Origin of the sequence: Streptosporangium sandarakinum, assembly GCF_013409935.1 — a bacterium.
Classification (GTDB): domain Bacteria; phylum Actinomycetota; class Actinomycetes; order Streptosporangiales; family Streptosporangiaceae; genus Streptosporangium; species Streptosporangium nondiastaticum.
In genome coordinates this window covers 1,491,091-1,600,689 of record NZ_JACCCO010000003.1, presented here as the reverse complement: position 1 = coordinate 1,600,689, position 109,599 = coordinate 1,491,091, and the positions used below count along the sequence as shown (strand labels likewise).

The following is a 109,599-nucleotide window of genomic DNA, read 5'->3' as shown; positions in this document are numbered from 1 at the left end:
CGCCCGGCTCGGCATGGTCGGCAGCGGTCACCCACAGCTGATCGGCGCCGCGCAGGCGGCCTCGACCGGGCTGATCGGCGCGATGTCCGAGGGCGGCGCCGAGGCGATCGCCTCCCGCGGCGAGGCCCCCGCCGACGAGGTGCTGCTCGACCAGGCCGCGATGGAGTCCGGCACCGACTGACCGGCGGAGCGGAGTGGATTCCCGCTCCTGATCGACGCATGGGCGGCGGAGACACCGGCACGCCCGGACGAGGCCGCGGCGCGGAAACGGCCACCCCGCCGCGGCCGTTTCCACCGCCCACCGGCTGGGGCGTACGGCTCTGGCCGAGGGACGAGTCCGCGTATCCGGCGGGCACCCTGAAGCACCGCCTGGTCCGCGCCCTGTTCAGGACCGTCATCAGTGATGGCCGTATCACGCGGGGCACCGCGATGGTGGACGCCGCCGGCCCCCTCACCTGTCAGGCGGTCGTGAAGGAGATCCACACGTCCGGCGGGGCGTCCGGCCGGTGCGGGACCGCCCGGCGTTCCTCCGTCCACGCCTCGCCGGCGATCGTGGTGGCCACGCGCCTCCAGAACGCCACGGCCGCCGTGTTGGAGTCCTGGAAGGCGATCTTCCACGGGCCGGGATGCCGGGAGATCACCTCCTGCACGGCCGTCATCCCGATCCCGGATCGGCGCCTCCCGCGTACGACGAAGAAGCTGTTCAGCACCCGCTCCGGGCCGGACAGCGCGCGTACGAACGAGAACCCGACCGGGTGGTCGTCGCTGGTGAACAGGTAGGGCGCCCAGTCATCGTCCTGGAACGCGGCCTGCAGCCGGTCGCTGCGATAGGTGGCGCCGGGGGCGGGCAGCCCGCCCTGGAACTCCGACATGTCGTGGCGGAACATGAGCCAGAGTCGTTCGACGGTGGAGAAGTCTGCGGCGCTCGCGGGCCGCACGTCCACCTTGAAAATGGTCATACAAGCACTTTCCGGCCGAAATCAACATTCAGCCGGAGAAGTAACGATACCAGATGTTGATCACCACCGACCACGATCCAGAACCGGCAGGGTGGCAGGTCCGGCCGGGCGCGACGTGGAAATCCAGCCCTGAAACGGCCGACCACAGCGTGCTCGGGCCTCCTCGTCAAGAACGAAGGAGCCGGGTGCGTCGATCAGCCGCAGGACGGCAGCCCGGGGAGCAGTCAGCGCCCCACCATCCTGATCGTCGGCCGTCCGGGGGAAGGCGGGTGGCGATGAACCAGGTCGCCGGCAGGTCCTGGACTCAGGCGGGGCTCGTTCGTGAGCGCCATCCCTGAAAACGATCCTCATCGAGCTCTACCCCCCTGGGTTGAGCCGGAGGTCATCCTCAGGCCAGAGGCCGCAGCCGTACACGGCTGGCACCGTGAATGAGGTGAAACGTGCACTCATCATCACCGCCCTGGCCCTCACGCTGGCCGGATGCGGCTCCACCCCACCGCAGCGCCTGACGCTCCCGAAGCCGACGGGCCCGCATCCGGTGGGGACCGTCTCGGTCCACCTGGTGGATCGGTCCCGCCCGGATCCCTGGAACGGCTCCGGCAGGAAGCGGGAGCTGATGGTCAGCCTGTGGTATCCGGCCCGGGACGTGCAGGCCCACCCGGTCGCCCCCTGGATGCCGAAGGCGGCGGCGGAGCGGTACCTGAAAATGAACGACCTGGAGCCGGGCTCGGTGCTGCTGGACAGGACCGACGGCCACGAGGGCGCACCCGTCGATACGAGCCTGGGCATACTGCCGGTCGTCCTGTACTCGTCGGGTGCCAACGCCTCCCGCGCGTACGGGACCGGCGTCGTCGAGGAACTGGCCAGCCGGGGATACGCGGTGGTCACCGTCGATCACCCCTATGACGCGGCGGTGGTGGAGTTCCCCGGCGGCCGGGTGGAGACGGGTGCCGAGCTGACCGACTTCGCCAAGGCGGTCGACGTCCGGGTGGCCGACGTGCGTTTCGTCCTGGACAGCCTGCCCTCCCTGGAGAAGAAGCTGCCCGGCCGTAACGGGAAGCCGCTCTTCGACCTCGCGCGGATCGGAATGTTCGGGCATTCGCTCGGCGGCGCGGCCACCTCCTCCGCCATGTACGCCGACCCGCGGATCAAGGCCGGGCTCGGCCTGGACGGCGCAGTCTTCGGCAAGGTCGCGCGATCCGGCCTCGACCGGCCGTACATGGTGGTCGACACCGACGGGAAGGGCGGCATGGCGACCAATCCGGCGCTGCGCGCCTTCTGGGACGGACTGCGGGGCTGGCGGCTCAACGTGACGGTCAAGGGGGCGGCGCACAACTCCTTCGGCGACGACGTCCTGCTGATCCCCATGTCGGCCGATCCGCTGGGCCTGGGAAAGGAGCAGCTTGAGGAGATCGTCGGCACGATCCCGGCCGAGCGGGCGCTGGCCTTCCAGCGCGCCTACCCGCCGGCCTTCTTCGAGCAGCACCTGCGCGGCCGCCCGCAGGCGTTGCTGCGGGGCCCGTCAGCCGCCTTCCCCGAGGTCTCCTACCGCCGCTGACGGCGCCTACCTGCCGGCCGTGACCACGCCGCCCTCGTAGGCGGCGATGACGAGCTGCGCCCGGTCGTGCGCGGCGAGCTTGGCCAGCAGGCTGCGGATATGGGTCTTGACCGTCGCTCCCCCGATGCCGAGTCGCTCGGCGATCTGCGGGTTGGTCAGCCCTCGTGCCACCAGCAGGAGCACCTCCCGCTCCCGGCCGGACAGCCGGGTCAGCCCCGCCGCCAGCCGGGCCGGGATCGCGGTGGACTCGCGCCGGGCGAACTCCCCGATCAGTCGCGTGGTGATCGACGGGGCCAGCAGCGCCTGTCCTTCCCCCACGATGCGCAGCGCCTCCAGCAGGTCGCCCGGCCGGGTGTCCTTCAGCAGGAATCCGCTGGCTCCGGCCCGCAACGCCCCATAGACGTACTCGTCGAGATCGAACGTGGTCAGCATCACCACCCGCGTCCCGGCGGTCACCGGGTCGGCCCGGATCAGCTCGGTGGCCTTGATCCCGTCGAGGCCGGGCATGCGGACGTCCATGAGCACCAGGTCGGGCCGCAGGTCGCGGGCCAGCTCCACGGCCTGCTCCCCCGCCCCGGCCGCGCCGACGGTCTCCAGGTCGGGGGCGGTGTCGATCAGCCTGCACAGCCCCGCGCGCAGCAACGCCTGGTCCTCGGCGACCAGCACCGTGAACGTGCTCACCTCTCGTCCTCCCCGGAACCGCCTGGTAGCGGCAACCTGGCGCGAACGGCGAAGCCGCCTCCGGGCTCCGGTCCCGCCGAGAACGTTCCGCCGTACAGGACCACCCGCTCCTCCAGCCCGGCCAGCCCGTGGCCCCCCTCACGCGGCGCACCCCCGCGACCGTCGTCGACGACCTCGACCACCAGCTCGCGCTCCGCCCGGATGCCGACTGCCACCCGGCATCGGCCCGGGCCGGCGTGTTTGAGCACGTTGGTCAGCGACTCCTGCACGAGGCGGTAGACGACGAGGGCCGCCTCGTCGCCGAGCGCGAGGCCGGGCTCGACGTCGAGCTCCACCCGTACGTCACCGGCCGGAATCGCCGCGACCAGCTCGCGCAGCGAGTCCACCATGTACGGCGGACCGTCCCGGTCCCCTGAGACGTCGCGGAGCAGACCGAGGAGGCTGCGCAGGTCCGCCAGCGCCTTCCGGCTGGTCTCCTCGATGATCGACAGGGCCTCACCCGCCTCCTCGGGGTGCGTGGCGGCGACGTGGTTGGCGATGCCGGCCCGCATGGAGATCAGGCTCATGCTGTGGGCGACGACGTCGTGCACGTCACGAGCCATACGCAGCCGTTCCGCCGTGACCGCGGCCCGCGCCGACCGTGCGACGGCCTGCACGGCGTACGCGCGCTGCTCTCGTACGGCAAGCCCGATCGTCCACGCCAGACCGAGCACCAGCCAGGCGAATCCGCACGCCGGCGCCGCCTCCGTCCACGAGGGCGAGTCGATCGCGGCACCGGCGGCGGTCACCGCCAGCGCGGCCGCCAGCGCCGCCACCGCCGTCCGGCGCGCTTCCAGCAGCGCCACCGCGTGCAGCGCGAGCGCCAAGGGCACGAATGCCTCCTCCCACCCGGCGAACGGCGCGAGCACCGCCGCCACCAGGACCGGCGCGCAGACCGGCACCGGCCACCGGCGCCGCCCTGCCAGCGGCAGGCAGGCCAGCGCGATCAGCGGCACGGTCGCATACGGCGGCACCCGGACGGACTCCGGCACCAGCACCGCCGACACCGAGAACCCGGCGGCCAGGGCAACGGCCGCGAACGCGTCGACGGCGACCCAGTGTCCCGGTCGCAGCCTGCGCGCGATCAAGGGACGCCGCTCGGCCATGCGCCCATCCTCCCGAGCCGCTGCGCAGATTCGCAGGGTTGTGCTCCATCGCCACCGGGCCCCATTATGGTGGCGACAACTCACCTATCGGTGACACTATATCTAGCATTGCTAGAATGCTGCCATTGAACGACCGAGGATCCGAGCCGAGCCACCGGCCGTTCCGATAAGGGGATCCTGACCGGCCCTTCCAGCCGCGAACTCCCGCGAGAGCGGTTGCGGACCGCCGGCGGTTGCGGCTACCAGCGGTTGCGGGCCTCCTCGGCCCAGCCGGTGAGGCCGTCGAGGTCCACCCAGGTGCCGTCGTCGGCCCGCGCCCGCCCCGAGAAGTGGCCGAAGCACTGGTGGGTCTCGCTGCCCACCAGGCCCAGCTCGGTGCGGGCCACCTTCTCGTGGAACGGGTGGAACTCCACCTCCACCTGCGGGCCGGTGATCCGCCAGGGCCGCAGCCAGTCGGTCCGGTCGTACGACCATTCCAGCTCGTCGCCGATCTTGTGCAGGCGGCCGTCGACGAACAGGGCGTTCTCCGTCGAGCCGGTGCCGTCGGTCCACTTGCCGCCGAGCTGGATCGCCCGGCCGGGCCCGCTGCCGGCCGCCCAGTTCCACGTGATCGAGTACGGCCACTTGCCCCGGCCGTGGTCGAGCACGGCGAACGAGTCCGTCTCCTCGAAGGCGAACTCGGCCGACCCCAGCCGCAGCCGGCCGCGCGCCGGGCGGCCGACGTCCTTGACCGTGTACTGGAACCGGCCGGGCCCCCACGGCACCACCACGCCGAGCGACTCGTGGCCCTCCGGCAGCGGCACCTCCAGGTCGAGCTCGATGCCGGACGCGACGGCCCGGATCACGGTGCCGGAGGCGTCCTGCTCGATGTCGATCGCCAGACCACCGCCCCGCACGGATGCCGTCCCGGCGCCGCTGCGGTCGGGGAAGACGGCGCCGCGGGCCAGCGGCACCACGACGTCCTTGGCGGTCTCGACCCGGGTCTCCCGGTCGAGCACGTACACCCCGTTCACCGCCGCGTAGTCCAGCGACGACGCGACCAGGCCGATGATGTGGCGCGGGGTGACGACGCCCCAGTACTCCCAGCGCTTGCCCCGCCCCCAGCCCCGCAGGTTGCCCCGGTGCAGCGGCCGCCGGGTCCAGCCGACCGCTTCGGCGTTGAGCCGCCCGTCGGCCAGGCACAGGTCGACGGGCGCGGTGATCTCTCGCTCATGGGTGGTCATGGGAGCCTGAGCCTTTTCGTGATCGAACGTACGAGGTCGTCGGGGAGCTTGAGCACCGCCCGGTCGTAGGTGAGCAGGCCGTTGATCTCGTCCTCCACATCGGACAGCTGCGTGTAGACGGTCGCGCTCAGCCCGCGCGCGATGGCCGGGATGACCTGCTCCTCGTGCAGCCGGGTGAACGCCTCGCCGAGCGCGTCCACCGTACGGTACCGGCGGTAGCCGAACTCCTTCTCGCCCCACGTGTGTCCCACGGCCGGCAGGCTGTATCCCCCGTACTCGGACAACACGAGCACCCGTCCGTCGGGCCGGGGCGGGCGGAACCGGCGGAAGTAGACGTGCAGGCTTCGCAGGTCGCCCGCGCCCTGGTCGTGCCAGCCGCTGGCGTGGTCGACCGTACGGGTCGGGTCGAGCCGGGTGAGCTCGGCGGCGATCCGCGCGGCGTCGAACTGGCCCCAGCCCTCGTTGAACGGCACCCACACCGCCAGGCTCACCACGTTGCGCAGATGCTCGACCGTGGCGCGCATGTCGGTCTCGAAGGCCGTACGGCCCGCCGCGTCGGCCCGGCCGAACCGGCGGTGCCGGCGGTCGTCCAGCCGTACGAACGGGAGGACCGCGGGCGCGGTGATGACCCATGGGCGGTACGGCTCGCCGCCGTTGACCATGTCCTGCCAGACGAGCATGCCGAGCCGGTCGCAGTGGTGGTACCAGCGCAGCGGCTCGATCTTGATGTGCTTGCGCAGCATGGTGAAGCCGAGCCGTTTCATCGTGGCGATGTCGCGGATCATCGCCTCGTCGCTGGGCGGGGTGTAGAGACCGTCCGGCCAGTAGCCCTGGTCGAGCACGCCCGCGTGGAAGTACGGCCGGCCGTTCAGCAGCAGCCGGGGGACGCCGTCGGCGTCGGGTCCGACCGAGAAGGAGCGCATGCCGAAGTAGCCGCGCACCCGGTCCGTGCCGAGCGACACGGTGACGTCGTACAGGAAGGGGTCCTCGGGGCTCCAGGGGCGCGCCTCGGGCAGGGGGACGCGGACCGGCCGCCCGGCCGTCACCGTGGCACGCGCGACCGTCTCGCCTCCGGCCGAGATCTCGACGCGCGCCTCCCCGCCGGCCGCGTGGACCGTCACCTCCACGCAGGAGTCGTCGAGCAGCGGGGTCAGCGTGAGCCGTTCGACGTGGACCTCGGGCACGCACTCGGCCCAGACCGTCTGCCAGATGCCCGACTGCGCCGTGTACCAGATGCCGCCGCGCCGCAGACGCTGTTTGCCCCGCGGCCCGTTCCCGGTGTCGTCCTGGACGGCCACGACGAGGGTGTTCCCGGACGGGCGCAGCGCGTCGGTGACGTCGAACGAGAACGGCAGGTAGCCGCCGGTGTGACCGCCGATCCCGACGTCGTTGACCCACACCCGGCAGGTCTCGTCGACCGCGCCGAAGTGCAGGATCACCCGGCCGTCGGCGAAGTCGGCCGGCAGGTCGAACGAGCGCCGGTACCAGAGGGTCTGCCCGGGGAGCAGCTGCCGGTTCACCCCGGACAGCGGCGCCTCCGGCGAGTACGGCACGACGATCTCGCCGTCGTACGTCTCGGGGGGATCGTCGCTGATCGCGTACCGCCAGCGGCCGTTGAGGTTGAGGTGGCTGTCGCGGACCAGCTGGGGCCGCGGGTACTCCGGAAGCGGGTCATCCGACACGCGTGAACCTCTTCAGTTCGCTGACCCCCTCGAACGGCCACGGCCGGGGCAGCCCGTGGCTCATCAGCAGGGCGCCGTGACAGATCTCCCCGGTGTCCTCGTCGCGGTAGCGGCCGTCCGGGTCCAGACCCCTGAGCCGTAGGGGGGCCGTCGCGCGGACCAGCATCGTCGGCCGCCAGGAGAGCACCACCACGTCCGCGTCGAGGGTGTACTGCACGGCCCAGTCGGCGAGGCGGTCCATCCGGCCGCCGTGAACGACCGGGCGGATCTCCTTGTACCGCGCGACCAGGTGCTTCGCCTGCTCCAGGTCTTCCGGACCCCACCGCCGCAGGTCGCCGCCGATGCCGAGCGCGCCCGCCATCGCGACGTGGAAGCGGAAGGCGAGCGGCGTCCGCCCGCCGGTGATCGCGTTCGGGCTGTCGGTCACCCAGGCGCCCATCGTGCAGGCCGGATAGATCTGGCCGTAGCCGTGCTGGATCGCGATCCGCTGGGCGGCGTCGGTGTCGTCGGAGGTCCAGATCTGGTCGGTGCGGGCGATCATGCCGAGGTCCGCGCGGCCCCCGCCGCTCGCGCAGCCCTCGATCATCAGGTGCGGGTGGGCCGCGCGCAGCCGGTCGATCACGGCGTACACGTTCCGGATGTAGGGCACCCACACCTCGTCACCGGCCTCCGTGAACGGCCGGTTCATGTCCCACTTCAGGAACGCGATGTCGTCGCCGGTCACCAGCTCGTCGAGCCGGTCGTACGCCCAGTCGGCGACGTCGTCCCGGGAGAAGTCGAGCAGGAGCTGGTTGCGCACCTCGGTCGGGTGCCGGTTCGGCTGGCGCAGCACCCACTCGGGGTGCGTGCGGTAGAGCTCGCTGTCCGGGTTGACCGACTCCGGCTCGACCCACAGACCGAACGCCATGCCGAGCCGCTTCACGTGCTCGACCAGCGGGGTGAGGCCGTCGGGGAAGCGTTCGGGGTTCGGCCACCAGTCACCCAGGCCCGCCGTCTCACCCGTGCGGCCGCCGAACCAGCCGTCGTCCATCACGAACAGCTCGACCCCGATGCCGGCGGCCAGCTCGGCCAGCTCCATCTGCTGCGCCTGGGAGATGTCGAACTCCGTCGCCTCCCACGAGTTGAAGACCACCGGCCGCACCCGGCGGGGTTCGGGCAGCACGTGGCGGCGGACGTGGTCGTGCCAGCGGTGACTGATCCCGCCGAACCCCTCGGCCGAATAGACCCCGCTGAACGCGGGCGTCTCCAGGGCCTCGCCCGGTCCGAGCCGCCAGGTCACGCCCTCGTGCCCGAACCCGCCGCTCCAGCCCGCGCGACCGTCGTGGTCGCGTTCGACCGTGATGCGCCAGCTTCCGCTCCAGGCCAGCGCCGCGCTCCACACCTCGCCGTGGTCCTCGGTCGCGTCGCCCGCGTCGAGCATCACCCACGGGTTGGCGTGGTGGCCGCTGTGCCCGCGCCTGCTGGTCAGCACGGTCTCGGCCGTCGCCAGCGCCGTACGCCGGACCTGGAACTCCGCGCCCCACCCGCCGGTGACGTGGGTGAGCCGGTAGTCCTCGCGCTGCGGGACCGTCCAGGCCGCCGAGTCGCAGCGCAGGATCGTGATCGGCTCGTCCCCGGTGTTGCGCAGGGTCGTCCAGCGGTCGATCGCGTCGCTGCCGGGCCTGACCCGGTAGTGCAGGTCGATCTCCAGCGGGTAGTGCCGGTCGGCCATCCTGATCACCAGGTGACCGGCCGCGCCGTCCCCGCCGGGGTCGATCTCGTGGTCGAGGTGCCGCCACTCGACGCCGCGTACGGCGTCGCCGTACCTGACCTGGAGGCCCGCCACGCCGAACCGCTCGCCGCCCTCGCCCGGCAGTTCCTCGCGTCCGGGGGGCAGCGCGCGGGCCTGGTCGGGCGTGAGCCGCGGTCCCCAGTGGGCGCAGCGTGGCGCGCCGTCCGGCCCGAGCCGCACGACGTACGCGCTGGACGGGGTGGCGAGCAGCCACAACCCGGGTTCCTCATAGTTGATCAAGACAGCCACACTCCGGTGTCGGGCGGCAGCAGGTCGCCGTCGAGCGGCCCGCTGGCGAGCAGCACGTCGTGGTGCCGGGTGAGCGGCACCGGCACGGGGCCGAAGTTCACCATCAGCGTGAACCCCGGGTCGCGGGCGAGGGCCAGCACGCCCGGAGGCGTGTCCAGCCAGGTCAGGTCGCCGTCGCCGAGCGCGGGGTGATCACGCCGGATGGCGAGCGCGGCCCGGTAGAGGTTCAGCGTCGAACCGGGATCGGCCCGCTGCGCGGCCACGGTCAGCCCCGCCCAGTCCTCCGGCTGCGGCAGCCACGTTCCCTGGGCGCCCTGGGCGCCTTCGGGGGCCGGGACGTCCACGGCGCCGAAGCCGTACGGCGCCGCCGTGCCGGACCAGGGCAGCGGCACGCGACAGCCGTCCCTGCCCATGAACGTGCGCAGCGTGCGCTCGAACATCGGGTCCCGCCGGGCCTCGTCCGGGATGGCGAGATGTTCCGGCAGGCCCAGCTCGTCCCCCTGGTAGATGTACGCCCCGCCGGGCAGGGCGAGCAGCAGCAGCGCGGCCGCGCGGGCCCGCCTGGTGCCCAGCTCGACGTCCACGTCCATCCGGCCCAGCAGCACCTCGGGGGTCGGCGCGCGGACCAGGTCCTGGTCGACGCCGAACCTGGTCACCATGCGTGGCACGTCGTGGTTGCCCAGAACCCAGGGGATCGACCCGCCCGTCTCGCGGGCCAGCCGGTGCGACCCGTCGATGACCGTGCGGAACTCCCCGGCCGACCACGGGGTCGGCATCAACCCGAAGTTGAACAGCTGGGCCAGCCCGTCTCCCGCCAGGTACGGCCTGGCCTGGTCGGTGTCGAACCACATCTCCGCCACGGTGCCCCGGTCGCCGGGATAGGAGTCGAGGATCTTCCGCCAGGAGCGGTAGAGCTCCAGCAGCTCCGGCTGGTGCTCGTAGGGCACGGCCGTCTGGCCCGGCATGAGCGGGCCGCTCTGGCTGCCGGGGACGACGTCGGGCAGGCCGTCCTGCTTGAACAGCATGTTGGCCACGTCGATCCGGAACCCGGCCACGCCCCGGTCCAGCCAGAACCGCAGCACCCGCTCGAACATGGCGACCACGTCGGGGTGCCGCCAGTTCCAGTCGGGCTGGGCGGAGTCGAACAGGTGCAGGTACCACTGCCCGTCGGCCACCTGGGTCCAGGCCGGGCCGCCGAACACGGACTGCCAGTTGTTGGGCTCGTCACGGAAGACGAACCGCTCACGCTCCGGGCTGCCGGGACCGGCGGCCAGCGCCGCGCGGAACCACGGATGCTCGGCCGAGCAGTGGTTGGGGACGATGTCGACGATCACCTTGATGTCCTTCGCCGCGGCCCCCGCCACGAGCGCGTCGAAATCGGCCAGCGTGCCGTACCGGGGATCGACGTCGCAGTAGTCGGCCACGTCGTAGCCGCCGTCGGCCAGCGGCGAGGGATAGAACGGGCTCAGCCAGATCGCGTTCACCCCCAGGTCGGCCAGGTGGTCGAGCCGGGACAGCACCCCGGGCAGGTCCCCTTCGCCGTCGCCGTTCGCGTCGGCGAAGCTGCGCGGATACACCTGGTAGACGACCGCGTCCCGCCACCACGCCCCCCGGTCGTACGGGCGGGCGTCTCCGGCGGCCGGATCCTTCTGGAACCGGCCCTCCGGGGACGGGCGTCCGGGGGACGGCGTTCCCGCGGTCGGGCTTTCGGCGGGTGGTCCCGCGGCGGACCGGTTCTCGGCCGGCGGTCTCTCAGCGGACCGGTTCTCAGCGGACACCGCGAATCCTCCAGATCAGACAGGCACCGAGCGTGGCGAAACCGGCCGCCACGCCGTACATGAGCGGATAACCGCCGGCCGAGGTGACCAGCGGCGCGGCGATCACCGGGCCGAGCGTGTTGGACGCCGAGTTGGCCAGGCTCACGATGCCGAGGTCCTTGGCCCGGTCGGCGTCGGCGGGCAGCAGCTGGGTGACCATCGCCTGGTCGACGGCGGTGAACATGCCGTAGCCCGCGCCGAGGAGCGCGGACGCCGCGATGGCGGCGGGCCAGCTGGTCAGGAACGTCAGCACCAGCGCGGAGGCCGCCATCGTGAGGCCGCCGGCGCAGACGGCGGGCCTGCGGCTGCCGTACCGGTCGGACAGCCAGCCCGCCAGCAGGGTCGGCACGACGCTGCTCAACGTGAACACCGCAACGAGTACCACGACGCCCTGCTCGACGGTCGAATCGGGGAAGAGCCCCTCGTAGTGGACCGCGTCCCGCAGGTAGTACTGCAGGTAACCGATCGCCATCGCGAGCGTGAGAGTGATCATGAGCCGGCTCACCCAGGCCCAGGCGAAGTCGGGATGCCTGCGCGGGCTCACCCACAGGCCGCGCAGGAAGGCCAACAGGCCGAACGGCACGGCCGTACCGACGGCGGGCCCGGTGGTCACGGCGGCGGTTCCGGCGGTCGCGACGGCGGTTTCGGCGATGGCTCCGGCTGCGACGGTGGGGACTACCGCGGGTCCTTCCGCGGGCCCTTCCACAGGTTCTTCCGCGGGTCCTTCCGCGAGTCCTTCCGCAGGTTCTTCCGCGGGTTCGCGGGTGAACAGGCCGAAGGGCAGCACGAGCAGCAGGACCAGGACCGCCATCGCGAGGAACGCGGCCTTCACCCCGGTCAGCAGGACGGTCGCCACCACCCCGCCCAGCAGCGGGCCGGCCAGCTGGCCCACGCCCGCCAGCGCCGACACCTTGCCGCGCTGACGGATCGGCACCTGGTCGGGCACGGTGGCGATGGCGGCGGCCAGGGCGGCGGTGAACGCCAGCTGCGCGACCGCCCAGCCGGCGACCAGCCCGGCCAGCGACTCCTGCCAGGCGAGGAACGCCAGGGACGCGGCGCAGACCAGCGCGCCTCCCACGATCCACGGGCGGCGCCGGCCGAACCGGGACCGGGTCCGATCGGACATGGCGCCGAAGAGCGGGTTCGCGATGATCGTGCAGACGGCGCCGACCGCGAACACGACCGCCAGCGACGCCTCCTTGTGCGCCGGATCGATGCGCGCCACATGGGAGGGCAGCAGGATCTGGCTGCCGACGGTCGTCGCCATGATGATGCCCATCTGGGCGAGTGCCAGCAGTGTCATCCAACCGGCGGAGACCCGTTTCACGGGCGTGGTGTGCACCTCGTGCATGTGTTTCCTTCGAGGCGAAACATGAGTGGGTGACACGTTAGAACATGACAGGGCGTTATGTTAAGACTGGATCGTGGAAAACCCCGGAATCCGGCGCCGACCGGTTCAGAAACGGAGCATCGACCGGGTCGAGCGCATCCTCGACGCCTGCGCCCACCTCCTGGACGAGGTGGGTCTCGACGCGCTGACCACCGTCGACGTCGCCAGGCGGGCCGGGGTACCGAGCGGCACCATCTACCAGTTCTTCGACGGCAAACCCGGCATGCTGCGCGAGCTGGCGCTGCGAAACCTGGATCTGCTGCTGGTGCGGCTACGCCACCGGGTGGCCGAGGAGGGGCCGCTCACCTGGCCTCGGGCGGCCGAGCTCGTGCTGGCCGTGACCGTCGAGATGCGCCGGACCGTCCCCGGTTACACGGTGGTCGACTTCGCCGACACCCGGCCCGGCGGGCAGACGTTCCTGCCGCCGGGCGAGACGCAGGAGGGCGGGGACGTGCTGGCCGAGCGGCTCTACCACTTCGCCCTCGACGAGGCCGGGCTGCCACCGCTGCCCGACCCCTATCACGTCATGCGGCTGGCCATCCAGGCCACGGCCGCCGCTCTCCACCTCGCCTTCGCGGCCTCCCCCGACGGTGACCCCGTCATGATCGAGCAGGGCCGTACGCTGCTGCGCGCCTACTTCTCCGCCGTGTCCCCCGCCGGCTGAGAACCGGGGCGGGAGCCCATGGGACGCCGGCGCGGTCGGGCGAGGCGGCCGGCCACGTCCCGTCGCCGGCGGCGGGGGCTCACCCGGAGGCCGCCGGGAGCTGCGCCCGGGTCAGGCGCGCGTACAGGCCGCCGGCGTCGACCAGCGTCTCGTGGGTGCCGCTCTCGGCGATCCGTCCCCCGGCCAGCACCAGGATCAGGTCGGCGTCCCTGATCGTGCTCAGCCGATGGGCGATCACGATGCGCGTCTGGGGCAGGGAGTCGAGACCGGCGCTCAGCGCCGCCTCGGTGTCGGTGTCGAGGTGGCTGGTCGCCTCGTCCAGCAGCAGGACCTCCGGGCGGGCCAGGATCGCCCGCGCCAGCGCGATGCGCTGGCGCTGACCGCCGGACACTCCCCCGCCCTCGGTCAGCTGCGTGTGGTACCCCAGGGGCATGGCGGCGATGTCGTCGTGGACGCAGGCCAGCCGGGCCGCCTCCGCCACCTCGTGGAGGGAGGCGCCGGGGCTGCCCAGCGCGATGTTGTCCGCGATCGAGCCGGTGAACAGGGCGGGCTCCTGGGTGACCACCCCGAAGCGGCGCCGCAGCCGTCCGGGGTCCAGGCGGGAGACCGGCGCGCCGTCGTGCAGGATCTCCCCCTCCGTCGGCGGGAACAGCCCCAGCAGGAGGCGGGCGAGGGTGGTCTTGCCGGACCCGGAGCGGCCGACCAGCGCGACCTTCTGCCCGGGGGCGATCCGCAGGTCGATGCCGCGGACGATCCACGGGCTCTCCGGCGCGTAGCGGAAGCCGACGCCCCTCATCTCGATCACGCCCGGCCCTCCCCCGCCGCCGGTACGGCCGGCCGCGCTAGCCGAGGCGGTCACGTCGGCCGGAGCGACCATGTCGGCCGGGGCGGTCCGCCGCGCGACGGCCGCCGCCGCGCCGGGTTCGGGGTCGGTCTCCCAGATGTCGGCGAGCCGTTCGGCCTGGGCGCGGGCGGTCTGCAGGCCCCGCAGGCTCGCGGTCAGCGACGCCAGCGGGGCCAGGGCCGCCGCGGCGAGGGCCAGCACCCCCAGCATGGCGCCCGCGGTGAGCAGGTGGCCGGCCACCTGCTGCGCGCCGGCCCACAGCAGGACCAGCGGGGCGGCGAAGCGCAGCGTGGCCAGCGCGGTCTCCTGCGCGCCCTGGGCGAGCGCGCTGCGCCGTACCCGACGGGTCTGTACGGCCAGCAGGCGCGTCCAGCGCTCCAGGACCTGGGCCTCCGCCCCCGACGACTTGATCGTCTCGATGCCCTTGACCGCCTCGATGAGCTGCCCCTGGGCGTCGTTGCGGGCCTCGTGCTCGCGGTGGACCAGGTCGCGGATCCGCTGCCGCCCGGTCAGGAGCACCAGGAACTGGGCCACGGCCAGTACGGCGAGCAGCCCGCCGAGCAACGGCGAGCGCACGGTGACCGCGACCAGGTAACCGGCGGCCAGAGGGGCGTCCAGCAGGGCGGACAGCACCTGGCCGGTGAGGATGTCGCGCAGCAGGCCCGCCCCGGTGATCCGCGCGACCAGGTCGGCAGAGCCCCGGTGGGAGAAGAAGCCGAACGGCAGGGTGAGCAGCCGCCTGGCCAGCTCGTCCAGCAGGGCGGTGTCGGCCCGGGCGCGCAGCACGACCAGCGCCCAGGCCCGCAGCCCCCCGGTCACCAGGCAGGCGACCGCCGCCGCGGCCGCGCCCAGGCCCAGCAGCGGCAGCAGGCCGGTCTCGCCGCGGCCCAGCACCCGGTCCACGACGGCCTCGGTGGCGACGGGCAGGACGAGCCCGAGCCCCTGCAGCAGGAGGCTGAGCACCACCAGGACGGCCAGCAGGCCCCGATGGCGCAGCACGCTGAGGCGTGCGTACCGCGACCACCAGGATCGCCGCTCACCGAAGCGGCCCCGCCGGAAGTCCGGGCCGGGGGCGAAGGTGAGGAGCACTCCGCTGTAGTCGCGAGCGAACTCCTCCGGGGCGAGCCGCAGCCGTCCGGTGCCCGGGTCGATCACCGTGATCCGGCCGCCGCCGGCCCGCTCCACCACCACGAAGTGCCTGGAGCGCCAGTGGGCGACGGCCGGCAGGGGCGACTCGGGCACGTGCGCGGCCGGCAGCGCCAGGGCGCGGGTGGTCAGGCCGCGCGCCCGCGCGGCGCGCACCAGGGTGAGCGCGCTGACGCCGTCGCGGCCCACGCCCATCTCGCCGGACAGGACGCGCACGGAGGTGTGGTGCCCGTGCGCGCCGAGGACCATCGCGAGGCAGGCGGCCCCGCACTCGACCAGGCTGTGCTGGCGTACGACTGGAACCCGCATGGGACCGCAGTCTCCGCCCCGCGGCTGGCAACCGGCTTGCAACCGACATGGGAACCTCTGGCCCGCGGGACCTTCCGGTGGATCGGCGGGGCCGGACTGCAACCTTTCGCCCGGCGGGTCGCGTTGGGAACGGGCGAGAGGAGATCACATTGGATCGTCACGACGGCTTCCGCGAGTTCGTGCTCGCCCGCCAGCAGGCGCTGATGCGGACCGCGTACCTACTCGTGGGAGACGCTCATCTCGCCGAGGACCTGCTGCAGAGCGTGCTGGTCAAGATCGCGGGCAAGTGGCCCGGGCTGGCCCGGGACGGCAACCCCAAGGCGTACACGCGCCGGGCCCTGGTGAACCAGTACATCTCATGGCGGCGCCGGCCGCGGCCGGAGGCGCCGAGCGCCGACCCGCCCGAGCACGGCGTCTCCCACGACGAGGAGACGCTCGACCGGATCATGCTGCGCCAGGCGCTGGCCAAGCTGACACGCAAGCAGCGGGCCGTGATCGTGCTGCGTTTCTGGGAGGACCTCACCGAGGCGCAGACGGCCGAGGCGCTCGGCTGTTCGGTCGGCAACGTCAAGAGCCAGACCCACCACGCGCTGGCCCGCCTGCGTGCGCTCGCACCCGAGCTGGCCGGCCCCGACTCCCTTTCCGACCTTCAGGAGGTGGCGCGATGACGAGACTGCGCAGGGCGCTGAACGGCATCGCCGAGGAAGCGCCCATGGTGGACCTGGCCGACCTGGCCCTGGCGGGCCATCGACGCCGGCGGCGCGTCACGGCGCTGCTGGCCGCCGCCACGGTGGCCACGATGGTGGCGGGCGCGACGACGGCCACCGTGACGTCGATCCGGTCCCACGGCGTGGCCGCGGCGTGGCGGACGGAGGCCGCCGCGGCACCGCTCCGGTCCCATGACGCGGCCGCGACGCCGCAGACGGAGGCCGCCGTGCCCGATCTGCCCGGGGGCCGGGTGGGACCGCTCGCCTACGCCTACCGGACGCCCTGCGACGTCGACCGGGAGCGGAAGACGATCGACTGCGCGGCCGTCGAGTGGCGGGTGGTCACCCGCGCCGGCACGACCTACCGGTTGCCGCAGGCCCTCGCCCTCAACGATCAGGAACGCCGCGTCCCCGTCGCGATCAGCCGGGACGGGCGCATGCTCGCCTACTACAGCCGGCAGGCCCAGGCACATGTGGTACGCGACCTGGTGGACGGCTCGCAGGTGACGTCTCCCGTGACGGTGAAGGAGGAGCGCATCGGCATCGGCTCCATGCTCGTGGTCTCCGACGACGGCCGCCACGTGGTGTTCGATCCGCGCGAGGGCAGCAAGGAACCCGGGCTGCTGATCGACATGCGCACCGGGAAGACCGTCCGGATACCCGGCGAGTACGAACCGGTCAGCATCAAGGACGGCATCGCCGAGCTGGTCCGGTACGTCAAGACCGATCTGTGGCTGATGCCCGTCACCGGCGGGGGCAGGCCGGTGCGCTTCGCCGGCGCGTACATCACGTTCAGCGAGCTCGCCCCGGACGGCCGTACGGTCGCCGCCGCCGAGATGAAGGACCTCCAGAAGCAAAAGCTCTCCCTGCTCGACACCGCCGGCGGGCGCGCGCCGCGGAAGGTGGCCGTCCGCGGTCTGCCGGAGAAAGCGGGCGTCATCGCCACCGGCCCCTGGCGGAGCGGATCGGAGCTCACGCTTTTCGCGCTGCACGGGAAGGGCACGCACGTCTACAGCGTCGACATCGGCACCGGGCGGGCCCGCCGGCTGGCCGATTACCCTCCGGGCAAGCCCGGGGGATTCCTGGTCCTGCCCGGGGTCGCGAGCGGCTGAGCGGCGGCTCCCGGTCTCTCCGGGTGCCGTGCCGCCTCCCCGGCGGAACGGCGTGTCCCGCGGTGCGGCCCGCGGAGCGGCGTGGTTCGGGCGGTGATGCCGTCCACCGCTCCCGGCGGATGGTTCCCGGCCGCGTTCGCGGCGGGTGCGGCACGCTTTCGTCAGGCTGGCTTGACGTCAAGCCAGCCTGACGAAATACTCGGAACCATGACGACTCCCGAGGAACTCGAACGCCGGTTCACGCTGCTGAACGCGGTCGCGCGGTACGACGCACTGCGCACCCGCGAAGCCCTCGCGTCGCCGCCGGAGGAGGACGATGACCCCGAGACCGCACCGCTCGACCCGGCCGCGGCCCCCCTGGCGCGGGAGGAGGCGCTGGAGCTGCTCGCGCTCGGCGAGGTGATCGCCCGCAAGGCGGGCCAGGGGCGCCAGCTCACGGTGCGGTCGGCCCGCCGGGCCGGCGCCTCGTGGTCGCAGATCGGCGCCGCGCTGGGGGCCACGAAGCAGGCCGCCTGGGAGGCGCACAACCGGTGGATCGACGAGCAGGCCCGCCAGGGGGACGACGGCCACTGGGGCTGGAGCGACGACGAGGCGGCGGCCGCCCGCGCGCTCGCCGGCGACCCCGCGGACGAGGAGACCCCGGGTGGGCGCGCGCGGCGGGGCGGCGCCATCGCTTGTCAGGATGTCCCTGACGTTCTAGAGTCGCGATCAACCGTCAGGAAAACCCTGACAACCGTCGCCCCGGAGGACCGCATGACCGCTCCATCCCTGGCCGACGAGCGGATCTGCTGCTCGTTCTGCGCGAAGCCGAAGACCGACGTGGACAAGGTGATCGCCGGCCCCGGCGTCTACATCTGCAACGAGTGCGTGGGGCTGTGCAACGCCATCCTCGACACGCCGGCCGAGCCGTCGGCGGACGCCGAGATCCCCTGGCCGGACCGCATGACCGACGAGCAGATCCTCGAGTTCCTGCCACGCGTCGCCACCGTGAGCGCCCAGGTCGACGCGAGCCTGCGGGTCTGGGTGGACCGGCTGCGCGACCGGGGCGTCACCTGGTCCAGGATCGGCGCCGCCCTGGACATGACCCGGCAGTCGGCCTGGGAGAGGTTCTCCGGGGAGGACTGACCGAGGGCGTCACACGCGCGGAGGCTCCAGCCGTCCACGCCGCACCGGGCCACGCCCCCGCCGCACCGGCGGGGGCGTGGCCGCTTCCGGCTGCGCGGCGAGCGCTCCGCCCCGTCGTCGGACTACGGCTGCGACGTCTCCGAGGTCAGCCGCCGGGCCTGCTCGCGGCCCACTTCGGCGGCCCGGTGGAGATAGTCGGCGATGATCTCCAACTGCTCGTCGGTGTAGCGCTCCAGCACCGCGCCGAACGCCCGGCCCGGGGTGTCCCACGCCTCCTCAAGCCGCCCGGCCGCGTCGGGAGCCAGGGCGACGAGGGCACGCCTGCGGTCGTTCGGGTCGGGCAGGCGCCGCACGAAGCCCGCCTTCTCCAGGCGGTCGACCAGCCGGGACGCCGATCCTGACGCCAGACCGGTGAGCCGGGCGATCTCCCCGGTCGTCACCGGCCCGGGCTCCAGGTCGAGCAGCGCGATGCACTGCACGTCGGTGGGGTGCAGCCCGATCCGGTCGGCCATCGCCTGGTTGAACAGCGTGTAGGCGGCGTAGTGCCGCTGGCTCTCCCCCACGACGCGTGCGAGCAGCTCCGATCGGTTTGACACTCGGCACCTCCATGCCCCACATTTATCTGCGTCACGAAGATTATTCTTGACGCAGATTCTTTTCAACGAAGAGTCTGCGTCGCGTCGCATTCTATGCGCTTCCTGAAAAGGGACACGTATGTCCTCGCTCCCCGGCTCCGGGCCCGCCGCCCGGGTCTCCGAAGTACGGCGACGCGCCGCCCTCGTCCGCTGCGGTCTCGTGCGGCCCACGCCGCGCACGACCCCGGCACACCGTCACCGAAGGGAACCATCCAGATGACAGTTCTCGTCACGGGGAGCCGCGGCGCCGTCGCCCGGACCCTCGCCGGCCTGCTGCGCGAGCGCGGCCTCGCCGTCCGCGCGGCGTCCAGCCGGCCCGACGGCCCGGACACCGTCCGGTGCGACCTCACCGACCCGTCCACCTTCGCCGCCGCGCTCAAGGGCGTGACCTCGGTCTTCCTGTACGCCGAGCCGTCGCACGCCGGCGCGTTCACCGAGGAGGCCGCCCGCGCCGGCGTCGAGCACATCGTGCTGCTGTCATCCTCCTCGGTCCTCGCCCCGGACCCCGAGGACAACCCGCTGGCGAAGTCCCACCTGGACGCGGAGAGGGCGCTCGACGCCTCCCCCATCCGCTCGACGTCGCTGCGGCCGGGTTCGTTCGCGGGCAACGCGCTCGCGTGGAGCTGGAGCCTGCGGTCGGGCCGGCCGATCAGCCTGCCCTTCCCCGGTTCCCACAGCGACCCGATCCACGAGGCCGACGTCGCCGAGGCCGCCCTCGCCGTACTCACCGATCCCGGCCTGGGCGGGCGCCCGTACACCCTGACCGGCCCGGAGTCGCTCACCTTCGCCGAGCAGATCGACATCCTGAGCCGGGTGACCGGCCGGCCCATCCCCTTCCGACAGGTCACCCGCGAGGAGTGGAAGCGGGAGACGGCCGGGCACATCCCCGCCTCCTACGCCGACTCGCTGCTGGACTGGTGGCAGTCCGGCGACGGACGCCCCGTCGAGCTCACCCGGGCCGTGCCGGAGCTGACCGGCCACCCCGCGCGCACCTTCGCCACCTGGGCCCAGGGCCATGTCGGCGACTTCCGGGCGGACCACCCGTCGCCCGGGAGGTAGGACGCCCGGCGTCACGACTCCGCTCCGCCGCGCGGTTCGCGGGCCGGACGTCCCCCACAGCCGGGCGCACGGACACCGGAGCGGACCGGCCCCGCGGGGGCGTGGGACGATACATCCGGCCCATTCGACGAACGGCTGCCGGGGAGGTGGCGGTGGCGTCCCGACCACGGCCCCGTGGCGTACCCGACCCGGCCCGGCGATCCCAGGGCGGCGGTGACCGGCTCGCGCGCCGGCTGGGCACCGGCGACGCGGTGGTGATCGGGCTCGGGTCGATGATCGGGGCGGGTGTGTTCGCCGCGTTCGGCCCCGCCGCGCGCGCCGCCGGCGCCGGCCTGCTGCTCGGGCTGCTGATCGCCGCGGTGATCGCGTACTGCAACGCGGTCGCCTCCGCGCAACTGGCGGCGGCCTACCCGGTCTCCGGCGGTACCTACGTCTACGGCCGCGAACGCCTGGGCCACTGGTGGGGGTTCACCGCCGGATGGGGCTTCGTGGCCGGCAAGACCGCCTCGTGCGCCGCCATGGCGCTCACCTTCGCCTCCTACGCGCTGCCCGGCCCCTGGTGGGCGCAGCGCGCCCTGGCCGTCGCGGCCGTGCTGGGGCTGACCGCGCTGAACCACCGCGGCGTGACCAGGACGGCCCTGCTCACCCGGGTGCTCGTCGCCACCAGCCTGACCGCCCTGGCCGTCGTGGTGGCGGGCATCGCGGCGGGCGGCCACGCCGATCCGTCGCATCTGGGCGATGGCCTGGCCACGGGCGGCGTCTACGGCGTCCTGCAGGCCGCGGGACTGCTGTTCTTCGCCTTCGCCGGCTACGCCCGCATCGCGACCATGGGCGAGGAGGTCCGCGACCCGCGCCGCACCATCCCGCGGGCGATCCCGATCGCCCTGTTCATCGCCGTGGCCGTCTACCTGGTGGTCGGGGTCGCGGCGCTGCTGGCCGCCGGGCCGAACCGGCTCGCCGCCTCGGACGCGCCGCTGACCACCGCGGTCGAGGCGGCGGGCGCCGGCTTCCTGGCCCCGGTGGTGCGGGCGGGCGGCGCGCTGGCGGCGCTGGGGGCCCTGCTGGCCCTGATCGCCGGTGTCGGCCGTACCGTCCTGGCCATGGCCCGCAACCGCGACCTGCCCGGCGGGCTCGCCGCCGTCCATCCCCGCCACCGGGTGCCGCACCACGCCGGGATCGCCCTGGCGGTCGTGGTCTGCGTCCTGGTGGCCGTCACCGACCTGCGCGGCGTGATCGGCTTCTCCTCGTTCGGCGTGCTCGTCTACTACGCCGTCACCAACGCCTCGGCGTTCACCCAGCCCGCGGCCGACCGCCGGTGGCCGCGCTGGCTCAACCTGCTCGGCGTCGCCGGTTGCCTGATCCTGGTCGCCACCCTGCCCTGGCGGTCGGTGCTCGCCGGCGCGGTCATGTTCGCCGCCGGCCTGGTCGCCCGGTGGCTGGTCCTGCGCCGCCGGGCGGCGGCCGCCGCGGACGGCGACCGGGACCGGCCGGCCCCGTGAGCACGGCCCGCGCGGCCGTAGCGGTGCCCGTACCTTACGAGGAGGACGGGCGAAGCGGCGACAGCGGTGACCGCCGGTCGGCGCGTGCATGTTTGGACGGCCCTCATCCGGAAAGGTGCGGCTGACTCCGGGGAATCCGCGCGGGCGCCGTCCGCGCCGGTCGCCTCTCCCGGAGGGGGGCGACCGGCACGGACTTCGCCCGTGGCGGTCCGGGACCGGGGACGTCTCGACGAGTCCCCTGCCCCGAACAGGGCTTCGCGGCCTTCCCCTAGAGTGCTTACGTCCCCTGCGCGCGCCCGGGGTCCCGGCCCGGCGGCGCGTGCCGACCCCCGCCCAAGGGCCCGCGGGCCCGACCGAGGAGCCACCGTGACCGATCCGGCCCCCATGTCCCTCCAGCAGGAGATCGCCCGGGATCTCCACGTGAGCGCGTCCTTCGACGCGCAGCAGGAGATCGAGCACCGGGTGGCCTTCCTCGCCGCGCAGCTGACCTCCACGGGCCTGCGCGCGCTGGTGCTGGGCATCAGCGGCGGGGTGGACTCCACGGCCGCGGGCCGGCTGTGCCAGCTCGCCGTCGAACGCGTCCGCGCCGCCGGGCGGGAGGCGACGTTCTACGCGATGCGACTGCCGTACGGTGACCAGGCCGACGAGAAGGACGCGCGGCTGGCGCTGGAGTTCATCGAGCCCGACCGGGTCCTGACCGTCGATGTGAAGCCCGCCAGCGACGCCGCGCTGGAGGCGCTGCTGGCCGGCGACATGGTCTTCCGCGACGCCCACCAGCAGGACTTCGTGCACGGCAACATCAAGGCGCGGCAGCGCATGATCGTTCAGTTCGCGGTGGCGGGCGCGTACGAGGGGCTGGTCGTGGGAACCGACCACGCCGCCGAGGCGGTCTCCGGATTCTTCACCAAGTTCGGTGACGGCGCGGCCGACGTGGTGCCGCTCGCCGGTCTCACCAAGCGGCGGGTGCGGGCCATGACGCAGGCCCTGGGCGCGCCGCCGGAGCTGGTCGGCAAGGTCCCGACCGCGGACCTGGAGACGCTGAACCCGGGCAGGCCCGACGAGGAGGCGCTCGGCGTCACCTACGACGACATCGACGACTTCCTGGAGGGCAAGCCGGTCGACGAGACCGCCTTCGAGACGATCGCCCGCCGCTACCGGCTCACCGAGCACAAGCGCCGGCCGCCGATCGCCCCCTGATCCGCTCCCCCGGCGGACACGGGCCGTGCCCGTGCCCGCCGGGGCCGGGATTTGATGCGGCACCACGCTTCTCGTCACGGCCACGTCGGACGATCATGTAGCGCTGGTGACGCCCGGGGCCGAGGACATCGCCGTTGTTGCGACTCCGGTCGCACAGGAGAGATGCCCGGGTGCGACTCCGGTCGCATGCGATGACGACCCGGGATGGATGTGGCATCGCACGCCCCGCCCCGAAGATGGCCGGGTGGCCGAGATCATCGTGGGGCTGTACATGTCCCCTCTGGAATTTCTTGCCCTGCTGGGTGCCGTCGCGCTGGTGGTGGCGCGCTGGCTGCCCTCCGCTGCCCGCCCACGCGTCACGATCGCGGCGGGGGCGGTTCTCGTGCCGGCCGCGATCGTGCTGAGTGTGGTGGGGATCCGCTGGCAGATGCTGCCGGTACTGGCAGGCGCTGCCGTCGCGTCGCCGTTCGCCCTCTCTCCCCTGCTGCGACGCCGTACCGGCCGGCCGGCGTGGCGGGCCCGATGGTGGCTGGCGTTGCCGGGGTCGGTGGCCTGCGCCGGCCTGATCGCCACGGGTCCGGTGGCGGCCTGGGCCTTTCCCGTACCCGTGTTCCCCGAGCCGTCGGGCCGTTTCGCGGTCGGCACCCGCGTGGTGCAGTGGACCGACCCACGCCGCCCCGAGAGCTTCACCGCCGATCCGCACGACCGGCGCACGGTCGTGGTCCAGCTCTGGTATCCCGCGCAGAAGAGCCCCGCAGGCGCGCAGCGGGCCCAGTACCTCGGACGCACGGAGCACGAGGCGCGCACCGTTTCCGACGCCCTCACCCGCGAGGTCGGCTTGCCCGGCTTCCTGGTCGACGGCGTCCCGCGTGCCCGCACCCATTCGGTCTTCAACGCCCCGGTGGCCGCTGGGGGCGAACGGTTCCCGGTCGTGCTGTTCTCTCCCGGGTCGGGCGGAGTGCGTACCCAGAACAGCGCATGGGCGGAGGAACTGGCCGGCCACGGCTATGTGGTCGCCGCCCTCGACCACCCGTACGACTCCGCCGCCGTCGTCCTCGCCGACGGCCGAACGATTCACGCCAAGATCGCCTCCACCGGAGACCGGGACAGGGACGACGAGCTGGCGGCCGGCTGGACGGCTGTCCGGGCCGCCGACCTCGGGTTCGCCCTCACCCAGCTGCACCGTCTGGACCGAGGTGAGATCACCGGCCCGCTGACCGGACGCCTGGACACCGGTCGGGTCGCGGTCACCGGCCACTCCATGGGTGGTGCCGCCGCCCTGCAGGCAGCCCGGCAGGACCGCCGGTTCGACGCCGTCATCGATCTGGACGGCTACCCCCACGGCCCCGCCTCCCCCGCCCTCCACCAGCCGACGCTCGCGCTCACCCAGGCCATCACCCCCGGAACCGACCCGCGTTACATACCCCGCCTCACCGAGGCCCTCAAGCTCGGCACCGCGACGAGCTACCGGCTCACCGTTCCCGGCGCCGCACACCTCACCTTCATGGACGGCCCCCTGTACCTGCCGCCTGTGCCCTCGATAGCCGGCTCCCTGGGCCGCACCGAGAGCCCGCGCGTCGTCGCCGCGACCACTCTCGCCTTCCTGGACACCACCCTGCGGCACAAACCCGGTGACCTGGCCGGCGTTCTGTCGGCCTACGGCGACCTCAGCGTCCACCACCCGGACGACAGCCGCTGATCAGCCGTGCCGCGGCAGCCGGCGGCACGGCCGTTCCCCTCCCCAGCCGAAAGCGCGGTCCGCGGCGCGGACACCGCCGCCATGCCTTTGATCCGATCCACTACAAGCGGCGCAACGTCGTGGAACGCTGCTTCAACCGGCTCAAGCACTTCAGGGGCATCGCGACCCGCTACGGCAGGCTCGCCGCCCACTACCGATCGGCCGTGACCATCGCCTGCCTGCCGCTCTGGCTCAGATGACGCACAACACAGAACCTAGGTGAGAAGCACCTGGTCGAGGACGTGATCGCCGATGGCCGCCATGCCGGGGTCATCGGCCGAGTAGGCGGCCAGAGCAGTGCCCATGGCGAGGGCCCAGCCCCGTGCGCGCTCCCAGGTCGCCTCGTCGGCGTCCACGCGCGATCGGAAGACCTCGCGCGCGTTCTCGTCGAACACCAGCCACGCGGCGGCGAGGTCGGTGGCGGGATCGCCGCTGGTGAGGTCACCGAAGTCCAGGACAGCCGCCAGCCCTTCCCCGTCGAGCAGGAGGTTTCCCGGGTGCGGGTCGCCGTGGAGCCAGAGCGAGGGCCCCTGCCAGGGCGGGAGTGCGGCCAGTTTCTCCCAGAGAGGGAGGAGCTCAGCCGATCGGGGAATGGACTGCAGGCGTTGCCGTACCGCTTCGTCGCGGGCGGCGAGCGGGACGCCGCGGAAGGGATTACGCGGGGCGTCAGGCGGTGCGGGCCGGTGGAGGCCCGCCATGAAGTCGGCCAACGGGACGGCGATGCCGGAGCGGTCGGACGGCGGCGCATCGGCGGCCGCGCGGCCTTCGAACCAGGGCGCGATCGTCCACGGCCACGGGTAGCCCTCGCCGGGCACGCCGGTTCTGACGGGTACGGGCAGCGCGACCTCGACGTAGCCGGCCAACACCGGCAGCCAGCGTTGCTCGTTGACGATGAGGTCGACGGCGACCTGGCGGCGCGGCAGCCGTACGGACAGGTCCGCCCCCAGGCGGTAGATGACGTTGTCCCAGCCGTTGGCAACGGGGGTGAGCGGACCCGCCAGATCCGGGTGCTGCACGCGGATCAGGCGGTCAACAAGGTCTTCGTCGATGTCGACTTCCGCCGCAGGGGTGTTCATGCCGCAACGATAGTGCGGGATGACCTTGACAGACGCAGACACCGAAGCCGGATATGCCTGGTCGTCCGCATCATCCACGGGCCGAAGACCTCCAGGTGAGGCGATCGGACGCCGAAGCCGGACGCCACGCTTCGCTGGAGATCATTCCTGGCGCCGATGGCTGTTCCCGGGTTCCTCCGCCCCGGATCCCGGCCACCGTACCGCCTCACGGTGGGAGCCGCGCCGGCTCCCGGCGAGCGTCCCGCGCGGGATGAGGCGGCGTTGACGGGCGTGCCACCGAATGCCTATCCTAGTCTTCCTAGGAAAAAACTAGGAGTATTAGTTTCAGCCGACCACTTCTAGGAGAAGGGCGGGGCGCGCATGATGCGGGCCGGATTGACGGCGGAGCGGGTGACGCTCGCCGCCGCCGAACTGGCGGACGAGGTCGGGCTCGACCACCTGACCATGTCGGCGGTGGCGCGGCGGCTCGGGGTCAAGGACGCCAGCCTTTACGCGCACGTCCGCGGCCTGGAGGACCTGCGCGGGCGGATCGCCCTGCTGGGGGCGGACGAGAAGACCATCCGCATCGCGGAGGCCACCGCCGGGCGGGCCGGCAAGGACGCGCTGGTGGCCTACGCCGACGCCTGGCGGGCGTACGCCCACGACCACCCGGGCCGCTACACCGCGACGCAGATCCCGATGGAGATCGACCCCGAGCTCCTGGCCCGGGCCCCCGGGCCGCGCCGCGCGATCGAGCTGACCTACAGCATGCTGCGCGCCTACGCGCTGACCGAGCCCGACCTGACCGACGCGGTCCGGCTGATGCGCAGCACGCTGCACGGCTTCGTCAGCCTGGAGGCCGCGGGCGGGTTCGCGCACGCCCGCCCGGCGCAGGAGTCCTGGCTCCGCTGCCTGGACGCCCTGCACTCGCTCCTGGAGCACTGGCCCGCACCCGACGAAGGAGACCCGCGATGACTCCCCCCACCATCGGCCGCCTGCGCGTGGACGGCGCGACCCTGCACTACGAGGTGCGCGGCGAGGGCCCGCTCCTGCTGCTGATCCCCGGCGGCACGGGCGGTGCGGCGTCCTTCGACGACGTCGCCGACGACCTGGCCGCCGACCGCACGGTCGTCTCCTACGACCCGCGCGGCCTGTCCCGCAGCCCGCTGGACGACCCGGAGGCGCCGCAGCACGTCGCCCGGCACGCCGACGACGCGCTCCGGCTGCTGGACCTGCTGTCTCCGGAGGCGCCCGCCCGCGTGGCCGGCTGCAGCTCGGGGGCGATCGTCGCGCTGCACCTGCTGGCCACCCACCCCGAGCGGGTCGAACGCGTCGTGGCGCACGAGCCGCCGGTGGTGGAGGTGCTGCCGGACGCCGCCGAGCACCGCGCCATGCTCGCCCGCGTCCAGGACACCTTCCGCAGGGAGGGGCTGATGCCCGCGGCGGCCGTTTTCGCGGCCGGCCTCAGGCCGTCCGGCGCCGCACTCACCGTGACCCCGGCGACCCCGGCGACCCCGCCGACCACCGGGCTGACGCCGCGGGCGGCGGCCCGCGTCGAGCGGACGATGGCCGACATGCCCTACTTCCTCGGACGCATCGTGCCGGGTTTCATGGCCTACACCCCGGACGTGGAGCGCCTGGCGGCCCTGTCGGACCGGCTCGTGCTCGCGGGCGGAGCCGACTCGCGCGGCGAACTGCCCCACCGCTGCGCCGCCTTCCTGGCCGAACGGCTCGGCGCCGAGTTCGTCCGCTTCCCCGGCGGGCACACGGGCCTCAGCACGCACCCCGCCGAGTTCGGCGAGCTGCTGTACAAGCTGCTGGGCGGCTGAATCCCATCGGGTGACGTCACGTGACGAACTCGTCGGGCACCGGACGACCCTGGACGGGGAACGCGACCTCATTGCCGGAAAGGCGCGGCGCATCGCCGAGCTCACGAGCCTGCTCGCGCCCGGCGGCGGCGACCGCTGAGCCGCGTTCCCTGATCCTTCTCGGTGGCGACGGCGGAGGCGGAGAGGAGCGTCGCGGCGGAGAGGCCGCCCCAGAGGGCGGCCGGGCCGTGGGAGACGAGAGCGGTGATGACCGCCGGGGAGACGGCGAGGCCGAAGCCCGTGGAGAGCTGGAAGCGGGCGAGGGCGCGTCCCAGGAGATGGGCCGGGGCGAGGGCGGTGACGAGCGCGGTGGCGCTGCCGGCATAGACGATCTCGCCGATGGTGCAGACCACGGACACCGTGGCGACCGCCGGGGCGCCCCAGCCGTGTCCCAGTGAGGTGGCCGCGAGGAAGCCGAGGTAGGACGCGGCGAGTACCACGCCGGCGAGAGCCAGCACGGTCCGCCGGGAGAAGCGGGCCACCAGGACGGTGACCGGAATCTGCAGGGTGACCACCAGCACGGTGTTCGCCACGAAGATCGCCGCCGGCCACACCGGGGAGGCGTGCAACTGTGTCACCAGGACCAGGGGAAGCGCGATTTCGGGGACGTTGAGGCAGAAGACGTAGACCACGTTGGCGGCCAGCAGCGCGCGCATCCGGGGTGCGGGCCCACCGGCCCCGTCCTTGGCCGCAGCGGCGGCCGGACGCGTGCGCAGGTGTACCGACCATGCCAAGGCCGCCGCGGCGAGATAGGCGAGCCCGGTGACGGCTGCCAGCGCCCGCAACGCGGTGGCGCCGCCCGCCAGGCATGCGGTGGCGAGGAGGGCGCCCGCGCCCAGGCCGGCGTTGCGCAGGGCGCGGCCTCCCGCGAGAGCGGCGTCACGTTCGCGGCCGTGGGCGACCGTGGCCACGAGGGCCGCATGGGCGGCCGGCCATGCCTGGTTGCCGATGCCGAGGAAGAGCGCCGCCGTCGTGAACAGCCAGACGTGTCCCGCCGGGGCGGCCAGCAGCAGCGCCACGCCCAGCACCCGCACCAGCATCGACGCCGCCACGACCGTGCTGCGCGCGCCCCGGTCCAGCCATCGGCCGACCGCGGGCGTGCACACCAGGCCCACGACGACGCCGACCGTCATGGCGATGCCGGTGACCGACGCGGACAGCCTCAGCACCGTCACCCCGTAGAGCAGCAGAAAGGGCCGCAGCAGGCCGGTGCCGAGCGCGTCCACGGCCAGGGCGACGGCATAGCGGGGACCTCCGGAGGCACGGACGAGGGCGCGCGGCCGGATCCTGGTGGTGGTTGCCATGGAGGCAACGATGCGTTCGGCCGCCGGGCCGACCGCGTCGGTTGACGGACACCGTCAACCGACGCGGTCGCCGGCCGTCCGGCCGGTGATGATGAGGGGATGACGTTGAGGATCGACATCGGCGGCCTGCCGTCCGGGCGGCTGCGGTTCGCCGCCTCCCCGCTGGCCGAGCTGACCGCGATGCTGCACGTGCTGGCCGAACCCGGGCATCACCCGCAGTTCGCCGGCTGGGCCGGGGACGTCTGGGCCGGGCTGCGGCCGGAGCTGGCCGAGCGGTTGCGGGAGGCGGAGTTCCTCTGGCGTTCCTCACGAGCCGACTTTCTGGTCCCCGCTCGCCCTCGGCCGACCCTCGCCGAGGAGTTGGACGATGTGGACCGGATCGACGACGAGACCTATGTGACCGCCGCGCTCATCACCACGTGCGGCAGCAACCGGGTCCACTTCGCCGTGCCGTCGCCGCTCGCCGACGCGACGGCGCGCGAGCGGGCCCTGGACCTGGCCCAGGCCCGCGGCGCGCTCCAGGAGGCATTCGCGGAACGGCTGCTCGCGGACCCGGCCGCCGTGCGGGCACGGGTGCGTCACACCCTCGAACAGTGCGCCGAGGCATTCTTCGACGCCGCCTGGACGGGCGTCGCCGCGCAACTGGCCACCGACCTGCGCCTGAAGAACGACCTGCTGAAGCGCCAGGGCATCGGGGCGGCACTCGCGTCGGTCTCCGGCGCCGTCACCCTGGCGCCGGACGGCGACCACATCATCGTGGACAAGCTGCAGGACAACGCGACCGCCGCCCACGGCACCGCGGTCACCTTCCTCCCCAGCGTCTTCGGCCGCCCGCACCTGGTGGTGGTCCACGCGCCCGGGTGGCATCCGGTGGTGCAGTACCCCGTGGCCGAGGCGAGTCCATCGAAGCCGGTGTCGCTGGAGACGGTGACGCTACGGCTGGAGGCACTCGCGCATCCGGTGCGACTGCGGCTGCTGCGCACCCTCGCCCGAGGCCCGCACACCACCGGTGAGCTGGCCCACGCCTGGGAACTCTCGCCCCCGGAGGTCTCCCGCCACCTCGCCGTCCTGCGCCGCGCGGGCCTGCTCACGGCCCGGCGGAACGGTCGTTACGTCCACTACACCCTCGATCTCCCCGAGATGACGGCGCTGGGCACAGACCTGCTGACGGCCGTACTGCGCTGAGCGGCTTCGGTCTGCCGGAACGGGGGCGGTCCGCTGTCACGGACGCAGGATGACCTTGCCGACGGTACGGCGGGCCACCAGGTGTGCCAGCGCCTGCCCGGCCTCCTCCAGCTTGTACTCGGCTCCGGTCACCGGGCGCAGCCGCCCGGCCGCGGTCAGCGCGATCAGCTCCTCCAGCGCTTCGGCGGCGGTGCTACCGGGCAGGCGCAGGTGGGCGCCGAGCCAGTAACCCCCACCGCGATGTTGTGCTCGCTCAGCAGGCCGGGGTCGACCGGCGACGGGTCCACCCCGCCGGAGGTCCCGTAGGTGATCAGGCGGCCGAACGGCGCGAGCACGCGGGTCGCGGCGTCGAAGACCGGCCCGCCCACCGCGTCCAGCACCATGTTGACCGGGTCGCCGCCGTTGGCCGCGAGCACCCTTTCGGCATAGCCGTCCGCGGCCCCGTTCACTGCCGCGTCCGCGCCCAGGTTGAGCACCAGGTTCTGCTTGTCCGCGGTAGAGGCCGTACCGATCACCCGGCCCGCGCCGAACTCCTTGGCGAGTTGCACCGCCAGATGGCCCACGCCTCCGGCCGCGGCGTTGATCACGACGCTCTCGCCGGGTGCGAGCCGCGCCGCCGTACGCAGGAGGTGCCACGCGGTCAGTCCCTGGACCAGCAGCGCCAGCGCCGCCCCGGCCGGCAGGTCCTCCGGGATCTCCACCGGTGTCTTCACCACGGCCTTCGACGCGTAGGCCGCGTTGGCGAAGGCCAGCACCCTGCGCCCGTCCGCGGTCCGGCCCACGATCTCGCCGCCGGGGACGAACGGCAGCTTCGGCGGCTGATAGGAACCACGCAACCGCTCGGCGTCGGCGAAGTTGAGCCCGGCCGCCTCCACCTCCACCTCCACCAGGATCACACCCGCGCAACCGGGCTCGGCCACGTCGCACGTCCGTCATCACGGTGTGCCCATTCTCGATCGCGTATTGCCATGAGTCCGGGTGGTCATGGCCACGGTCTTCGCCGCCGATGGCCTTGCCGCGCCTGCGGGCGGACTCGTGGCCTTCGCGAGTGCGGTCGCGAATGTATTCGCACTCCATGCCGGACATCGCGGCGAGCACGGTGAACACGATGCCGGACGGGTCGTGCGAGCCCTTCGGCTCCCCGGCGAGGAACCCCGGCCCGGTCCGGACCGTGGTCCAGCGTGTGCCGGTTGTCCGGCCGCCATCAGCGCGACGGGGTGCGGGGACAGATCACTGACCGGTTGCGCACGCTCCCCGACGCCCCGAATGTGATCCACGCCACCGCGATCGTCGGCCGGATCACCGCGGCCGGCGGCCGCGCGATCGCGGTGGGCGGCGACGTCGCGGACGAGACCGCGATGGCCCAGGCCTTCGACGCCGTCGGGGCCGCGTTCGGCGGGATCGACGTCGTCGTGAACACCGCGGGGATCATGCTGCTGTCGCCGATCGCCACCCTGGACCTGGCCGACCTCGACCGGATGCACCGTACGAACATCCGCGGCACGTTCGTGGTCGCTCGGCTGGCCGCCAACCGCCTGCGCGCGGGCGGCGCCCTGATCAACTTCTCGACCTCCGTGACGCGCCTGCAGTTCCCCGGCTACGGCGCCTACGTCGCGTCCAAGGCCGCGGTCGAGGGCATCACCGAGATCCTGGCGCGCGAGCTGCGGGGGCGGGACATCACGGTCAACGCCGTCGCGCCCGGGCCGACCGCGACCCCGCTGTTCCTCGACGGCAAGAGTGATGAGGAGATCGCGAACCTCGCCAAGGCCGCCCCGTTGGAGCGGCTGGGCACGCCCGCGGACATCGCCGAGGTCGTCGCGTTCCTGGCCGGCCCGGCTCGCTGGGTCAACGGCCAGGTCCTGTTCGCCAACGGCGGCATCGCCTGAGGCCTCTGCGGAGTCCCGGCGCCCGCCGCACGCACCGCCCACGCGCACGCACCACCCGCACTCACGTATCCACTGCACCGCAGGAGACCGGCAACATCGGCGTGCACGCGCACTTCGACCCGCTCTCGGTCACCAGGACCGACGAGCCCGACACCCGCGTCGCGACCCTGCGGGTGACCGGCAACGGGTACAACGGCACCGGCCCGACGACGTTCCGCCTGCGCGACGGCCTCATCGCCTCCCTGCGCATCGCCTGACGCCGCGCCCATGGCGAGCTCATCGCGAATCCCTGCACTGTTCAGGCCCGACGCCGCCCGGAGGCCGCGCCTGGGCCGAGAGGAAAGATCCGTGAACGCACAGACCGACAGCACAGCCGCCCGGCCGCCGCGAGGCCGCGGGCGCCGCCCCACCGAGGAGGTCCGGGCGGACGTGCTGCGCGCGGTCGGCGACCTCGTCCTGACCGAGGGCATGGCCGACCTGACCTTCGAGCGCGTCGCGCGGCTCGCCGGCGTCAGCAAGACGACCCTCTACAAGTGATGGCCTTCGCGCGGCGCACTGGCGCTGGACGGCTACTTCCACGCGGTGCAGAACACGCTCGCCTTCGACGACACGACCAGCGTCCGCGAGGACCTGCGCCGCCAGCTGCACTCCTTCGCCGAGGTCATGGCGACCCCGGGCGGGCGGGCGCTGCGCCAGCTGATCGGGCAGTCACAGACGGACGACGACCTCGCCGCCGCCTACCGAGCGCTGTACTCCTCCGGCCGGCGCGAGGTCGCCTACCGGCGGCTCGCGCACGCCCAGGACATCGGTGAGATCCGCGCGGACGTCGACGTCCGCGTCCTGGTCGACCAGCTCTGGGGCGCCGTCTACCACCGTCTTCTCATCCCGGACGAGCCGGTCACAGCGGCGTTCGTCGACGCGCTCGTGGACAACCTCTTCGATGGAATCGCCCCTCGCTAGAAACCCGCCGAGGATCTCGTCTCGGTGACGGCCGGTGCTTGTGGTCGGCCCGTGGTTCGCTCAGGTGACTTCGGGAACCAGTGTCCAGACGTTGCCGGTCCGGGTGGGTCCGAGGTCGATCAGGGTTCCCAGGTTGAGGGCGGCGGCGCGGGTGTGGAGCCATGGGAATGTCCCGGCCGACAAGCGTGCTCATCGCCGGTTCGGAGATCGCGGCCATCTTGTGGGACGGCGGGAGGCCGGGATGACCCGGGCGTCGTCCGGGTGGGCCGGCAACGGCGGATCTGGCCGCTCTCATGCCTGGCGTCATCAGGAGCGGGCGCACCGTCGTGTTCGACGCCGAGACCATGACGGCCGTCTACGGCATGCTCCAAGCCATCGTGGCGCTCACCCGGAACGGGACCGTGAGCACCAAGGGATGGCCCGCGTCCGGGGCGGGCCATCCCCAAGATCGTTCGTCGCTCGGAGCGGATCGGCTGCTTAAGGATCGGCCAGTCGAACTGCAGGACGAACCGCCCGCGAATGCCGCGTTGTTCGAGCGAGCGGTGCGCGTCGGCGGCTCGGGAGGCGGGCAGTCGTCCGGCCACGCGGACGGTGAGCCGTCCATCGCCGGCGAGTTCGGCGAGCCGGTCGAGCTCGGCTGCGGCCTTGGCGTAGTCGCAGACGAAGATCGGGGCGACGCGGACCCGGTCGGTCCCGTCACCCCGGTAGCCGCGGACGGTGACGACGGTGCCGCCGTCCCAGACGGCTGCGAGGGCTTGGCCGAGGCCGGCGCGGTTGCGGCAGGTGATGCCGGAGAAGCCACGGCCGATGTAGATCCGGGCGGTCAGGCGTTCGGGGTCTCGTCCACGGCGGCCACCTCACCTTGTTGGCGCGGCCAACGAATCTATGTATTGTTGGTTTTGCCAACGATGGAAGTGCCAATGAATAGGAGCCGCCATGTCCACGGAAACCCTGCTCGCCGACCGCATCGAGCTCACCGACCTGTTCACCCGCTTCTCGCTCCTGCTCGACGAGAAGCGATGGGACGGCGCCGGCGACGTCTTCGCCGAGGACGTGACCGTGCACTCGCCGCGCGGCGGTTCGCTCACCGGCCTCGACAACGTCGTCGGGTTCATGCGGAAGGCCGAGGTCGAGGGCGAGAGCACCCAGCACATCACCACAGACCTGTTGATCGACTTCCACGGTGATCGGGCGTCCGTCGCGGCGAACTCGCTCGTGTACTTCTTCCGTGACGGGCAGGCGCCCCACATGAACAGCGGCCTGCGCCTGACCTGTGATGCGGTGCGCACGCCGGCCGGCTGGCGGTTCCGCGAGTGGCGGATCGCCCCCCTCTGGATCCGCGAGGGCTGACCGCCACCATCCACGGATCCGGGGTCGAGGAACAGCGGGACGGTCGTTGGCGGTGAGAAAGACCTTGTTTCTCGTTGCGGCGGTGAGCCGGTCGGATGTGAAAGGGCCAGGCGGTCAGGGCCCGCCGAAGTGAGGGCGCGGCCCCGACGCCCCGCACAGTCCTCCGCGACCCGCGACGCAGCGATTCACCGCCAATGACCGTCCCGCTGTCCCCCGGCCCCGGGATGCGACGCCGACCCGCTGACCCTGCCCACCGCCGATGATCCTCAACCGGCTGCACGTGCTCGCCAACCCCTCCGGCTCCCCGCACGACCTGCGCGACACCCTGCGCTTCTCCGGCGGGCTTCTTCACACTGCCGAGAGAACAACCCGTGAGCCTCGCCGAGGCGGTCCGCCTCTTCGGCCAGCTCGGTCGCAGTCTCACACCGGATCAACCACTTCTTGAGCCTGCGCTGGTCGTCAGCGAACCAGACGCGACAGCCGCATACCAGGTACATCGATACCTCCGGGGGCGTCGCTGGTGGGGGCGCGACGGCCCACACACCCACCGTCGGATGAGACCTTTCCCTATGCCGACGGAGCGGCGCCGAAGGGTCCGAGGCCAGAGATCGCGAGCTCCCGTACCCATGCATCCACACCTACGGGAGCCACCGGAGCCTCGAACCGGCCGGCGATGTACTCGCGGCGGGCGCACCGCACATAGTCGGGATCACCCGCCAAGTCTCGGTTGAACAGGATGTTCACCAGCGTCCAGGGGATGGGCCGCGCCCGTCTTCGAGATCGACGTCCCTGCCGGTGTCCCACACCGCACGGTGCCTGTCGAGCGCGTCACGGCACCCAGCGTCGCGCGCGGTTGCCGAACTGTCCTCATGCGGGGATCAAGGGCGGCGGCCTCATGGCCGCGCGGCCCGCCGCGCGCCCGGCGGCCCGCCGACCGGGCATGCGGCCTGGGGGCCGGTCCCGATCGGCGCCGCCAGCGCGCTCCCGCCGACCGGGCACGGACCACCGCCCCGTCCTGACGGCGTCCCGCAACGCCGGCGGAATTCCGGCTCAGAGGCGATTCGGCGGCTCATCGCACGCTTCTTAACGGCACCCCGGGTTCCTCACTTCCGGCGTAGCCAGGGCTGCAGTGCGGCGTCCGTCGCCTCCTCCAAGCGGCGGCTCATGGCGGCGGGATCGTCGCCCGCCGTCTCCAGCAACACCTGCAGAGCCCCGGTGACCGCCCCGACGAATGCCCCCACGAGAGCCGCCGCCCCGGCCTCGTCCAGCTCATCGGCATAGGCCGCGCACAGGTGGCGCGCGATCTCCCGCTGCGCGTCGAACTGGAGCTGCAAGCCGCGCCCCCGCACCGCGGGCACGTTCCGGATGAGCCGCAGCCGGAGCGCGGCCACCCTGCTCACCATCTCGTCGCTGTCACGGTTCACGTTGCGCAGCGCACGCAGCAGCACGTCGGCCGGCCGGTCGTCGGGCCCGCGCGCGGCGATGGCCTCGACGGCGGCCGCGATCCGCGAGTCGCTCTCCGGGAAGAGCACCTCCTCCTTGCTGGCGAAGTAGCTGAAGAAGGTGCGTGTGCCGATCTCGGCCGCCTCGGCGATGTCGGCGATGGTCGTGCCCTCGTAGCCACGCTCCTCGAACAGCTCCACGGCGGCATCGACGATCGCTCGGCGGGTGCGCTGCCGTTTCCGTTCACGCAGGGTGGTCTCGGCCATGCCGCAGACGATACCGCATGGAATGCCTACCGACACTCATTGCAAATATGCATTTAGTGCAGTTACCGTCAAGGCATGAAGACCGTGTTGATCTCAGGAGCAGGCATAGCCGGAAGCACCCTCGCCTACTGGCTCACCCGCCACGGGTTCGAACCCACCGTTGTGGAGCGCGCTCGCGGCCGGCGTTCCAGCGGCAACCCTGTCGACGTGCGCGGTCCCGCCCGCGAGGTCGTCGAGCGCATGGGCATCCTGCCCCGGCTGCGTGCCATGGCGACACGCGTGACCCGGCTGAGCTTCGTCGACGACCACGGCAGGCGGATCGGCGGCATACCCATGCCCTCCGACGACATCGAACTGCCCCGTGCCGACCTGGCCCGCGCCCTCTCCTCGACGGTGGCCGCCGACCACCTCTACGACGACACCATCACCGCTCTGCACCAGGACCCCGGCGGCGTGGACGTCACCTTCGAGAATGCCGCGCCCCGCCGCTTCGACCTGGTCATCGGCGCCGACGGGCTGCACTCGGCGGTCCGCCGCCTGGCCTTCGGCCCGGAGCGGCGATTCATCGACCATCTGGGCATCTACGTGGCCACCCTGCCCCTGCCCGGCCTCGCCCTCGACCCGCACGAGGTGCTCCTGCACAACACCCCTGGCCGGGCGGTCGCCCTGCACCCCGGCACCGGTCAGGGCGGGGCCGCGTTCTTCTTCCGCAGTCCCGCGGTGCCCGGTTTCGACCACCGTGACACCGCCCAGCACAAACGGCTGCTCACCGACGCCTTCACCCCGGGCCCCTGGCGCATCCCCGAACTGCTCGATCAGGTACGGCAGGCGGACGACCTCTTCTTCGACTCCGTCAGCCGGGTGCGCCTTGACAGTTGGTCGACCGGGCGGATCGCGCTGCTCGGCGACGCGGCCTCCTGTGTCTCGCTGTTCGGCGACGGATCCACCCTGGCCATCGCCGGCGCCGCGACCCTGGCCGATGCGCTGGCCGTACACCGGGACGATCACGCGGCGGCGTTTCGTGCCTACGAGGCCCGGCACCGCCTGTTGACCAACCCCAAGCAGCGCTTCGTCTCCCCGGCGTCCCGGCTGCTCATCCCGGCCACCAGGTACGGCATCGCCGCCCGGAACACCGGCGCGCGTCTGCTGTCGGCGGTCTCGGGCGTCCGCGCCGCCTGATCGGGCGCCACGATCCGCCTATGTGGCACACCCCTCCCGCCTGGGGATGGGAGGGGTGTGTCGGCGTGGTCGGGCGCGCTTCCACCGCCATCGGCCGTTGCCGCGGCGGGTGCAGGTGTAGCGGGGGTTGGTGACCTTCGCATACCCCGCCCTGCCACGCGCGGCCCTCGGACAGTACGCCCCCGGCATGATGCGGTTCCGGTGCAGGCGCGCCTGGCCGCCCTGTTGTCCAGTGGACAATAAACTGCCGGTCATGGCACCCAGACGCAGGCGCGACCCGGAGGAGTCACGTGCCGAGCTGCTGGCGACGGCGGCCGAGCTGATCGGGCAGCGGGGTCCGGACAACGTCAGCCTGCGGCAGATCGCCGAGGCCGCCGGTGTCGCCCACGGGCTCGTGTCCCACTATTTCGGCACCTATGCCGCTCTGGTGCGGGAGGTACTGCGCGTCGAGAACGATCGCATCGAGTCGCGGGTGCGCGAACGCATCCGCGCCGAGGACGGTGTGCCTCTGGCGGCGGCGATCATGGACGTGGTGTTCGACACCCTGGCGGACGAGCGTTACCTGCGCCTGTTCGTCTGGGCCGAGATGCACGCCGACTACCGGGGCGCCGCACGACCGGAGCTGGTGGAGCTGATCGACACGATCGAGGCCGGGATACGCGACGCCCTGGCGGGGCGGCCCGCGCCGAGCCGGTCGCGCATCGAGGCGGTCGTGCTGATCGGGCTGTCGGCCGCGTACGGGTTCGCCATCGGCGGCCGGTCGTGGCTGGCGGGCCTGGGCCACGAGCCCGATGACCCGGCGCATGCGGCGGAGTTCCGCGTCCAGCTCGCACGGATGATGGCCGCCCACATGGTGGAGGAGTCCGGGCTGGAGCCGGCCGACCGAGTTGTTCTCCATTCGGAGAATAAGATGGTCCCGCCCCGCCGATCACACGGATAGGACCGCGAGCATGTCCGAGCACCCCCACCTCACCTCGGCCCAGCAGGTGCGCCCCTCAGACGAGGACCGCGACCAGGTGGCCCTGCGACTCCAGCAGGCCGCCGCCGTGGGCCGGATCGAGCTGACCGAACTGGACCAGCGGTTGAGCGAGATCTACCAGGCCCGGACCCGGGGCGAGCTCGCACACGCCGCGCGAGGCCTGCCCGAGCCGGCCCGCACGGACACGCTGGTGGTGCGGGACGAACCCGGCTCCCGCTTCGCCTTCAGCGTGTTCGGCTGGTTCAGCCGCAGGGGCCGCTGGGTCGCCCCGCGCGTGTTCACGTCGTTGTCGATGTTCGGCGGCGGTGAGATCGACCTGCGCGACGCCCGCTTCGCCGCGCAGGAGATCCGGGTGCGCGCCTTCGCCCTGTGGGGGTACACGGAGGTCGTCGTGCCCGACGACGTGGAGGTCGAGGTCAAGGGCTTCGGCCTGTTCGGCGCGTTCGACCGGAGCGCCGCCCGCAGCAGGCGGGGGGCGCCGCGGATCGTCATCAGCGGTCTCGCCCTGTTCGGCGGCGTCGGCACGAAGGCCAAGGCGGCACGCAAGGTGGCGCCCGGCAGTGACTGACGGTGGCGTCGTTCCCGGTCGGCGCGTCGCCTCCGGCAGGCGGAATGCGGCGGGCGGCCACGACCCCCGACAGCCGCCGCGGCCCGTCGGCGGCATGCGCGGCCGCCGGCCGGATCGGGCCGGCGGCGTCCCGGGCCGTGTCAGCGCGCCGCGGAGCTGGACCTGACGACGAGGGAGGGCGACACGACGAGCCGCTCGCGCTCACCGGTACCCGGCGCGTCGATCCGCCGCAGCAGCACCTCGATGCTGTGCCGGCCCACCGCGGCGAAGTCCTGCCGGACCGTGGTGAGCGGGGGCGAGAAGAACTCCGCCTCGGGGATGTCGTCGAAGCCCACGACGCTGATCTGCTCGGGGACCCGCACCCCCTCCTCGGTGAGCGCCCGCAGCAGGCCGAGCGACATCTGGTCGTTGGCCACGAACACCGCCGTCACCCCGCCGACCCCGGCCAGGCTCCGGCCCGCCTCGTAGCCCGAGCGGGGGCTCCAGTCACCGAACAGCGGCTCGGGCACCGTACGGCCGGCCTCCTCCAGGGTGGCCCGCCAGCCCTCGAGTCGGCCCTCGCTCTCCAGCCAGTCGGCCGGGCCGGCGACGTGCCAGACCGTCTCGTGGCCCAGCTCCAGCAGGTGCCGGGTGGCGAGCCTGGCGCCCTCGGCCTGGTCGATGCAGACCACGGGCACGTCGGTCATGTGCGATCCCTCGACGGCCACCGCGGGCAGCCCCGGCGGCAGGCTCTCCAGGGCGCGGGCCGCCGAGCGCTGCGGCGCGACGACCACGACGCCGTCGACGCCCTGCTCGGCGAGGTAGTCGATGGCGTCGCCGACGCTGGCGGCGTCGATCGACTTCAGGCTCACGATGCTGACGAAGTACCCGGCGGTCCTGGCGGCCTGCTCGATGCCGTAGACGGTGCTGGCCGGGCCGTACAGGGTGGTGTCGAAGCTGACCACGCCGAGCGTCCGCGAGCTCCTGGTGACCAGGGCGCGGGCGGCGAGGTTGCGGCGGTAGCCGAGCCGGTCGATCGCCTCCAGCACCCGGGTGCGGGTGGCCGGCCGGACGTTGGGGTGGTCGTTGAGCACCCGCGAGACCGTCTGGTGCGACACACCGGCCTCCCTGGCGACGTCGGCCATGATCGGTGGGCGGTGCCCGGTGGGCGGTGCCACGGTCTCTCCTTTCGGCCGGCCACCCGGGTCAGCGAGCGGTTCCGGCCCGGCGTTTGGTCCAGACGTCGAACGCGACGGCGGCCAGTAGGACGGCGCCCTTGACGAGCATGACCCGCTCGCTGGGTGAGCCGATCAGGGACATGCCGTTGTTGATGACCGCCATGATGAGACCGCCGGTGATCGCCCCGGCGACCTTGCCGACGCCGCCCTGTACGGCGGCGCCGCCGATGAAGGCCGCGGCGATCGCGTCGAGCTCGAAACTGCTGCCCGCCGTCGGACCGGCCTGGTTCAGCCGGCCGGCGAAGATGACGCCGGCGACGGCCGACAGCACCCCCATATTAACGAAGATCCAGAAGACGACCTGCTTGACCTTGATCCCGGACATGACGGCCGCGTGCAGGTTGCCGCCGATGGCGTAGATCCGGCGGCCGAAGACCGTACGGCCGGCCAGCAGCGAGTAGCCGAGCACCAGCGCCGCCAGCAGCACCAGCACCCAGGGCAGGTTCTTGAACCGGGCGAGCTGCACGACCAGGAAGAGGATCAGCGCCGCGCCGGCCGTCATCCTCAGGGCGAACAGCGGCACCGGGTCCACGGCCTGGCCGTAGCCGGCGCGCGAGCGGCGGGTACGCCACTGCGCCGCGACCATGCCGGCGACGGCGAGCAGACCGACCAGCAGGCTGAACAGGTCGGCGCCGCCCAGCGGGCCGAGGCCGACGTTGCCGAGGTAGCCGTCGGTGAAGCCGTTGGCGAGGGTGCGGACCGCGTCGGGGAACGGGCCGATGCCCTGGTTGCCCAGCACGGTCAGGGTGAGCGCGCGGAACAGCAGCATGCCGGCGAGCGTCACGATGAACGCCGGGATGCCGAAGTAGGCGATCCAGAACCCCTGCCAGGCGCCGACGAGGCCACCGGCCACCAGCGTGACCGCCAGCGCCGCCGGCCACGGCAGGCCCATGTCGACCATGAGCACCGCGGCCAGGGCGCCGGTCACCGCGACCACCGAGCCCACCGACAGGTCGATGTGCCCGGCGATGATGATCAGGATCATCCCGATGGCGAGGATGAGGACGTAGGAGTTCTGGACGATGATGTTGGAGATGTTCTGCGGCTGGAGCAGGGCGCCGTCGGTGAGCACCGAGAACAGCGCGATGATCAGCGCGAAGGCGATGTAGATGCCGCTGGAGCGCAGGTTGAGCGACAGCCCGCCCAGCGACACCCGTCCCGGCCGCCGCGGCTCCCCCGGTTCCCCGGCCCCTGCCCCGGTCCCGGCCGCCGCCTCGGCGGGGGTGATGCTGCTCATGAGGGCTGCTCCTGTCCCTTGGTCATCAGATGCATGAGACGTTCCTGCGTGGCCTCCCGGCGCGGCACCTCACCGGTGATGCGGCCCTCGCAGAGGGTGTAGATGCGGTCGCACAGGCCCAGCAGCTCCGGCAGCTCCGAGGAGATCACCAGGATCGCCCTGCCCTGGTCGGCCAGCCGGTTGATGATCGTGTAGATCTCGTACTTGGCGCCGACGTCGATGCCCCGGGTCGGCTCGTCGAGGATCAGCACGTCGGGCTCGGTGAGGATCCACTTGGACAGCACGACCTTCTGCTGGTTGCCGCCGCTGAGCTTGCCGACCACGCTGGACACGCCGGGGGCCTTGATGTTCATGCTCCGGCGGTACCCCTCGGCGACCCGGTACTCCTCGCGCTCGTCGACCCAGCCGCGGCGTGCCAGCCCGGCCAGTCCCGCGGCGGAGACGTTGCGCCTGATGTCGTCGATGAGGTTGAGGCCGTAGCGCTTGCGGTCCTCGGTGGCGTAGGCCAGGCCGTGCTCGATGGCGTCCCGGACGGTCCGGATCCGGACGGGCCTGCCGTCCTTGAAGATCCTGCCGGAGATGTCGGTGCCGTAGGCCCGCCCGAACACGCTCATCGCCAGCTCCGTACGGCCCGCGCCCATCAGCCCGGCCAGGCCGACGATCTCGCCCCGGCGCAGGGTGAGGCTCGCGCCGTCGACCACCTTGCGGCCGGGCTGGGTAGGGCTGTGCACCGTCCAGTCCTCGATGCGCAGCGCCTCCTCGCCGATGGACGGCTCGTGGGGCGGGAAGCGGTTGTCCAGGGCGCGGCCGACCATCCCGGCGATGATGCGGTCCTCGGTGACGTGGCCGCCCGCCATGTCGAGCGTCTCGATCGTCCGCCCGTCGCGGAGGACGGTGACGGAGTCGGCGACCGCGGTCACCTCGTTGAGCTTGTGGGAGATGATGACGCAGGTGATGCCCTCCTGCCGCAGGCCCCGCAGCAGGTCCAGCAGGTGCGCGGAGTCCTCGTCGTTGAGCGCGGCGGTCGGCTCGTCGAGGATGAGCAGCCTCACCCGTTTCGACAGCGCCTTGGCGATCTCGACGAGCTGCTGCTTGCCCACGCCGATGTCGGCGACCGGCGTCACCGGGTTCTCGCGCAGGCCGACCCGCCGCATCAGCTCGGCGGCCTCGTGGTTGGTGCGGTTCCAGTCGATGATCCCGCGCCTGGACCGCTCGTTGCCGAGGAAGATGTTCTCGGCGATCGACAACTGCGGGCTGAGCGCCAGCTCCTGGTGGATGATGACGATGCCCGCGCGTTCGCTGTCGCGGATGCCGCCGAACTCGCAGCGGGCGCCGTCGAAGACGATCTCGCCCTCGTAGTCGCCGTGCGGGTGGACCCCGGACAGCACCTTCATCAGCGTCGACTTGCCGGCGCCGTTCTCGCCGCAGATCGCGTGGATCTCGCCCCGTCGCACCGACAGGGTGACGTCCTGCAGCGCCCTGACGCCGGGGAAGGTCTTGGTGATCCCGCTCATCCGCAGGATGTGGTCGGTCGTCTGGTCGGTCATCGTGGGAAGGAAACCCCTCGGTCCCGGCGCCCGGGACCGAGCAGGGCCCCGGGCGCGCCCTTCGTCAGTTCAGCTGGTCCTCGGTGTAGTAACCGCCGCCGACGATGACGTCCTTGTAGTTGTCCTTATCGACGATCACCGGGTCGAGGAGGTAGGAGGGGACGACCTTGTCACCGTTGTCGTAGTCCTCGGTGTTGTTCACCTCGGGCTTGGCGCCCTTGAGGACGGCGTCGGCCATCCTGACGGTCGTCTCGGCGAGCTTGCGGGTGTCCTTGAAGATGGTGGAGTACTGCTCGCCGGCGATGATCGACTTCACCGAGGCCAGCTCGGCGTCCTGGCCGGTCACGACCGGGTACGGCTGGCCGCCGGTGCCGTAGCCGTTGCTCTTGAGCGCCGACAGGATGCCGATGGACAGGCCGTCGTAGGGCGACAGCACGCCGTCGACCCTGGTGTCGCCGGTGTAGGTCTTGGTGAGGATGTCCTCCATGCGCCGCTGCGCGGTGGCGGGGTCCCAGCGCAGGATCGCGGCGGTCTTGAAGTCGGTCTGGTGGCTCCTGACCGTCAGCGTGCCGTCGTCCATCTTCGGCTTGAGCACCGACATGGCGCCGTTCCAGAAGAAGGTGGCGTTGTTGTCGTCGGGCGAGCCGCCGAACAGCTCGACGTTGAACGGGCCCTTCTTGCCGTCCTCGACGCCGAGCCCCTTCAGCAGCGAGGTGGCCTGCTGGACGCCGACCTTGAAGTTGTCGAAGGTGGCGTAGTAGTCGACGTTGGGGCTGTTGCGGATCAGGCGGTCGTAGGCGATGACCGGGATCTTGTTGTCGGCGGCCTGCTGCAGCTGGGAGGTCAGCGCGGTGCCGTCGATGGAGGCGACGATCAGCAGCTTGGCGCCCTTGGTGATCTGGTTCTCGATCTGGTTGGCCTGGGTGGGGATGTCGTTCTCGGCGTACTGCAGGTCGACCTTGTAGCCGAGTTTCTCCAGCTGCGACCTGACGTTGTCGCCGTCGTGGATCCAGCGCTCGGAGGACTTGGTGGGCATGGTGACGCCGATCAGCGCGCCGGCGGCCCCGCCCGCGGCGGAGGCCTGGGCGTCCACCGTCTTCTGGCTGGAGCCGCAGGCCGTCATCGTGGCGGCGAGCGCGACGGCGGACAGCGCGCCCGCGATTCGTCCCAACCTCATCGTGCACATCTCCTTGCGGATCGGGGGGTCGTCCGGAGGGTCACGGCGGCGCTCGTTCCGAACGCTACCGAGGCATAAGAAGCGCCAAACAGTCACATAACGTGATGACCGGAATGAAAGGCGTGTTCGCTGAGCCGATTGTTATCGCTAACAAAGATGGTGTCAATGCTTCCGGACAACCTCCCGGAAACCCGCCCGCAACGTGCCCGCCCGCCCTGCCCACCCGTGGCGGTGGGCAGGGCGGGCGGGGATGGGAGCCCAACTTGTGCGAGGACAGTCGGGGTCAGCCGAGGTCAGCCGAGAACGGGGAAGTTGCCGCGGATGACGCCGTGCGGGTCGTGGCGATGCTTGATCTCGCGCAGCCGATCCAGCGTGGCGGAGGCGAAGGCGTCGGCCGCGGTCTCGCGGGGGCTCAGGAAGGTGAAGGGCTTGCGCCCGCTGACGGGCAGGGCCTCGGCGAGGGCGCGCTGTCTGGCGGTGACGGCCTCGGCGGTCGCCGGGTCGGCGGGGATGCCGAACAGGTGGAGCGCGTACGGTTCGCTCAGCGGGCCGTGCGGGCTGTCGGACGGGCGGGCGAACGCGCCGGCCGTCGGACAGCGGCCGGGGCAGCCGCTCCAGGGCAGCGAGCAGGTCGCGGGCCTCGTCTTCACCACCGAGGTGGGTGACGTCGACGGCGACCATGGGGTCGGCGCCGGGGAAGTGCAGCAGGTCCAGCCAGGCGGTCAGCTCCTCGGGCGCGGTGGCGGTGATCTGCCGGTAGGCCTCCAGCACGGCCGGGGCGTGCTCGGCCGTCCAGAGCATCCGCCCGCCGTACAGGTGCGGCGGCGGCCTGCAGGCGGCCCGAGGGCACACCCGCGCCGACGCGGGCACGGCGGGCGGCCTGGTCGATCTCCAGGGTGTCCAGCCGGGTGGTGCGCAGCAGGATCACCCCGTCGGTGCGGCCGGTGGCGCCGTGCCCGTTCGGCTGCGCCGCCACGCCCAGCCCGGCGGCGCGGGCGTGGCGGACCAGCGCGGCGACGTCATCGGCGTCGGCGGCCTCGGCCACGGCCGCCACCGGCTGCTCGATCGCCAGGTTCCACGGACGACGGGCGGCGTCGAAGCCGGGGTCGCCGGGCAGCCAGACCCGGCCGCGGACGACGGAGCGCAGGGCGGTCAGGAAGTCCATGGTCTTTCTTCCTCGCATATCAGGGGGTTCTTGAACGGCTCCACTCCCGATCCGGGACGAGCGGGTGATCAATGCGGTCCCGTGCAAGGATCGTGAAGCCCGGGTTGACGATGGGGGGATCATGCTGGAGCGGCACGAGGTGGAGGCGTTCCTGACCCTGGCCGAGGAGCTGCACTTCGGCCGGACCGCCGAACGGCTGCGCGTGTCCACCGCCCGGATCAGCCAGACGATCGCCAAACCGGAGCGCCGTACCGGCATTCCGCTGTTCGAGCGCACCAGCCGCCGCGTGGAGCTGACGGCGGCGGGACGGCGGCTGTACGAGGGCGTGCGTCCCGCCTGGGACCAGATCACCGGCGCCTTCGAGCAGGCCGTCGCGAGCGGTCGCGGCCTTACTGGCACGCTGCGGGTCGCCTTCGTCCCCTTCGAGGACGCCCCGCCGCTGCGGTGGGGCCTGCTGTGGCGCGCCGACAACGCCACCGCCCGTCTCCGCGCCTTCGCCGAGGCCGCCCACGATCTCGCCGGCACCGCCTGAGGACGACCCGCGGGTTCGGCCACGTCGCCACGGGTAACGGAGTGGGACAGGCAGGGCGCGGCGGCGCGTCGCCGGAGACGGGGGAACGCGTGAGGCGAGAGCCGGTGACCTCCGCCGCGAGGGCGGTACTCGCGGCGGTCTTCGGGACGGCGGCGCGGATCCGCCGCGGCCGTCCCCTGCACCCGGTGGGGCTGCTCTTCGACGCCGCGCTCCACCTGCACGGGGCGCCGAGCCTCTGGGGCGCGGCGTTCCTGGACGAGGCGATGGAGCTGCGCGGGATCGCCCGGCTGTCGCGGTCGGCGGGCCTGCCCTACCCGTCGCCGGACGTGCTGGGCCTGGCCGTACGGTGGCGGCACCCGTCACCCGATGGCACCGCCGCCGCGGAGGACCGCGCCGGCGCGGAGGGCACCGGGAGGGGCGCCACGGCGGCGAGCGACGCGGAGGCCGCCCCGGGCGCCACCGCCGAGCTGCTGCTGGCCACCACCGGGCGCACCGTGCCCGGCCGCCGGCTGCTGCGGCCCGCCGTCCGGTGGGCGCCGGGCCTGTACGGTTCGCTGCTGCCGTACGGCGCGGGCGGCGACAGGGTGCTGCTCGGCGCGGTCGCGCGGCGCTCCTGGGCCTCCCCCGCCCGGCTCGGCGCGCTGGCCCGCGTCGCCGCCGCGCGTCCGCTGGTGTTCGACCTGGTGGTGGCCTCCCCCACCGGGCCGTGGGAGCGCTTCGGCGTGCTGGAGCTGACCGGACCGGCCCACACGGACGCCGACGAGCCGGTCCGCTTCGACCCGCTCAGGCACCCGATCCCGGGGCTGGAGCCGGCCGGGTGGATCCAGCGGGTGCGCGAGGGCGCCTACGCCGCCGCGCAACGGGTGCCCGACGCCGAGGCGGCGGGCCTCAGTGGTCGCAGGGCCCGGAGCGTCTGAGCGAGGAGTCGAGCAGGCCGGTGGCGGCGGGGCCGGGCAGCGGGTCGGCCGAGGGTCGCGTCCCGGCCAGCAGCAGGGCGAGGTAGCGGCGGGGGTCGGCGTGGCCGGCGTCGTCGGCGTGCACCGTGGCCAGCACCATCACCACCATCGCCGCGAGGTCGCGCACCATCAGGTCGGAGCGGACCAGATCGCGCCGCTGGGCGTCGGCCAGCACGTCGCCGAGAGGGCCCATGAACCGCTCGGCGATGTCGACGGAGAAGGCGCCGGACTCGTGGGCCGCGGCGAGCAGGGGCCGGTGCGCGGCCAGGGTGTCCACCGCGGCGGCCAGGGCGTCGGCCAGTCCCCGCCGGGGATCGGCGGCGGCGCGGGCGGCCAGCGCGAGCGGTTCGACCTCCTCGGCGAAGTAGGTGTGGAACGCGGCCCGCACCACGCCCTCGCGGTCGCCGAAGCGGCGGTAGACGGTCGCGATCCCGACCCCGGCCCGCCGGGCGATCTCCTCCAGCGGCGCCGCGGAGCCGGTCTCGCACAGCGCCGCGATCGCGGCGCGGACGATCCTGTCGGAGTTGCGGAGCGCGTCGGCCCGGCGTCCCTGCCCTCGCACACGCCGAACGCTAGCAGTATTCACATCGTCGCCGACAGTGCGGCCGGTGGCCGGGGCGCACGCCCCGGCCACCGCACCGGAAAAAGCGGATCAGTCCTCCACCAGGGACAGCGCGCCGGAGGGGCAGGCGCGCACCGCCCGGCGGACGAGGTCGGCGTACTGCGCCGGGGGCTCCGGCTCCAGCAGCACCACCACGCCGTCGTCGTCCTGGTCGAAGATCTGATCGGCGGTCATGACGCACATGCCGGCCCCGATGCACACGTCGCGGTCGGCCCGGATGCGGACGGGCTTCTGTTCTTCGCTCACCAGGCCACCTTAAAAGAACTGAGGCCGTAGACGACGTTGAAGGACCGGAAGGCGGGCTCGGGGCCGGCCTCCCGCAGGCCGGGGAAGCGCTGCAGCAGGGCGGGGAAGGCGACGCGCATCTCCATGCGCGCCAGCGGCGCCCCCAGGCAGTGGTGCACGCCGTGGCCGAAGGCGACGTGCCCCAGGCTGTCGCGGCCGATGTCGAGCCGGTCGGGGTCGGCGGCCAGGGCGGGGTCGCGGTTGGCCGCGGGCAGGGCGCAGATCACTATCTCGCCCGCGGGGATGCGCTGCCCGGCCACCTCGACGTCGGTGGTGGTCACCTTGGTCATGCCGGAGTGCACGATGCTGAGCCAGCGCAGCAGCTCCTCCACCGCGGCGTCGATCCGCTCGGGCTCCTTGCGCAGCAGCTCCAGCTGCTCGGGGTTGCGCAGCAGGGCCAGCGTGCCGAGGGAGAGCATGTTGGAGGTGGTCTCGTGGCCGGCGAGCAGCAGCAGGCTGCCGATGCCGGCGAGCTCGGCGGGCGTCAGGTCCTCGCCGTGCTCGCGCACCAGCATGCCGAGCAGGTCGTCACCGGGGTCGGCCTTGGCCCGGGCGACGAGCTCGCCCATGTAGACCCGCGACTCCAGCGACGCCGCCGCCCGCTCCTGCGGGGGCAGCGACAGGTCCAGCATCCGGCCGCTGCGCCGCTGGAAGTCGGCCCGGTCGTCGTACGGCACGCCCAGCAGCTCGCAGATGACCAGCGACGGGATCGGCAGCGCGAAGTCGGTGACCAGGTCCGCCGGCGGGCCGGTGCGCTCCATGGCGTCCAGGTGCTCGGTGACGATGTCGTGGATGCGCGGCTCCAGCCTGCGCATCCGGCGGACGGTGAACTCCGGCGTCAGCATGCGCCGCAGCCGGGTGTGCTCGGGCGGGTCGAAGGCCAGCAGGTTGCCCGCCCGCAGCTCGGCGATCTCCTCGTCGGTGCGCTGCGGCATGCCGGGTATGCGGAAGACCATCTGATGGGCGTTGCTGAACCGTTCGGCGTCGCCCAGCACCGCGCGCACGTCGGCGAAGCGGGTGATGAGCCAGCCGTCGACGCCGAAGACCGTCCTGACCTTCCGCACGCCCTCCTCGTCGCGGACCGCCGCCAGCTCGGCGGCGGGGTCGAACTCCGCCCGCCGCATGTGCAACGGCAACGTCATGGACTCGCTCATGTGCCATCTCCCCGGGACTCGTCGCGAGTGATCATCCGCCGAAAAAACGATAGCAACCTATCGTTTATCCCTCCAGAGTACGCGCGAAACCGGCCCTTCACCCGGGTTCGCGTGATCGGCTGCGAAATAGCTGTACGCAACATTTAAGAATCCGTACGCCGGGGCCGCCGCCCGCGGGCGGGCCGCCCCCGAACCGTTCTCGAAGGCCCTCACTGAAGCCCTGACCCGCATATCCGTTGTTTCCCGCGCCGTTATCACCGGGACCTCGAGAAATCTCAGAGTTCAGGCGAACCGAAGGATCTCCAGGATGAGCCCATGGGCCTTCGGCTTTCACCGGCCGGCTCGGCCGAGCGCCGGCCGGATGACCCGAAGACGAGCCGCGCGGCCTCGTCCGCCTCATCGGTCGACTCGCCGACGACCTCTCCGCCCGTCCGGACACGATCGCCGACGAGATTCCGACCGCTTATACGCCAAGTGTATATACTTGGCGTATAGTCACTCGGCATGAGTCAGCTGAACGACCATCAGCCCCAGGCCAAGCCCCGTGAACCGCGCAAGCCTCGGCGACGAGGACGGCTGGCCGCCGCCGCCGGGCTCGTCGCCGTCATGGCCGCCACCGGCCTCGGCCAGGCCGGGCCCGCCTCCGCCGGCGCCGCCGATCCATACCTGCCCGCGCCCACCGGCTCGCGACCGGTCGGCACCACGTCCCTGTACCTCAAGGACACCTCGCGCCCGGACCCCTGGGTTCCCAGCGTCAAGGCCCGCGAGCTCATGGTCTCGCTGTGGTATCCGGCCAAGGCGCCGGGCCGCCATCGGGCGCGGTACATGACGCCCAAGGAGTCCGAACTGCTGATCAAGGACGGGGGCATCACCAACATCCCGGCCGACACGCTGAGCAAGGTGCGTACCAACGCCTTCACCGATGCCCGCCCCGCAGGAGGCGCGCACAGCCTGCCCCTCATCGTGCTCTCCCCCGGGCACAGCAAGCCCAGGGCCGAGCTCACGGCCCTGGGCGAGGAGCTGGCGAGCCGGGGATACGTGGTGGCCGCCATCGACCACACCTACGAGAACGTCGCCCAGACCTTTCCCGACGGGAGGGTCACGACCTGCGTCACGTGCGAGATGAAGAAAGACCCGACCGTCTGGGAGAAGCTGGAGAAGGGCCGGGCCGCCGACGTCTCCTTCGTGCTCGACGAGCTGACCGGCGCGCACCCGAAGTGGAAGAACGCGCGGCTGATCGACACCTCCAGGATCGCCATGTCCGGTCAGTCCGTCGGCGGCGCGAGCACGCTCGCGGCCATGGCCGCCGACTCCCGGTTGCGTGCCGGCATCGACGTGGACGGCATCGTGGAGGCCGCGCTTCCCGAGGCCGGGTTGTCCCGGCCGTTCCTCCTGCTGGGCAAACCCGCCACGTACACGCCGGGCCGGCTCGGCGGCGTCAACTGGGAGGGTGTCTGGGCGGGGCTGCACGGCTGGAAGCGCTGGCTGCTCGTGACCGGGGCCGCGCACACGTCCTTCACCGACCTCGGTGTGCTGATGGACCAGCTCGGCATCGAGGACGGCGCCACCATCTCCGGCGCCCGTGCCATGGCCATCACCCGCAGGTACATCACGGCCTTCTTCGACCAGCACCTGCGCAAGAAGCCACAGCCCTTGCTGGACAAGCCGTCGGCGAGCCACCCGGAGGTCAAGTTCTGCGCCCCGGAGACGAAGACCTGCTCATAGCGTCATCCCCCGCCTCGTTCAGCGGGTCCGGCGATGCGTCCGGCCGGCTGCGCGGCCGGGCATCCCGACATCCCCGGCGGCGGGGGCGTTCCGCGTCCGCCGGGTCCCGCCCGGCGTCTACCGCGCCACGTTCCGCCCCGCCGCCGGGACGGTGCCGATGACGGCGGTGGCGTCGAAGTCCTCGCAGTAGGCCACCCGGGCGTCCAGCCCGGCGGCGGCGACGGCCTCGGCGGCGAGCGCGGCCTGCCGCTCACCGGTCTCGATGAGCAGGCGCCCGCCCGGGGCCAGCCACCGCGGCGCCCCGGCGGCGACCCGCCGCGCGACGCCGAGCCCGTCGGCGCCGCCGTCCAGCGCCACCGCCGGCTCGTGCAGCCGGGCCTCCGGCGGCAGCAACCCGATCGACGCGGTGGGCACGTACGGCGGGCTGGCGATCACGACGTCGACACGGCCGCGCAGCACCTCCGGCAGCGGCTCGTACAGGTCACCCTGGTGGACCCGCCCGCCGAGGGAGGCGAGGTTGCGGCGGGCGCAGCGCACCGCGGCGGGCTCGACGTCGACGGCGTGCAGCTCGGCCCGGCCCAGCGCCGCGGCCAGCGCGGCCCCCAGCGCGCCGGAGCCGCAGCACAGGTCCACCACCACCGCCCCGGGCCGGGCCAGGGCGGCGGCCTGGCGGATGAGGAACTCCGAGCGGGGGCGCGGCACGAAGACCCCCGGCTCCACGGCGAGGCGCAGGCCGCAGAACTCCGCCCAGCCCAGGACGTGTTCCAGCGGCAGCCCGGCGACACGCCGCTCCACCATGGCGGCCAGGTCGCCCGGGGTGCGGGCGGTGGAGATGAGCAGGTCCGCCTCGTCCTCGGCGAAGACGCAGCCGGCCGAGCGGAGCCTGCCGACGACGGCGGAATGGGACAGCGAAGCAGCAGAAGAAGAGGGAGAGGGAACCGACACGGTACGGCCTTTCGGGACGCCAATGGGCGCTCCCGCGGTCACCTCGGTTCGGAGGAACCGTACGGCGTGCGAGGGGAGCACCCAGCCTGCAACAGCGGAATGGGTCTCACCTCCTTCAGTCGATCACCGCCGGGGAGGGCCACCGTACCAGACGCCGCCCGGCGGACCGGAGGCCCCCTCGGCAGGGACCGCATGGTCCCCCGGCGCGCGCCGGCGCCGCCATGGCGGAGTCGCGGTGTCGCGGGCCACCCCGACCCAGGTCGGCGACGGAGTCGCGCGCGGCGTGGTCCGGCGAGGAACGCCGGAGGCGGGCGAAGTCCATGCGGGCGGAACCGGCCGGGCGGGGTGGCGTCACGTCCATGGCGGCGGAGTTGTTAGTGTGTGCGGCGGAGTGCCGGGAAGTCCGGCCGGCGTGCCCCCACTCTGTCCTCCCCCTGGAAGGCCACCCATGGTGTTGCTGCCGGCGTTCGCCGCCTTCGCGCTGCTCGCGGCCCTGGTCTGCGGCCCGGCCGGGCGGGTGGTCCTGCCGCTCTCCCCCGCCGCCGCCGTCGCGGCCCGCCGGTTCGGCGACGAGCCCGACGCGCCCACCCGGTACGGCACGGCCCGCCGGGTCCGCGCCCGGTTCTCCGGGACGAAGAGCCCATGACGCGCTCCGGTCTCGCCCGGGCCGTCCTGGCCGGCTTCCGGCACCCGGCGCAGGTCGTCGCCGCGGCCTTCGCCTTCGCCATCGCGGCCGGCACCGCCCTGCTGTCGGCGCCGTTCGCCACCGCCGACGGCCGGCCCGCCGACCTCCTGGACGCGTTCTTCACCGCGACCTCCGCCGTCTGCGTCACCGGCCTGGCCACCGTCGACACCGCCGACCACTGGTCGCCCATGGGGCAGGTCGTCATCCTGGCGCTCGTCCAGGCCGGCGGGCTGGGCATCATGACCCTGGCCACCCTGCTGGCCGTACTGATCACCGGGCGGCTGGGCCTGCGCGCCCGGATGCTGGCCCAGGCCGAGACCAAGACCATGCAGCTGACCGGGCTGCGCCGGCTGATCGGCCAGGTGGCGGCGTTCAGCCTGACGGCCGAGGTGATCACCGCGGCGGTGCTGGCGGCGCGCTTCTCCGCCGGCTACGGCGAGCCGTACGGCCGCGCGGCGTACCTGGGCGTCTTCCACGCGGTGTCGGCTTTCAACAACGCCGGGTTCGCCCTGTGGCCCGACAGCCTCGTCCGCTTCGCCGCGGACCCGTGGATCTGCCTGCCGATCGCGACGGCCGTCATCGTCGGCGGCCTGGGCTTCCCGGTGGTGTTCGAGCTGGTGCGTTCCTGGCGGCGGCCGCGGACCTGGTCGGTGCTGACCCGCCTGACCGTGACGATCACCGTGCTGCTGCTGGTCTGCGGCACACTGACGATCACCGCCGCCGAGTGGTCCAACCCCGCCACCCTCGGCGCCCTGGACCGCGACGACCGCCTGCTGGCCGGCTTCTTCACCGGGGCGATGCCGCGCAGCGCCGGTTTCAACAGCCTCGACATCGCCCAGCTGCACCCCTCCAGCCTGCTGATCACCGACGCGCTGATGTTCATCGGCGGCGGCAGCGCCGGCACCGCCGGCGGCATCAAGGTGACCACCCTCGGGGTGCTGGCCTTCGTCGTGTGGACCGAGCTGCGCGGCGAGAGCCGGGTCAACGTCGGCCGCCGCCGGCTGGGCGAGGGCGTGCAGCGCCAGGCTCTGGCGGTGGCGCTGCTGGGGCTGACGCTGGTGGCGGCGGCGACGTACCTCCTGATGCTGTTCACCCCCCACCGCCTGGAGCTCGTGCTGTTCGAGGCGATCTCGGCGTTCGCCACGGCCGGCCTGTCGGCCGGCGTCACCGCCGAGCTGGCCCCGCACGGCCAGGTGCTGATCGCGCTGCTGATGTTCATCGGCAGGGTGGGGCCGCTGACGCTGTTCTCCGCGCTCGCGTTGCGCGAGCGCACCCGCCACTATGAGCTGCCCGAGGAGAGGACCATCGTTGGCTGACAGCAGGAACGACGCCGTGGTGGTGATCGGCCTGGGCCGCTTCGGCGGCTCGCTGGCCCTGGAACTGGCCAGGAGGGGCACCGAGGTGCTGGCCATCGACAGCCGCGCCAAGATCGTGCAGTCCATGGCCGGCCGCCTCACCCACGTGGTGGCGGCCGACTCCACCGATCTGGAGGCGCTGCGCCAGCTCGGCGTCGCCGACTTCCACCGGGCGGTGGTGGCCATCGGCACCCACCTGGAGTCCAGCATCCTGACCACCTCCCTGCTGGCCGAGCTGGAGGTCGACGACATCTGGGCCAAGGCCATCAGCCGCGAGCACGGGCGCATCCTGCAGCGCGTCGGCGCCCACCACGTGATCCTGCCCGAGCACGACATGGGTGAGCGGGTGGCCCACCTGCTCAACGGGCGGATGCTCGACTTCATGCAGGTGGACGACGACTTCGCGCTGGCCAAGACCCGCCCGCCGCGCCAGTACGTCGGCGTCCCGCTGGGGCAGACCAACCTGCGCCGCAAGCACGGGGTGACGGTGGTGTGCGTCAAGAGCCCGGGTGAGGAGTTCACCTACGCCGGCGCCGACACGGTGCTGACCTACGGTGACGTCATCGTCATCGCGGGCCGGACCGGTCAGGTGGAGCGGTTCGCCGACCTGCCCTGACCCGCCCGACCCGCCCTGGCCTGGCCTGCCCTGACCCGACCTACCCCTGCTCGTCCTCGCCCGGAGCCGTCACCGCGGGAGCCCCGGGAGCCTCGGGAGCCGTTCCCTCCGGAGCCCCGGGAGCCGTTCCCGGCCGGCGGGCCGTACGGTGTCCGCCGGTGCGGGCCGGGGCGCGGTAGCATCCGCCGTGGCCGCGTCCGGCTCGCCCGCCGGGGTGGGCGGGCCGTGGGATTTCATTGGGTTTCGGATGGATTCGCGAGGCGGGACGGCTGCATGGCTCGGGAGCATCGAGACGACGACGGCGCGGACGCGACCGGCGGTGACCCGGCCGGCGGAGCGGGCGGGCCGGTCCTGGACGGTGTCGCCCTGCCGGCGATCCCCGCACCGGGCGGGCTCGCCCCGCGGGGGCATCCTCCGCAGGGGCTCACCCCCGCGGGGTCCGCAGAGTCCGCGCCGTTCGCATCGTTCGCACCGGAGGGCTTCCGGAACCCCGCCGACGACGTGCTGACCGAGGAGGCGGCGCGGCTCGTTGCGGCCGCCCCGGCGGCCAACACCAGACGCGCCTACGACCGTGCCTGGAAGACCTACCTCACCTGGTGCGCCGGCAGTGGCCGTACCCCGCTGCCGGCCAGCGCCGCCACCCTGGCCAGCTTCGTGGCGCACCTGGCCGGGCGCGGCCTGGCCCCGGCCAGCGTGGAGCAGGCGCTGGCGTGCGTGCTGTCGGCGCACGGCCGGGCCGGCCTGGCCAGGCCGCACACCACCGCCGCCCGCGACGTGCTGCGCGCCCACCGCCGCGCCTGGGCGGGGGCGGGCAACACGGTCCGCCAGGCCCCGCCGATCACCGTGGAGATCCTGCGCGACCTCGTCCATCACACGCCCGCCGACACGGCGGTGGGGCTGCGGGACCGGGCGGCGCTGGTGCTGGGCTTCGCGCTGATGGGCCGCCGCTCGGAGCTGTCGGCGCTGGACCAGGAGCACCTGACGTTCGGCCCGCGCGGCGTGGAGGTGTTCATCCCCATGTCCAAGACCGACCAGGACGCCGCCGGCGCGACCGTCTCGGTCCCCTACGGCTCGCACCCGCAGACCTGCCCGGTGCGCGCCGTCCAGGCCTGGCTGGGCGAGCTGCACGCGCGTGGCCTCACCGGCGGGCCGCTGCTGCGGCCCGTCGACCGGTTCGGCCGGATCGCCGGCACCCCGGGCTGGGCCGGGCGAGGCGGGCCGCGGCTGTCGGGCACCACGCTCAACCAGATCGTCAAGGACGCCGCCCGCCGCGCCGGCCTGGCCGATGCCGAACGCTACAGCGCCCACAGCCTGCGCGCCGGCGGGGCGACCACGCTGGCCGAGGCGGGCGTGCCGGCCGCGCGCATCGCCCTGCAGGGCCGCTGGCGGCCGACCTCGCCGACCGTGCACGGCTACATCCGCGCCGTCGACCGCTGGCGGGACAACCCGATGGGCCGCGCCGGATTGTGACGCGCGGCCGGCGCCGGGCCTCGGCCGGCGCGGCGGGCGGCTCTGTCACGCCCCTGCCCTTCACGGCCCTTCCCGCTTTCCGGAGCCGCCCGGGAACGGGAGGGGCGGTGGTCGCGGGCCGGACGAAGGACCCGTCCTTTAGGGACCTCCGGCCTTTGTGCGGGTCAGGCGGAGCGGCGTGCAATTGGGATGAGAGGAATCCCGATCAGCCAGGGAGGGCCAGATGAGCATGCTGATGCGCCAGGAGCGGGGTCTTTTCCCCGAGCTGCTCGACTTGCTGGACGCCCCGCTCGCCGCCACGCGCACCCAGGGCCAGGGCATACGTTTCGAGGACTACATGCACGGCGACCGTTACGTGCTGCGGGCCGAGCTCCCGGGCATCGAGCCGGAGGACATCGAGATAGACGTGAGCAACGGGGTGCTGACGGTCCACGCCGAGCGCCGGATCGAGGAGAAGGAACGGCACCGGACGGAGTTCCGCTACGGCTCCTTCACCCGGTCCATCGTCCTGCCGCCCACGGCTGACGAGAAGGATGTCGAGGCGGTCTACGACAAGGGCGTCCTTGAGATCAGCCTGAAGCTCGCCGCGCCGGAGGAGAAGAGCAGGCGCATCCCGGTCCACGCCAAGAAGGCGGTCCAGGCCAAGGCCCAGACCGGCAAGCAGACCGGCAAGCGGTAACGGCCGGAAAAAGCGGCTGGCCGGGGCCGGGACCTTCCGCGCGGCCACCCGCCCCGCGGGCGCGTCCGGCGCGAATGGCCGCTTCGGGATGAGATATCCGTCTCCGGTGGGGTATGCCGCCTGCGGCAGGGAGAACGGCGAGAGCAGGGCCGGCCGGGCGCCGGTGACGGGCGCCCGGCCGGCCGGTGCCGTCCGCTGCCGGCCGTAAAAGGACCCCAGTTGGGAGGACGTAGATGAGTGAACGCCCAGCCGCCCCCGGTGACCTGGGCCGACGGGTGGCGCAGCGCCGCGGGGAGCTCGGCCTGGACCGTCGGCAGCTGGCCGACCGTGCGGGGATCGACCCGGGATACCTCGACTACCTGGAGGCGAGCGCGGCGTCGGCGTCCACCGAGACGGTTCACAAGCTGGCCGCGGCGCTGGAGACCAGCAGCGAGGAACTGCTCGGCGGGACGATGGACCTGCCGCCCGGCCGCGGCCGTCCCGGCCCCCATCCGGTGCTGGAGAAGCTGGAGCCGGCCGAGTGCCTGCGACTGATCGCGCCGGGCGGTGTGGGGCGGGTGGCCTTCAGCGGGCCCGAGGGCCCGACGATCCTGCCGGTGAACTACGTGGTCCACGACGGCGCGGTGATCTTCCGGACCGCCTCCGGCGGCCCGCTGGACGACACCCTGCGCACCGGCGTGCGGGGCATGGAGTTCAAGGTGGCCTTCGAGATCGACCGGCTCGACGAGGCCGGCCGGGAGGGTTGGAGCGTGCTGGTGCGCGGCGGCGCCCACCACGTCTCCGACGAGGAGCGGACCGCGGTCGCCGAGGTGGACGTCCGGCCGTGGGCGGGTGGCGAGCGCGAGCTGTTCGTCAGGATCGCCCCCACCGAGATCAGCGGGCGGCGCATCCGGCACGCCTCCTGACAGCCGCGCCGCGCGCGGGCGGGCCGTGTTCCGGGGATGCCGGGGCGCGGCCCGCCGTCTTCTCCCCTTCGCGGAGCTCTCCTCCTTCTCCCCCGCGTCTTCCTCGCGCGCCCACCAGGGATCACCAAATTCTTATACCGGTATTAGTATAACGATACGGCTGCGATTAGTATCGCAGGCATGGTGAGAACCCCATTGACCCCGTGGGAGCGGCAGCGCGGGGAGCGGTTCGGCGCGATACTGCGCCGCGCCCGCGGTGACCGCAGCATGGTGGAGGTCGCCGCGGCCGCCGGGGTGTCGGCGGAGACCCTGCGCAAGATCGAGACCGGCCGGGCGCCGACCCCCGCCTTCTTCACCGTCGCGGCGCTGGCCGCGGCCCTGGGGATGTCCCTGGACGAACTGGCCGCCGCCTGCGCCTCCGGCGCCGACGACGAGGGGCGGGCCCTGTCGGCCTGACCCCGCCACGCCCTCGTGGTTTCCGGGGCGCGGCGGTTCCGAAGGGGTCAGCACCGCCTCCCCGGGCCGCCGGCGGCCCCTCGACCTCGGCGACGGCGACCGCCCGGTTGAGCGCCACCACCGGCGTCGGCGCCACCGCCAGAAGCCGGTCGTACAGGGCCAGGATCTGCCGCCAGTCGGTGTCCTTCGCCTCCGGGCGTCGCTGTGGACCGCCTGGATCGCCGCCTGGATCTGGTAGGGGCCGGGCCGGCCCAGCGGCAGGCACCGGCGGACGATGGCCTGCCCCTCGGCGATCAGGGCGCGGTCCCACCGGGTGCGGTCCTGCTCCACCAGCACCACCAGGTCACCACCGGGCGTCGTGCGTGCCTCGCGCCGCGACTCGGCCAGCAGCATCAGCGCCAGCAGCCCCGCCGCCTCCGGCTCGTGCGGCATCAGGCCGATCAGCAGCCGGCCCAGCCGCACCGCCTCGGCGCACAACCCGGAACGGACCAGCAGGGTGAAGATCAGTCTCAGCCGGTCGTCGGGCACCCCGTCCCCGTGCCCGGGCGTCTCCCGCTGGTGATCGCGGGCGTGCAGCAGGGCCGCCTGGGCGTGCCGGTCGGCGCGCGAGGCCTCCCGGCGCAGCCGGTCGATCGCCCGGTTCCGGGCGACGGTGATGATCCATCCGGCCGGGCCGGGCGGCACCCCGGCCGACGGCCAGTGCCGCGCCGCGGCGGCGAACGCCTCCTGCACGGCCTCCTCGGCGACGTCCAGGTCGCCGAACAGGCCGGTCAGCACCGCCACCGCGCGGCCGTGTTCGGCGCGGAAGAGCCGCTCCAGCTCGCTGAGGACGGGGTCGGTCACGGACGGCCGGCGGGCTCGTCATACAGCGGCCGCACCTCCACCGGCAGGGTGGTGGCCCGGGCGTAGCGGCGGCCCCACTCCAGGGCGGCGTCCAGGTCGGGGGCCTCGATGACGGTGAACCCGCCGAAGTGCTCCTTGGCCTCGATGAAGGGACCGTCGCTGAGGAGGGTCTCGCCGTCCTCGACGCGCACCACGGTGGCGGTGGCCGGCGGGTGCAGGCCGCCGGCGAACACCCACGCCCCGGCGGCCCGCAGCTCCTCGCGCAGCGCGTCCACCTCCCGCATGATCGGCTCCAGCACCTCCGGCGGCGGGGTGCCCTCCGGCTGGTACATGCTGATCAGGTATCGCCTCATCCGGTCCTCCTCGTCGGGAATCCAGGGCCGGCCCCTTTCCGGGCCGGCCCCCTCATCCTCTACACGAACCGGCCGCGCCGGAATCGACAGGACCGGCTGCCGGAATCGGGATCAGGTTCCGCGTCGGTGGAGGCGGTCCAGTACGGCCAGCTCCTCCTGCGACAGGCGCAGCGCGCCGGCGGCCACGTTCTCGGCGAGATGACCGGGATCACCGGTGCCGGGAATGGCCAGCACATGTGGCCCGCGGTACAGCGTCCAGGCCAGCCGGACCTGCGCCGGGCTCACCCCCCGCGCCCGCGCCACGGCCAGCAGCTCGGCGTCGTCGCCGCCGCGCGCACCCGCTTCGCGGCCGGTGCCGGCGATCGAGTAGAACGGCACGAACGCCACCTTCTGCTCGCCGCAGAGGCGCAGGAACTCGTCCTGCCAGGACGCGGCGCCGATGCCGTACAGGTTCTGCACGCACACCACCGGCGCGATGGCCTGGGCCTCGGCCAGGTGCTCGGGCCGGACGTTGGACAGGCCCAGATGGCGGATGAGCCCGGCGTCGCGCAGCTCGGCCAGCGCGCCGAACCGCTCGGCGATCGAGTCGGTTCCCACGATGCGCAGGTTCACCACGTCCAGGTGGTCACGGCCCAGCTGGCGCAGGTTCTCCTCCACCTGGCCGCGCAGCAGCCCGGGCCCGGCGTGCGGCAGCCACTCCCCCGACGGGTCGCGGCCCGGCCCGACCTTGGTGGTGATGACCAGGTCGTCCGGGTACGGGGCCAGCGCCCGGTTGATCAGTTCGTTGGCCGAGCGCAGCGAGGAGAAGTAGAACGCGGCGGTGTCGATGTGGTTCACCCCCAGCTCGACCGCCCGGCGCAGCACCGCGATCGCCTCCCCGCGGTCGCGCGGCGGGGAGCCGGGGGCGAACGCCGCGCCGCGCTGGGGCAGGCGCATCGCACCGAATCCGATTCGGTTGACCGTCAGGTCGCCGAGCGTCCAGGTGCCCGACACCGCGGCGGTGATCGTCTGTGAGGTCGAAGTCATACCCGGATGTTCCGCGCTCGGTAGGCTGGCCGCGATCGATTCACACATGCTGGAATCCTGGGGGTGGCCACCCTGGCTGAGCTGGCGTTCTCGGCCGATGACCTGGCGCAGATGCGCTTCGCCGTCTCGCCGATGTGGGAGGTGGGGACCAGCTTCAAACTGCTGGGCTCACACCTGGACCACCCGGTGCACCGCCGCTGGCTGCGCCAGGTGAGGCCGCGAGTCACGGCGGCCAGGCTGGAGCGGGGCTGGCTCGCCGAACTGATCGGGCCCGGCGGTTACGTCCCCGACTTCCTCAACCCGGCGCCGACCGGACCGGCCCCCGACCTGGCCGGGGAGCTGGCCGCGATCCTGGCCACCCCCACAGGGCGGGTGCGCCACGACCTCGATCGCCTCGCGTACCGCCGGGGAGCCCTGGGCCCCCGGCTGCGGGCCCTGTACGCCGACCCGCGAGCCCACCTGCCCGCGCTCGCCGAGGAGGTCGAGACCTACTGGGAGGTGGCGCTGGCCCCCTACTGGGCGCGGATCCGAGCGGTGCTCGACGCCGATGTCTTCCATCGGGCCCGGCAGTTCGCCGAGCACGGCGCGGGCCGCCTCCTCAACGAGCTGCACCTCTCGATGAGCTGGGACGACAGCACGCTGCGGCTGACGCGCAGGCGGGCCCTGCCCCGCGAGGCGGCCGGAGCCGGGCTGCTGCTGATCCCCTCGGCGTTCACCGGGCCGGGTCCGCTCACCCGGGTGACGCCGCCGGAGCCGCCACAACTGGCCTATCCGGCGCGAGGCGTCGGAACGCTGTGGCGGCCCCGCCCCGCCGCCAGGTCCGGCGCCGTCGCCGCCGTGCTCGGCCGCTCACGGACCCTGCTGCTGACCGAGCTGGAGGCGCCGGCCTCCACCACCGAGCTGGCCCGCCGTACCGGGCTGTCGCCCTCGGGGGTGTCGCAGTACCTGACCGCGTTGCGCGACGCGGGCCTGGTCAGCGCGCACCGGGCCGGCCGCTCGGTGCTCTACGCCCGCACCGCCGTCGCCGAGTCCCTCCTCGGTGACGGCCCTTGACCCGCCGCCGCGGGGCCGCCCGGAGAACGCCGGAGCCCCGGGGTCATCGGTGAGCACCGATGACCCCGGGGCTCCGGCGGGCCTTCCCTCGCCGCCCTCACCCGGCCACGGGCTGGGGCACGGCCGCGCCCTCGGCCGCCGTCTCGGTTCCGGCCGAGGCGGGGGCCGAGTCCGGGGCGCCGCCGCGGCGGAAGGCGAGTGCCGAGACGACCGCCAGAACGGTGAAGACGGCCGCTCCGAGCCAGGCGACGGTGGTCAGCCCGCCGGTGAAGGCGGTGCGGGCGCCCTCCAGCAGCTCGGCGCCCGCCGCGGCGGGCAGCCGGCCGGCCGCGGCCACCGCGCCGGCGACGCTCTCCCCCGCGGCGTCCGCGGCACCGGCGGGGACGCCGCCCGGCAGGGCCTCGGCCAGCCGGTCGCGGTAGACGAACGCCGCCAGGCTGCCCAGGGTGGCCACCCCCAGGGCCACGCCGAACTCGCCGCTGGCCTCCGAGAGGGCGGCCGCCGCGCCGGCCTTCTGGGGCGGCGCGGCGCCCAGCATCAGGTTCATCGTCATCGGCATGGGCAGCGCCACGCCGCCGGAGGCCAGGATGAGGCCCGCCACCAACAGCGCCAGCCCGCCCGTGCCGGAGATCTGGGTGTGCAGCGCCAGCCCGCACGCCGCCACGGCCAGCCCGGCCGCCATCACGTACGCCGGGCGGATCCGGCGGGCCAGCACCGGCGCCAGCAGGGAACCGGCGATCATCGCGATGTTCTGCGGCACCAGCCACAGCCCCGCCGCGAACGGCGACAGCCCCTCGACGGCCTGCAGGTAGGTGGTCGACATCAGCGTCACCCCGGCCATGACGATCCCGGCCAGCAGCATGACGCCCAGCGCCGTGCTGAAGGAGCGGCTGGACAGCAGCCGCAGGTCCAGCAGCGGATCGGCCAGGCGGCGCTGGCGGCGGACGAACAACACGGTGAAGACCGCCCCGGTGGCGACGGCCGCGGCGGGCAGCGGCTGCCAGCCGCCGCGGGCCACCTCCTTGAGGCCGTAGATGACCGGCAGGATCGCCGCCAGCGACAGCGCGACGCTGACCAGGTCCACCCGGCCGGCGCCGGGGGCGCGGTACTCGGGCAGCAGGCGGGGACCCGCGGCCAGCAGCAGCGCCATCACCGGGACGGCGGGCAGGAACACCGAGCCCCACCAGAAGTGCTGCAGCATCAGCCCGCCGGCCAGCGGGCCCAGGGCCATGCCGCCCATGAAGCAGCTGAACCACACGCTGACCGCCAGCTGCATCTGGCGTGGATCGGTGAACATGTTCCTGATCAGCGCCATGGTGGAGGGCATCATCGTCGCGCCGGAGACGCCCAGCAGCGCGCGGGCGGCGATCAGCATGGCCGGGGTGGTGGAGAAGGCGGCCAGCAACGCGGCGGCGGCGAAGACGGCCGCGCCGATCAGCAGCAGCCTGCGGCGGCCGATCCGGTCGCCGAGCGTGCCCATCGTGACCAGGAACCCGGCGAGCATGAACGAGTAGATGTCCAGGATCCACAGCTGCTGGGTGGCGTCGGCCCCCAGCTCGGCGCTCAGGTGCGGCAGCGCCAGGTACAGGATGCTGACGTCCAGCGACAGCAGCAGCGTGGGCAGGGCCAGTACGGCCAGCGCGGTCCACTCCCGGCGCGTGGCGCGGGGGCCGGGAGTGGGGCGGGAGGTGGTGGTCATCGCCTCATCCTTGGGGGGAGTCCGTGTCGTCGGGAGAAAGTCCGTGCCGGCCGGCGGGGACGTGCCCCGCGGCCACCCCGGCGGGTCCGTACGGCGGCCGTCCGGCCGCCCCGTCCTTCCGGGGTACCTCCACCCTCGTGCCGAAAACTTTTTTTGTCAAGACCATCATAGTTGTCGGCACTCGCCGGAGACGGCTCCGAGGCGATCGGCCCGGCCACCGGCCCTCGCCCGCGGCGCGCACTCCTCCCACCGGCGGATGACGTCGGCCTCCAGGCCGCCACGAACTCTCCACCGGCGGACGACGCCGGCTTCGGGGCCTCCACGAAAGCAGGGCGGCCCATCCGGCGAGCGGACGCCTCCGGCGGGGTCCCGGGGCGAACCGCGGTGCGTCCGGCCTATAGAATGCGACATGAATGTCGCAAATTCGACGGAAGTGTTGTAATGGCGGTAACCCGCGAACAGATCGTCACCAGGGCGATCGAGCATCTGAACCAGGCGCCGGCCGCCTCGATGGCCGAGATCGCCCAGGCCGCGGGGGTTCATCGCGCGACCCTGCACCGGCACTTCGCCACCCGCGAAGAGCTGATCATCGCGCTGGGCTGGCGAGCGCACGAGGCCTGGCAACGGGTTCACGACGAGATCGGCCTCGACACGGCGCTCAGGACCGGTGAGCGCGTGGAGGAGACCCTCCACGCGCTGCTCGTCGCCCATATCGAGGTGGCCGAGGAGCACGGCTTCGCGCTCACCGAGCACCTCGTCGGGATCAACCCCGAGCTGGTGCGGCGGGCCGAGGAACTGGAGGCGCGTGAGATCGAGTTGATCGAGGCCTGCCAGCGCGCCGGCGTCCTGCGGGCCGACCTTCCGCCCAGATGGGTGAGCAACACCGTGTACGGACTGCTCGTGGCCGTCCGCGAAAGCCTGCGGCGCGGCGACGTCGCCCGGCGCGACACGCCCCGCCTGCTTCTCGAAACCTTTCTCCGGGGAACGTCATGACGCACACCGCGGCCAAGCCGTACACCAGACGCTGGGCGGCGCTGGCCGTCCTGTCGGCCAGCCTGCTGCTGGTCGTGATGGACATGACCATCCTCAACGTGGCGCTGCCGGAGATGTCGGCCGAGCTGAAGCCGGGCGCGGTGGAGCTGCTGTGGATGGTCGACATCTACTCCCTGGTCGTGGCGGGCCTGCTGGTGACCGTCAGCGCGCTGGGCGACCGCTGGGGGCGCAAGCGCATGCTCGTCTCCGGCTTCGCCGTGTTCGGCCTGGCCTCCGTCGCCGTGTTGTGGGCCGACCGCCCGGCCGAGGTGATCGCGGTGCGGGCGCTGCTCGGCATCGGCGGTGCGATGATCATGCCGTCCACCCTGTCGATGATCCGCAGCCTGTTCACCGACGGCCGCGAGCGGGCCACCGCGCTGGGGATCTGGGCGGCGATGGCGGCCGTGGGCGGCGCGCTCGGCCCGATCACGGGCGGGCTGCTGCTGGAGGCCTTCAGCTGGCACGCCGCCTTCCTGGTGAACGTGCCGGTGATGGCCGTCGCCATCGTCGCCGGGCTGTTCCTGCTGCCCGAGTCGCGCAACCCCGCGCCAGGCCGCTGGGACGCGCTGGGGACGGTGCTGTCGGTGGTCGGCATGGTCGCCTTCGTCTACGCCATCAAGCATCTGGCCACCGAAGGGCCGGGCGTCTCGACCATCGGCGCCGCCGCCCTCGCCGCGATCACTTTGGTCTGGTTCGTACGGCGATGCCTGCGTCGCCAGGACCCCCTGCTGGAGGTCAGGCTCTTCCGCAGCGGCGCCTTCACCTCCGGCACCCTGGCCGCCCTCACCACCTCGATCGCCATGGCGGGCATGATGCTGCTCATGGTCCAGTGGATGCAGCTGGTCCAGGGCTACTCCCCGCTGCAGACGGGTCTGGCCATGCTCCCCATGGCCGCCGGCTCCGCGGTGCTCTCGCCGCTGGCTCCGGCCATGGCCGCGCGGATCGGCGCGCGCACGGTGCTGGCCGGCGGACTGGCGATCGCCGCGCTCGGCTTCCTGGTGCTCTGGATCGCGCCGACGACCTACCCGTGGGTGGCCGTCTCCGTGCTGCTGATCGGCGCGGGGATGGGCTCGCTCGCCATCGCCTCGGCTGTGATCATGTCGGGCGCCCCGGAGGAGAAGGCGGGCAGCGCGGCCGCCATCGAGGAGACCTCCTACGAGGTCGGCGGCACCCTCGGCGTCGCGGTCCTGGGCAGCCTGGCCGCCGTCCTCTATCGGGCCGGACTGCCCGAGAGCGCCACCCCCGCGGTCCGGGAGTCTCTCGGCGGCGCACTGGCGGTGGCCCGCGAGCTCGGCTCCTCCGACCTGGCCGTCCAGGCCACGCGCGCCTTCACCGAATCGCTGGAGGTCACCAGCCTGTACGGCGGAGTCCTCATGCTGGTGGCGGCGGCGGCCGTCTGGTGGCTGACCCCCGCCCGGCTGGACCTAGCCTCGGCGCATCACTGAGCCGGGCGCTCAGGTCGCGGGCCCCCGGTGAGCGCGCCACCGGGGGCCGCGCCCCGCCGCGCGGTGGGCGCCGGTACGGGCCGCCGGGCGGGTGCCCGGCGGCCCGTGCCGTCGTCATGGGGCCGTCAGTTGATCGTCCATCGCTGGAGGGCGGATCCGGAGTTCGCCCGCTGGGTGACCAGCGAGCCGTCCGTGGTGAGCAGCAATCCGCTCTTGGCGGATGCGAGGGTGCAGGTGCCGTCGGCCTGGCGGGTGACCACCCAGTGCTGGTTGGCGCCTCCCGTGCAGGTCCACAGGATCACTTTGGCGCCCGCGGCGGTGGAGCCCGCCTCGACGTCGGCGCACAGCCCCGACTCGACACCGGTGAGGGTGTAGGAGCCGTCGGCCTGCTTCGTGAAGTTCCAGTTCTGGTTGGGGCCACCGGTGGGGCTCCAGGTGGTGAGCCGGGTGCCGGGGGTCGTGCTGTGGTCGGGCACATCGAGTGCCTCGCCGCCGGTGACCAGGGTGTGAACGCCGTTGAGGTCGGCGGGTGCCGTCCCGGCCGGGGTGATGGTCAGGGTCTGTTCGGCGGCCGTACGGGATCCGCCGACGCCGCTGCCGCTGACGTCGGTCCAGGCGCGGACCGGGGTGGTCTCGGCCGGCCGTCCCGAGGTGGCCGACAGGCCGATCACCAGGCCGCTGTAGCGGTTGACCAGCCGGTAGGTGCCCGTGGGGGCGCCGTTGGAGGCGGAGGTGCCGGCGATGACGAACCACTGCTGGCCGGCGGTGGGCCCACCGCCGCCGGCCGCGGTGACGGTGGGCGCGGTGCCCCAGGCGCGGCCCGAGGCCGAGGTGGAGGTGACGCCCAGGAGCCGGCCGGTGGCGGCGTTGGTGATGCGGTAGGAGCCGTCGCCGTTGCCGGTGAAGGACCACGCCTCCAGGGCCGAGCCCGCCGCGGCGGCGAGGGAGGTGGTGGCGGAGCCGCCGGAGACCTGGGCCAGGACGCGGCCGTTCCCGGCGGCGATGCGGTACGTCCTGGCGGGGTCGAACGGCGCCGGCGCCGGCGCCGGCGCGGACGAACCGATGGAGACGTTGACGTACTCCGCCGAGGAGCCGCCGGAGCAGCCGAAGGAGCAGTAGGAGCGGAAGTTCTTGCCGACGATGGTGGATCCGGTCCTGTTGACGCCGTCGAGGAACCAGCGGTACCAGGAGGCGTTGTGGTGGCCGCCGGTGTCGCCGATCAGCGTCCATTTCTGCGTGGCGAGGTTGTCGGTGGCGTAGAACCGCTGCGGCGCGTTCCCGGACTGGTCGACCGCCTGCGGCTCACCGATGTACAGCCCCAGATAGGCGTTGTAGGCGATGTCCTTGGCATCCTCCCCACGGCTGAAGCCGGGGGATTCCAACCCTCACGGGTCGGGCTTCCTGTTTCGCCGGGCCGCGCCTTCACCGCTTTCGCGGGTCGGGTCTCACCGGCCCTCCACAGGCGTTTCACCTCTCCGCCGGCCCGGCGGCGAGGATGTTGGCCGCGGCGTTGACGTCCCGGTCATGGGTCGCGCCGCAGGCGCACTCCCACGTCCGGACGCTCAGCGGCATCGTGCTCTGCACGATGCCGCACACCGAGCACAGCCTGGAGGAAGGGAAGAAGCGGTCCACGACCACCAGTTCCCGCCCGTACCAGGCCGTCTTGTACTCCAGCATGGTGCGCATCCGCCGCCAGGAGGCATCGGAGATCGCGCGGGCCAGGCTGTGGTTCTTCACCAGGGTGCGCACGGTCAGGTCCTCGATCACGACCGTTTGGTTCTCACGGACGAGACGGGTGGTGAGCTTGTGCAGGAAATCGGTGCGCCGGTCACTGATGCGGGCATGCACCCGGGCGACCTTCCGGCGGGCCTTGGCCCGGTTGGCCGACCCCTTCGCCGTGCGGGCCAGGGCGCGCTGGGCCTTGGCCAGGCGGCGCCGATCGGCCCGCTCGTGCCTCGGGTTGACGATCTTCTCGCCGGTCGACAGGACGGCCAGGGCGGTGATGCCCGCGTCCACGCCGACGGATGCCTCCACCGGCGCGAGCGGGGTGATCTTCTCCTCGACCAGCAGGGAGACGAACCACCGACCGGCCGCGTCTCTCGACACCGTCACCGTGGACGGCTCCACACCGTCCGGCAGCGGCCGGGACCACACGATGTCCAGCGGCGCGTCCATCTTCGCCGGCGTCAGCGCCCCGTCGCGCCGGCGGAACGCACTGCGGGTGTACTCGGCCGACGCCCGCGCCTTCTTGCGGGACCTGAACGTCGGGTACCTGGCGCGGCGCGCGAAGAAGTTCGCGAATCCCGCCTGCAGGTGGCGCAGCGCCTGCTGCAGCGGCACGGAGGAGACCTCCGACAGGAACTCCAGCCCTTCGGAACGCTTCCATTCGGTCAGGCGCGCCGAGGTCTCCGCGTAGGAGACCTTCCGGCCCTCCTGCCGGTAGGCGCGGGTGCGGTGGTCCAGGGCCTTGTTGTAGACGTAGCGGACGCAGCCGAACGTCCGGGCGAGCTCTGCGGCCTGCCCGGGGGTCGGGTGGAAGCGGTACTTGTAGGCCCGCTTCACCATCTGCGCCATGCCTCGCATCCTGTCAGACGATCAGGTGATCCTCAGGCGTATGTTCGATATGGTGCGGCACCGTGCCGTGTCTCCTCCCCAGGACTGAAGCCCGGGGTCTCCACGCTCAAGGAGTTTCGATGGCTCGACTATGGCAGATAATGTTATCGATGCCAAAGCACTTCTGGCCCCGCACACGGACGCCGCGGCGCACGGCCGCAACACCCTTGTCCATCGCTCGTCGACGAGGCATCCCGAGCCCCGGCGGGACCGGCCCGGCGGCGAAGGCGTCACACGCCGCCTGACGAGCCCCCCGGAGGCTTCTCACCACGGGATCCGCCCGGCGGGGCGGTGCTGGCGCGCACGACCAGGGCCGGCTCGACGGCGGCGGGCTCGGGCGCGGCTTCCGGATCGTTGAGGTGGCGCACCAGATGGCGGACGGCGAGGGCGCCCATCTCGGCGAACGGCTGGGCCACGGTCGTCAGCGGGGGCGAACAGTACGAGGCCAGCGCGATGTCGTCGACGCCGACCACGGAGATGTCGTCGGGCACGCGCCTGCCGAGTTCGTGCAGCGCGCGGACGACGCCGAACGCCATCTCGTCGCTGGCCACGAAGACCGCGGTGACGTCGGGGATCCTGCCCAGGATGAGGCCGTTGCGGTACCCGGACTCGGGCGACCAGTCCCCTTCCAGCTCGGGCGGGACGACCCTGCCCTCCGCCTCCAGGGTGTCACGCCATCCCCGCGTACGGCTGGCCGCCTCAAGCCACTCCCCCGGCCCGGCGACGTGCCAGACCGTCTCGTGCCCCAGGTCGAGGAGGTGCCGGGTCGCCAGCCGCGCGGCCAGCGACTGGTCGACGGCCACGACCTCGGTGGCCGGGGTGCGCGACCCGTCGATCGTGACGGTGGGCACCGACCGGGTGAGCTGCTCGATCCGCCTGCTCACGTGCATGAGCGGGACGGCGAGGATCACCCCGTCCACGCCCTGGTCGGTCAGCCGCGACAGGGCGTCCTCGATGGCGGAGGTGTCGAGGCAGTCCGTGGTGGCGACCGAGACCGAGTAGCCGGCCTCCTGGGCGGCGCTCTCGATGCCGTACATGAGGGTGACGCGCGAGTAGAAGACGGTCCGCAGCATCACCACGCCGATGCTGCGGCTACGGCCGGACGACAGCACCCGGGCGGCGTTGTTCTTGCGGTATCCGAGCTGGTCGACGGCCGCGAGGACCTTCGCCCGCGTGCTCTCCTGCACGCTGGGGTGGCCGGAGAGGGTCCTCGACACGGTCTGGGGGGAGACTCCCGCCACCCGGGCGACGTCGGCCATCGCGGGCGGCCGCACGGCGTCGCCGCCCGCGCTTCGCATCTCCATGAGTCCCTTTCGCCGTCCTGTTCGCGAGCCATGATACCGCGCTATCACTCATCACCGCAGTTGCCACCGCGTTGACGGCCCCCCGGGAGTTGCCTATTGGCATCGATAACATGTTGTGCCATAGTCGCGGCACATCAGTGCGAGCGCCGCACCGAGGCCGGGCGGCGGTGCGTCGCCTGCGCCTCGTGACGGGCCGCGGGAGAGCGGGGTCCCGCTCTCCCGCTCGTGAAAGGAAAGACCATGAAGAAGCCGATGACGCGCACGGTCACGATGACGGGGGCGCTCGCGCTCGGACTCGTCCTCGCGGGCTGCTCGGACACCGGGTCGAGTGCCACCGGGGCGACCGGCGGGGGCGGCAAGGCCACGGTGACCTTCTGGGGCTGGGCGCCGGGCTACGAGGACGCCGTCAAGGCGTTCAACGACGGTCACCCCGACATTCAGGTCACCTACCAGCAGGTACAGCCCGGCGCCAAGGGCGGCTACCAGAAGCTGCTGAACGCGGTCCAGGCGGGCAACGCACCGTGCCTGGCCCAGCTCGGCTACGAGACCCTGCCGAGCTTCGCCGCCCAGGGCGCCCTTCAGGACGTCGCCCGGTACGCGACGGCCGCCAAGGACGAGTTCCAGCAGGCGGCCTGGAAGGCCGTCTCGCTCGGCGACGCCGTCTACGGCGCCCCCGTCGACACCGGCCCCATGGCCCTGTTCTACAACAAGGAACTGTTCGACTCTCTCGGACTCAAGCCTCCCGCCACCTGGGAGGAGTACAGGACCGCCGCCGAGAAGATCCACGCCTCCGACCCGGACAGGTACATCTCCTCGCCGTACATGGACTACGACTACGCGGGTCTGGCCTGGCAGGCCGGCGCCGGCTGGTTCGGCGTCGACGGCGACTCCTGGAAGGTCACCCTGAACTCCGAGGCCAACAAGAAGGTCGCGGACTACTGGCAGGGCCTGATCGGCAAAGGCCTGATCAGTGGCGCCCCGATGTACGACCAGGCCTGGTACGGCGGGCTCGGCGACGGCGGCATCGCCACCGTCGTCGGCGCCGTCTGGCAGGCCGGCGTCATCAAGAGCGGCGCGAAGGACGGCTCCGGCAAGTGGGCCGTCGCGCCGATGCCGCAGTGGAGCGCCGGCGAGGCCAAGGCCGGCAACGCGGGCGGATCCTCCACCGCCGTCCTCAAAGGCTGCAAGACACCCGAGGCGGCCTGGAAATTCGCACACTGGATGAGCACGGACCGTGATGCCTACGGAACCCTCGTCGACAAGGCCGCGCTCTACCCGGCGGCGAAGGCGCTGCTCGATCTGCCGCAGCTCACCGCCGACGACCCCTACTTCGGCGGGCAGAAGATCTACAAGGTGTTCGCCGAGGAGTCCGCGAAGGTCGACACCGGCTGGACATGGGGTCCGATCATGACCAAGACCACCGCCGACCTGAACGACGGGCTCGGCAGGGCGTGGGCGGGCAAGGGCACCATCACCGACGCGCTGCGGGCCGCCCAGGAGAAGACGGTGGCGGAGCTGAACGGCCAGGGCCTGAAGGTCTCCGGGTGACCCATGCGACAGGAAGATCTCCTGACCGAGTCGTACGAGGAGGAGAGCCGGTGACCGGCCTCACCACGGTGACGGCCACCGCACCCGGACCGCGCGCCGTACCGCGACACGGCGAAGGGAGCGGTGCTCCGCCGAGGTGGCGCACACCGCTGCTGTTCTGCGGCCCGTTCGCGGTGCTCTTCCTGGCCATGTACGTCGCGCCGATCGTCTACGCGGCCGTCAGCAGCCTGTTCGCCGTCCGCCGGTCGGGACTCGGGCTGGCGCCGCCGGTGAAGGTGTTCGACCCGCTCGGCAACTACGTCCAGGCCCTCGGCGACAAGGCCTTCGTCGCCTCCCTGGGCCGGGTCGCGCTCTTCGGCGTCGTGCAGGTGCCGGTGATGCTCGTCCTGGCCCTCGGGCTGGCGCTGCTGATCGACTCCAGGTCCGCGCGGGGCAAGGGCCTCTTCCGGCTCGCCGGCTTCCTGCCGTACGCGGTCCCGGGCGTGAGCGCGGCGCTGGTCTGGTCGTTCATGTACTCACCGCAGTCGAGCCCGGTCAACCACCTCCTGCGACCGCTCGGCCTCGGGATCCCGTTCTTCGACGACGGCACCGTCCTGTGGTCGGTGGCGAACATCGTCACCTGGAGCTGGACCGGCTACAACATGATCATCATCTACGCCGCGCTGCAGTCGATCCCCGCCGAGGTACTGGAGGCCGCGAGGATGGACGGCGCCTCGGCGCTCCGGATCGCCTGGAACATCAAGATCCCGGCGGTGCGCGGCGCCATCGTCCTGACCGCGGTCTTCTCCATCATCGGATCGGCCCAGCTGTTCAACGAGCCGACCGTGCTGCAGCCCATCTCCGGCGGCGCGGTCCCCTCGACGTTCACCCCCATCATGTCCGCCCAGGCGGCCGTCGCCGCCGGGAACTACCCGTACGCGGCGGCCCAGTCGGTGATCCTGGCGGTGCTCGTCGGCGCCGTGTCGCTGGCGTTCTTCACGCTGACCGGCCGGAGGGCGAAGGCATGAACGCAGTCATCGCCAAGCCGCGCCGGCTGCGGCCCCGCCGCGAGACCACCCCGCTGAGCCGCACCGTCGTGACGCTGCTCCTGGCACTGTCCACCCTCTATTTCCTCTTCCCGCTGTGGTGGCTGCTGGTCTCCGCCACCAAACCGTTCGGAAAGCAGTTCAGCGGCGACGGCCTGTGGTTCGACGGCTTCGGGCTGTTCGACAACCTCGCCAGGCTCACGGCGCAGGGCGACGGCATCTTCTGGCGGTGGATGCTCAACAGCATCGTCTACTGCGGGGTCGGCGCCATGGTGGGCACCGTGCTGTCCGCCCTGGCCGGGTACACGATCGCCAAGTACGAGTTCCGCGGCCGCGGTGCCCTCTTCGGGAGCGTGCTCGCCGCCGTGCTGGTGCCGAAGGTCCTGTTCACCCTGCCGCTCTACCTGATGTTCTCCGGCATCCATCTGATCAACACCCCGATCGCCGTGCTGCTGCCCAGCGTCGTCAGCCCGTTCGGCGTGTACCTCTCCCGCGTCTTCGCCGCGCAGTCCGTACCGGACGAGGTGATCGAGGCGGGCCGCCTCGACGGGGCGGGCGAGTTCCGGATCTTCCGCACGCTCGCCGTGCGGATGATGCTCCCCGCTCTGGTGACCATCTTCCTGTTCCAGTTCGTCGAAATCTGGAACAACTACCTCCTGCCCGCCATGGTGCTCGGAGATGACCACCTGCAGCCGGTCACCGTCGGGCTGGTCGGCTGGAACGCAAGCCATGTGGCGGTACCGCCGCCGCTGGTAATCATCGGATCGCTGGTGTCGATCGTCCCGCTGCTGGCAGCCTTCCTCGCGCTGCAGCGGTTCTGGCGCGCCGGCATGACGGCGGGAGCCTTCAAGTGACACTCACGACAGCGGCAGAACGCAGAAACCGGGCCGCGGCGATCCTGTCGTACCCCCACGGTGAGCTCCTGCGCGACGGCCGCCCGCACCGCATCCTCGCAGGATCACTGCACTATTTCCGGGTCCATCCCGACCAGTGGGCGGACCGGCTGGAGCGCGTCGCGGCCATGGGGCTGAACACGATCGACACCTACGTCCCCTGGAACTTCCACGAAAGCAGACGAGGGCGGCGCCGCTTCGACGGCTGGCACGACGTCGAGCGGTTCGTCCGGCTCGCCCAGGACACCGGCCTCGACGTGATCGTCCGGCCCGGCCCCTACATCTGTGCGGAGTGGGACAACGGCGGCCTGCCGGCCTGGCTGACCGGCACCCCGGGCATGCGGCTGCGCTCCTCCCACCGCCCCTTCCTCGACGAGGTGGCACGCTGGTTCGACGAACTCGTCCCGCGGATCGCCGCGCTCCAGGCGTCCCGTGGCGGGCCGGTCGTCGCGGTGCAGGTCGAGAACGAGTACGGCAGCTACGGAGATGACCACGCCTACATGCGGTGGGTCCGTGACGCGCTCGTCGAACGGGGCGTCACCGAGCTGCTGTACACCGCTGACGGCCCCACCGAGCTGATGCTCGACGGCGGAACCCTGACCGATGAGCTCGCGGCCGTGACGTTCGGCTCCCGGGCGGCCCAGGCCGCCGAACTGCTGCGTTCACGCCGCGCCGGAGAGCCGTTCGTCTGCGCGGAGTACTGGAACGGCTGGTTCGACCACTGGGGCGAGAAACACCACATCCGCTCGGTCGCGAGCGCGGCGGAGACGCTCACCGGCATCCTCGGGGCCGGCGGCTCGGTCAGCATCTACATGGTTCACGGTGGCACCAACTTCGGTCTCTGGGCCGGCGCCAACCACGACGGCGACACCATCCAGCCGACCGTGACCAGTTACGACTCCGACGCTCCGATCGCCGAACACGGATCGCTCACCCCGAAATTCTTCGCACTCCGCGACCGGCTGCGCGCCGTGACCGGCGCTCCTGACCGCCCCCTGCCCGCCGATCCGCCGCTGCTCGCCCCCCGCACACTCCAGGTCACCCACGTCGCCGGCCTGCTCGGCGCCCTGGGCGCGGTGTCCGAGGCCGTGGCCTCCCCGCACCCGCTCAGCTTCGAGGAACTGGGGCAGTCCTCCGGCCTGGTGCTCTACCGCGCGCACCCACGACTCCCCCGGGGAACCATCAGGCTGACGGTCTCCGGGCTGCACGATCGCGCCCAGGTCTTCATCGACGGCCGACCGGCCGGTGTGCTCGACCGGGACACGGCCTCGCTCACCCTCGACGGCGCGGGCGAGGAGGCGCGGCTCGAACTGCTGGTCGAGAACCAGGGACGCATCAACTACGGACCGCTGCTCGGCCAGGGCAAGGGCATCCTCGGCGGCGTCCGGATCGAACGCCGTCTGGTGCACGGCTGGACGATGCACCCCCTGCCGCTCGCCGAGTGGACCGGTGACGACCTCGCCCGCGCGGCCTCCGCCGCGGCTCCCCGGGGCTCGGCCGGATTCGCGACCGCACGCCTGTGCGCGGACGAGCCGAGGGACGCGTTCCTCGCCTTCCCCGGTTTCGGCAAGGGCTTCGTCTGGATCAACGACGTTCTGCTCGGCCGCTACTGGGAGGTCGGCCCGCAGATGACGCTCTACCTGCCCGCCCCTTTCCTGGTGCGGGGAGAGAACACCATCACCGTGCTGGAGCTCGAACGTTTGGGGAATCGGATCGAACTTCGCGACAAGCCCGACCTCGGACCGGCCGAGGAGTACGTCGAAACGCTGTCCTGAGCACCGGCACCCGTCGAACACCGCGGTGCCGACGGCGACCGCGTCGTCGCGGTCGCCGTCCGCGACGCGCCCGCCGCCTCGGCACCGCCACCGCCCCGCCACGACCCCCGCCCCGTCGTCCGTCCCGGGCCGCGCGACGCCGAAACGCTAGGCGTCGTGGCGCTGCGCGCCCGCCGTGGCGCGCAGCGACGCCTGCAGCATGATCCTGGCCACGTCCGCCGCGGTGACCATGCCGACCACCCGCCCGCCCTCGCACACCACCGCGGCCACCTCCCCGCCACCGCCCGACAGCACACCCACCGCCGGGTCCTGCGCCTGCAGCACCCGCCCGGCCGGCAGCGGCCGCATGATCTGCGAGACGCGCACCTCGCCGCGCCGCTCCGCCGGCACCGCGCACAACGCCGCCAGCGACACCGTGCCGACCGGCGCGCCGGAGAAGTCCACCACCGGGAAGACGCTCTGCGCCGACCGCAGCGCCACCGTTTCGGCGAAGGCGCCCACCTCCAGCCACGCCGGCGCCTGGTCCACCCCGGAGGTCATCACCTCCCGCACGCTCAAGCCCTCAAGCCCCGACTGCGCCGAGCGGGCCAGGCCCTCGCTGCGGGCGCTGCCGGACAGGAACCAGCCGACCAGCGCCGTCCACAACCCGCCCATCGGCGACCACACCAGCGTCTGCACCACTCCCGCGGCGATCAGCGCCATGCCCAGCGACTGCCCGGCCCGCGCCGCCACCCGGTCGGCCCGTTCCCGGTCCCCGCAGCGCCACCACAGCACCGCGTGCAGCACCCTGCCGCCGTCCAGCGGCGCACCCGGCAGCATGTTGAACACCGCCAGCACCCCGTTGACCGTGGCCAGCCACACCAGCGCCGACCACACCACCGGCACCCCCCGCGCCGCCGCCGCCACCGCCAGCGCGACCCCGGCGACCAGCGCGCTCGTCGCCGGCCCCGCCAGGCTGATGCGCAGCTCCGCCCGCGGCGAGCCCACCTCACCGTCGAACTCCGTCACCCCGCCCAGCAGCCACAGCGTGATCGACTTCACGCTCACCCCCGCCCGCCGGGCCACCAGGGCGTGCGCCAGCTCGTGCGCCAGCAGTGAGGCGAAGAACACCGGCGACGTCACCGCGGCGGCCACCCAGTACAGCTGCGGCGCCAGCCCCGGCGCCGAGACGGGCAGCACCGCCGTACCCAGGATCACCGCGATCAGCGCGACGATCAGCAGCGCGGACCAGTGGGCCCCCACCGGGACCCCCGCCACGCGTCCCAGACGCAGCGTCGGATTCACACCTCAAGCGTTAACCGCCACCGCGCCCGCAGTCCAGAGGCCTTCGCCCCGCACCGGCCGGGACCTTCGTCGCCCCCGGCGCCTCCACCGGCCGGCGCCGCCCCTTTTCCCGCGGGTGAGGGGGCGGCGCCGGCCGGTGAGCCGGTCACGGCGCCGGCAGCGCGGCCTCGCGTCCTCGCCCGGCCTCCACATGCGCGTCCGGGCCGGGGAACACCAGACTCTCGTGCTCGGCGCCCTCCCAGCGCACCACGTACGGCGGCTCCCCGCCGGGATGACGCAACTCCACGATCACACCGATCCGCCGTCCCTCACCCGTATGGGCGCCCTCGACGATGAGCCGGTCCCCCACCTGTGCCTTCATCACACGTCCTTTCCGCTCGCACCCCCTGAGAAAAAGGGGGCGATCCCCCTTCTCACAGATCCCGGCCCGGCGGCCGGGAAGAATCACGGCCGGCCCGGCGCCTCACGCCTGCCGCCTGCGGCGCCAGCGCTGGTCGGCCAGCGCCCACGCCCGCTCCCACTCGGCCGCCCGGTGCCGGTTCAGCAGCCCCCGCAGCCCCGCGACGCCCAGCAGCAGCAGCGCCGCCGCCCACCCGATCAGGGTCACCACCGCGAACACGGTGTCCAGGACCGTCTTGACGTGACTCTGCGGCGCCGACGTCGGCCTGCCCGAGGTGTCCAGCCACACCCGGGTGTGCGTCCCGGCCCCCGTGTCCGGCGGCAGCGTCACCTTCGCGGTGCGCACCGCCCCATCGGCCGTGTTCCAGCGCACCGTCCGCACCCGCCACTGCGGACCCGTCTCCGGCGCCTTCGGCGCGTCCACCACCTGCGCGGTCACCGGCACCCGGTGACCCGGCCCGGTCAGCTCCGCCCGCATCCCCCCGGCGTACACCTGCCGCCCCAGCGCCATCGCCGGCCACAGGCATGCCACGAACAACACGGCAGCCACCAGCAGCGCCACCGTCTCCAGCCGGTCCGAACCCCTGCGCAGCGGATTGCCGTCGAACCGGTGCAGGTTCAGGCGGCACCTCGCCCACCGAGTAACGCAGCGCATCGGGCCACCTCCCGCGGCCGACATCCACAATCCCCAGCATTCGGCACATTTCCAGCGTTCGGTGCGCCACACCCCACCTGCCAGGGTCTTTTGACGCCCCCGCCCGGGACCTTAGACCTCCCAGACCAACCCTCGCCCCGGCCACGCCCAACCTGGGACCTTCGTCCCTACCACCGCCGCCGCCCGGCCGCTACCGTGCACCTATGATTCGCGTGTTCCTTGTAGACGACCACGAAGTCGTGCGCCGGGGCGTCGCCGCCCTGCTCGAGTCCGAAGGCGACATCGACGTGATCGGCGAAGCCGGAACAGCCGAGTCCGCCATCGCCCGCATCCCCGCCCTCAAACCCGACGTCGCCGTCCTCGACGTCCGCCTGCCCGACGGCAGCGGCATCGACGTCTGCCGCGAGGTCCGCTCCAAGATGCCCGACCTGGCCTGCCTGATGCTCACCTCCTTCGCCGACGACGAGGCCCTCTTCACCGCCGTCATGGCCGGTGCCGCCGGATACGTCCTCAAGCAGATCCACGGTTCCGACCTCGTCGGCGCCGTTCGCACCGTCGCCGCCGGCCAGTCCCTCCTGGATCCCCAGACCACCGCCTCCATGCTCGCCCGCCTGCGCGACCAGGCCGCCCGCAAGGACCCCCTCGCCGCCCTGTCCGACCAGGAGCGCCACATCCTCGAACTCATCGGCGAGGGAATGACCAACCGCCAGATCGGCGAGCGCCTCTACCTCGCCGAGAAGACCGTCAAGAACTACGTCTCCAACCTGCTGGCCAAGCTCAACATGCAGCGCCGCACCCAGGCCGCCGCGCTCGCCGCCCGTCTCAAGGCCGACCACCACGAATGACAGGACCTTCGCCCCTTACCCGACCCCGAAGACGATCGGCACCCTGGACCACATGAAAGTCGATTCCGCCGGCCTGAAAGGCGACTCCGCCGGCCTGAAAGTCGATTCCGCCGGCCTGCACGTGCTCTCCCGTCAGGAGTGCATGCGACTGCTGTCGACCGCTCCCATCGGCCGGATCGTCTTCACCGACCGCGCCCTGCCCGCCGTCCAGCCCGTCAACTTCTGCCTCCACCACGGCGACATCGTCATCCGCACCAACGCCGGTTCCAAACTCGCCGCCGCCACCCGCCACGCCGTCGTCGCCTTCGAAGCCGACGACTTCGACCTCCGTACCCGCACCGGCTGGTCCGTCACCGCCGTCGGCCGTGCCCGCGCCGCCAGCGACCCCGACGAGATCAGCCGCCTGGCCGCCCTGCCCCTCACCCCGTGGGCGCCCGGCCAGCGTGACCACTACATCATCGTCACCGCCGAGCAACTCTCGGGCCGCCGCCTCCACCGCTGAAGAACACCCCGCGCCCCGGTGACCACCGGGCCCACCCCCCTCTCGCGGTCCACCCCCCTCTCGCGGTCCACCTTCCTCGCCCGGCCCGCCCGACCCCGCGCCCGTGGCCCGCGGCGCCCCGCGGCACCCGCCGTTTGCCGTCCACGGCCCCGGGCAGACCCGCACCATGCCGCTTTCCGACCACACCCTGCCCCTGCTCACCGAGGGCTACGCCTGGCTGCCCGAACGCCGCCGCACCCACGGTTCCACCGTCGTCACCCGCCTCATGGGCCACCGCGCCACCGCCGTCCACGGACCCGACGCCGCCCGCTTCTTCTACGACGAAAACCACATCCGCCGCCACACCGCCCTGCCCGAACCCATCAAGAGCACCCTCTTCGGTCACGGAGCCGTCCACACCCTCGACGCCGCCGCCCACCGCGTCCGCAAGGCCATGTTCACCTCCCTCATGACCGACGACGGCATCGCCCGCCTCGACGACCACGTCGCCGCCGCGTGGGACAAGGCCACCGCCGCTTGGAACGGCCCGCGACCCGTCACCCTCTTCGACGAGGTCGGCCGCATCCTCACCCACGCCGCCTGCCGCTGGGCCGGCGTCCCCCTCGACGACGCGGACGTCCCCGCCACCGCCCGTGACCTCCTCGCCCTCGTCGACGGCTTCGCCTCCCTCGGCCCCCGCCACTGGAGGGCCCGCGCCGCCCGGATCCGCCTGGAGAACCGGCTGGCCCGTCTCATCCACGACACCCGCACCGGCGCCGCCCCCGCAGCGCCGCCCGGCACCCCTCTGGCAGCCGTCGCCACCCACCGCGACGCCGACGGTCACCCTCTCGACGACCGCCTCGCCGCCGTCGAACTCCTCAACCTCATCCGTCCCACCGTCGCCGTCACCTGGTACGTCACCTTCGCCGCCCACGCCCTGCACCGCCACCCCCACCACCGGGCCGCCCTGCGCGCCGGCGACGAAGCCCGCACCCACGCCTTCGCCCAGGAGACCCGCCGCTTCTACCCCTTCGCCCCCTTCGTCGGCGGCAAAGCCGTCACCGACCTCACCTGGGAAGACCACCGCATCCCCGAGGGCTCCCTCGTCCTGCTCGACATCTACGGCCACAACCACGACCCCCGCCTGTGGCCCGACCCCCACACCTTCGACCCCGGCCGCTTCCTCGACCGCCCCACCGGCGAGTTCGACCTCATCCCCCAGGGCGGCGGCGACCCCCGCACCGGCCACCGCTGCCCCGGCGAGGCCATCACCCTCACCCTTCTGCGGACCCTCACCACCCGCCTGGCCCGCCTCGACCACGACCTGCCCGACCAGGACCTCACCATCAGCCTGCGCCGCATCCCCACCCGCCCCGCCAGCGGCTATCTCCTGGCCAACGCCCGCCCCGCCGCCTGACGGTCCCACCCGGGGACTTTCGCCCCTACCCCCGCCCGCCCCCGGCCGCCCAACCTGGAAGACGAACCCCCACGGCCGGGAGGGACCATGACACGACCCGTCATCGCCGGCGCCGACGGCTCAGCCCCCTCACTGCGAGCCGTCATGTGGGCCGCCCACGAGGCCGCCCTCAGAAAGGCACCCCTGCTCATCGTCCACACCGCCCTCCGCTGGACCGGCAACGTCCCCCTCGTCCCCCAGCCCCACCACTGGGGAGCGGCCGCCGAAGCCACCGCCTGGGAACTCCTGCGCCAGGCCGCCGAACGCGCCCAGACCGGCACCGACGTCCAGCAGGTCACCACCGACATCGCCGACGGCCCCGCGGCCGAAGCGCTCGCCGACGTCGCCCGTCACGCCCAGCTCCTGGCCGTCGGCACCCGCGGCCGCGGCGGCTTCGCCGGGCTCCTCCTCGGCTCCGTCAGCCGCGACCTCGCCACCCGCTGCCCCTGCCCCCTCGTCGTCGTCGGCCCCCCGCCCCCCGGCCGGCCCACCCACATCGTCGTCGGCGCCACCGGAAAGCCCGGCCAGGAGCCCGTCCTGGAATTCGCCTTCGAAGAAGCCCTGCTACGCGAGCTCCCCCTGCGCGCCGTACACGCCTGGACCCATCCCCACGCCACCCCCGGGCGGCCCCAGCCCCTCGTCTACGACATCGACGCCGTCGGCCAGGAGGAAGCCCTCCTGCTCGCCGAGGCCATCGCCGGCTGGCGGGAGAGATTCCCCGACGTCACCCTCACCGAGCACACCCTGCACACCCACCCCGCCAAGGCCCTCATCGACGCCTCCCACGACGCCGAACTCGTCGTCGCCGGCGCCACCGCCCGCCGCGTCACCGGCCTCGGCCCCACCGCCTCCATCCTCCTGCACCGCTCCCACGCCCCCGTCGCCGTCATCCGCCGCCCCACCCCCTGACCCGAAAACCCTCAACACCCCACAAAGAACCACCAACCCGGCGTGCCGCCACCCCACCCCCGGAAACACTCCTCACCAACCGCCGCCGCGGCACCCGACCACGAGGAGACCCGGGCCCATGACCCACGCCACACCACGCCCCGACACCCTCCCCACCATCCGCCCCAACCACTTCGACCCCCCGCCCCGGCTCCTGCACTGGGCCCGCCAGACCCCCATCCGCCTCCTCACCTACGCCGACGGCCACCAGGGATGGCTCGCCACCGACCCCGCCGTCATCCGCGCCATCCTCACCCACCCGCACTTCAGCAACCGCCCCGAACACCTCCACCTGCCCGTCGACCCCTACTCCACCCAGCGCCGAAGGCAACACCGCCCCGGCTTCTTCCTCCAGGCCGACCCACCCGAGCACACCCGCTACCGCCGCCGCCTCATCGGCCACTTCACCGTCCGCCGCATGAAAGCCCTGCGCCCCCGCATCGAGGCCATCACCACCAGCCACCTCGACGCCATGTGCCACCACGGCCCGCCCGCGGACCTCGTCCCCGCCTACGCCCTGCCCATCCCCTCCCTCGTGATCTGCGAACTCCTCGGCGTCCCCTACACCGACCGCGCCCGCTTCCAGCGCGACTCCCGCACCCTCCTCAGCCTCGCCTCGACCCCCCAGCAGGCCGACGCCGCCCTCGACGACCTCACCGCCTATCTCCGCGACCTCACCCACCACAAGCACACCCACCCCGCGGACGACCTCATCACCGACATGACCCGCGACGCCGACCTCACCCACGAAGAGATCACCAACATCTCCGTGCTCCTGCTCGTCGCCGGCCACGAGACCACCGCCAACATGATCGCCCTCGGCACCTTCGCGCTCCTGGCCAACCCCGCCCAGCTCGCCACCGTCCGCGACGACCCGGCCGCCACCCACACCGCCGTCGAGGAACTCCTGCGCTACCTCACCATCGTCCATCTCGGCCCCGTCCGCGCCGCCACCCGCGACACCGACATCGACGGTCACCACATCACCGCCGGCCAGTGCGTCACCCTCGCCCTGGCCGCCGCCAACCGCGACCCCCGCCACCTCCCCGACCCCGACACCCTCGACGTCACCCGGCCGCCCACCGGCCACCTCGCCTTCGGCCACGGCATCCACCAATGCCTCGGCCAGCACCTGGCCCGCACCGAACTCGCCGTCGCCTACCCCGCCCTGCTACGCCGCCTGCCCACCCTCCGCCTCGCCGTACCGCCCCGCAGCATCCCCATCCGCGCCCACACGGCCATCTACGGGGTCGACCACCTCCCCGTCACCTGGGAGGGGACCACCGGGTGACGTCCACGCCGGCACCCACCGCCCGCATCGGCGCCGGCGGGCGCGCCCTCACTCCAGGCCCCTGCGCCCGGCCAGCATCAGCCGCAGCCCCACCACCACCCCGGCCACCGCCACCAGGAAGCACACCACCGCGAGCACCCATCCCACCGCCCGGCGCCCTCCGCCCCGCCGCGCCGCCGAGACGCCCACCAGGCCCAGCGCGTACACCGTCACCCACCCCACCCCGCCGGCGAACGCCACCAGCACCACCCGCAGGAACTCCCTCATCTCACCGTCGAACACCGTCACGCCTCCTCCCACTTCATCCGGCGTCCCACCCGCTCGGCGTTGACGTTGGAGGCGTTCACCGGCCGCAGATCGGCCGCCACGTAGAACCAGAACGCCGCCACCAGCACCAGGACGAACATCAACCCCACGCCCTGCATCCCGCCGACCCATCGCGCCCCCCACCACACCAGCGCCCCCAGCGCCGCCGCGCCCGGCAACGTCACCAGCCACACCCCCGCCAGCTCCGCGACCACCCGCCAGCGCACCCTCGACACCCCCTGGTGGATCCCCGCCCCCACCACCGAACCGCAGCACACCTGCGTCGTCGACAACGGAAACCCCGAATCCGACGCCACCAGGACCAACGCCGCCGTCCCGCTCTCCGCCGTGAACCCCTCCGCGCCCCGGATCCGCACCAGCCCCCAGCCCACCGTACGGACGATCCGCCACCCCCCGAAGAAGGTCCCCGCCGCCATCGCCGCCGCGCTGCTCACCACCACCCACCCCGCGGGAGCCTCACCCGCGCCCACCGCGCCCCCGGTGACCAGCGCCAGCATGATCACACCCATCGTCTTCTGCGCGTCGTTCGCCCCGTGCGCCAGCGCCACCAGCGACGCCGAACCGATCTGCCCCGCCCGGAAACCCCGTTCCCGCATCCCCGCCGGAACGCCCCGCGTCACCCACCGCACCACCCACGACCCGGCACCCGCCACCAGCGCCGCCGCCACCGGAGACAACAGCGCCGGCAGCAGCACCACCGACACCACCCCCATCCCCTTGACGGCCGACGCCCCCACCGCCACGAACGCCGTCCCCACCAGCCCGCCGACCAGCGCGTGCGACGAACTCGACGGCATCCCCAGATACCACGTCACCAGATTCCACAGCATGCCGCCCATCAGCCCCGCGAAGACGACCGGCAACGTGATCACCCTGCTGTCCACGATCCCCTCGGCCACCGTCGCCGCGACCTTCAACGACAGGAAGGCCCCGGCGAAGTTCAGCACCGCCGACAGCCCCACCGCCGCGTACGGCCGCAACGCCCCCGTCGCCACCGACGTCGCCACCGCGTTCGCCGCGTCGTGGAACCCGTTGGTGAAGGCGAAGACCAATGCCGCGGCCACCACCACCGTCAGCAGCAAAGGCCCCGTGTCCATGCCAGACCCCTGAACACCAAAAAGCCTAGGTAACCCGTAAAAACAGTAAGAAACCCTAAAAGTCGGGCGTGAGGTGGAGCGGCGGCCCCGGCCGCCGCCTCACCCCCGGCCCGCCTCCAGCACCGCCCCCACGATCGACGCCGTATCGGCCGACACCCCCAGCCCCTCCACCAGCACCGACGGCGTCGCCTCCACCCCCGCCCGGCCCGCCATCGCCGTCACGAACCCCACCCATCCCAGGTGGACCCCCGCCCGCACACACTCGCCGAACGACCCGTCCACCACACCGGCCGCCCCGCCCGCCTCCACCAGCTCCTCATCCGACAGCCCCGGCCCGCCCTCCGCCGGCTGCCACCTGAAAAGCATCCGCGCGTACTCGGTGAACCTCCCCGCGTCCGCCGCGCACCCCGAGGCCGCCGCCGCGCGCGACGAGTACCGATCCGGCGACAGCCAGTCCAGGAAACCCATCGGGTGATACACCACGCTGACCGCCCCGTCGGCCGTCAGCCGTTCCAGCGTCGGCCCAGCGGACTCCTCGAACCTCCGGCAGAACGGGCACAGGAAATCGACGTAGACGTCCACCGTCACCGGCCCCGCCCCCACCACGATCCCCGCCCCGTCGGCCGACGCCCCCGCCGGCACCCGCTCCGGCCGCGCCACCCCATCCGGCCAACCCGCCATCACGCCCCCCGCGCTCCCCCGAACGGCCGACGCCCCGCACCCCGCGGCCTACCCCGTTCCTACCCATCCCCCGGTCCCCGCCCCCGGTGACGGCCGGACCACCGGCGCGCACCCGCGCGCCCCCGGACCGGACCGCCCCCGCGCCGTGCTCCCCGTCCGTCCGCGGAGGCGGCTATGCGGACAGCCGATCCAGCCATTCCGCGAGCAGTCGCCGTTCGGCGTGGCTCAGGACGTTCTGGTCGGGCAGCGCGGCGCGCAGGGCGCGGGCGGCGCCGACCGGGCCCTGTTCCCGCACGACCGGTTCCTCGCTGGTGACGGCGGCGATCATCGCTTCGCGCAGCGCGAGGAGGAGGGCGGGGTCGCGCTGGGACTCGGGCAGGGACAGCCAGGTCAGGACGGCGCCCCGTGCGGTGGCGTGGATGATCTGGGCCGCGAGGTCCTCCCTGACGCGCAGCTGGCCCGCGACGGCCAGGCGGCGGATGCGGTCCATGAGGAGTTCGAGGCCGATCCGGAAAGCGGTGGTGGACCTGGCGGGCTCGCCGTACATCAGCGCGTACAGCGCGGGGTTGGCCAGCCCGAACTCGACCGCGGTGTCCCAGCCGGCGCGCAGTTCCCTGATCGGGTCCTGCGGGTCGGGGTCGATGTGCTTGGCGGCCAGGAACCGGGTGAAGCCGTGTTCTGCCACGGCGTCGAGCAGCCCCTCCTTGTCGCCGAACAGCCGGTACAGGGCGGGTGGCTGCAGTCCGGCGGCGTCGGCGACCGCGCGGGTGGTGATCGCGTCGCGGCCCCCGCGCTCCAGCAGATCGATCGCGACGTCGATGACCCGGCGGCGGGTCTGCTCACGCGCTGTGGCACCGGGCTCTGCGCCAAGCCCCACGCGGTTCTGGTCAGCCGGCAGCGGCACCAGCAGCCCCCGCTACCTGCGCTGGACCGCCGAGGTCATGGGAACCGACCGGATGCCGTACTCCACCGACTACCCCTTCACCTACGGCTTCCGTCCCGGCGGCTTCCCCTACGTCGACACCAGCGGCGGCGCCGCCCGCTTCTTCCTGGAGGAGGTGCCCTTCACCGGCGACCAGAAGGCCGGCATCGCCCACCGCAACTGGGAACGCCTCACCGCCGGCGTGCGGCCTGCTCGGTGACGCGCTCGATGGCCTGGACGGCGAGATCGGGCTGGTCGACGTAGATGTAGTGGCCGCTGTCCTTGGCCGTGCCGAGCTTGGCGGCGCTGGACAGCGCGAGCCACTTGCGCTGGCCTTCGGCCCACGCCTTCTCCAGGCGCGGTCCGTACTTGGGGACGGCCGCGAGGTACGGCTGCCCGTGCCGGATCACCTCCACCGGGATGTCCCCGGCGGAACGGACCTTCCCGTCGGGGATGACGAGCTTCTCCGGGTTCTGTCCCTGGAACACCGCGAGGTTCTGTGCGCGCAGCTCGGCCGCCGGGCCGGTGGCGGACTCGGGGATCGCCTTCTTGATGTCGTCCAGCATGGTGGAGGGGGTGGCGTCCATCAGGACCAGCCCCTTGACCCTGTCCTGGTGGTCGGGGGCGTACCTGGCGGCGATCAGCCCGCCCAGCGAGTGCCCGGCCAGGACGGCCGGGCGGTCACCGGCGACGCGGCCGATCACCCCGGTCAGGATCTCGCCGGTGCCGGCGAGGTCCTGCGGGCCTTCCGGCTGGTCGCTCGCGCCCGAGCCGAGCCGGTCGTAGGAACAGACCCGGTTCCGCTCGCTCAGCGTCTTCTGGAGGGCGGCCAGCTTGTCCAGGCCGTCGCCGGCCCCGTGCATCAGGATGATGACCGGACCGTCTTTCCCCGGGTCGCCCGAGCAGGACACGTTCACCGACCGGCCGGCGACAGTGATCTTCTCGGTCCCGGAGATCGGGGTGGCGGCCGTCTGCGTGGCGGTGGGTGTCCGCGTGGCGGAGGCGAGGGGGTCCCAGTCGTCCAATTTGTCCAACTTGTCCGCGCCGCAGCCGGTGACCCCCGCGCCGAGCACGGTGCAGCACAGCGCGGCCGCAACGGATGTCCTGGTCTTGCGGAGCATGAGGTCCTCCAGTGAGAGAGTCGGCGCCGGGGTGAGGCGCACGGCGGTGTCGTGGAAGGCGACGGAGCGCCATGGCCGCGTCGTAACGCTAGGGATCCGGCGGCCCGAGATCGTCCCCGCGCGGTGGACATTCGCCGGTAGCTCGTACGGGGGACAAAGGCGGCCCGCCGGAGAGGATCGCGATCGCCGCGCTCCGCCGCGCGGTGCGGGCGCCGCCGGAAGGCGCACGTCATCCACGGCGGCGCCGTACGGCGAGCCGCAGGTGCGCCTGTCCCCCGTGCGAGCCACCCGCGAATGTCCACCGCACGGGGACGACTCCGGACCGCCGGATCCCTAGCGTTTCCCTGCGTAGCGGCGGAGCCCCGCCGCGGAGCCCCCACGTAAGGAAAATCGTCATGCGGTTGTTGAAACAGCTCGTTCCCGTCGCGCTGGTCGCCTTCGCCGGCGGCGCGATCGTGGGCGCGGTGCAGGGGAACCCGCTCCTCACCCTGCTCCTCGGCGTCGCGACGGCCGTGCTCGCGGTGCTCGTGTACGCCCGGGTGGTGCGGTGGTCCGAGCGCCGCGCACCGGTTGAGGTGGCGGCGAAAGGCGCCGCCCGCGCCATCGCACGGGGGACGTTGATCGGTGCCGCGCTGTTCACGGCCGTCATCGTGAACATCGCTCTCGTGGGCGGCTACCGGGTCGACGGCCAGGGCTCACCGGCGGGCGCGCTCGGGCTGCTCGGCTTCATGGCCGCCGCCGCTGTGACGGAGGAGCTGCTCTTCCGCGGCATCCTGTTCAGGATCGTCGAGGAACGCACGGGGACATGGCCGGCTCTGGCGCTGACCGGCCTGCTGTTCGGCCTGTCGCACCTGTTCAACCCGCACGCCGACCTGTGGGGCGCGATCGCCATCGCGATCGAGGCGGGCGGCATGCTCGCCGCCGCCTACGCCGCCACCCGCACCCTGTGGGTGCCGATCGGCCTGCACTTCGGCTGGAACTTCGCGGCGGCCGGCATCTTCGGCACCGAGGTCTCGGGCAACGGCGCGACGCAGGGGCTGCTGCACGGCGTGACGTCGGGCCCCGCCCTGCTCACGGGCGGCGGGTTCGGGCCGGAGGGGAGCCTGTACGCGGTGGTGTTCGGCCTGCTGCTGACGGTCGTGTTCATGTGGCTGGCCCGCCGGCGCGGCAACGTGGTCCCGTTCCGGCGTGGCGCGACCGCTACGCTCCCCCAGTGATCGATCTACGGCGGGCCACGGACCTGTGGCGGCGGTGCGACATCGTGGTCCGGGACCTGCCGTTCGGGCTGCTGCTGGCCGTCGCCTCGCTCCTGCCGGCACTCTACGGCAAGGGGACGCAGGTCGGCGACCTGCCGACCCGCCCCTTCGACGCGCTGGCGTTCGTGGTGATCGCCCTGGAGTGCCTTCCGCTCGCCGTGCGCCGGCGGTGGCCGGCCGTGTGCCTGGCCCTGGTGTCGCTCGGCTTCGCCATCGACCAGTTCCACGCCTACCACGTGCTGGCGAGCAACGCGATGCCCATCGCGCTCATCAGCGCGGGCGCCCATCTGGAGCGCCACCGGCGCGTCACCGTGGCCCTCCTCTCCCTGGCGTACGTGCAGCTGGCGTTCACGCTCGGCCGGCTCGGCGCGGCCGAGAAGGTGGAGGGTTACGTGGTGTTCTACCTGGCCCTGGCCCTGGCGTGGGGCATCGGGGCCTGGCTGCGCTCCACCCGCGCCGCCGAGGCGGAGCACCGCCGCCACGTCGCCGAGGCCACCCGCGCCGCCGAACGCACCCGGATCGCCCGCGAGCTCCACGACGTCGTGACGCACCATGTGACGGCGATGGTCGTGCAGGCCGAGGCCGCGCGCTACCTGACCGCCGTCCCCGACCGCCTCGACGCGACGCTGAGCGCCGTCACCGACACCGGCCGGCGGGCCATCACCGACCTGCGTCACATGCTCGACCTGCTCAAGGCCGATCACGACACCGACGTCGGCATGCCCTCCGCCGGGGAGCTGCACGCCCTCGTGGAGCAGACCCGCCAGGCCGGGCAGCCGGTGGAGTTCACCGAGGAGGGCAGCCCCGCGGAATCGGCGGGCAGCGCCGAGTTCGTGACCTATAGGGTCGTCCAGGAGGCCCTGACGAACGCCCTCAAATACGCCCACGGCAGCCCGACCGTGGTCCGGGTGCGCTACAGCGAGAAGGAGATCAGCGTGGAGGTCAGCACCGGCGGCCCCGGCTCCAGGGCCGTCTCCCCCGGCGGGAGCGGACGGGGCCTGGCCGGGCTCCGCGAGCGGGTGGACGCCCTGGGCGGCGAGTTCAGCGCCGACCGGAAGGCGGGTGGCGGCTTCGTGGTGCGGGCCCGCATCCCCGCGGGCAGCCCGTCGTGAGCGCGCCGATCCGGGTCCTGGTCTGCGACGACCAGGCGCTGATCCGCACCGGCTTCGCCACGATCATCGACGCGCAGCCGGACCTGGAGGTGGTGGGCGAGTGCGGCGACGGCCGCGCCGCGGTCGACCTCGCCCGCCGGCTGAGCCCCGACATCGTGGTGATGGACGTGCGGATGCCGGTGCTCGACGGCATCGAGGCCACCCGCCTGCTGGCCGGCGCCGGGGTCGAGAGCCCGATCAAGGTGCTCGTGGTGACGACGTTCAACCTGGACGAGTACGTGTACGAGGCGCTGCGCGCGGGGGCGAGCGGGTTCCTGCTCAAGGACGCCCCGCCGGCGCAGCTCCTGCACGGCATCCGCACCGTCGCGACGGGCGCCGCGCTGCTGGCGCCCGAGGTGACGCGGCAGCTCGTCGGCAGGTACGCGGCGCGGATCCGCCCCGCCCGGACCGCGCCGGACGAGACCGCGCTGACCCCGCGCGAGCTGGAGGTGCTGCGCCTCATCGCCGACGGCCGGTCCAACAGCGAGATCGCCGCGACGCTGGTGATCAGCCAGGAGACCGTCAAGACGTACGTGTCGCGCATCCTCACCAAGCTCGACCTGCGTGACCGCGTGCAGGCGGTGGTCTACGCCTACCGCAGGGGCCTGGTGACCTGAGACGCACCGCCCGGCGCGGTGATCGTCGCTTCTTCCGTTCCGCTCCCGGGCCGGGCTGTCCGGCCGCCCTGTCCGTGAGGTGCGCCGCTCGCCGGAACGGCGACGCCCCCTCGGGGACGGTGAGCGAGCCGGCCCCGGGACCGGGCCGCACTACGCGGAGGCGGCGGCGAAGCGGCGGGCCAGGCGCGCGAAGGCGTCCTTGAGCTCGGCCGGGCCGACGACCTCGATGTCGGCGTCGAACCTGCCGACGGCGGAGGCCAGGCCGGTCCACGACCACGAGCCCAGGACGAGCCGGCAACGGTCCGGACCGAGCTCCTCGACGACCCCGTCGCGGACATAGGGGGACACCTCGGCGGCGGGCAGGCCGAGGATCACCTCGCCGCGGCAGGGCCGGCCTCCGGAGCCGCCGGAGCCGTCTGCGCCCAGGAACCTGCCGGTCACGAAGGCGGTCACCGTTCCCCCGGGCAGCTCACGCGGGGCGAAGCGGGGCCCGGCCGGGAGGCGCGGGACGATCCGGTCGGCACGGAAGGTGCGCCAGTCCTCGCGGTCGAGGTCCCAGGCGACGAGGTACCAGCGCCCGCCCCACGTGACGAGGTGGTGGGGCTCCGCCCGCCGCAGCGATGACTGCGGACCGTAGTCGAAGCGCAGCACCTCGCGGGCGTGGACGGCGGCGCCGAGCACCATGATCAATTCATGGCCGGCCTGCGGGGCCGGCCGGGACTCGGGCCGCTCGACGGCGGTGACCTGGAGGGTGTCGATCCGGTGGCGCAGCCGCGCGGGCATGACCTGCCGTACGGTGGTCAACGCGCGGGCCGCGGCCTCCTCGATGCCGGCGCCGCCGGTGACGGCGGTCCGCAGCGCGACGGCCAGGGCGACGGCCTGCTCGTCGTCGAACAGCAGCGGGGGCAGCCGCGTGCCGGAGTCCAGCCGGTACCCGCCGTCGGGTCCCTTGAACGTCGCGATGGGATAGCCGAGCTCCCGCAGCCGGTCGATGTCACGGCGCACGGTGCGCGGGCTGACCTCCAGCCGCTCGGCCAGCAACGCCCCCGGCCAGTCCCGGCGCGTCTGGAGCAGCGAGAGCAGGGCCAGCAGTCGCGCTGAGGTCTTCGGCATGGAATCCATCGTGCCGCACGTAGCGGCCACATCCTGACCTCTACTCCGGCGATCGTTCTCCTCCGCCGGGCGCTGCGCAGCGTCCGGAACCGGCAGGAGCGACATGTCCGCCCCTCCCCCTCCGCGGCGGACATCACGCGACCACCGAGAGGCGTATCGCGGGCTACCCCCGGCGTCGTAGCCCGTCCGGCCGCCGATCCCGGCGGGAGCGGGGCGGAGGAGTAAGGCGGATGACTCCGCGGGCAGGACGCGGCCGAACCCCGGCCGGACGACGATTACCGGTCATGAGAACCCCAGCCAGGTACATCCACGGGGCGGCGCTGCTGGCCACCGGGCTGCTCGCGGGCGCGTTCGGATACGGCGCGGCCAACGTGATCCCCACGTTCGGGGCCGTTCCACTGGATGTGCGCCTGACCTTCCACACCACGATGATGAAGGTCAACGAGCCGGTCATGCAGAGCGCGATGGCGCTGGCCGTCCTCACCACCTTCGGCCTGGCGATCGCCGGCCGCGGCCGGACCCGCCGGATGGCGCTCGGCGCCGGCGCGCTGGCGCTGACCTCACTGCTGATCACCGTGTTCGGCAACATCCCGCTGCATGCGCGTTTCCGGGAATGGGCCGCCGGCCCGATCCCGGAGGGCTACGCCCAGGTCTTCCAACGATGGGAACTGTTCCATACCCTGCGCACCCTGACGGCGTTGGCCGCTTTCATCCTGACCATCCTGATCGTCGCCATCGCCGACCGGCCCGCCACCCACCACGCCCCGCACCATCGCGGCCCCGAGCCCAAGGACATGACCACGACAAGCACATTCGAGGTGGCCTGATGCCCGACTTCCACGCCTTCCCGACCCACCTGCCGCACGAACCGGCCTTCAGCCACGAAGACCCGGCCACGATCGTGGACCGCTGCCACACCCCCGACCTCGAACACCACAACGACGGCATCATCCTCGACCGCCGACGGCTGATCGACCACACCGGCCCGGCCCGCAGGAACGCTCGCGAGCCGGACATCCGGCTCCACGAGACACTCCTCGACGGCGACCGGGCCGCCGCCCGCCACACCATGACCGTCCTGACCGGAAAGGACAGGACCCTGCGGGTCGAGGTCCATCCGTTCGCCCGGCTCGCCCCCGACGGACGGATCCACCGCGTCCATTCGATCACCCGGACGGTGGAGCCGTGAACCTCACCCTCATCGGCTCCACCGGCCGCACCGGCCGCCACGTCCTCACCGAGGCGCTGCGCCGCGGCCACCGGGTCACCGCCTTCACCCGCGACGCCGCCGCCCTGCGAGCACGACCGCACGCCGTCGTCGAAGGAGACGGCCGCGACCCGGAGAAAATGCGCGCGGCCGTGGCGGGCGCGGACGCGGTGATCTCCATCATCAACGGCGGCGACGGCCGCGACCCGCACCGCGCCGCCCAGGCCACCCGCACCATCATCCAGGCCATGACCGGGACGGGGGCCCGGCGGCTGATCACCACCACCCCCTACCCGATCGTCGCCCGCAAGCCCTACCTGCTCATGTGGCTGCTGCACCGCCTGCTGGCCACCCCCTACGCCGACGCCCGCGACCTGGAACGGGCCGTGAGCGCCAGCGACCTGGACTGGACCATCGTCCGGCTGACCCGGCTCACCGACCGGCCCGCCACCGGAGCGGTCGCGATCCGCCGCGGACCGCTCGCCAAGCCGCGCGCCCTGACCCGGGCCGACGCGGCGAGCACCCTGCTGAACATCGCCGAGGAGGGGCACCTGAGCGGCATGGCCGTCAACGTCCACGGCCGCTGATCGCCTTACCGCCGGCTCGGGGGGGGGGGGGGGGCGACGTCGCCTCCCCGAGCGGCACGGCGGGCGGCCGGCGCCTTCGGAAAACCGTTTGAGGGCTCCTCCGCGTTCCCGTAGGGTGCCTGCGGCCCCGTCACAGTGAGGAACAGAGGACAGAACCGCGTGACCCCGCCTGCTCTTCAGACCTGACACCTTCTTCCGCTCACCTTCAAGCCGGCGCTGCCGCCGGCTCCGCCGGGCTGCCCTCGTGCGCCCGGTCATACAGCGTTTGAGGTCGCGCGTAATCGGCCTCGTGTCAGGTCTAGAGAGATCATGTCTTCACAACCTCATATCGTGCTGCCCTGGGTCGTCCGCCGGACCAGGCTGCCTCTGCTGTCGTTGCGGTGCGTGGACTGCCGGTCGGAGTCGGCCACCACCGGCGAGGGCAGGTTCCGCGTCAACGCCAACGGCAAGCTGCTGGACGTGTGGCTGCTGGTCCGCTGCGTGTCCTGCGGCCGGACGAGCAAGCTCACCGTGCACGATCGGGCGCCGGTCAGATCCTTCGATCCGGCCGAGCTCGACGGCTACCACGCCAACGATTCGGAGCTGGTGGCCTCCAGGCTGCTGGATCCGCTGCTCGCCCGGCGCAACCGCTTCACCCTGGACTGGAGGGGGGCCTGGCGGCTGGACGCCCCGCCGGCATGGCCCGGCGGGGCGTGGCCGGTCCGGGTGGAGGTCGTCTTCGCGGATCCGGTGCCGGTGCGCCCGGAGCGGCTCATCGCGCACGGGCTCGGCCTCAGCAGGAGCGAGGTGCTGCGCCGGATCAAGTGCGACGTCCCGCTGCACCGCCCGACGAGCACCGGGTTCGCCTTCACCGTGATGGCCGGGGACTAGCGGGGACGTAGCCGCGACGCGCGGTCCACCTGAACATCCGCGCGGAACGCATCTCGTCCGGCGGCGGCTCCGGCGCACGGAGCCGCCGCGCCGGTCACGGCCGTGACCGGCGCGGGCGACCGGTCAGCCGCCCGCCTCGCCGTACAGGGTGACGAGCGCGGCGGCCGTCTCGGCCATCAGGGCCCGCAGCTCCGGCGGCTCCAGCACCTCGATGTCGGTGCCCAGGCGCAGCAGCAGCCAGCGGGCGTGCCGGACCGACTCGATCGGCAGGCGCACCACCGCCCAGCCGCGCTCGTCCGGCTCGCCCGCGCCGGCCAGCGCGACGTCGGCGGCGTCGTCGCCGACGGTGTAGCGCAGCAGGCCCTCCATGCCCGGCGCCACCCGCACCACCGCCTCGGCGGTGTACATCCGGCGGCGGAAGTCGGCGGCGTAGCGCTCCCAGTAGGCGGCCAGGTCGAACCCGGCGGGCCGTTCGAACCGCCCGCCGAGCACCTCGGCGCTGACGATCCGCGACACCCGGTAGGTGCGCGGCTCTCCCCCGCCGACGGCGGCCACCATGTACCACGACCCGCCCTTGAGGACCAGCCCGTACGGCTCGGCCACCCGCTCGACGTCGCGCGGCCCCCAGCGGCGGTAGGTCATCCGCAGCGGCCGCTGGTCCCACACCGCCTCGGAGACCTCAGTCAGAAAGGGCGCCTCGTCGGCGCCGCGGTACCAGCCGGGCACGTCCAGGTGGAAGCGCTCACGCATCCGGGTGGCGTGCGAGCGCGGCTCCGGCGGCAGCGCCGCCAGCAGCTTCAGCTCGGCGTTGGCGGCCACCTCCCCCAGCCCCAGCTGGGTGGCGGGCCCGGGCAGCGCGGCCAGGAACAGCGAAGAGGCCTCCTCGGCGGTCAGGCCGTTGAGGCGGGTGCGGTATCCGTCCAGCAGCCGGTAGCCGCCGGCCGGGCCGCGGTCGGAGTACACCGGCACCCCGGCCGACGACAGCGCCTCCACGTCCCGGTAGACGGTGCGGACCGACACCTCCAGCTCCCGGGCCAGCTCGGTGGCCGTCATCCGTCCCCGGGTCTGCAGAAGCAGCAGCAGTGACAGCAGACGGCTCGCGCGCATGGCCCCATTGTCCCGCAGCTTCGTCCCGCGGCAGCCCCGTGCGGGCCGCCCGGACCGGACCCGGACCGGCCGCGACCCGGCCGGGCACCCGCACCGCGTGTACGGCGGGCGCGGGGGCACGGGCCGCGCCGGTCCGTCCCGGCGGCCACGCCGGACCACCGCGCCGCCGGGTGGGGGCCGCCACGCGCGGCCCCCACCCGGCCCACGCGCTAGGCGGCCTCGTGCAGGCGCTGGCAGGCGACGCAGTAACGGGCCAGCGGCCGGATCTTGAGCCTCTCGAACGGGATGCCCGCCTCGCAGTGGGCGCAGCGGCCGTAGGCGCCGTCCTCCAGCCGCTCCAGGGCCCGGGTGAGCTCGGCGACGGCGCGGTCGGCGGCGGTCATGGAGGCCAGCAGCTCCTGCCAGGTGCCGTCGGCGCCGGTGCCGTCCTCCGCCTCGGCCTGCAGGCCGACCAGCTGACGGGTGCGCCGTTCCAGCTGCTCCTGCAGGTCCTGACGGAGCGCCTGCAGCTGGATGCCGCTGAGGTGGGGCTTCGGGCGGATGTCGGTCATGGTACGGGTTCCTTCCTGGTGACAACGGGCACCGAAGCGGCCCAGCTGCCGCAGACGGTGATGATCGGGGTGAAGAGGCTCAAGGAGCCGTGGAGGGTGACGACGGGCACCGAGGCCGTCAGCGGCCGCGGGCGGTGGTCCGGGCCGCCGGGGCCGGCTGCGGGCACAGGCTCACCAGGCCGCGGATCGTGGCGTGCTCGGGTTCGGGCGCCGCGCCGACCGGCACCCGCAGCGCGGCGCGCAGGCGCTCCAGCAGCCGTTCCTGCCGGGCGCCTCCGCCGGTGACGACCAGGCCGGCCGAGCGCAGGCGGCCGGGCAGCCGCCGCAGCAGACCGGCCGTCATGTCGACGACGCCGTCCAGCGCGTAGAACGGCAGACCGGTGCCGGTCGTGGCGCTCAGCTGGAGGACGGCGGCGTCGGTGATGACACCGCCGTCGATGACGACGGCCTCGACGAGACCCGCCCCCACGTCCAGCAGCAGGCACGGCCGGGGACCGGTGACGTCCAGCCCGGCGCCGACGGCCGCGGCCAGCGGCCCCTCCACCAGCGTGGCCTCGCATCCGGCGACCTCGGCGACCGCGGCGCTGACCACCCGCCGGTCGTCCGGCGTCGCCGCCACCGGCACGCCGGTCAGTACCCGCTCCGGCGGCCAGGCACCCGACCAGCGGGCCTCCAGCAGCACCAGCCGGACCAGCCGCAGGTAGGCCGCCGGGTCGGCGACCACGCCGTGCCGGACGGGCCGCACCGGGCCCGGGACGCCGGACGGCCGGCCGACGACCGCCGACGGCCGGTCGGCGATGGCGCACCCGCCCGACGACACCGACCGGGTGCGCGCGGTGCCCACGTCGAGCGCCACGAAGCCCCGGCGGGCGGGGGGCTCATCGGAGGCGCCGCCGGTGATCCCCGGGGTGTGGGTGTCCGCCGGTTCCCGGCCCGCCGCCGCGCGGGACCGCGGAACGGCGGTGGCGAGCCGGTCGTGTGGCAGCCCGCCGCCCTCCTCCGGCCGGGCCGGGGGCTGTTCGCGGTGCTGCGGATGGGTGTGGGCTGATCTGACATCGGCCATGGCGGTGATCGCTCCTAGCGTGTGCCCGAAAGCAGGCTCACCCCGCTCACGGGCGGGGGCCACGGCGGCGTCTCGGCCCCGCGGCAGGCGGCGAGGGAGCCCGGCGCGCGCTGCGCCGGGTCCCCGCGGCGTGAGCGGCCGAAGACACCGGATGAACGAAAGGCGGCGACCAGGTCCCGTCCCGCGGCTCTCCGCCGCGCCGCGCGCCGGCCGTACGGCGCCCCGCAGGGCAGGACGGCGAAGGCGGCGTAGGCGGCGAAGGCGCAGCCCCGGACGTGTCCCGCGGGCGCGGCCTCGGGGCGGAGCCCGCGGCTGACGGCGGCCGCGACCGGCGGAACCGGTCCGGGCGGCCGCGGCGGAGAGCCGCGGGACGGGACCTAGATCGAGGAAGCCCGGGCCGGCGGGCTGCGCGACCCCGCGATGCGGTGCGCGAACTGCTGCGGATCACGGATCAGGTCCGCGTCCGGGCCCGGCGACGGCAGCAGCGCCAGGTGAGCGGCGTCCTGCTGCCGCTCGCCGCGCGACGGCCACAGCGACAGGACGTGGTGCTCACGGGCTCCGGCGGCCTGCGGCGGCAGGCTCGCGGGCGCGTCGTCCCACGTGCCCGCGCCCCACACCGGGCCGGACGACTGCCCTGCCCGGTGGGCGGGCTCCCCGCCGTTCCAGGCGCCGGGCGAGCCGGACAGCAGCAGGGACAGCAGAACCAGGCCCATCACGGCGACGGCCGCGACGGACCCGCCCGCTGTGCTGCGCCGTGGCCTGGTCATGAGGCCGACCATAGCCCAGACGGTGCGAAAAGGCATGTCCATTCGTTGCGGCTCCGTTCCGGCGTGCACCGCGGGGGTGCGGGCGGGCACGGTCCGCCGAATCCTCCTCTCCTGAGGCCGCCGCGTGGACCGCGGGTGCGGGCGGGCACGCGCCGGGGTACGGTGGCCGCGACACCCCCCTTTTTTCTTTCCGTTTTTCTTTCCGACGGCCAGGAGGAGACGTGCGCAGCAGACTGCCCGCCGTCCTGCTCCTGTTGCTGTCGGCGTTCGTTCTCCTGCCGCCTCCCGGTGACGCCCACCGGCCCGCCGACGCGGCGCCGGTGGCCTGGTGGAGCGGCCCGGCCCTCCATGCCGCGGCGGATCCGGCCGTCCACGCCGGGGCGGACCCGGTTCTGCCGCGCCTGCACCCCGCCCGTGGCACGCCCGCCCCGCCGGCGTGGCCTGCCGTCCTGCCGCCCGTCTGGGAACCGGGCGGCGCTCTGCGGCCGGCCGGCATCGCGGCCGGCCCCGCTCCGGCGGCGCCGCTGCCGCGCCCGCGCCGGGCCCCGGCCCGCGCACCGCCCTCCACGACGCGCTGACGTCTCTTTTCCCCGACAGCCCGTGGAGGCTTCCATGTCACGTGCGCCCCTGTGGCGCGCGGTGGCGGCGTTCGTCATCGTCGCCATCGCCGTATTACTCACCGTCACCAAATCGCCACGCCTGGGCCTGGACCTGCGTGGCGGCACCCAGCTGGTCTTCGAGACCCGGGACTCCCCCACCGCCAAGGCCGACGCCGAGGCCACCGACCGCGCCCTGGACGTGCTGCGCCGCCGCGCCGACGCGCTCGGCGTGGTCGATCCCACCCTGGTCCGCTCCGGCGAGCGGCGGATCATCGTCGAACTGCCCGGCGTGCTCGACCCGCGCCAGGCCGCCCAGGTCATCGGCAGGACGGCGCAGCTCACCTTCCACCCGGTGCTCGGCCAGGCCGACCCCGACCCCAGCCCCAGCCCCAGCGCCGGCCCCAGCGCCGACCCCAGCGCCGACCCAGGCTCCGGGGCGGCCGGGGACGGGCAGGTCCTGGCCGACGAGTCCGGGCGGCGGCTGCGGCTCGGCCCCGCCACGATCACCGGGGACGGGGTGAGCGACGCCTCCGCCCGCAACGACCTCCAGCAGGGACCGGCCTGGTTCGTCACCGTCGACTTCCGCGACGCCGCCGCCTGGCAGCGGCTGACCGGCGAGGCCGCCTGCCACGACCCGGGCGACGACCGGCGCCGCGTCGCGATCGTGCTGGACAAGGAGATCATCTCCTCACCCCAGGTCGACACGACCGTGCCCTGCCGTACCGGCATCGCGGGCGGGTCCACCCAGATCACCGGCTCCTTCACCCACCAGCAGGCGCAGGACCTGGCGGTGCTCATCAAGGGCGGCGCCCTGCCCGTCCCCCTCGCCCTGATCGAGCAGCGCACCGTCGGCCCCACCCTCGGCGCCGAGGCCATCGAGGCCAGCGCCGAAGCGGCCATCGCCGGCGTCCTGCTCACCGCGCTGTTCATCGTCACCGTCTACCGGCTGTCCGGGCTGCTGGCCGCCATCGCGCTCGTCACCTACGGCCTCATCTCCTACGCCGCGCTGCTGGCGTTCGGCGCGACGCTCACACTGCCCGGCCTGGCCGGATTCGTGCTGGCCATCGGCATGGCGGTCGACGCCAACGTGCTGGTGTTCGAACGGGCCCGCGAGGAGTACGCCCGCGCGCCGAGACGCGGCCTGCGCGCGGCTCTGAACGCGGGGTTCAAGAACGCCTGGAGCGCCATCGCCGACTCCAACATCACCACGCTGCTGGCCGCCGGGCTGCTGTTCTGGCTGGCCTCCGGGCCGGTGCGCGGTTTCGGCGTCACCCTGGCCATCGGCGTGCTGGCCTCGCTGATCTCGGCGATGCTCATCACCCGCGTCCTGGCCCACCCGATCATCGGCAGGGTCGGCCCCCGGCTGTCCGGGCTGGCCACCCAGGGCCGGGTCCGGACCTGGATCACCCGCCGCGAACCGCGCCTCATGGCCCGCGGCAGACTCTGGCTGGCCCTGGCCGCCACCGCTTTGGTCCTCGCCGTCACCGGACCGCTCCTGCACGGCCTGAACCTCGGCATCGAGTTCACCGGCGGCCGGCTCGTCGAGTTCACCTCTGCCGCACCGGTGAACACCGAGACGGCCCGGCAGGCCGTGGCCGAAGCCGGGCACCCGGCTGCGGTCGTGCACACCTCCGGCACCACGATCTCCATACGCACCGGCCAGATCAGCGCCGACGACGTGGCCGGAATCGAGCGGGCGCTGGACCGCGACGCCGGCGAGGTGACCAAGCAGCGCGACGAGCTCATCGGCCCCAGCCTGGGCGAGGAGCTGCGCCGCAACGCGGTCATCGCGCTCGCCGTGGCGCTGGCGGCCCAGCTGCTGTACCTGGCGGTCAGGTTCCGCTGGACGTTCGGCACCGCCGCCGTCATCGCCCTCGCCGTGGACACCGCCGCGGTCGTCGGTGTCTTCGCCTGGCTGGGCAAACCCATCGACGGGGTCTTCCTGGCCGCCATGCTCACCGTCGTCGGCTACTCCATCAACGACAAGGTGGTGGTCTTCGACCGGGTCAGGGAGCTGTGGCAGGCCCGGCGGCGGGACCGCTTCGCCGACGTCGTCAACTCCGCGATCCTGCAGACCGTCCCCCGCACGGTCAACACCGGGCTCGGCGCCCTGTTCATCCTCGTCGCGCTGGCCGTCTTCGGCGGCGACACCCTGCGTGACTTCGCCCTCGCGCTCATCATCGGCATCGTGGTCGGCACGGCGTCCTCGTCGTTCGTGGCCGGCCCGCTGGCGATCGAGCTCGAACGGCTCAACGAGCAGCCGCCGCCCGAGGCGCCCCGGCCGCGCGCCCGCCGGGAGGGCACCGGAGCCGTGGTGTAGGCGGGAGACCCGAAACGGCCGGGGGCCGGGCTCATTGATCCCGGCCCCCGGCCGTGCCAGTCTCGATGGCGACGGGCGCGGCGGGCGACGGCGCGCCGGGTGACGCCGTGGCAGGCGATGGCGCGGCGGGCGGAGAGAGGGAGAACGGCCATGGACCACCATGAACTTCACAAGCGGTTCACCGCTCTGACCACCGCCCACCTGGCGGACGCCTGCATCCGCGCCCGCGTCCCGGTACGGTGCGCGCCCGCGGCCCTGCGCGCCGTGACACCCGGCGACCGCCTGGCCGGGCGGGTGACCCCCGCCCGGCACGCCGGCAGCGTCGACGTCTTCCTGGAGGCGTTCGAACGGGCCGCACCCGGCGACGTGCTGGTGGCCGACAACGGCGGCCGCCTCGACGAGGCGTGCGTCGGCGACCTGGTGGTCCTGGAGGCGCAGGCCGCCGGGCTGGCCGGGATCGTGATCTGGGGGCTGCACCGCGACACCGCCGACATCCACCGGATCGGGCTGCCCGTCTTCAGCCTGGGGGCCCTGCCCACCGGCCCGCTGCGCCTGGACGAGCGCCCCCCGGGCGCCCTCGCGTCGGCGGACGTGGGCGAGTGGACGGTGGGCCCCGGCGACCTGGTCCTGGGCGACGACGACGGCGTGCTCTTCCTCCCCGCGGACCGCGCCGAGGAACTCCTCACCCTCGCCGAGACGATCCGTGACACCGAGCGGCGCCAGGCCGAGCGGATCCGCGGCGGCGACACCCTGCGCGAGCAGGTGCGCTTCGGCGCCTTCCTCGCCGGGCGGCGGCAGAACCCCTCGCTGACCTTCCGCGACCACCTGCGGGCCGTGGGCGGCGCCATCGAGGAGTGACCGCACCGCCCCCGGCGCCGCCGGCGGCCTGACGCCCTGGCTCCGCCACGCCGAACCGACGCGGCCCTCCGCTAGCGCAGCCAGCGCAGGGCCGCGTCGGCGCAGTCCTCGGGGCCGCCGCTGAAGGCGATGGCCGCGCCGGGCGCGTGCCGCCGGACCAGGTTGACCACCCTCTCGAAGAACTCGAGCAACGGCTCATGCTTGCGGATGCCGCCCCCGATCACCACGCAGGCGTGGTCTTCGCGGATCAGCGCCTCCACGATCGCCCCTTCGGGGTCGTCGTCGAGTGCCACCAGGCACCAGTCGGCCTCGATGCCGTGATCGTCGAAACGGGCCCGGCCGCGTGCCATCGCCGCCTGGACCGGCTCGGGGTCCCAGCCCTGGATCCTGGCGGGGTCGAGACCGACCACCAGTACTCGTGCCACTGCCACGCCTCCTGCCTCTCGCGGAACGTTTCCGTACCGGCGCGATGATCTCAGGTGGCGCCGCCCGGGGCCGTCCACATCGCCGATCTCCTCACCGATCTCTTCGCCGATCTTCTCGTCGGTCTCCTCAGAGGTCGAGCGCGTGCCCCGTCGTCGCGTCGATGTGATCGGGGATCTCGGCGTGGCGGTCGCCGACCGTCGGTGTCCCGGTGGGCTCGAACATGAGGATCGCGGCCGCGGCGGGGGCGGACGGCCTGTGCTCCACACCGCGGGGGACGGTGAACACCGCCCCCCGCGGGAGCCGGACCGTGCGCTCCCCGCCGGGCTCGCGCAAGGAGATGCGCAGTTCCCCGTCGAGCACCAGGAAGAACTCGTCGGTGTCGTCGTGGGCGTGCCAGATGTGCTCGCCCTCGACCTTGGCGACGCGTACGTCGTAGTCGTTGACGCGTGTGACGACGCGGGGGCTCCACAGAGCGTCGAAGGAGGCCAGGGCCTTGCCGAGGGTGATGGGTTCGTTGCTCACGAGTGCATCCTGGCCCATCGGGCACGACCGGCGGGAGTGCTAGGAATAGCACATGGCGCAAGAATCCTCGCATGTCGCTCATGCGGCGGTCCCGCACCGGGTCGTCGTGATCGTGGACGAGAACTCCAACCCCTTCGAGCTGGGTTGCGCGACCGAGGTCTTCGGCCTGCGCAGGCCCGAGCTCGGGCGCGATCTCTACGACTTCCGCCTGTGTTCCCCCGAGCCGCGCACGCCGATGCGGGACGGGTTCTTCACGCTCGCCGGCGTCGCCGGCCTGGAGGCGGCCGAAGCGGCGGATACGTTGATCGTTCCCAACCGTCCCGACGTCGAGGTGCCCCGCCGCGCCGCCGTGCTCGATGCGATCCGGCGGGCGCACGCGCGCGGCGCCCGCCTGGTCGGCTTCTGCAGCGGCGCCTTCACCCTGGCCGAGGCCGGGGTCCTCGACGGGCGCCGGGCCACCGCGCACTGGCAGTGGGCGGATTCCTTCCGGGCCCGCTTCCCTTCCGTCCGGCTCGAAACAGACGTGTTGTTCGTGGACGACGGTGACATCCTCACCTCCGCGGGGAGCGCCGCCGCGCTCGACCTGGGCCTGCACATCGTCCGCCGCGACCATGGCGCGGAGGTCGCCAACTCGGTGAGCCGGCGGCTCGTCTTCGCCGCGCACCGCGACGGCGGGCAGCGGCAGTTCGTGGAGCGGCCCGTGCCCGATGCGCCGGATGAGTCCCTGGCTCCCGTCCTCTCCTGGGCCCAGGAACGCCTGGACGCCCCGCTCACGGTGGCCGACCTCGCAGCGCGCGCCTCGATCAGCCCGGCGACACTGCATCGCCGCTTCCGGGCACAGCTGGGCACCACGCCACTGGCATGGCTCACCGTGGAACGGCTGGCCCTGGCGTGCCGGCTGATCGAGCGGGGCGAGCCGCACCTTGAGACGGTCGCGCGGCGCAGCGGACTGGGCACCGGCGCCAATCTGCGCGCGCTGATGCGCCGCAGGATCGGGCTCACCCCGTTGGAGTACCGGCGCCGATTCGGCCCGGGAACCGGCCAGGGACCGGCCTGACCCCCTCGATGAGACGCCTCGCAGGCATTCTGTGACGCGCCCGGGTCCGATCACGCCTCGGCGATCTGGCGTTCGAGCTCGTCCACGGCCGGCAGGCCGAGGCGGTCGGCGATCTCCAGGGCGTCGCGCCAGTGCGTGAGCGCGACCTCGCGGTGACCGCGGGACGCCGCAACCTTGCCGAGCCCGTCCAGCGCCGTGACCTGCTTGAAGCTCTGGCCGGTGCTCCCGGCGAGGGTCAGCGTCCTGGCAAGGCACTCCTCGGCCAGGTTCAGCTCGCCCATGTCGTGGTGGATCAGGCCGAGGATGAGGAGCGCATGTCCCTCGATGTCCTGACTGCCCATGGCGCGGGCCGCGATGAGGGCGCCCCTGGCCTGTTCCAGGGCCGGCTCGTGGCGGCCGAGCCGGCGCAGGCAGTCGGCCAGCAGGAACATGGCGCGCCCCGCGTCCTCCTTCGCGCCGACCTGGTCGCCGAGCGTGAGCGCGCGCTGGAGGTGGTCCATGGCTTCCTCCAGGCGGCCCGCGCGCGTGTAGGCCCAGCCCACGTTCATCAGGCCGTTGACCTCGACGGCCTGGTTGCCCAGGGTGCTGTTCAGTTCAAGAGCCGACAGATGGCAGTCGGCCGCCTCTTCGTAGCGGCCGCGGTAGGTGTAGACGACGCCGAGGTTTCCGAGCAGCGCCGCGCGGTCGCGGAGCGTGCCGAGCCGCTCGATCGCGGGCGAGGCCCGGAGCAGATGGGAGAGCGCTTCGGCGTACTCGCCGAGCCGGATGTGCGCGATCCCCATGTTGGCCAGCATGCGGGCCGCGCCGTGGGCGTTCCCGCGCGCCTCCTCGATCGCCAGGCCCTCGCCGAAGGTACGCAGCGCGTCCCGGAACCGGCCGCGGTTGATGTAGGCGAGCCCCAGGCTGCGGCAGAGCAGGGCCTCGCCCTCACGGTGACCTGCCGCGCGGGCCGCCTCGATGCCGTGGCCGTAGCAGCTCAGCGCCTCGTCCGCGTATCCCTGTCCGAGCAGGAGCGGGCCGAGGACGGCCGCGAGCCGACACGCCTGTGGCCCCGCACCCGCGGTGACCGCCGCGATGGTGCGGTGCTCGGCGCCGATGACCGCTTTCACGTCCTCCGGGGTGGACAGGCCGGGCAGCGCGGAGGTGGGGGCGGCCGCGACTCCCGACGTCTGGCGGCCGGAGTCGATCAGGCGCTCGCACGCGAGGCCCAGGTCGAGCACGTATTCGTCCAGGCGATGGCGGGCGGCCTCCCGCTCCTGCTCCGGCTCCTCCTGCTCGGCCCGCATTCTGGCGTACTGGGCGATCAGGTCGTGGAAGTGGAACCGGCCGGCGTCGTGCTGGATGAGCAGGTGCACGTCGAGAAGGTCCTCCAGCACGTCCGTGGCCTCCGCGACGGGGACGTCCATCAGCGCGGCCAGGCCGTACTCGTCGAAGTCCGGCCCCGGGTGCAGGCCCAGCAGCCGAAAGGCCCGCTGGTGGGCGGGCCCGAGATGCCGGTAGGACACGGTGAAGGCGGCCATGACGCTCCGGTCGCCCGCGGACAGCTCGGCCAGCCTGTGCCGTTCGTCGCTCAGCCGCCTGACGAGGTAGGCGAGCGTCCAGGCGGGACGGTGCCGGAACCGGGAGGCCGCGATCCGGATGGCCAGCGGCAGGAACCCGCACAGCGTCACCACCCTCCCGACCTCGTCGGCGAAGCCCTCGGTGCGCTCGTGCCCGGCGATCCGCCGGAACAGCTCTCGGGCCTCCGGGTCCGTCAGCACGTCGAGGGAGAGCGACGTGGCCCCCTCCAGGGCGGTGAGCCTGCGGCGACTCGTGATCAGGACGGAGGAGCCGGAGGTTCCGGCGAGCAACGGCCGGACCTGGGCGTCGTTCTCGGCGTTGTCCAGCACCACGAGGAAGCGCTTGTGCGCGAGTTCGGAGCGCCACCTGGCCGCGCGCGACACCAGGTCGTGGGGGACGAGCTCCGGGGGTATGTGGATGGAGCGCAGCAGCAGGTCGAGGGCGGCCGCCGGGTCGAGCGGGCGCTGGCCCGGCGTGTGCCCGTGCAGGTCGACGAAGAGGCGGCCGTCCGGGTAGCGCTCGGCCAGCAGGTGGGCCGCCCTGACCGCGAGGGTGGTCTTCCCCACGCCCGGCATGCCGTCGATGGAGGTGATGACCACCGTCGGGGCGTTCGTGCCGCCGGCGGGGTCGAGCAGGCGCTCCAGTTCCTTCGCCCGCCCGATGAAGTCGGGGATCTCGTACGGCAGGGTGTCACCGGATGGCGGAGGTTCCGGCTGGGGAGCGGCGGCCTCCAGCTCGTTGCGGAGGATCTGGGAGTGGAGCGTGCGCAGGTCGGGCCCGGGATCGACGCCGAGTTCCGCGGCGAGGAGCACCCGGGTCTCCTCGTAGGCCGCCAGTGCCTCCGACTGCCGCCCGGCTCGGTAGAGGGCGAAGATCAGCTTGTGGCGGAGGCTTTCGCGTAAGGGGTTCTCCGCGACGAGGGCGGTCAGCTCAGGGATCAGGTCGGTGCCCTCGCTCTCCGCGAGCCTCAGGCTGATCAGGGTCTCGCGCGCGGCGAGCCGCTGCTCGTTCAGCTTGGCGGCGGCGTTCTCGACGGCCTGCCCCGCCAGGCCGGCCAGCGCGGGTCCCCGCCACAGGTCGAGCGCGGCGGAGAGCGTGCGGATCGCCAGCGGGCGCTCACCCTGCCTGGCCTGCCTGCGGGCGTCGTCGACCCCCTGCTCGAACAGCGCCACGTCGAGGAACGCCCCGCTCGTGCGGATGCCGTACCCGTGACGCTCGGTGAACAGGAGGAAATGCGCGGAGTCCAGCCCTCTGCGCAGCAGATTGATCGCGTTGTGGAGCTGCCGGCGGGCGGTGACCGGCGGGTTCTCCTCCCACAGGACGTCGATGAGAACGTCCATCGTGACCAGGCGATCGGGGTTGAGGAGCAGGGCGGCGAGCAGCCTCTCCTGCCGTGGCCCGCCCAGGCGGTGGGACATCCCTCCGACTCGTACTTCCAGTGGGCCTAGGAGCCGGAATTCCACCTCTGCTGGCATGAAGGCGATTATCCACAGTCACCTGGCAAATGGACATCCCACCTGGTCTATGGAGGCCGGGCGCCCGGTCGTCGCTAGCAGATCAGGCCGACGCAGCCGCCGCCCAGCGGCTGGGCTCCGGCGGAGGCCGAAGCGGAGACGGAGGCCGAGGCCGTGCCGGGACCGAGGAGGAAGGCGCAGGCCAGCGCGGCGATGACGGCGGCGGTACGAGAGATCTTCATGGGAGCTCCTTACGTGGAATCCTGCGGAACCTCGACTGTGACGGGTGACGATCTTCAAACGCCATCGAATCTACATCGAACGAGATAGCGGACCATGTGCTCCAGATCGGTGACCCGCTGGCGGAGCGCCTCCGTCTCGCCGGCCACGTCCCTGCCCAGGCGGCTGTCCGGCGGCGGGCAGACGGGGCCGATGAGATCGCGGACGTCGCCGATCCGCAGGATCCCATCCCCCGCCTGGACGAGCAGTCCGTCGCCGTCGGCGGCGAGGACGGTGCCGGGCGGCGCGCACGCGGAGGGCAGGTCCGTGAGGCCGGCGCTGCCCACGGTCAGGCGTATGCCGTCCACGCTGGTCCAGGCGCCGGGGGCGGGGCTGCCGAGCGCCCGGATGAGTGACGCGGTCCGGCCCGCCGGCACCGACCAGTCGATCAGCCCGTACGGCAGGAGCGGCGGTGGCCCCTCCGGCACGTGAACCAGGGGCGCGGGCCTGCCGGCGAACCGGTCGCGGACGGTCTCGGCGAGCCTGAGCGCGGCCGTACGCAGGTCGTCCTCGCACTTCAGCGGCACGGATGCGGGGGCCTGCCCGCCGAGGAGGACATCGATCCCGCCGTGCCCGCTCGCCAGCGCCCACGGCAGCGCGTCCAGCCGGTAGGGGAGGTGTCGTCCCCACTCCACGAACGCCGGGGTCGGATCGCCGGGCCAGGTCAGGACCAGCGCGTGCCGCTCCCCGGAGGGGCCGTCCTTCGGCGCGGCGGGAGGCCAGCCCAGTTCGGCGAGCGCCTGCGCCACGGCCAGGGTCGTGTATCCGCCTGCGGACGTGATCTCCGGAAGCATGCTCACATCTCCAGCGGGTTCGGACGGCCCGCGTCCCAGTGCCACAGCCGGGCCGCAGAGAGCAGCGCGGCCACGCTCTCGCCGATGTCGCGCAGCGGCACCGACCGGAAGTCGTCCACCGACATCGGCCGGGGCCCGGTCCGGTTCAGCCACCTGGCGAGCTGGCCGGCCAGCCCGCTCATGGTCTGGTGTTCGAAGCTGTGCGTCACGGCGGCCAGGTGCCGGGCCCTCTCCAACCGTTCCCGGCCGGCGGAGAACTCCGGATCGCCGTCGAACAACCGCCGCATGTCCCGCAGGACGGCCGCCGAAGGCTGTACCGTCCCCCAGCTCAGCACGGCCAGATCATGCGAGCCGCCGTGCAGGACGGCCGCCCCGGCGACCCGATGCCCGTGACGCCTCGACACCCGCTCGATCAGTCCGTCGCCGTCGAGGGCGACCTTTCCGGCCACGGCCGCGGCCACGCCCTGAGATGCGGCGGGCCTGCTCACCGCCAGCGTGGCCACCCAGGTGCCGTCCAGCTCGGGTACGGCGGGGCCCGCGACCGCGCCGGGCGGGTCGTCCGCGCGCAAAAGGCCGTCCGCGCGCAAGGGGCCGTCCCACGCGGACAGGTGCGTCACGATCTCATCGGCCGGCACCGGCGAGGCCACGATCAACCGCGCGTTGCCGGGACGGTAGTGGCGGTCAAGAAAGACCTTCATGTCTTCGTGGCCGATGGCGTGGACGGTGTCCGCGCTCGCCTCGCCCAGCCGGGCCAGATCCGAGCCCGGCAGCGCGGCGGCCGCCATCAGGGGCCCCAGCCGCAAGGCCGGCCTGCCCCCGGTGCGCTCCATCTCGATCAGCATGGCGGAGGTCTCGGCGGCCAGCGCGGCGTTGTCCAACTGCCCCGGGTCGAACATCGCCAGCACGCGGTCCACCGCGCTTCCCCAGGTGGTCACGTCCGCCGAGCACTGGAACCGGGTCCAGCCCGACTCCGTCAGCCCGTTGACGGTCACCTCCGCGGCGGGGACCAGCCGCGCCGCATGGGCGATCCGCTCGTGCTCGCACAGATGGGCCAGACCGGCCAGCCCTCCCGGGTCGGCGCCGCATCCCGAGCCCACCTGGAGCACCGCCGCGAACGACCGCGCCCACGGGACGGTGGCCAGGCACACCTCCAGTCCCCCTACCGTGACGTGCGTCAGTTCCACCTCGCTCACCAGGCACTCTCCAGTTCACGTTCCATGCGGTCGTCCACGGCTCCGATCACGGCTCGCGCAAGCCCGCCGGCCGGACGCGGCGGCGTGGCGGCGAGCCGCTCGGCGGTGGCGACAGCCCGCGTCGACATCTCGGCGAGCGTCGGCTGGCCGGCCGACGCCCGCCTGCGCTCGGACACCGCGGCGAACGGATCCTCAAGCGCGGCCCGGGCCTTGACCTGCACCCTGCGGGCCGCCGTTCGCCACTCGGCCTCCGAGATGTCGCCCACCCCCCTCGTGAGGGCGACCAGTTCCGCGGCGCACGCGCCCACATGCTCGGCGAGTGTCGAAGCGGTGGCCATCAGCACCGGCCGCCCGTGCTCACGCCGGTAAATCGCTCCCCCGCTGTAGGCGATTCCCCGGCGTTCCCGCAGCCGGGCCAGTATCCGGCCCGGCGTCATCGTGCCCAGTGCCTCGCTGATGACGGCCAGCGTCACCTCATCCGCCTCGTCGGCGGAGAACGGCACCGCCACCGCCACCGTGAAACGCGTGGCCGTCGTCCTGACGAATTCGACCCCTCCTCTCCACGTGGCGCCGAACTCCTTCTCGTACGCCTGGCCGCCGCCGACGAGGGTGTCGCCGGCGAAGCAGGAGTAGCTCAGGCCCTTCACGCATTCGGCGAGGTAGTCGCGGAAGTCGGTCACGCCTATCGCGGCCAGCGTCTCGGCGTCGCCGAGGCTGTGGACGCACCCCCGGTGCCCCCATCCCGCGACGTGCAGGCCGTACAGGATGTCCTCGACGTTGGAGTACCTGCGGGCTCCCGCATGAGCGAGCTGGGCCGCCTTGAGCTCCTCCAGCAGGGCTCGCGACGGACTCGGCTCGATCCTCTCCGCCACCATGGCGATGCTCTCCGGGTCGATGCCCGGCCCCCAGAGCGAGAACTGGGAACGGTCGGGCTGCATGGCGTGCCGGTGGACCCAACCGTTCTCCGCCGCCAGGGCGCCGATCCCCCCGGAGCGCACGTCGACGAGGTAGCGCGCGGTGAGCGCCGCCCGTCCGGCGACCTCTTCCGGGTCGTGCCCGGGGCCGAAGGGCAGGTCCCACGCCGCGGTGTCACCGCGCGAGACGGTCAGTTTCTCGGTTCTCACGCTCGTGACTCCTCGGCGGGAACGGCGAGCCGCGGTCGCATGAGCCGGACCCCGGCCGTGCCCACCGTCGCGATCACCGCCATGATCAGCAGGACCTGGCCGATGCCGAGCGCGACCCCCAGGGCCGGCAGCCCGATCGTGGACACGCCCAGGCAGGCGTTGATGAGCGCGCGGCGCATCGCGAAGATCCGGCCCGCGTTGTCCTTATCCGTCTCGGCCTGGTAGACGATCGAGGCGCCGCCGGCGACGGCCAGGTTCGCCATGCCCGCGACCATGCCGCACACGAAGCAGGTCACCGGGTTCCACCCCACCGCGACCCATTGCAGGACGGCGACGGGAACGGCGCAGAGACCGGCCACCCGCACCACCTCAGCCGCCCGCCCGCCGAAGCGCGTCAGGATGACGGTCGAGGTCAGCAGCCATCCCGCGCCCATGCCGGCGACGTACAGGCCGCTCAGCGCGTCACCGAGGCCGCTGCTCGCGAGGATCACGCACAGCGCGGTGGAGCCGCCGATGAACAGGTAGTAGACCCCCTCGGTCAGGGCCACGGGCGCGAGCCTGGCGCTGCGCATCACGTGCCCGAGCGCGCTGAGCGTCGCCGTCGCGATCCCCCGCTGCGAACGCGCGCCGGGACAGGGGGAGACGGCCGCGGTGAGCCCGGCGCTGACGAGGAACGAGGCCAGGTTCGCGTAGAGCACCCATTCGATGCCCGCCGCCGCGTACACGGCGCTTCCCAGCGCCGGGCCGGCGATGATGGCGACCGAGTTGACCAGGTCGAACCGGGCCGAGGCCCGTGGCAGGAGATCCTCGGGCACCTTGGCGCGGATCATCGCCTGGGTGGCGGGTACCGTCGCGGTGTTGAACGTCCGCACGGCGAAGGCCCCTATGTACACCCCGATCACGCTTGCGTGCTCGGTGGACAGCAGGAGCACCAGGACCGCCACCCCCGAGACGGCCTCGCAGACGATCGTGAGAATCCTGCGGTCGACACGGTCGGCGAGATAGCCGGCCACCGGCGCGAGCAGGACGGTCGGCAGCACGCTCATCGCGAACGCCGAACCCGTGGCCACCGGGGAGCCGGTGACGTCCAGGACCCACAGGGGCAAGGCGATGTACTGCATGTAGCTGCCCAGCAGGGACAGCCCGCCGCCGGTCCAGAGAATCCAGTAGTCCTTGGGCAGCCTCATCGCGTGCCGTCCCATCCCATGAGCCGGGCCGCCATCTCGGGCTTGGTCAGCTCGTGCGGAGCCTTGCCCACGGCTGCCGTGATCTTCCCGGCCAGGTCGCCGAGTTCGCGCAGCGTCCCTCTCCCCGGCTCGTTGCACTCGATCTCCAGCCAGGTCCGCTCATCGAGCGGCTTCGGGTCCGCGGGCCGGGAGATCGACGTGCGGTCCAGGCTGAGCGCGAGGGCTGTGCCGAGCCGCGCCTGCTTTCTGACCTGCACCGCCGTCGCGTACGGCGACAGCGGTAACCGTTCGCGGAAGTACCGCGCCAGGTGGCGCAGCGGCAGGAGCTCCCAGTCCTGGAGGCTCTCCTCGGCCCTGCGGGGATCCACACGTACGGCCAGCTCGGCCGCGTCGCGTCGTCCGTCGCGCCATTCGAGGGTGTGCTTGGCGACCAGCGCGCCGAACGCGCGCATCGTGCCGTGGTAGACCCGCAACGTCAGTGAGAGGCCGGCCCCGGCCAGGCTCCAGCCGGGATCGTCGAAGTACACGCTGGAATGGGTC

General features: G+C 73.0%; 108 protein-coding genes and 2 pseudogenes (1 of these 110 only partly in view). 55 read left to right on the top strand and 55 right to left on the bottom strand.

Going from position 1 to position 109,599, the window contains the following annotated elements; all coding sequences use genetic code 11:
• Positions 1-181, top strand: a pseudogene (locus HDA43_RS33455) (argininosuccinate synthase); the annotation flags it as partial.
• Positions 182-458: 277 nt separating this feature from the next.
• Here HDA43_RS33455 and HDA43_RS33450 read toward each other — a convergent pair.
• Positions 459-959, bottom strand: a complete 501-nt coding sequence (locus HDA43_RS33450; protein ID WP_218912715.1) for a GNAT family N-acetyltransferase — start codon at positions 957-959, stop codon at positions 459-461.
• Between the two features lie 433 nt (positions 960-1,392).
• On the opposite strand from HDA43_RS33450, the gene HDA43_RS33445 reads away from it, so the two are divergent.
• Entirely contained in the window at positions 1,393-2,517 is a 1,125-nt protein-coding gene (locus HDA43_RS33445) for an alpha/beta hydrolase family protein (RefSeq protein ID WP_218912714.1), read from the top strand.
• A 6-nt stretch (positions 2,518-2,523) separates the two neighbouring features.
• Here the strand turns inward: HDA43_RS33445 and HDA43_RS33440 are convergent, their stop codons facing one another.
• From HDA43_RS33440 to HDA43_RS33410, 7 genes are all read right to left on the bottom strand, one after another.
• Positions 2,524-3,198: a response regulator gene (locus HDA43_RS33440; RefSeq protein WP_179828690.1), complete on the bottom strand. Its 675-nt coding sequence runs from the start codon at positions 3,196-3,198 to the stop codon at positions 2,524-2,526.
• The gene (locus HDA43_RS33435; RefSeq protein WP_179828688.1) at positions 3,195-4,343 is read right to left on the bottom strand and encodes a sensor histidine kinase; all 1,149 of its coding nucleotides are present in this window, start codon (positions 4,341-4,343) and stop codon (positions 3,195-3,197) included. Before HDA43_RS33435 ends, HDA43_RS33440 begins: the two co-directional genes overlap by 4 nt.
• Positions 4,344-4,582: 239 nt before the next feature.
• Positions 4,583-5,566 (bottom strand): DUF2804 domain-containing protein, encoded by a 984-nt coding sequence (locus HDA43_RS33430; protein WP_179828686.1) that lies wholly within the window; start codon positions 5,564-5,566, stop codon positions 4,583-4,585.
• Positions 5,563-7,248: a glycoside hydrolase family 2 protein gene (locus tag HDA43_RS33425; RefSeq protein WP_179828684.1), complete on the bottom strand. Its 1,686-nt coding sequence runs from the start codon at positions 7,246-7,248 to the stop codon at positions 5,563-5,565. The genes HDA43_RS33430 and HDA43_RS33425 overlap by 4 nt, the downstream gene beginning before the upstream one ends.
• Positions 7,238-9,259 carry an alpha-galactosidase gene (locus HDA43_RS33420; RefSeq protein WP_218912713.1) on the bottom strand — a complete coding sequence of 674 codons (2,022 nt, stop codon included), beginning with the start codon at positions 9,257-9,259 and terminating at the stop codon, positions 7,238-7,240. The genes HDA43_RS33425 and HDA43_RS33420 overlap by 11 nt, the downstream gene beginning before the upstream one ends.
• The gene (locus HDA43_RS33415) at positions 9,256-11,046 is read right to left on the bottom strand and encodes a glycoside hydrolase family 13 protein (RefSeq protein WP_312873666.1); all 1,791 of its coding nucleotides are present in this window, start codon (positions 11,044-11,046) and stop codon (positions 9,256-9,258) included. Before HDA43_RS33415 ends, HDA43_RS33420 begins: the two co-directional genes overlap by 4 nt.
• Complete coding sequence (locus HDA43_RS33410) at positions 11,036-12,436, bottom strand: MFS transporter (protein WP_179828682.1); 1,401 nt, start codon at positions 12,434-12,436, stop codon at positions 11,036-11,038. The genes HDA43_RS33415 and HDA43_RS33410 overlap by 11 nt, the downstream gene beginning before the upstream one ends.
• 73 nt (positions 12,437-12,509) lie before the next feature.
• On the opposite strand from HDA43_RS33410, the gene HDA43_RS33405 reads away from it, so the two are divergent.
• On the top strand, positions 12,510-13,139 hold the full coding sequence (locus tag HDA43_RS33405; protein ID WP_179828681.1) for a TetR/AcrR family transcriptional regulator: 630 nt from the start codon (positions 12,510-12,512) through the stop codon (positions 13,137-13,139).
• Between the two features lie 79 nt (positions 13,140-13,218).
• On the opposite strand, the gene HDA43_RS33400 is transcribed toward HDA43_RS33405, so the two are convergent.
• Positions 13,219-15,438, bottom strand: a complete 2,220-nt coding sequence (locus tag HDA43_RS33400) for a peptidase domain-containing ABC transporter (RefSeq protein WP_179828680.1) — start codon at positions 15,436-15,438, stop codon at positions 13,219-13,221.
• Between the two features lie 149 nt (positions 15,439-15,587).
• Here HDA43_RS33400 and HDA43_RS33395 point away from each other — a divergent pair, with 149 nt between their 5' ends.
• From HDA43_RS33395 to HDA43_RS35630, 3 genes are all read left to right on the top strand, one after another.
• On the top strand, positions 15,588-16,106 hold the full coding sequence (locus HDA43_RS33395) for a SigE family RNA polymerase sigma factor (RefSeq protein WP_179828679.1): 519 nt from the start codon (positions 15,588-15,590) through the stop codon (positions 16,104-16,106).
• Positions 16,103-17,257 carry a TolB-like translocation protein gene (locus tag HDA43_RS33390; protein ID WP_179828678.1) on the top strand — a complete coding sequence of 385 codons (1,155 nt, stop codon included), beginning with the start codon at positions 16,103-16,105 and terminating at the stop codon, positions 17,255-17,257. Before HDA43_RS33395 ends, HDA43_RS33390 begins: the two co-directional genes overlap by 4 nt.
• Positions 17,258-17,464: 207 nt before the next feature.
• Complete coding sequence (locus tag HDA43_RS35630; protein ID WP_246424785.1) at positions 17,465-18,382, top strand: ClpX C4-type zinc finger protein; 918 nt, start codon at positions 17,465-17,467, stop codon at positions 18,380-18,382.
• 122 nt (positions 18,383-18,504) lie between these two features.
• Here HDA43_RS35630 and HDA43_RS33375 read toward each other — a convergent pair whose 3' ends face one another.
• A complete protein-coding gene (locus tag HDA43_RS33375) occupies positions 18,505-18,978 on the bottom strand; it encodes a MarR family winged helix-turn-helix transcriptional regulator (RefSeq protein WP_312873665.1) in 474 nt (157 codons plus the stop codon).
• A gap of 255 nt (positions 18,979-19,233) precedes the next feature.
• On the opposite strand from HDA43_RS33375, the gene HDA43_RS33370 reads away from it, so the two are divergent.
• The 4 genes from HDA43_RS33370 to HDA43_RS33355 all read left to right on the top strand — a co-directional run bounded on the left by HDA43_RS33370 (position 19,234) and on the right by HDA43_RS33355 (position 24,471).
• Positions 19,234-20,076 carry an SDR family oxidoreductase gene (locus tag HDA43_RS33370; protein WP_179828676.1) on the top strand — a complete coding sequence of 281 codons (843 nt, stop codon included), beginning with the start codon at positions 19,234-19,236 and terminating at the stop codon, positions 20,074-20,076.
• Positions 20,077-20,228: 152 nt separating this feature from the next.
• Positions 20,229-21,575, top strand: a complete 1,347-nt coding sequence (locus HDA43_RS33365) for an APC family permease (protein WP_312873664.1) — start codon at positions 20,229-20,231, stop codon at positions 21,573-21,575.
• 366 nt (positions 21,576-21,941) lie between these two features.
• Positions 21,942-22,772 (top strand): NAD(+) synthase, encoded by an 831-nt coding sequence (gene nadE / locus HDA43_RS33360; RefSeq protein ID WP_312873663.1) that lies wholly within the window; start codon positions 21,942-21,944, stop codon positions 22,770-22,772.
• Positions 22,773-23,016: 244 nt separating this feature from the next.
• Positions 23,017-24,471: an alpha/beta hydrolase family protein gene (locus HDA43_RS33355; protein ID WP_312873662.1), complete on the top strand. Its 1,455-nt coding sequence runs from the start codon at positions 23,017-23,019 to the stop codon at positions 24,469-24,471.
• 254 nt (positions 24,472-24,725) lie between these two features.
• On the opposite strand, the gene HDA43_RS33345 is transcribed toward HDA43_RS33355, so the two are convergent.
• Positions 24,726-25,586 (bottom strand): aminoglycoside phosphotransferase family protein, encoded by an 861-nt coding sequence (locus tag HDA43_RS33345; RefSeq protein ID WP_179828672.1) that lies wholly within the window; start codon positions 25,584-25,586, stop codon positions 24,726-24,728.
• Between the two features lie 360 nt (positions 25,587-25,946).
• On the opposite strand from HDA43_RS33345, the gene HDA43_RS33340 reads away from it, so the two are divergent.
• Positions 25,947-26,540, top strand: a complete 594-nt coding sequence (locus HDA43_RS33340) for a TetR/AcrR family transcriptional regulator (RefSeq protein WP_179828670.1) — start codon at positions 25,947-25,949, stop codon at positions 26,538-26,540.
• Complete coding sequence (locus HDA43_RS33335) at positions 26,537-27,394, top strand: alpha/beta fold hydrolase (protein ID WP_179828669.1); 858 nt, start codon at positions 26,537-26,539, stop codon at positions 27,392-27,394. The genes HDA43_RS33340 and HDA43_RS33335 overlap by 4 nt, the downstream gene beginning before the upstream one ends.
• A 101-nt stretch (positions 27,395-27,495) precedes the next feature.
• Here HDA43_RS33335 and HDA43_RS33330 read toward each other — a convergent pair whose 3' ends face one another.
• Complete coding sequence (locus tag HDA43_RS33330; RefSeq protein WP_179828667.1) at positions 27,496-28,737, bottom strand: MFS transporter; 1,242 nt, start codon at positions 28,735-28,737, stop codon at positions 27,496-27,498.
• 99 nt (positions 28,738-28,836) lie between these two features.
• Between HDA43_RS33330 and HDA43_RS33325 the strand changes: the two genes are divergently transcribed.
• Positions 28,837-29,922, top strand: coding sequence for a DUF5937 family protein (locus tag HDA43_RS33325; protein WP_179828665.1), 1,086 nt, complete (start codon positions 28,837-28,839; stop codon positions 29,920-29,922).
• A gap of 36 nt (positions 29,923-29,958) precedes the next feature.
• On the opposite strand, the gene HDA43_RS36185 is transcribed toward HDA43_RS33325, so the two are convergent.
• Complete coding sequence (locus HDA43_RS36185) at positions 29,959-30,126, bottom strand: zinc-binding dehydrogenase (protein WP_281395810.1); 168 nt, start codon at positions 30,124-30,126, stop codon at positions 29,959-29,961.
• Positions 30,087-30,842 carry a quinone oxidoreductase family protein gene (locus tag HDA43_RS33320; protein ID WP_312873661.1) on the bottom strand — a complete coding sequence of 252 codons (756 nt, stop codon included), beginning with the start codon at positions 30,840-30,842 and terminating at the stop codon, positions 30,087-30,089. Before HDA43_RS33320 ends, HDA43_RS36185 begins: the two co-directional genes overlap by 40 nt.
• Before the next feature lie 348 nt (positions 30,843-31,190).
• Between HDA43_RS33320 and HDA43_RS33315 the strand changes: the two genes are divergently transcribed.
• The 4 genes from HDA43_RS33315 (at position 31,191) to HDA43_RS34550 (ending at position 32,768) form a co-directional block, all read left to right on the top strand.
• Positions 31,191-31,808: an SDR family oxidoreductase gene (locus tag HDA43_RS33315; RefSeq protein ID WP_312873675.1), complete on the top strand. Its 618-nt coding sequence runs from the start codon at positions 31,191-31,193 to the stop codon at positions 31,806-31,808.
• Positions 31,809-31,909: 101 nt separating this feature from the next.
• A complete protein-coding gene (locus tag HDA43_RS33310; protein WP_179828661.1) occupies positions 31,910-32,065 on the top strand; it encodes a hypothetical protein in 156 nt (51 codons plus the stop codon).
• Positions 32,066-32,156: 91 nt separating this feature from the next.
• Positions 32,157-32,345, top strand: coding sequence for a TetR/AcrR family transcriptional regulator (locus tag HDA43_RS34555; protein ID WP_218912711.1), 189 nt, complete (start codon positions 32,157-32,159; stop codon positions 32,343-32,345).
• 45 nt (positions 32,346-32,390) lie between these two features.
• The gene (locus HDA43_RS34550; protein ID WP_218912710.1) at positions 32,391-32,768 is read left to right on the top strand and encodes a TetR-like C-terminal domain-containing protein; all 378 of its coding nucleotides are present in this window, start codon (positions 32,391-32,393) and stop codon (positions 32,766-32,768) included.
• A 119-nt stretch (positions 32,769-32,887) separates the two neighbouring features.
• Here the strand turns inward: HDA43_RS34550 and HDA43_RS36180 are convergent, their stop codons facing one another.
• The gene (locus tag HDA43_RS36180; protein ID WP_312873674.1) at positions 32,888-33,556 is read right to left on the bottom strand and encodes a zinc-binding dehydrogenase; all 669 of its coding nucleotides are present in this window, start codon (positions 33,554-33,556) and stop codon (positions 32,888-32,890) included.
• Between the two features lie 148 nt (positions 33,557-33,704).
• On the opposite strand from HDA43_RS36180, the gene HDA43_RS33295 reads away from it, so the two are divergent.
• Positions 33,705-34,118, top strand: a complete 414-nt coding sequence (locus HDA43_RS33295; protein WP_179828659.1) for a nuclear transport factor 2 family protein — start codon at positions 33,705-33,707, stop codon at positions 34,116-34,118.
• A 1,103-nt stretch (positions 34,119-35,221) separates the two neighbouring features.
• Here the strand turns inward: HDA43_RS33295 and HDA43_RS33290 are convergent.
• On the bottom strand, positions 35,222-35,827 hold the full coding sequence (locus HDA43_RS33290; RefSeq protein WP_179828657.1) for a TetR/AcrR family transcriptional regulator: 606 nt from the start codon (positions 35,825-35,827) through the stop codon (positions 35,222-35,224).
• A 75-nt stretch (positions 35,828-35,902) separates the two neighbouring features.
• Between HDA43_RS33290 and HDA43_RS33285 the strand changes: the two genes are divergently transcribed.
• From HDA43_RS33285 to HDA43_RS33275, 3 genes are all read left to right on the top strand, one after another.
• Positions 35,903-37,006, top strand: coding sequence for an FAD-dependent monooxygenase (locus tag HDA43_RS33285; protein ID WP_179828656.1), 1,104 nt, complete (start codon positions 35,903-35,905; stop codon positions 37,004-37,006).
• A 253-nt stretch (positions 37,007-37,259) separates the two neighbouring features.
• A complete protein-coding gene (locus HDA43_RS33280) occupies positions 37,260-37,946 on the top strand; it encodes a TetR/AcrR family transcriptional regulator (RefSeq protein ID WP_246424784.1) in 687 nt (228 codons plus the stop codon).
• A gap of 10 nt (positions 37,947-37,956) precedes the next feature.
• The gene (locus tag HDA43_RS33275) at positions 37,957-38,553 is read left to right on the top strand and encodes a DUF1707 SHOCT-like domain-containing protein (RefSeq protein WP_179828654.1); all 597 of its coding nucleotides are present in this window, start codon (positions 37,957-37,959) and stop codon (positions 38,551-38,553) included.
• 140 nt (positions 38,554-38,693) lie between these two features.
• Here HDA43_RS33275 and HDA43_RS33270 read toward each other — a convergent pair whose 3' ends face one another.
• The 6 genes from HDA43_RS33270 to HDA43_RS33245 all read right to left on the bottom strand — a co-directional run bounded on the left by HDA43_RS33270 (position 38,694) and on the right by HDA43_RS33245 (position 44,896).
• A complete protein-coding gene (locus HDA43_RS33270) occupies positions 38,694-39,677 on the bottom strand; it encodes a LacI family DNA-binding transcriptional regulator (protein ID WP_179828939.1) in 984 nt (327 codons plus the stop codon).
• A 61-nt stretch (positions 39,678-39,738) separates the two neighbouring features.
• Positions 39,739-41,007 carry a multiple monosaccharide ABC transporter permease gene (gene mmsB / locus HDA43_RS33265; protein WP_179828652.1) on the bottom strand — a complete coding sequence of 423 codons (1,269 nt, stop codon included), beginning with the start codon at positions 41,005-41,007 and terminating at the stop codon, positions 39,739-39,741.
• Entirely contained in the window at positions 41,004-42,554 is a 1,551-nt protein-coding gene (gene mmsA / locus HDA43_RS33260) for a multiple monosaccharide ABC transporter ATP-binding protein (RefSeq protein WP_179828650.1), read from the bottom strand. Before mmsA ends, mmsB begins: the two co-directional genes overlap by 4 nt.
• A gap of 64 nt (positions 42,555-42,618) precedes the next feature.
• A complete protein-coding gene (gene chvE / locus HDA43_RS33255) occupies positions 42,619-43,731 on the bottom strand; it encodes a multiple monosaccharide ABC transporter substrate-binding protein (RefSeq protein WP_179828648.1) in 1,113 nt (370 codons plus the stop codon).
• A gap of 293 nt (positions 43,732-44,024) precedes the next feature.
• Positions 44,025-44,381 carry a hypothetical protein gene (locus HDA43_RS33250; RefSeq protein WP_179828646.1) on the bottom strand — a complete coding sequence of 119 codons (357 nt, stop codon included), beginning with the start codon at positions 44,379-44,381 and terminating at the stop codon, positions 44,025-44,027.
• The gene (locus HDA43_RS33245; RefSeq protein ID WP_179828644.1) at positions 44,378-44,896 is read right to left on the bottom strand and encodes an FAD-binding protein; all 519 of its coding nucleotides are present in this window, start codon (positions 44,894-44,896) and stop codon (positions 44,378-44,380) included. The genes HDA43_RS33250 and HDA43_RS33245 overlap by 4 nt, the downstream gene beginning before the upstream one ends.
• A 121-nt stretch (positions 44,897-45,017) precedes the next feature.
• Between HDA43_RS33245 and HDA43_RS33240 the strand changes: the two genes are divergently transcribed.
• Positions 45,018-45,428 (top strand): LysR family transcriptional regulator, encoded by a 411-nt coding sequence (locus tag HDA43_RS33240; protein ID WP_179828642.1) that lies wholly within the window; start codon positions 45,018-45,020, stop codon positions 45,426-45,428.
• A gap of 104 nt (positions 45,429-45,532) precedes the next feature.
• Positions 45,533-46,345 carry a hypothetical protein gene (locus tag HDA43_RS33235; RefSeq protein WP_179828640.1) on the top strand — a complete coding sequence of 271 codons (813 nt, stop codon included), beginning with the start codon at positions 45,533-45,535 and terminating at the stop codon, positions 46,343-46,345.
• On the opposite strand, the gene HDA43_RS33230 is transcribed toward HDA43_RS33235, so the two are convergent.
• The 3 genes from HDA43_RS33230 to HDA43_RS33220 all read right to left on the bottom strand — a co-directional run bounded on the left by HDA43_RS33230 (position 46,317) and on the right by HDA43_RS33220 (position 48,445).
• Positions 46,317-46,946, bottom strand: a complete 630-nt coding sequence (locus tag HDA43_RS33230) for a TetR/AcrR family transcriptional regulator (RefSeq protein ID WP_179828638.1) — start codon at positions 46,944-46,946, stop codon at positions 46,317-46,319. The two genes, HDA43_RS33235 and HDA43_RS33230, sit on opposite strands and share 29 nt — an antisense overlap.
• 90 nt (positions 46,947-47,036) lie before the next feature.
• Positions 47,037-47,252, bottom strand: a complete 216-nt coding sequence (locus HDA43_RS33225; protein ID WP_179828637.1) for a ferredoxin — start codon at positions 47,250-47,252, stop codon at positions 47,037-47,039.
• A complete protein-coding gene (locus HDA43_RS33220; RefSeq protein WP_179828635.1) occupies positions 47,249-48,445 on the bottom strand; it encodes a cytochrome P450 in 1,197 nt (398 codons plus the stop codon). Before HDA43_RS33220 ends, HDA43_RS33225 begins: the two co-directional genes overlap by 4 nt.
• 504 nt (positions 48,446-48,949) lie before the next feature.
• Here HDA43_RS33220 and HDA43_RS33215 point away from each other — a divergent pair.
• A complete protein-coding gene (locus tag HDA43_RS33215) occupies positions 48,950-50,170 on the top strand; it encodes an alpha/beta hydrolase family protein (RefSeq protein WP_179828633.1) in 1,221 nt (406 codons plus the stop codon).
• A gap of 117 nt (positions 50,171-50,287) precedes the next feature.
• Here HDA43_RS33215 and HDA43_RS33210 read toward each other — a convergent pair whose 3' ends face one another.
• Positions 50,288-51,115: a putative protein N(5)-glutamine methyltransferase gene (locus HDA43_RS33210; protein ID WP_179828631.1), complete on the bottom strand. Its 828-nt coding sequence runs from the start codon at positions 51,113-51,115 to the stop codon at positions 50,288-50,290.
• A gap of 448 nt (positions 51,116-51,563) precedes the next feature.
• Between HDA43_RS33210 and HDA43_RS33205 the strand changes: the two genes are divergently transcribed.
• The 7 genes from HDA43_RS33205 (at position 51,564) to HDA43_RS33175 (ending at position 57,281) form a co-directional block, all read left to right on the top strand.
• Positions 51,564-51,761 (top strand): hypothetical protein, encoded by a 198-nt coding sequence (locus HDA43_RS33205; protein ID WP_179828629.1) that lies wholly within the window; start codon positions 51,564-51,566, stop codon positions 51,759-51,761.
• Entirely contained in the window at positions 51,758-53,116 is a 1,359-nt protein-coding gene (locus HDA43_RS33200) for a TrkH family potassium uptake protein (protein ID WP_179828628.1), read from the top strand. The genes HDA43_RS33205 and HDA43_RS33200 overlap by 4 nt, the downstream gene beginning before the upstream one ends.
• Entirely contained in the window at positions 53,109-53,771 is a 663-nt protein-coding gene (locus HDA43_RS33195) for a potassium channel family protein (protein ID WP_246424783.1), read from the top strand. The genes HDA43_RS33200 and HDA43_RS33195 overlap by 8 nt, the downstream gene beginning before the upstream one ends.
• A gap of 273 nt (positions 53,772-54,044) precedes the next feature.
• A complete protein-coding gene (locus HDA43_RS33190; RefSeq protein ID WP_179828624.1) occupies positions 54,045-55,241 on the top strand; it encodes a site-specific integrase in 1,197 nt (398 codons plus the stop codon).
• Between the two features lie 223 nt (positions 55,242-55,464).
• Positions 55,465-55,920, top strand: coding sequence for an Hsp20/alpha crystallin family protein (locus HDA43_RS33185; RefSeq protein ID WP_179828622.1), 456 nt, complete (start codon positions 55,465-55,467; stop codon positions 55,918-55,920).
• A gap of 233 nt (positions 55,921-56,153) precedes the next feature.
• Entirely contained in the window at positions 56,154-56,825 is a 672-nt protein-coding gene (locus HDA43_RS33180) for a helix-turn-helix domain-containing protein (protein ID WP_179828620.1), read from the top strand.
• A gap of 180 nt (positions 56,826-57,005) precedes the next feature.
• On the top strand, positions 57,006-57,281 hold the full coding sequence (locus HDA43_RS33175) for a helix-turn-helix domain-containing protein (protein ID WP_179828618.1): 276 nt from the start codon (positions 57,006-57,008) through the stop codon (positions 57,279-57,281).
• 321 nt (positions 57,282-57,602) lie between these two features.
• Here HDA43_RS33175 and HDA43_RS36580 read toward each other — a convergent pair.
• The 3 genes and pseudogenes from HDA43_RS36580 to HDA43_RS33160 form a co-directional block, all read right to left on the bottom strand.
• Positions 57,603-58,058, bottom strand: a pseudogene (locus HDA43_RS36580) (DUF6596 domain-containing protein); the annotation flags it as partial.
• 62 nt (positions 58,059-58,120) lie between these two features.
• A complete protein-coding gene (locus tag HDA43_RS33165) occupies positions 58,121-58,477 on the bottom strand; it encodes a YciI family protein (protein ID WP_179828616.1) in 357 nt (118 codons plus the stop codon).
• Positions 58,478-58,588: 111 nt separating this feature from the next.
• Positions 58,589-59,503 (bottom strand): aldo/keto reductase, encoded by a 915-nt coding sequence (locus tag HDA43_RS33160; RefSeq protein ID WP_179828614.1) that lies wholly within the window; start codon positions 59,501-59,503, stop codon positions 58,589-58,591.
• 63 nt (positions 59,504-59,566) lie between these two features.
• On the opposite strand from HDA43_RS33160, the gene HDA43_RS33155 reads away from it, so the two are divergent.
• The gene (locus HDA43_RS33155) at positions 59,567-60,556 is read left to right on the top strand and encodes an ArsR/SmtB family transcription factor (RefSeq protein WP_312873660.1); all 990 of its coding nucleotides are present in this window, start codon (positions 59,567-59,569) and stop codon (positions 60,554-60,556) included.
• 97 nt (positions 60,557-60,653) lie between these two features.
• Here HDA43_RS33155 and HDA43_RS33150 read toward each other — a convergent pair whose 3' ends face one another.
• A complete protein-coding gene (locus HDA43_RS33150) occupies positions 60,654-62,255 on the bottom strand; it encodes an MFS transporter (RefSeq protein WP_179828612.1) in 1,602 nt (533 codons plus the stop codon).
• 441 nt (positions 62,256-62,696) lie between these two features.
• Here HDA43_RS33150 and HDA43_RS33145 point away from each other — a divergent pair, with 441 nt between their 5' ends.
• Positions 62,697-63,248, top strand: a complete 552-nt coding sequence (locus HDA43_RS33145) for a TetR/AcrR family transcriptional regulator (RefSeq protein WP_179828610.1) — start codon at positions 62,697-62,699, stop codon at positions 63,246-63,248.
• Positions 63,245-64,732 (top strand): MFS transporter, encoded by a 1,488-nt coding sequence (locus HDA43_RS33140; RefSeq protein WP_179828609.1) that lies wholly within the window; start codon positions 63,245-63,247, stop codon positions 64,730-64,732. The genes HDA43_RS33145 and HDA43_RS33140 overlap by 4 nt, the downstream gene beginning before the upstream one ends.
• A gap of 125 nt (positions 64,733-64,857) precedes the next feature.
• Here the strand turns inward: HDA43_RS33140 and HDA43_RS33135 are convergent, their stop codons facing one another.
• The 3 genes from HDA43_RS33135 to HDA43_RS33125 form a co-directional block, all read right to left on the bottom strand.
• The gene (locus tag HDA43_RS33135) at positions 64,858-66,114 is read right to left on the bottom strand and encodes an RICIN domain-containing protein (protein WP_179828607.1); all 1,257 of its coding nucleotides are present in this window, start codon (positions 66,112-66,114) and stop codon (positions 64,858-64,860) included.
• Between the two features lie 85 nt (positions 66,115-66,199).
• On the bottom strand, positions 66,200-67,306 hold the full coding sequence (locus HDA43_RS33130; protein ID WP_179828605.1) for an RNA-guided endonuclease InsQ/TnpB family protein: 1,107 nt from the start codon (positions 67,304-67,306) through the stop codon (positions 66,200-66,202).
• A gap of 269 nt (positions 67,307-67,575) precedes the next feature.
• On the bottom strand, positions 67,576-68,649 hold the full coding sequence (locus HDA43_RS33125) for a LacI family DNA-binding transcriptional regulator (RefSeq protein WP_246424782.1): 1,074 nt from the start codon (positions 68,647-68,649) through the stop codon (positions 67,576-67,578).
• Between the two features lie 240 nt (positions 68,650-68,889).
• Here HDA43_RS33125 and HDA43_RS33120 point away from each other — a divergent pair, with 240 nt between their 5' ends.
• The 4 genes from HDA43_RS33120 to HDA43_RS33105 are packed head-to-tail and all read left to right on the top strand — an operon-like array spanning position 68,890 to position 73,890.
• A complete protein-coding gene (locus HDA43_RS33120) occupies positions 68,890-70,197 on the top strand; it encodes an ABC transporter substrate-binding protein (protein ID WP_179828603.1) in 1,308 nt (435 codons plus the stop codon).
• A 50-nt stretch (positions 70,198-70,247) separates the two neighbouring features.
• A complete protein-coding gene (locus HDA43_RS33115) occupies positions 70,248-71,204 on the top strand; it encodes a carbohydrate ABC transporter permease (protein ID WP_218912709.1) in 957 nt (318 codons plus the stop codon).
• A complete protein-coding gene (locus tag HDA43_RS33110; RefSeq protein WP_179828601.1) occupies positions 71,201-72,076 on the top strand; it encodes a carbohydrate ABC transporter permease in 876 nt (291 codons plus the stop codon). Before HDA43_RS33115 ends, HDA43_RS33110 begins: the two co-directional genes overlap by 4 nt.
• A complete protein-coding gene (locus HDA43_RS33105; protein ID WP_179828599.1) occupies positions 72,073-73,890 on the top strand; it encodes a glycoside hydrolase family 35 protein in 1,818 nt (605 codons plus the stop codon). The genes HDA43_RS33110 and HDA43_RS33105 overlap by 4 nt, the downstream gene beginning before the upstream one ends.
• 147 nt (positions 73,891-74,037) lie before the next feature.
• On the opposite strand, the gene HDA43_RS33100 is transcribed toward HDA43_RS33105, so the two are convergent.
• From HDA43_RS33100 to HDA43_RS33090, 3 genes are all read right to left on the bottom strand, one after another.
• Positions 74,038-75,174 carry a site-2 protease family protein gene (locus HDA43_RS33100; protein WP_179828597.1) on the bottom strand — a complete coding sequence of 379 codons (1,137 nt, stop codon included), beginning with the start codon at positions 75,172-75,174 and terminating at the stop codon, positions 74,038-74,040.
• Positions 75,175-75,319: 145 nt separating this feature from the next.
• Positions 75,320-75,535, bottom strand: coding sequence for a DUF1918 domain-containing protein (locus tag HDA43_RS33095; protein WP_179828595.1), 216 nt, complete (start codon positions 75,533-75,535; stop codon positions 75,320-75,322).
• Positions 75,536-75,637: 102 nt separating this feature from the next.
• On the bottom strand, positions 75,638-76,228 hold the full coding sequence (locus HDA43_RS33090) for an Rv1733c family protein (RefSeq protein WP_179828592.1): 591 nt from the start codon (positions 76,226-76,228) through the stop codon (positions 75,638-75,640).
• A 203-nt stretch (positions 76,229-76,431) separates the two neighbouring features.
• Here HDA43_RS33090 and HDA43_RS33085 point away from each other — a divergent pair, with 203 nt between their 5' ends.
• The 5 genes from HDA43_RS33085 to HDA43_RS33065 all read left to right on the top strand — a co-directional run bounded on the left by HDA43_RS33085 (position 76,432) and on the right by HDA43_RS33065 (position 81,249).
• A complete protein-coding gene (locus HDA43_RS33085) occupies positions 76,432-77,073 on the top strand; it encodes a response regulator transcription factor (RefSeq protein WP_179828590.1) in 642 nt (213 codons plus the stop codon).
• Positions 77,074-77,125: 52 nt separating this feature from the next.
• Positions 77,126-77,575 carry a pyridoxamine 5'-phosphate oxidase family protein gene (locus HDA43_RS33080; protein WP_179828588.1) on the top strand — a complete coding sequence of 150 codons (450 nt, stop codon included), beginning with the start codon at positions 77,126-77,128 and terminating at the stop codon, positions 77,573-77,575.
• Positions 77,576-77,741: 166 nt separating this feature from the next.
• Positions 77,742-78,971: a cytochrome P450 gene (locus tag HDA43_RS33075; protein ID WP_179828586.1), complete on the top strand. Its 1,230-nt coding sequence runs from the start codon at positions 77,742-77,744 to the stop codon at positions 78,969-78,971.
• Between the two features lie 87 nt (positions 78,972-79,058).
• A complete protein-coding gene (locus tag HDA43_RS33070) occupies positions 79,059-79,919 on the top strand; it encodes a universal stress protein (RefSeq protein ID WP_179828584.1) in 861 nt (286 codons plus the stop codon).
• Positions 79,920-80,037: 118 nt separating this feature from the next.
• Positions 80,038-81,249 carry a cytochrome P450 gene (locus tag HDA43_RS33065; RefSeq protein WP_179828582.1) on the top strand — a complete coding sequence of 404 codons (1,212 nt, stop codon included), beginning with the start codon at positions 80,038-80,040 and terminating at the stop codon, positions 81,247-81,249.
• A gap of 48 nt (positions 81,250-81,297) precedes the next feature.
• On the opposite strand, the gene HDA43_RS33060 is transcribed toward HDA43_RS33065, so the two are convergent.
• From HDA43_RS33060 to HDA43_RS33045, 4 genes are all read right to left on the bottom strand, one after another.
• A complete protein-coding gene (locus HDA43_RS33060) occupies positions 81,298-81,537 on the bottom strand; it encodes a hypothetical protein (RefSeq protein WP_179828581.1) in 240 nt (79 codons plus the stop codon).
• The gene (locus HDA43_RS33055) at positions 81,534-82,673 is read right to left on the bottom strand and encodes an inorganic phosphate transporter (RefSeq protein WP_179828579.1); all 1,140 of its coding nucleotides are present in this window, start codon (positions 82,671-82,673) and stop codon (positions 81,534-81,536) included. Before HDA43_RS33055 ends, HDA43_RS33060 begins: the two co-directional genes overlap by 4 nt.
• A gap of 99 nt (positions 82,674-82,772) precedes the next feature.
• On the bottom strand, positions 82,773-83,354 hold the full coding sequence (locus tag HDA43_RS36175; protein ID WP_179828577.1) for a DsbA family protein: 582 nt from the start codon (positions 83,352-83,354) through the stop codon (positions 82,773-82,775).
• 172 nt (positions 83,355-83,526) lie between these two features.
• Positions 83,527-84,231: a TetR/AcrR family transcriptional regulator gene (locus HDA43_RS33045; protein ID WP_179828575.1), complete on the bottom strand. Its 705-nt coding sequence runs from the start codon at positions 84,229-84,231 to the stop codon at positions 83,527-83,529.
• A 64-nt stretch (positions 84,232-84,295) separates the two neighbouring features.
• Here HDA43_RS33045 and HDA43_RS33040 point away from each other — a divergent pair, with 64 nt between their 5' ends.
• Positions 84,296-84,496, top strand: coding sequence for a hypothetical protein (locus HDA43_RS33040; RefSeq protein WP_218912708.1), 201 nt, complete (start codon positions 84,296-84,298; stop codon positions 84,494-84,496).
• Here the strand turns inward: HDA43_RS33040 and HDA43_RS33035 are convergent.
• A complete protein-coding gene (locus HDA43_RS33035) occupies positions 84,468-85,439 on the bottom strand; it encodes an alpha/beta fold hydrolase (RefSeq protein WP_312873659.1) in 972 nt (323 codons plus the stop codon). The two genes, HDA43_RS33040 and HDA43_RS33035, sit on opposite strands and share 29 nt — an antisense overlap.
• A gap of 353 nt (positions 85,440-85,792) precedes the next feature.
• Between HDA43_RS33035 and HDA43_RS33030 the strand changes: the two genes are divergently transcribed.
• Genes HDA43_RS33030 through HDA43_RS33020 form a run of 3 tightly spaced genes read left to right on the top strand, consistent with a single transcriptional unit; the run spans position 85,793 to position 88,421 of the window.
• Complete coding sequence (locus HDA43_RS33030; RefSeq protein WP_179828573.1) at positions 85,793-86,614, top strand: CPBP family intramembrane glutamic endopeptidase; 822 nt, start codon at positions 85,793-85,795, stop codon at positions 86,612-86,614.
• Entirely contained in the window at positions 86,611-87,765 is a 1,155-nt protein-coding gene (locus tag HDA43_RS33025; protein ID WP_179828571.1) for a sensor histidine kinase, read from the top strand. The genes HDA43_RS33030 and HDA43_RS33025 overlap by 4 nt, the downstream gene beginning before the upstream one ends.
• Entirely contained in the window at positions 87,762-88,421 is a 660-nt protein-coding gene (locus HDA43_RS33020) for a response regulator (protein ID WP_179828570.1), read from the top strand. Before HDA43_RS33025 ends, HDA43_RS33020 begins: the two co-directional genes overlap by 4 nt.
• 150 nt (positions 88,422-88,571) lie before the next feature.
• Here the strand turns inward: HDA43_RS33020 and HDA43_RS33015 are convergent, their stop codons facing one another.
• Positions 88,572-89,534 carry a helix-turn-helix transcriptional regulator gene (locus HDA43_RS33015; protein ID WP_179828568.1) on the bottom strand — a complete coding sequence of 321 codons (963 nt, stop codon included), beginning with the start codon at positions 89,532-89,534 and terminating at the stop codon, positions 88,572-88,574.
• A gap of 284 nt (positions 89,535-89,818) precedes the next feature.
• Here HDA43_RS33015 and HDA43_RS33010 point away from each other — a divergent pair, with 284 nt between their 5' ends.
• The 4 genes from HDA43_RS33010 (at position 89,819) to HDA43_RS32995 (ending at position 92,198) form a co-directional block, all read left to right on the top strand.
• Positions 89,819-90,361, top strand: a complete 543-nt coding sequence (locus tag HDA43_RS33010; protein WP_179828566.1) for an anthrone oxygenase family protein — start codon at positions 89,819-89,821, stop codon at positions 90,359-90,361.
• On the top strand, positions 90,361-90,723 hold the full coding sequence (locus tag HDA43_RS33005) for a nuclear transport factor 2 family protein (protein WP_179828564.1): 363 nt from the start codon (positions 90,361-90,363) through the stop codon (positions 90,721-90,723). Before HDA43_RS33010 ends, HDA43_RS33005 begins: the two co-directional genes overlap by 1 nt.
• Complete coding sequence (locus HDA43_RS33000) at positions 90,720-91,328, top strand: NAD(P)-dependent oxidoreductase (RefSeq protein ID WP_179828562.1); 609 nt, start codon at positions 90,720-90,722, stop codon at positions 91,326-91,328. The genes HDA43_RS33005 and HDA43_RS33000 overlap by 4 nt, the downstream gene beginning before the upstream one ends.
• A 330-nt stretch (positions 91,329-91,658) precedes the next feature.
• Positions 91,659-92,198, top strand: coding sequence for a DUF1062 domain-containing protein (locus HDA43_RS32995; RefSeq protein ID WP_312873658.1), 540 nt, complete (start codon positions 91,659-91,661; stop codon positions 92,196-92,198).
• 123 nt (positions 92,199-92,321) lie between these two features.
• Here the strand turns inward: HDA43_RS32995 and HDA43_RS32990 are convergent, their stop codons facing one another.
• From HDA43_RS32990 to HDA43_RS32975, 4 genes are all read right to left on the bottom strand, one after another.
• Positions 92,322-93,305 carry a helix-turn-helix transcriptional regulator gene (locus HDA43_RS32990; protein ID WP_179828559.1) on the bottom strand — a complete coding sequence of 328 codons (984 nt, stop codon included), beginning with the start codon at positions 93,303-93,305 and terminating at the stop codon, positions 92,322-92,324.
• Between the two features lie 209 nt (positions 93,306-93,514).
• Complete coding sequence (locus HDA43_RS32985; RefSeq protein WP_179828557.1) at positions 93,515-93,856, bottom strand: TraR/DksA family transcriptional regulator; 342 nt, start codon at positions 93,854-93,856, stop codon at positions 93,515-93,517.
• A gap of 118 nt (positions 93,857-93,974) precedes the next feature.
• Entirely contained in the window at positions 93,975-94,919 is a 945-nt protein-coding gene (locus HDA43_RS32980; protein ID WP_179828555.1) for a rod shape-determining protein, read from the bottom strand.
• A 377-nt stretch (positions 94,920-95,296) separates the two neighbouring features.
• Complete coding sequence (locus HDA43_RS32975) at positions 95,297-95,686, bottom strand: hypothetical protein (RefSeq protein WP_179828553.1); 390 nt, start codon at positions 95,684-95,686, stop codon at positions 95,297-95,299.
• A gap of 221 nt (positions 95,687-95,907) precedes the next feature.
• Here HDA43_RS32975 and HDA43_RS32970 point away from each other — a divergent pair, with 221 nt between their 5' ends.
• The 3 genes from HDA43_RS32970 to HDA43_RS32960 all read left to right on the top strand — a co-directional run bounded on the left by HDA43_RS32970 (position 95,908) and on the right by HDA43_RS32960 (position 99,463).
• Positions 95,908-96,264, top strand: coding sequence for a hypothetical protein (locus HDA43_RS32970; protein ID WP_179828551.1), 357 nt, complete (start codon positions 95,908-95,910; stop codon positions 96,262-96,264).
• Positions 96,265-96,298: 34 nt separating this feature from the next.
• Positions 96,299-98,605, top strand: a complete 2,307-nt coding sequence (gene secD / locus HDA43_RS32965) for a protein translocase subunit SecD (protein ID WP_179828550.1) — start codon at positions 96,299-96,301, stop codon at positions 98,603-98,605.
• A 150-nt stretch (positions 98,606-98,755) separates the two neighbouring features.
• The gene (locus HDA43_RS32960) at positions 98,756-99,463 is read left to right on the top strand and encodes an RraA family protein (protein WP_179828548.1); all 708 of its coding nucleotides are present in this window, start codon (positions 98,756-98,758) and stop codon (positions 99,461-99,463) included.
• Between the two features lie 71 nt (positions 99,464-99,534).
• Here the strand turns inward: HDA43_RS32960 and HDA43_RS32955 are convergent, their stop codons facing one another.
• Both HDA43_RS32955 and HDA43_RS32950 read right to left on the bottom strand, forming a co-directional pair.
• A complete protein-coding gene (locus tag HDA43_RS32955) occupies positions 99,535-99,894 on the bottom strand; it encodes a hypothetical protein (protein ID WP_179828546.1) in 360 nt (119 codons plus the stop codon).
• A 121-nt stretch (positions 99,895-100,015) separates the two neighbouring features.
• Positions 100,016-100,411 (bottom strand): cupin domain-containing protein, encoded by a 396-nt coding sequence (locus tag HDA43_RS32950; protein WP_179828544.1) that lies wholly within the window; start codon positions 100,409-100,411, stop codon positions 100,016-100,018.
• A gap of 52 nt (positions 100,412-100,463) precedes the next feature.
• On the opposite strand from HDA43_RS32950, the gene HDA43_RS32945 reads away from it, so the two are divergent.
• Entirely contained in the window at positions 100,464-101,468 is a 1,005-nt protein-coding gene (locus HDA43_RS32945; protein ID WP_179828542.1) for a helix-turn-helix domain-containing protein, read from the top strand.
• Between the two features lie 50 nt (positions 101,469-101,518).
• Here the strand turns inward: HDA43_RS32945 and HDA43_RS32940 are convergent, their stop codons facing one another.
• The 7 genes from HDA43_RS32940 to HDA43_RS32910 form a co-directional block, all read right to left on the bottom strand.
• Positions 101,519-104,446 carry an AfsR/SARP family transcriptional regulator gene (locus tag HDA43_RS32940; RefSeq protein ID WP_179828540.1) on the bottom strand — a complete coding sequence of 976 codons (2,928 nt, stop codon included), beginning with the start codon at positions 104,444-104,446 and terminating at the stop codon, positions 101,519-101,521.
• Positions 104,447-104,577: 131 nt separating this feature from the next.
• Positions 104,578-104,724 (bottom strand): hypothetical protein, encoded by a 147-nt coding sequence (locus tag HDA43_RS32935; RefSeq protein ID WP_179828538.1) that lies wholly within the window; start codon positions 104,722-104,724, stop codon positions 104,578-104,580.
• Positions 104,725-104,778: 54 nt separating this feature from the next.
• Positions 104,779-105,555: a DNA-3-methyladenine glycosylase gene (locus tag HDA43_RS32930; protein WP_179828537.1), complete on the bottom strand. Its 777-nt coding sequence runs from the start codon at positions 105,553-105,555 to the stop codon at positions 104,779-104,781.
• Positions 105,556-105,557: 2 nt separating this feature from the next.
• Positions 105,558-106,748 (bottom strand): peptidase M16 family protein, encoded by a 1,191-nt coding sequence (locus tag HDA43_RS32925; protein WP_179828536.1) that lies wholly within the window; start codon positions 106,746-106,748, stop codon positions 105,558-105,560.
• Entirely contained in the window at positions 106,745-107,872 is a 1,128-nt protein-coding gene (locus HDA43_RS32920; protein WP_179828535.1) for an insulinase family protein, read from the bottom strand. The genes HDA43_RS32925 and HDA43_RS32920 overlap by 4 nt, the downstream gene beginning before the upstream one ends.
• A complete protein-coding gene (locus HDA43_RS32915; protein ID WP_179828534.1) occupies positions 107,869-109,059 on the bottom strand; it encodes an MFS transporter in 1,191 nt (396 codons plus the stop codon). The genes HDA43_RS32920 and HDA43_RS32915 overlap by 4 nt, the downstream gene beginning before the upstream one ends.
• Positions 109,056-109,599: the 3' portion of a hypothetical protein gene (locus HDA43_RS32910; RefSeq protein WP_179828533.1), read on the bottom strand. It continues 170 nt past the right edge of the window; the window shows 544 of its 714 coding nt (coding positions 171-714); its start codon lies off the right edge, out of view; it ends in the stop codon at positions 109,056-109,058. Before HDA43_RS32910 ends, HDA43_RS32915 begins: the two co-directional genes overlap by 4 nt.

What these genes read in the sequence shown, in the direction of transcription:
- HDA43_RS33450 (WP_218912715.1), bottom strand. Translation starts at nt 959, where the DNA reads ATGACCATTTTCAAGGTGGACGTGCGGCCCGCGAGCGCCGCAGACTTC.
- HDA43_RS33435 (WP_179828688.1), bottom strand. Translation starts at nt 4,343, where the DNA reads ATGGCCGAGCGGCGTCCCTTGATCGCGCGCAGGCTGCGACCGGGACAC.
- HDA43_RS33430 (WP_179828686.1), bottom strand. Translation starts at nt 5,566, where the DNA reads ATGACCACCCATGAGCGAGAGATCACCGCGCCCGTCGACCTGTGCCTG.
- HDA43_RS33410 (WP_179828682.1), bottom strand. Translation starts at nt 12,436, where the DNA reads ATGCACGAGGTGCACACCACGCCCGTGAAACGGGTCTCCGCCGGTTGG.
- HDA43_RS33400 (WP_179828680.1), bottom strand. Translation starts at nt 15,438, where the DNA reads ATGCGGGTTCCAGTCGTACGCCAGCACAGCCTGGTCGAGTGCGGGGCC.
- HDA43_RS33390 (WP_179828678.1), top strand. Translation starts at nt 16,103, where the DNA reads ATGACGAGACTGCGCAGGGCGCTGAACGGCATCGCCGAGGAAGCGCCC.
- HDA43_RS35630 (WP_246424785.1), top strand. Translation starts at nt 17,465, where the DNA reads ATGACGACTCCCGAGGAACTCGAACGCCGGTTCACGCTGCTGAACGCG.
- HDA43_RS33370 (WP_179828676.1), top strand. Translation starts at nt 19,234, where the DNA reads ATGACAGTTCTCGTCACGGGGAGCCGCGGCGCCGTCGCCCGGACCCTC.
- HDA43_RS33345 (WP_179828672.1), bottom strand. Translation starts at nt 25,586, where the DNA reads ATGAACACCCCTGCGGCGGAAGTCGACATCGACGAAGACCTTGTTGAC.
- HDA43_RS33340 (WP_179828670.1), top strand. Translation starts at nt 25,947, where the DNA reads ATGATGCGGGCCGGATTGACGGCGGAGCGGGTGACGCTCGCCGCCGCC.
- HDA43_RS33335 (WP_179828669.1), top strand. Translation starts at nt 26,537, where the DNA reads ATGACTCCCCCCACCATCGGCCGCCTGCGCGTGGACGGCGCGACCCTG.
- HDA43_RS33330 (WP_179828667.1), bottom strand. Translation starts at nt 28,737, where the DNA reads ATGGCAACCACCACCAGGATCCGGCCGCGCGCCCTCGTCCGTGCCTCC.
- HDA43_RS33325 (WP_179828665.1), top strand. Translation starts at nt 28,837, where the DNA reads ATGACGTTGAGGATCGACATCGGCGGCCTGCCGTCCGGGCGGCTGCGG.
- HDA43_RS33295 (WP_179828659.1), top strand. Translation starts at nt 33,705, where the DNA reads ATGTCCACGGAAACCCTGCTCGCCGACCGCATCGAGCTCACCGACCTG.
- HDA43_RS33290 (WP_179828657.1), bottom strand. Translation starts at nt 35,827, where the DNA reads ATGGCCGAGACCACCCTGCGTGAACGGAAACGGCAGCGCACCCGCCGA.
- HDA43_RS33285 (WP_179828656.1), top strand. Translation starts at nt 35,903, where the DNA reads ATGAAGACCGTGTTGATCTCAGGAGCAGGCATAGCCGGAAGCACCCTC.
- HDA43_RS33280 (WP_246424784.1), top strand. Translation starts at nt 37,260, where the DNA reads ATGGCACCCAGACGCAGGCGCGACCCGGAGGAGTCACGTGCCGAGCTG.
- HDA43_RS33275 (WP_179828654.1), top strand. Translation starts at nt 37,957, where the DNA reads ATGTCCGAGCACCCCCACCTCACCTCGGCCCAGCAGGTGCGCCCCTCA.
- HDA43_RS33270 (WP_179828939.1), bottom strand. Translation starts at nt 39,677, where the DNA reads ATGGCCGACGTCGCCAGGGAGGCCGGTGTGTCGCACCAGACGGTCTCG.
- mmsB (WP_179828652.1), bottom strand. Translation starts at nt 41,007, where the DNA reads ATGAGCAGCATCACCCCCGCCGAGGCGGCGGCCGGGACCGGGGCAGGG.
- mmsA (WP_179828650.1), bottom strand. Translation starts at nt 42,554, where the DNA reads ATGACCGACCAGACGACCGACCACATCCTGCGGATGAGCGGGATCACC.
- chvE (WP_179828648.1), bottom strand. Translation starts at nt 43,731, where the DNA reads ATGAGGTTGGGACGAATCGCGGGCGCGCTGTCCGCCGTCGCGCTCGCC.
- HDA43_RS33245 (WP_179828644.1), bottom strand. Translation starts at nt 44,896, where the DNA reads ATGGACTTCCTGACCGCCCTGCGCTCCGTCGTCCGCGGCCGGGTCTGG.
- HDA43_RS33240 (WP_179828642.1), top strand. Translation starts at nt 45,018, where the DNA reads ATGCTGGAGCGGCACGAGGTGGAGGCGTTCCTGACCCTGGCCGAGGAG.
- HDA43_RS33220 (WP_179828635.1), bottom strand. Translation starts at nt 48,445, where the DNA reads ATGAGCGAGTCCATGACGTTGCCGTTGCACATGCGGCGGGCGGAGTTC.
- HDA43_RS33215 (WP_179828633.1), top strand. Translation starts at nt 48,950, where the DNA reads ATGAGTCAGCTGAACGACCATCAGCCCCAGGCCAAGCCCCGTGAACCG.
- HDA43_RS33205 (WP_179828629.1), top strand. Translation starts at nt 51,564, where the DNA reads ATGGTGTTGCTGCCGGCGTTCGCCGCCTTCGCGCTGCTCGCGGCCCTG.
- HDA43_RS33200 (WP_179828628.1), top strand. Translation starts at nt 51,758, where the DNA reads ATGACGCGCTCCGGTCTCGCCCGGGCCGTCCTGGCCGGCTTCCGGCAC.
- HDA43_RS33190 (WP_179828624.1), top strand. Translation starts at nt 54,045, where the DNA reads ATGGCTCGGGAGCATCGAGACGACGACGGCGCGGACGCGACCGGCGGT.
- HDA43_RS33185 (WP_179828622.1), top strand. Translation starts at nt 55,465, where the DNA reads ATGAGCATGCTGATGCGCCAGGAGCGGGGTCTTTTCCCCGAGCTGCTC.
- HDA43_RS33180 (WP_179828620.1), top strand. Translation starts at nt 56,154, where the DNA reads ATGAGTGAACGCCCAGCCGCCCCCGGTGACCTGGGCCGACGGGTGGCG.
- HDA43_RS33175 (WP_179828618.1), top strand. Translation starts at nt 57,006, where the DNA reads ATGGTGAGAACCCCATTGACCCCGTGGGAGCGGCAGCGCGGGGAGCGG.
- HDA43_RS33165 (WP_179828616.1), bottom strand. Translation starts at nt 58,477, where the DNA reads ATGAGGCGATACCTGATCAGCATGTACCAGCCGGAGGGCACCCCGCCG.
- HDA43_RS33160 (WP_179828614.1), bottom strand. Translation starts at nt 59,503, where the DNA reads ATGACTTCGACCTCACAGACGATCACCGCCGCGGTGTCGGGCACCTGG.
- HDA43_RS33150 (WP_179828612.1), bottom strand. Translation starts at nt 62,255, where the DNA reads ATGACCACCACCTCCCGCCCCACTCCCGGCCCCCGCGCCACGCGCCGG.
- HDA43_RS33145 (WP_179828610.1), top strand. Translation starts at nt 62,697, where the DNA reads ATGGCGGTAACCCGCGAACAGATCGTCACCAGGGCGATCGAGCATCTG.
- HDA43_RS33140 (WP_179828609.1), top strand. Translation starts at nt 63,245, where the DNA reads ATGACGCACACCGCGGCCAAGCCGTACACCAGACGCTGGGCGGCGCTG.
- HDA43_RS33130 (WP_179828605.1), bottom strand. Translation starts at nt 67,306, where the DNA reads ATGGCGCAGATGGTGAAGCGGGCCTACAAGTACCGCTTCCACCCGACC.
- HDA43_RS33125 (WP_246424782.1), bottom strand. Translation starts at nt 68,649, where the DNA reads ATGGAGATGCGAAGCGCGGGCGGCGACGCCGTGCGGCCGCCCGCGATG.
- HDA43_RS33120 (WP_179828603.1), top strand. Translation starts at nt 68,890, where the DNA reads ATGAAGAAGCCGATGACGCGCACGGTCACGATGACGGGGGCGCTCGCG.
- HDA43_RS33110 (WP_179828601.1), top strand. Translation starts at nt 71,201, where the DNA reads ATGAACGCAGTCATCGCCAAGCCGCGCCGGCTGCGGCCCCGCCGCGAG.
- HDA43_RS33095 (WP_179828595.1), bottom strand. Translation starts at nt 75,535, where the DNA reads ATGAAGGCACAGGTGGGGGACCGGCTCATCGTCGAGGGCGCCCATACG.
- HDA43_RS33090 (WP_179828592.1), bottom strand. Translation starts at nt 76,228, where the DNA reads ATGCGCTGCGTTACTCGGTGGGCGAGGTGCCGCCTGAACCTGCACCGG.
- HDA43_RS33085 (WP_179828590.1), top strand. Translation starts at nt 76,432, where the DNA reads ATGATTCGCGTGTTCCTTGTAGACGACCACGAAGTCGTGCGCCGGGGC.
- HDA43_RS33080 (WP_179828588.1), top strand. Translation starts at nt 77,126, where the DNA reads ATGAAAGTCGATTCCGCCGGCCTGAAAGGCGACTCCGCCGGCCTGAAA.
- HDA43_RS33075 (WP_179828586.1), top strand. Translation starts at nt 77,742, where the DNA reads ATGCCGCTTTCCGACCACACCCTGCCCCTGCTCACCGAGGGCTACGCC.
- HDA43_RS33070 (WP_179828584.1), top strand. Translation starts at nt 79,059, where the DNA reads ATGACACGACCCGTCATCGCCGGCGCCGACGGCTCAGCCCCCTCACTG.
- HDA43_RS33065 (WP_179828582.1), top strand. Translation starts at nt 80,038, where the DNA reads ATGACCCACGCCACACCACGCCCCGACACCCTCCCCACCATCCGCCCC.
- HDA43_RS33055 (WP_179828579.1), bottom strand. Translation starts at nt 82,673, where the DNA reads ATGGACACGGGGCCTTTGCTGCTGACGGTGGTGGTGGCCGCGGCATTG.
- HDA43_RS36175 (WP_179828577.1), bottom strand. Translation starts at nt 83,354, where the DNA reads ATGGCGGGTTGGCCGGATGGGGTGGCGCGGCCGGAGCGGGTGCCGGCG.
- HDA43_RS33040 (WP_218912708.1), top strand. Translation starts at nt 84,296, where the DNA reads ATGGGAACCGACCGGATGCCGTACTCCACCGACTACCCCTTCACCTAC.
- HDA43_RS33030 (WP_179828573.1), top strand. Translation starts at nt 85,793, where the DNA reads ATGCGGTTGTTGAAACAGCTCGTTCCCGTCGCGCTGGTCGCCTTCGCC.
- HDA43_RS33015 (WP_179828568.1), bottom strand. Translation starts at nt 89,534, where the DNA reads ATGCCGAAGACCTCAGCGCGACTGCTGGCCCTGCTCTCGCTGCTCCAG.
- HDA43_RS33010 (WP_179828566.1), top strand. Translation starts at nt 89,819, where the DNA reads ATGAGAACCCCAGCCAGGTACATCCACGGGGCGGCGCTGCTGGCCACC.
- HDA43_RS33005 (WP_179828564.1), top strand. Translation starts at nt 90,361, where the DNA reads ATGCCCGACTTCCACGCCTTCCCGACCCACCTGCCGCACGAACCGGCC.
- HDA43_RS32990 (WP_179828559.1), bottom strand. Translation starts at nt 93,305, where the DNA reads ATGCGCGCGAGCCGTCTGCTGTCACTGCTGCTGCTTCTGCAGACCCGG.
- HDA43_RS32985 (WP_179828557.1), bottom strand. Translation starts at nt 93,856, where the DNA reads ATGACCGACATCCGCCCGAAGCCCCACCTCAGCGGCATCCAGCTGCAG.
- HDA43_RS32980 (WP_179828555.1), bottom strand. Translation starts at nt 94,919, where the DNA reads ATGGCCGATGTCAGATCAGCCCACACCCATCCGCAGCACCGCGAACAG.
- HDA43_RS32975 (WP_179828553.1), bottom strand. Translation starts at nt 95,686, where the DNA reads ATGACCAGGCCACGGCGCAGCACAGCGGGCGGGTCCGTCGCGGCCGTC.
- secD (WP_179828550.1), top strand. Translation starts at nt 96,299, where the DNA reads ATGTCACGTGCGCCCCTGTGGCGCGCGGTGGCGGCGTTCGTCATCGTC.
- HDA43_RS32960 (WP_179828548.1), top strand. Translation starts at nt 98,756, where the DNA reads ATGGACCACCATGAACTTCACAAGCGGTTCACCGCTCTGACCACCGCC.
- HDA43_RS32945 (WP_179828542.1), top strand. Translation starts at nt 100,464, where the DNA reads ATGGCGCAAGAATCCTCGCATGTCGCTCATGCGGCGGTCCCGCACCGG.
- HDA43_RS32940 (WP_179828540.1), bottom strand. Translation starts at nt 104,446, where the DNA reads ATGTCCCACCGCCTGGGCGGGCCACGGCAGGAGAGGCTGCTCGCCGCC.
- HDA43_RS32935 (WP_179828538.1), bottom strand. Translation starts at nt 104,724, where the DNA reads ATGAAGATCTCTCGTACCGCCGCCGTCATCGCCGCGCTGGCCTGCGCC.
- HDA43_RS32930 (WP_179828537.1), bottom strand. Translation starts at nt 105,555, where the DNA reads ATGCTTCCGGAGATCACGTCCGCAGGCGGATACACGACCCTGGCCGTG.
- HDA43_RS32915 (WP_179828534.1), bottom strand. Translation starts at nt 109,059, where the DNA reads ATGAGGCTGCCCAAGGACTACTGGATTCTCTGGACCGGCGGCGGGCTG.